The sequence below is a fragment of the Pseudomonas sp. A-RE-22 genome, from assembly GCF_019956035.1.
Taxonomy (GTDB): Bacteria; Pseudomonadota; Gammaproteobacteria; order Pseudomonadales; family Pseudomonadaceae; genus Aquipseudomonas; species Aquipseudomonas brassicacearum.
Genome location: NZ_JAHBCZ010000066.1, coordinates 57672 through 167120, shown reverse-complemented (window position 1 = coordinate 167120; position 109449 = coordinate 57672). Strand labels below are relative to the sequence as shown.

General features: G+C 60.3%; 128 protein-coding genes (2 of these 128 running past the window's edge). 26 read left to right on the top strand and 102 right to left on the bottom strand.

Translation table 11 applies throughout. The annotated features are described in order from the left end of the window. Window positions 1-63: the final stretch of a YciK family oxidoreductase gene (locus KGA89_RS26410; RefSeq protein WP_003199218.1), read on the top strand. Its footprint begins 678 nt before the window's first position; 63 of the gene's 741 nt are visible here — the last part of the coding sequence; the start codon falls outside the window, past its left edge; its stop codon occupies window positions 61-63. 356 nt (window positions 64-419) lie between these two features. Then, window positions 420-1346 (top strand): GGDEF domain-containing protein, encoded by a 927-nt coding sequence (locus KGA89_RS26405; RefSeq protein WP_223472918.1) that lies wholly within the window; start codon window positions 420-422, stop codon window positions 1344-1346. 125 nt (window positions 1347-1471) lie between these two features. On the opposite strand, the gene KGA89_RS26400 is transcribed toward KGA89_RS26405, so the two are convergent. The 7 genes from KGA89_RS26400 to KGA89_RS26370 all read right to left on the bottom strand — a co-directional run bounded on the left by KGA89_RS26400 (window position 1472) and on the right by KGA89_RS26370 (window position 9526). After that, window positions 1472-2242 (bottom strand): TenA family transcriptional regulator, encoded by a 771-nt coding sequence (locus KGA89_RS26400; protein WP_250886181.1) that lies wholly within the window; start codon window positions 2240-2242, stop codon window positions 1472-1474. A gap of 77 nt (window positions 2243-2319) precedes the next feature. Beyond that, a complete protein-coding gene (locus KGA89_RS26395) occupies window positions 2320-4779 on the bottom strand; it encodes an EAL domain-containing protein (RefSeq protein ID WP_223472916.1) in 2460 nt (819 codons plus the stop codon). A gap of 190 nt (window positions 4780-4969) precedes the next feature. Continuing rightward, entirely contained in the window at window positions 4970-6796 is a 1827-nt protein-coding gene (locus KGA89_RS26390; protein WP_223472915.1) for an ABC transporter ATP-binding protein, read from the bottom strand. Beyond that, entirely contained in the window at window positions 6789-7391 is a 603-nt protein-coding gene (locus KGA89_RS26385) for a DsbA family protein (protein ID WP_172436066.1), read from the bottom strand. The genes KGA89_RS26390 and KGA89_RS26385 overlap by 8 nt, the downstream gene beginning before the upstream one ends. A 36-nt stretch (window positions 7392-7427) precedes the next feature. Further along, window positions 7428-8369: a rhodanese-related sulfurtransferase gene (locus KGA89_RS26380; RefSeq protein WP_003199207.1), complete on the bottom strand. Its 942-nt coding sequence runs from the start codon at window positions 8367-8369 to the stop codon at window positions 7428-7430. A 317-nt stretch (window positions 8370-8686) separates the two neighbouring features. Further along, window positions 8687-8986, bottom strand: coding sequence for a BolA family protein (locus KGA89_RS26375; protein WP_003199206.1), 300 nt, complete (start codon window positions 8984-8986; stop codon window positions 8687-8689). A 12-nt stretch (window positions 8987-8998) separates the two neighbouring features. Beyond that, window positions 8999-9526 carry a DUF2059 domain-containing protein gene (locus KGA89_RS26370; RefSeq protein ID WP_003199204.1) on the bottom strand — a complete coding sequence of 176 codons (528 nt, stop codon included), beginning with the start codon at window positions 9524-9526 and terminating at the stop codon, window positions 8999-9001. A 191-nt stretch (window positions 9527-9717) separates the two neighbouring features. Between KGA89_RS26370 and KGA89_RS26365 the strand changes: the two genes are divergently transcribed. Beyond that, window positions 9718-11112, top strand: coding sequence for a class II fumarate hydratase (locus KGA89_RS26365; protein ID WP_223472914.1), 1395 nt, complete (start codon window positions 9718-9720; stop codon window positions 11110-11112). A gap of 187 nt (window positions 11113-11299) precedes the next feature. Here KGA89_RS26365 and KGA89_RS26360 read toward each other — a convergent pair whose 3' ends face one another. Then, window positions 11300-12262, bottom strand: coding sequence for a DMT family transporter (locus tag KGA89_RS26360; protein WP_223472913.1), 963 nt, complete (start codon window positions 12260-12262; stop codon window positions 11300-11302). A 190-nt stretch (window positions 12263-12452) separates the two neighbouring features. On the opposite strand from KGA89_RS26360, the gene KGA89_RS26355 reads away from it, so the two are divergent. Then, the gene (locus KGA89_RS26355; RefSeq protein ID WP_003199200.1) at window positions 12453-12650 is read left to right on the top strand and encodes a DUF6316 family protein; all 198 of its coding nucleotides are present in this window, start codon (window positions 12453-12455) and stop codon (window positions 12648-12650) included. A gap of 175 nt (window positions 12651-12825) precedes the next feature. On the opposite strand, the gene KGA89_RS26350 is transcribed toward KGA89_RS26355, so the two are convergent. Together KGA89_RS26350 and pap are read right to left on the bottom strand one after the other, a co-directional pair. Further along, on the bottom strand, window positions 12826-14010 hold the full coding sequence (locus KGA89_RS26350; RefSeq protein WP_223472912.1) for a thiolase family protein: 1185 nt from the start codon (window positions 14008-14010) through the stop codon (window positions 12826-12828). Between the two features lie 103 nt (window positions 14011-14113). After that, complete coding sequence (gene pap / locus KGA89_RS26345; RefSeq protein WP_003199196.1) at window positions 14114-15631, bottom strand: polyphosphate:AMP phosphotransferase; 1518 nt, start codon at window positions 15629-15631, stop codon at window positions 14114-14116. Between the two features lie 150 nt (window positions 15632-15781). On the opposite strand from pap, the gene mnmC reads away from it, so the two are divergent. The 8 genes from mnmC (at window position 15782) to KGA89_RS26305 (ending at window position 23360) form a co-directional block, all read left to right on the top strand. After that, entirely contained in the window at window positions 15782-17764 is a 1983-nt protein-coding gene (gene mnmC / locus KGA89_RS26340; RefSeq protein WP_223472911.1) for a bifunctional tRNA (5-methylaminomethyl-2-thiouridine)(34)-methyltransferase MnmD/FAD-dependent 5-carboxymethylaminomethyl-2-thiouridine(34) oxidoreductase MnmC, read from the top strand. A gap of 454 nt (window positions 17765-18218) precedes the next feature. After that, a complete protein-coding gene (locus KGA89_RS26335) occupies window positions 18219-19502 on the top strand; it encodes a hypothetical protein (RefSeq protein ID WP_223472910.1) in 1284 nt (427 codons plus the stop codon). Window positions 19503-19513: 11 nt separating this feature from the next. Further along, window positions 19514-19699, top strand: a complete 186-nt coding sequence (locus KGA89_RS26330) for a hypothetical protein (RefSeq protein WP_223472909.1) — start codon at window positions 19514-19516, stop codon at window positions 19697-19699. Window positions 19700-19962: 263 nt separating this feature from the next. Then, complete coding sequence (locus KGA89_RS26325) at window positions 19963-20343, top strand: hypothetical protein (protein WP_223472908.1); 381 nt, start codon at window positions 19963-19965, stop codon at window positions 20341-20343. A 19-nt stretch (window positions 20344-20362) separates the two neighbouring features. Next, complete coding sequence (locus KGA89_RS26320; RefSeq protein WP_223472907.1) at window positions 20363-20614, top strand: hypothetical protein; 252 nt, start codon at window positions 20363-20365, stop codon at window positions 20612-20614. A 10-nt stretch (window positions 20615-20624) separates the two neighbouring features. Further along, window positions 20625-20828, top strand: coding sequence for a helix-turn-helix transcriptional regulator (locus tag KGA89_RS26315; protein ID WP_223472906.1), 204 nt, complete (start codon window positions 20625-20627; stop codon window positions 20826-20828). A gap of 17 nt (window positions 20829-20845) precedes the next feature. Further along, window positions 20846-21064, top strand: coding sequence for a hypothetical protein (locus tag KGA89_RS26310; RefSeq protein WP_223472905.1), 219 nt, complete (start codon window positions 20846-20848; stop codon window positions 21062-21064). A 271-nt stretch (window positions 21065-21335) separates the two neighbouring features. Then, complete coding sequence (locus tag KGA89_RS26305; protein ID WP_223472904.1) at window positions 21336-23360, top strand: hypothetical protein; 2025 nt, start codon at window positions 21336-21338, stop codon at window positions 23358-23360. Window positions 23361-23374: 14 nt separating this feature from the next. Here KGA89_RS26305 and KGA89_RS26300 read toward each other — a convergent pair whose 3' ends face one another. The 28 genes from KGA89_RS26300 to KGA89_RS26165 form a co-directional block, all read right to left on the bottom strand. Then, a complete protein-coding gene (locus KGA89_RS26300) occupies window positions 23375-23896 on the bottom strand; it encodes a DUF2514 domain-containing protein (RefSeq protein WP_223472903.1) in 522 nt (173 codons plus the stop codon). Then, a complete protein-coding gene (locus KGA89_RS26295) occupies window positions 23893-24426 on the bottom strand; it encodes a glycoside hydrolase family 19 protein (RefSeq protein WP_223472902.1) in 534 nt (177 codons plus the stop codon). Before KGA89_RS26295 ends, KGA89_RS26300 begins: the two co-directional genes overlap by 4 nt. A 92-nt stretch (window positions 24427-24518) precedes the next feature. After that, window positions 24519-25016, bottom strand: coding sequence for a hypothetical protein (locus KGA89_RS26290; protein ID WP_223472901.1), 498 nt, complete (start codon window positions 25014-25016; stop codon window positions 24519-24521). Next, the gene (locus KGA89_RS26285) at window positions 25013-25978 is read right to left on the bottom strand and encodes a hypothetical protein (protein ID WP_223472900.1); all 966 of its coding nucleotides are present in this window, start codon (window positions 25976-25978) and stop codon (window positions 25013-25015) included. The genes KGA89_RS26290 and KGA89_RS26285 overlap by 4 nt, the downstream gene beginning before the upstream one ends. A 10-nt stretch (window positions 25979-25988) precedes the next feature. Next, window positions 25989-26588, bottom strand: a complete 600-nt coding sequence (locus KGA89_RS26280; protein WP_223472899.1) for a YmfQ family protein — start codon at window positions 26586-26588, stop codon at window positions 25989-25991. Next, entirely contained in the window at window positions 26579-27616 is a 1038-nt protein-coding gene (locus KGA89_RS26275) for a baseplate J/gp47 family protein (RefSeq protein ID WP_223472898.1), read from the bottom strand. Before KGA89_RS26275 ends, KGA89_RS26280 begins: the two co-directional genes overlap by 10 nt. Then, window positions 27606-28004 (bottom strand): phage GP46 family protein, encoded by a 399-nt coding sequence (locus KGA89_RS26270; protein ID WP_223472954.1) that lies wholly within the window; start codon window positions 28002-28004, stop codon window positions 27606-27608. Before KGA89_RS26270 ends, KGA89_RS26275 begins: the two co-directional genes overlap by 11 nt. Next, window positions 28004-28510 (bottom strand): phage baseplate assembly protein V, encoded by a 507-nt coding sequence (locus KGA89_RS26265; protein WP_223472897.1) that lies wholly within the window; start codon window positions 28508-28510, stop codon window positions 28004-28006. Before KGA89_RS26265 ends, KGA89_RS26270 begins: the two co-directional genes overlap by 1 nt. Next, entirely contained in the window at window positions 28507-29622 is a 1116-nt protein-coding gene (locus KGA89_RS26260) for a phage baseplate assembly protein (RefSeq protein WP_223472896.1), read from the bottom strand. The genes KGA89_RS26265 and KGA89_RS26260 overlap by 4 nt, the downstream gene beginning before the upstream one ends. A 3-nt stretch (window positions 29623-29625) precedes the next feature. Beyond that, window positions 29626-30882 (bottom strand): DNA circularization protein, encoded by a 1257-nt coding sequence (locus KGA89_RS26255; RefSeq protein WP_223472895.1) that lies wholly within the window; start codon window positions 30880-30882, stop codon window positions 29626-29628. A 3-nt stretch (window positions 30883-30885) separates the two neighbouring features. Next, a complete protein-coding gene (locus tag KGA89_RS26250) occupies window positions 30886-32901 on the bottom strand; it encodes a phage tail tape measure protein (protein WP_223472894.1) in 2016 nt (671 codons plus the stop codon). 130 nt (window positions 32902-33031) lie between these two features. Continuing rightward, window positions 33032-33328 (bottom strand): phage tail assembly protein, encoded by a 297-nt coding sequence (locus KGA89_RS26245; RefSeq protein WP_223472893.1) that lies wholly within the window; start codon window positions 33326-33328, stop codon window positions 33032-33034. Then, the gene (locus KGA89_RS26240; RefSeq protein WP_223472892.1) at window positions 33325-33672 is read right to left on the bottom strand and encodes a phage tail tube protein; all 348 of its coding nucleotides are present in this window, start codon (window positions 33670-33672) and stop codon (window positions 33325-33327) included. The genes KGA89_RS26245 and KGA89_RS26240 overlap by 4 nt, the downstream gene beginning before the upstream one ends. A gap of 60 nt (window positions 33673-33732) precedes the next feature. Further along, the gene (locus KGA89_RS26235) at window positions 33733-35229 is read right to left on the bottom strand and encodes a phage tail sheath subtilisin-like domain-containing protein (protein WP_223472891.1); all 1497 of its coding nucleotides are present in this window, start codon (window positions 35227-35229) and stop codon (window positions 33733-33735) included. Continuing rightward, window positions 35229-35435: a DUF2635 domain-containing protein gene (locus tag KGA89_RS26230; RefSeq protein WP_223472890.1), complete on the bottom strand. Its 207-nt coding sequence runs from the start codon at window positions 35433-35435 to the stop codon at window positions 35229-35231. The genes KGA89_RS26235 and KGA89_RS26230 overlap by 1 nt, the downstream gene beginning before the upstream one ends. Continuing rightward, complete coding sequence (locus KGA89_RS26225) at window positions 35432-36022, bottom strand: hypothetical protein (RefSeq protein WP_223472889.1); 591 nt, start codon at window positions 36020-36022, stop codon at window positions 35432-35434. The genes KGA89_RS26230 and KGA89_RS26225 overlap by 4 nt, the downstream gene beginning before the upstream one ends. A gap of 23 nt (window positions 36023-36045) precedes the next feature. Continuing rightward, window positions 36046-36567, bottom strand: coding sequence for a hypothetical protein (locus KGA89_RS26220; protein ID WP_223472888.1), 522 nt, complete (start codon window positions 36565-36567; stop codon window positions 36046-36048). After that, window positions 36560-36922 (bottom strand): phage head closure protein, encoded by a 363-nt coding sequence (locus KGA89_RS26215; RefSeq protein WP_223472887.1) that lies wholly within the window; start codon window positions 36920-36922, stop codon window positions 36560-36562. Before KGA89_RS26215 ends, KGA89_RS26220 begins: the two co-directional genes overlap by 8 nt. Next, complete coding sequence (locus KGA89_RS26210) at window positions 36923-37408, bottom strand: head-tail connector protein (protein ID WP_223472886.1); 486 nt, start codon at window positions 37406-37408, stop codon at window positions 36923-36925. 2 nt (window positions 37409-37410) lie between these two features. Continuing rightward, entirely contained in the window at window positions 37411-37638 is a 228-nt protein-coding gene (locus tag KGA89_RS26205; protein WP_223472885.1) for a hypothetical protein, read from the bottom strand. A 60-nt stretch (window positions 37639-37698) separates the two neighbouring features. Continuing rightward, window positions 37699-38958 (bottom strand): phage major capsid protein, encoded by a 1260-nt coding sequence (locus tag KGA89_RS26200; protein ID WP_223472884.1) that lies wholly within the window; start codon window positions 38956-38958, stop codon window positions 37699-37701. A 9-nt stretch (window positions 38959-38967) separates the two neighbouring features. After that, window positions 38968-39669, bottom strand: a complete 702-nt coding sequence (locus KGA89_RS26195; protein ID WP_223472883.1) for an HK97 family phage prohead protease — start codon at window positions 39667-39669, stop codon at window positions 38968-38970. Further along, complete coding sequence (locus tag KGA89_RS26190) at window positions 39666-41003, bottom strand: phage portal protein (protein WP_223472882.1); 1338 nt, start codon at window positions 41001-41003, stop codon at window positions 39666-39668. The genes KGA89_RS26195 and KGA89_RS26190 overlap by 4 nt, the downstream gene beginning before the upstream one ends. After that, entirely contained in the window at window positions 40996-41160 is a 165-nt protein-coding gene (locus KGA89_RS26185; RefSeq protein WP_223472881.1) for a hypothetical protein, read from the bottom strand. Before KGA89_RS26185 ends, KGA89_RS26190 begins: the two co-directional genes overlap by 8 nt. Before the next feature lie 11 nt (window positions 41161-41171). Further along, complete coding sequence (locus KGA89_RS26180) at window positions 41172-42899, bottom strand: terminase large subunit (RefSeq protein ID WP_223472880.1); 1728 nt, start codon at window positions 42897-42899, stop codon at window positions 41172-41174. Next, window positions 42899-43384: a phage terminase small subunit P27 family gene (locus tag KGA89_RS26175; protein ID WP_223472879.1), complete on the bottom strand. Its 486-nt coding sequence runs from the start codon at window positions 43382-43384 to the stop codon at window positions 42899-42901. The genes KGA89_RS26180 and KGA89_RS26175 overlap by 1 nt, the downstream gene beginning before the upstream one ends. A gap of 150 nt (window positions 43385-43534) precedes the next feature. Next, window positions 43535-43909 carry an HNH endonuclease gene (locus KGA89_RS26170; RefSeq protein ID WP_223472878.1) on the bottom strand — a complete coding sequence of 125 codons (375 nt, stop codon included), beginning with the start codon at window positions 43907-43909 and terminating at the stop codon, window positions 43535-43537. Next, a complete protein-coding gene (locus KGA89_RS26165) occupies window positions 43900-44085 on the bottom strand; it encodes a hypothetical protein (RefSeq protein WP_223472877.1) in 186 nt (61 codons plus the stop codon). Before KGA89_RS26165 ends, KGA89_RS26170 begins: the two co-directional genes overlap by 10 nt. A gap of 105 nt (window positions 44086-44190) precedes the next feature. Here KGA89_RS26165 and KGA89_RS26160 point away from each other — a divergent pair, with 105 nt between their 5' ends. Next, window positions 44191-44610 (top strand): hypothetical protein, encoded by a 420-nt coding sequence (locus KGA89_RS26160; protein ID WP_223472876.1) that lies wholly within the window; start codon window positions 44191-44193, stop codon window positions 44608-44610. Between the two features lie 588 nt (window positions 44611-45198). Here KGA89_RS26160 and KGA89_RS26155 read toward each other — a convergent pair. From KGA89_RS26155 to KGA89_RS26080, 16 genes are all read right to left on the bottom strand, one after another. Beyond that, window positions 45199-45537 (bottom strand): hypothetical protein, encoded by a 339-nt coding sequence (locus KGA89_RS26155; protein ID WP_223472875.1) that lies wholly within the window; start codon window positions 45535-45537, stop codon window positions 45199-45201. Then, window positions 45537-45908 (bottom strand): DUF3450 domain-containing protein, encoded by a 372-nt coding sequence (locus KGA89_RS26150; protein WP_223472874.1) that lies wholly within the window; start codon window positions 45906-45908, stop codon window positions 45537-45539. The genes KGA89_RS26155 and KGA89_RS26150 overlap by 1 nt, the downstream gene beginning before the upstream one ends. A gap of 109 nt (window positions 45909-46017) precedes the next feature. Further along, window positions 46018-46386: a hypothetical protein gene (locus KGA89_RS26145; RefSeq protein ID WP_223472873.1), complete on the bottom strand. Its 369-nt coding sequence runs from the start codon at window positions 46384-46386 to the stop codon at window positions 46018-46020. Between the two features lie 210 nt (window positions 46387-46596). After that, window positions 46597-47178 (bottom strand): OB-fold putative lipoprotein, encoded by a 582-nt coding sequence (locus KGA89_RS26140; protein WP_223472872.1) that lies wholly within the window; start codon window positions 47176-47178, stop codon window positions 46597-46599. A gap of 296 nt (window positions 47179-47474) precedes the next feature. Next, complete coding sequence (locus KGA89_RS26135) at window positions 47475-47858, bottom strand: antiterminator Q family protein (RefSeq protein ID WP_223472871.1); 384 nt, start codon at window positions 47856-47858, stop codon at window positions 47475-47477. After that, a complete protein-coding gene (locus tag KGA89_RS26130; RefSeq protein WP_223472870.1) occupies window positions 47855-48142 on the bottom strand; it encodes a hypothetical protein in 288 nt (95 codons plus the stop codon). The genes KGA89_RS26135 and KGA89_RS26130 overlap by 4 nt, the downstream gene beginning before the upstream one ends. Next, complete coding sequence (locus tag KGA89_RS26125; protein WP_223472869.1) at window positions 48135-49532, bottom strand: replicative DNA helicase; 1398 nt, start codon at window positions 49530-49532, stop codon at window positions 48135-48137. Before KGA89_RS26125 ends, KGA89_RS26130 begins: the two co-directional genes overlap by 8 nt. Beyond that, window positions 49529-50362, bottom strand: coding sequence for an ATP-binding protein (locus KGA89_RS26120; RefSeq protein ID WP_223472868.1), 834 nt, complete (start codon window positions 50360-50362; stop codon window positions 49529-49531). The genes KGA89_RS26125 and KGA89_RS26120 overlap by 4 nt, the downstream gene beginning before the upstream one ends. Continuing rightward, window positions 50346-51080 (bottom strand): helix-turn-helix domain-containing protein, encoded by a 735-nt coding sequence (locus tag KGA89_RS26115; RefSeq protein WP_223472867.1) that lies wholly within the window; start codon window positions 51078-51080, stop codon window positions 50346-50348. The genes KGA89_RS26120 and KGA89_RS26115 overlap by 17 nt, the downstream gene beginning before the upstream one ends. Window positions 51081-51082: 2 nt before the next feature. Continuing rightward, a complete protein-coding gene (locus tag KGA89_RS26110; RefSeq protein ID WP_223472866.1) occupies window positions 51083-51319 on the bottom strand; it encodes a hypothetical protein in 237 nt (78 codons plus the stop codon). Next, on the bottom strand, window positions 51316-51918 hold the full coding sequence (locus KGA89_RS26105; RefSeq protein WP_223472865.1) for a hypothetical protein: 603 nt from the start codon (window positions 51916-51918) through the stop codon (window positions 51316-51318). Before KGA89_RS26105 ends, KGA89_RS26110 begins: the two co-directional genes overlap by 4 nt. Continuing rightward, window positions 51915-52673 carry a Rha family transcriptional regulator gene (locus KGA89_RS26100; protein ID WP_223472864.1) on the bottom strand — a complete coding sequence of 253 codons (759 nt, stop codon included), beginning with the start codon at window positions 52671-52673 and terminating at the stop codon, window positions 51915-51917. The genes KGA89_RS26105 and KGA89_RS26100 overlap by 4 nt, the downstream gene beginning before the upstream one ends. After that, on the bottom strand, window positions 52670-53176 hold the full coding sequence (locus tag KGA89_RS26095; protein ID WP_223472863.1) for a hypothetical protein: 507 nt from the start codon (window positions 53174-53176) through the stop codon (window positions 52670-52672). Before KGA89_RS26095 ends, KGA89_RS26100 begins: the two co-directional genes overlap by 4 nt. Next, window positions 53173-53463 (bottom strand): hypothetical protein, encoded by a 291-nt coding sequence (locus KGA89_RS26090; RefSeq protein ID WP_223472862.1) that lies wholly within the window; start codon window positions 53461-53463, stop codon window positions 53173-53175. The genes KGA89_RS26095 and KGA89_RS26090 overlap by 4 nt, the downstream gene beginning before the upstream one ends. Beyond that, window positions 53463-53780 (bottom strand): DUF3077 domain-containing protein, encoded by a 318-nt coding sequence (locus tag KGA89_RS26085; protein ID WP_223472861.1) that lies wholly within the window; start codon window positions 53778-53780, stop codon window positions 53463-53465. The genes KGA89_RS26090 and KGA89_RS26085 overlap by 1 nt, the downstream gene beginning before the upstream one ends. A 493-nt stretch (window positions 53781-54273) precedes the next feature. Further along, window positions 54274-54564, bottom strand: coding sequence for a transcriptional regulator (locus tag KGA89_RS26080; protein WP_223472860.1), 291 nt, complete (start codon window positions 54562-54564; stop codon window positions 54274-54276). On the opposite strand from KGA89_RS26080, the gene KGA89_RS26075 reads away from it, so the two are divergent. The 10 genes from KGA89_RS26075 to KGA89_RS26030 all read left to right on the top strand — a co-directional run bounded on the left by KGA89_RS26075 (window position 54557) and on the right by KGA89_RS26030 (window position 63412). Continuing rightward, on the top strand, window positions 54557-55372 hold the full coding sequence (locus tag KGA89_RS26075) for a LexA family transcriptional regulator (protein ID WP_223472859.1): 816 nt from the start codon (window positions 54557-54559) through the stop codon (window positions 55370-55372). The genes KGA89_RS26080 and KGA89_RS26075 overlap by 8 nt on opposite strands. Window positions 55373-55511: 139 nt before the next feature. Then, complete coding sequence (locus KGA89_RS26070; RefSeq protein WP_223472858.1) at window positions 55512-55895, top strand: response regulator transcription factor; 384 nt, start codon at window positions 55512-55514, stop codon at window positions 55893-55895. A gap of 62 nt (window positions 55896-55957) precedes the next feature. Further along, window positions 55958-56200, top strand: coding sequence for a hypothetical protein (locus KGA89_RS26065; RefSeq protein ID WP_223472857.1), 243 nt, complete (start codon window positions 55958-55960; stop codon window positions 56198-56200). Beyond that, window positions 56197-56490 carry a CopG family ribbon-helix-helix protein gene (locus tag KGA89_RS26060; RefSeq protein ID WP_317846346.1) on the top strand — a complete coding sequence of 98 codons (294 nt, stop codon included), beginning with the start codon at window positions 56197-56199 and terminating at the stop codon, window positions 56488-56490. Before KGA89_RS26065 ends, KGA89_RS26060 begins: the two co-directional genes overlap by 4 nt. Then, window positions 56487-56702, top strand: coding sequence for a hypothetical protein (locus KGA89_RS26055; RefSeq protein ID WP_223472856.1), 216 nt, complete (start codon window positions 56487-56489; stop codon window positions 56700-56702). The genes KGA89_RS26060 and KGA89_RS26055 overlap by 4 nt, the downstream gene beginning before the upstream one ends. Window positions 56703-56873: 171 nt before the next feature. Then, window positions 56874-58058, top strand: coding sequence for a tyrosine-type recombinase/integrase (locus KGA89_RS26050; protein ID WP_223472855.1), 1185 nt, complete (start codon window positions 56874-56876; stop codon window positions 58056-58058). A gap of 36 nt (window positions 58059-58094) precedes the next feature. Then, window positions 58095-59867, top strand: a complete 1773-nt coding sequence (locus tag KGA89_RS26045; protein WP_046063010.1) for an N-acetylglutaminylglutamine amidotransferase — start codon at window positions 58095-58097, stop codon at window positions 59865-59867. Between the two features lie 3 nt (window positions 59868-59870). Beyond that, window positions 59871-61616 carry an N-acetylglutaminylglutamine synthetase gene (ngg, locus tag KGA89_RS26040; RefSeq protein WP_223472854.1) on the top strand — a complete coding sequence of 582 codons (1746 nt, stop codon included), beginning with the start codon at window positions 59871-59873 and terminating at the stop codon, window positions 61614-61616. A 201-nt stretch (window positions 61617-61817) separates the two neighbouring features. Beyond that, window positions 61818-63008 (top strand): osmoprotectant NAGGN system M42 family peptidase, encoded by a 1191-nt coding sequence (locus KGA89_RS26035; RefSeq protein WP_003199188.1) that lies wholly within the window; start codon window positions 61818-61820, stop codon window positions 63006-63008. A 176-nt stretch (window positions 63009-63184) separates the two neighbouring features. Further along, on the top strand, window positions 63185-63412 hold the full coding sequence (locus KGA89_RS26030; RefSeq protein ID WP_003199186.1) for a YheU family protein: 228 nt from the start codon (window positions 63185-63187) through the stop codon (window positions 63410-63412). Here KGA89_RS26030 and csrA read toward each other — a convergent pair. The 3 genes from csrA to KGA89_RS26015 form a co-directional block, all read right to left on the bottom strand. Next, complete coding sequence (gene csrA / locus KGA89_RS26025) at window positions 63401-63601, bottom strand: carbon storage regulator CsrA (protein ID WP_003199177.1); 201 nt, start codon at window positions 63599-63601, stop codon at window positions 63401-63403. The two genes, KGA89_RS26030 and csrA, sit on opposite strands and share 12 nt — an antisense overlap. Before the next feature lie 150 nt (window positions 63602-63751). Next, complete coding sequence (locus KGA89_RS26020; RefSeq protein ID WP_003199175.1) at window positions 63752-64084, bottom strand: YnfA family protein; 333 nt, start codon at window positions 64082-64084, stop codon at window positions 63752-63754. Window positions 64085-64141: 57 nt separating this feature from the next. Further along, window positions 64142-64957: an SDR family oxidoreductase gene (locus KGA89_RS26015; protein WP_003199173.1), complete on the bottom strand. Its 816-nt coding sequence runs from the start codon at window positions 64955-64957 to the stop codon at window positions 64142-64144. Between the two features lie 232 nt (window positions 64958-65189). Here KGA89_RS26015 and KGA89_RS26010 point away from each other — a divergent pair, with 232 nt between their 5' ends. Continuing rightward, on the top strand, window positions 65190-65342 hold the full coding sequence (locus KGA89_RS26010; protein WP_003183939.1) for a DUF3309 family protein: 153 nt from the start codon (window positions 65190-65192) through the stop codon (window positions 65340-65342). Between the two features lie 65 nt (window positions 65343-65407). On the opposite strand, the gene KGA89_RS26005 is transcribed toward KGA89_RS26010, so the two are convergent. From KGA89_RS26005 to ccmA, 11 genes are all read right to left on the bottom strand, one after another. Continuing rightward, window positions 65408-67501, bottom strand: coding sequence for an LTA synthase family protein (locus KGA89_RS26005; protein ID WP_223472853.1), 2094 nt, complete (start codon window positions 67499-67501; stop codon window positions 65408-65410). Window positions 67502-67805: 304 nt separating this feature from the next. Then, window positions 67806-68213, bottom strand: a complete 408-nt coding sequence (locus tag KGA89_RS26000) for a hypothetical protein (protein ID WP_003199169.1) — start codon at window positions 68211-68213, stop codon at window positions 67806-67808. A gap of 14 nt (window positions 68214-68227) precedes the next feature. Further along, window positions 68228-69430 carry a c-type cytochrome biogenesis protein CcmI gene (ccmI, locus tag KGA89_RS25995; RefSeq protein ID WP_223472852.1) on the bottom strand — a complete coding sequence of 401 codons (1203 nt, stop codon included), beginning with the start codon at window positions 69428-69430 and terminating at the stop codon, window positions 68228-68230. After that, a complete protein-coding gene (locus tag KGA89_RS25990) occupies window positions 69423-69896 on the bottom strand; it encodes a cytochrome c-type biogenesis protein (protein ID WP_223472851.1) in 474 nt (157 codons plus the stop codon). The genes ccmI and KGA89_RS25990 overlap by 8 nt, the downstream gene beginning before the upstream one ends. Continuing rightward, complete coding sequence (locus KGA89_RS25985; protein WP_223472850.1) at window positions 69893-70429, bottom strand: DsbE family thiol:disulfide interchange protein; 537 nt, start codon at window positions 70427-70429, stop codon at window positions 69893-69895. Before KGA89_RS25985 ends, KGA89_RS25990 begins: the two co-directional genes overlap by 4 nt. Next, on the bottom strand, window positions 70426-72414 hold the full coding sequence (locus tag KGA89_RS25980; RefSeq protein WP_223472849.1) for a heme lyase CcmF/NrfE family subunit: 1989 nt from the start codon (window positions 72412-72414) through the stop codon (window positions 70426-70428). The genes KGA89_RS25985 and KGA89_RS25980 overlap by 4 nt, the downstream gene beginning before the upstream one ends. A gap of 3 nt (window positions 72415-72417) precedes the next feature. Further along, window positions 72418-72873, bottom strand: coding sequence for a cytochrome c maturation protein CcmE (gene ccmE / locus KGA89_RS25975; RefSeq protein WP_003199160.1), 456 nt, complete (start codon window positions 72871-72873; stop codon window positions 72418-72420). Next, window positions 72870-73046, bottom strand: coding sequence for a heme exporter protein CcmD (gene ccmD, locus KGA89_RS25970; RefSeq protein WP_003199159.1), 177 nt, complete (start codon window positions 73044-73046; stop codon window positions 72870-72872). Before ccmD ends, ccmE begins: the two co-directional genes overlap by 4 nt. Next, the gene (locus KGA89_RS25965; RefSeq protein ID WP_003199153.1) at window positions 73043-73798 is read right to left on the bottom strand and encodes a heme ABC transporter permease; all 756 of its coding nucleotides are present in this window, start codon (window positions 73796-73798) and stop codon (window positions 73043-73045) included. The genes ccmD and KGA89_RS25965 overlap by 4 nt, the downstream gene beginning before the upstream one ends. Before the next feature lie 94 nt (window positions 73799-73892). After that, window positions 73893-74561, bottom strand: a complete 669-nt coding sequence (gene ccmB, locus KGA89_RS25960; RefSeq protein WP_003199151.1) for a heme exporter protein CcmB — start codon at window positions 74559-74561, stop codon at window positions 73893-73895. After that, complete coding sequence (gene ccmA, locus KGA89_RS25955) at window positions 74558-75193, bottom strand: cytochrome c biogenesis heme-transporting ATPase CcmA (protein WP_223472848.1); 636 nt, start codon at window positions 75191-75193, stop codon at window positions 74558-74560. Before ccmA ends, ccmB begins: the two co-directional genes overlap by 4 nt. Before the next feature lie 198 nt (window positions 75194-75391). On the opposite strand from ccmA, the gene KGA89_RS25950 reads away from it, so the two are divergent. Beyond that, complete coding sequence (locus KGA89_RS25950) at window positions 75392-76963, top strand: flagellar hook-length control protein FliK (RefSeq protein ID WP_223472847.1); 1572 nt, start codon at window positions 75392-75394, stop codon at window positions 76961-76963. After that, complete coding sequence (locus KGA89_RS25945) at window positions 76960-77289, top strand: EscU/YscU/HrcU family type III secretion system export apparatus switch protein (protein ID WP_003199146.1); 330 nt, start codon at window positions 76960-76962, stop codon at window positions 77287-77289. The genes KGA89_RS25950 and KGA89_RS25945 overlap by 4 nt, the downstream gene beginning before the upstream one ends. Window positions 77290-77457: 168 nt before the next feature. Here the strand turns inward: KGA89_RS25945 and KGA89_RS25940 are convergent, their stop codons facing one another. From KGA89_RS25940 to KGA89_RS25775, 34 genes are all read right to left on the bottom strand, one after another. Then, complete coding sequence (locus tag KGA89_RS25940) at window positions 77458-77853, bottom strand: DUF2802 domain-containing protein (protein ID WP_003183966.1); 396 nt, start codon at window positions 77851-77853, stop codon at window positions 77458-77460. Between the two features lies 1 nt (window position 77854). Next, window positions 77855-78340, bottom strand: a complete 486-nt coding sequence (locus KGA89_RS25935) for a chemotaxis protein CheW (protein WP_003199144.1) — start codon at window positions 78338-78340, stop codon at window positions 77855-77857. Between the two features lie 72 nt (window positions 78341-78412). Then, window positions 78413-79288 (bottom strand): CheW domain-containing protein, encoded by an 876-nt coding sequence (locus KGA89_RS25930; RefSeq protein ID WP_003199142.1) that lies wholly within the window; start codon window positions 79286-79288, stop codon window positions 78413-78415. A gap of 96 nt (window positions 79289-79384) precedes the next feature. Beyond that, window positions 79385-80176: a ParA family protein gene (locus KGA89_RS25925; protein ID WP_003199140.1), complete on the bottom strand. Its 792-nt coding sequence runs from the start codon at window positions 80174-80176 to the stop codon at window positions 79385-79387. 49 nt (window positions 80177-80225) lie between these two features. Then, window positions 80226-81110, bottom strand: coding sequence for a flagellar motor protein MotD (gene motD, locus KGA89_RS25920; RefSeq protein WP_003199137.1), 885 nt, complete (start codon window positions 81108-81110; stop codon window positions 80226-80228). A gap of 15 nt (window positions 81111-81125) precedes the next feature. Continuing rightward, entirely contained in the window at window positions 81126-81866 is a 741-nt protein-coding gene (locus KGA89_RS25915; RefSeq protein ID WP_003199135.1) for a flagellar motor protein, read from the bottom strand. Continuing rightward, window positions 81866-82999: a chemotaxis response regulator protein-glutamate methylesterase gene (locus KGA89_RS25910; protein WP_223472846.1), complete on the bottom strand. Its 1134-nt coding sequence runs from the start codon at window positions 82997-82999 to the stop codon at window positions 81866-81868. The genes KGA89_RS25915 and KGA89_RS25910 overlap by 1 nt, the downstream gene beginning before the upstream one ends. 48 nt (window positions 83000-83047) lie before the next feature. After that, the gene (locus KGA89_RS25905; RefSeq protein WP_223472845.1) at window positions 83048-85309 is read right to left on the bottom strand and encodes a chemotaxis protein CheA; all 2262 of its coding nucleotides are present in this window, start codon (window positions 85307-85309) and stop codon (window positions 83048-83050) included. A gap of 30 nt (window positions 85310-85339) precedes the next feature. Then, on the bottom strand, window positions 85340-86125 hold the full coding sequence (locus tag KGA89_RS25900) for a protein phosphatase CheZ (RefSeq protein ID WP_003199127.1): 786 nt from the start codon (window positions 86123-86125) through the stop codon (window positions 85340-85342). A gap of 18 nt (window positions 86126-86143) precedes the next feature. After that, window positions 86144-86515: a chemotaxis response regulator CheY gene (locus tag KGA89_RS25895; RefSeq protein ID WP_003199125.1), complete on the bottom strand. Its 372-nt coding sequence runs from the start codon at window positions 86513-86515 to the stop codon at window positions 86144-86146. A gap of 167 nt (window positions 86516-86682) precedes the next feature. After that, a complete protein-coding gene (fliA, locus tag KGA89_RS25890; RefSeq protein ID WP_003199123.1) occupies window positions 86683-87426 on the bottom strand; it encodes an RNA polymerase sigma factor FliA in 744 nt (247 codons plus the stop codon). After that, on the bottom strand, window positions 87423-88253 hold the full coding sequence (fleN, locus tag KGA89_RS25885; RefSeq protein ID WP_003184001.1) for a flagellar synthesis regulator FleN: 831 nt from the start codon (window positions 88251-88253) through the stop codon (window positions 87423-87425). The genes fliA and fleN overlap by 4 nt, the downstream gene beginning before the upstream one ends. Window positions 88254-88369: 116 nt before the next feature. Then, complete coding sequence (gene flhF, locus KGA89_RS25880; protein ID WP_223472844.1) at window positions 88370-89719, bottom strand: flagellar biosynthesis protein FlhF; 1350 nt, start codon at window positions 89717-89719, stop codon at window positions 88370-88372. Between the two features lie 11 nt (window positions 89720-89730). Beyond that, window positions 89731-91860, bottom strand: coding sequence for a flagellar biosynthesis protein FlhA (gene flhA / locus KGA89_RS25875; protein WP_223472843.1), 2130 nt, complete (start codon window positions 91858-91860; stop codon window positions 89731-89733). A 231-nt stretch (window positions 91861-92091) separates the two neighbouring features. Then, entirely contained in the window at window positions 92092-93228 is a 1137-nt protein-coding gene (gene flhB / locus KGA89_RS25870) for a flagellar biosynthesis protein FlhB (protein ID WP_223472842.1), read from the bottom strand. 3 nt (window positions 93229-93231) lie between these two features. Then, window positions 93232-94014 carry a flagellar biosynthetic protein FliR gene (gene fliR, locus KGA89_RS25865; RefSeq protein ID WP_003199115.1) on the bottom strand — a complete coding sequence of 261 codons (783 nt, stop codon included), beginning with the start codon at window positions 94012-94014 and terminating at the stop codon, window positions 93232-93234. Between the two features lie 4 nt (window positions 94015-94018). Further along, entirely contained in the window at window positions 94019-94288 is a 270-nt protein-coding gene (gene fliQ, locus KGA89_RS25860) for a flagellar biosynthesis protein FliQ (protein ID WP_003199113.1), read from the bottom strand. A gap of 23 nt (window positions 94289-94311) precedes the next feature. Further along, window positions 94312-95061, bottom strand: a complete 750-nt coding sequence (fliP, locus tag KGA89_RS25855; protein ID WP_003199111.1) for a flagellar type III secretion system pore protein FliP — start codon at window positions 95059-95061, stop codon at window positions 94312-94314. Further along, on the bottom strand, window positions 95061-95498 hold the full coding sequence (fliO, locus tag KGA89_RS25850) for a flagellar biosynthetic protein FliO (protein ID WP_223472841.1): 438 nt from the start codon (window positions 95496-95498) through the stop codon (window positions 95061-95063). The genes fliP and fliO overlap by 1 nt, the downstream gene beginning before the upstream one ends. Continuing rightward, the gene (gene fliN, locus KGA89_RS25845) at window positions 95499-95957 is read right to left on the bottom strand and encodes a flagellar motor switch protein FliN (protein ID WP_003199107.1); all 459 of its coding nucleotides are present in this window, start codon (window positions 95955-95957) and stop codon (window positions 95499-95501) included. It lies immediately after the preceding gene. Window positions 95958-96028: 71 nt separating this feature from the next. Continuing rightward, window positions 96029-96997 (bottom strand): flagellar motor switch protein FliM, encoded by a 969-nt coding sequence (fliM, locus tag KGA89_RS25840; protein WP_003199105.1) that lies wholly within the window; start codon window positions 96995-96997, stop codon window positions 96029-96031. Window positions 96998-97006: 9 nt separating this feature from the next. Then, the gene (gene fliL / locus KGA89_RS25835) at window positions 97007-97510 is read right to left on the bottom strand and encodes a flagellar basal body-associated protein FliL (protein ID WP_013692537.1); all 504 of its coding nucleotides are present in this window, start codon (window positions 97508-97510) and stop codon (window positions 97007-97009) included. A gap of 231 nt (window positions 97511-97741) precedes the next feature. Continuing rightward, window positions 97742-99115 carry a flagellar hook-length control protein FliK gene (locus tag KGA89_RS25830; protein ID WP_223472840.1) on the bottom strand — a complete coding sequence of 458 codons (1374 nt, stop codon included), beginning with the start codon at window positions 99113-99115 and terminating at the stop codon, window positions 97742-97744. 88 nt (window positions 99116-99203) lie between these two features. Beyond that, window positions 99204-99548, bottom strand: a complete 345-nt coding sequence (locus KGA89_RS25825; RefSeq protein ID WP_003199096.1) for an Hpt domain-containing protein — start codon at window positions 99546-99548, stop codon at window positions 99204-99206. Window positions 99549-99579: 31 nt separating this feature from the next. Beyond that, window positions 99580-101286, bottom strand: a complete 1707-nt coding sequence (locus KGA89_RS25820; RefSeq protein WP_223472839.1) for a fused response regulator/phosphatase — start codon at window positions 101284-101286, stop codon at window positions 99580-99582. Window positions 101287-101291: 5 nt separating this feature from the next. After that, a complete protein-coding gene (locus KGA89_RS25815; RefSeq protein WP_003199093.1) occupies window positions 101292-101597 on the bottom strand; it encodes an STAS domain-containing protein in 306 nt (101 codons plus the stop codon). A 102-nt stretch (window positions 101598-101699) separates the two neighbouring features. Next, window positions 101700-102149, bottom strand: a complete 450-nt coding sequence (gene fliJ / locus KGA89_RS25810) for a flagellar export protein FliJ (protein ID WP_003199091.1) — start codon at window positions 102147-102149, stop codon at window positions 101700-101702. 6 nt (window positions 102150-102155) lie between these two features. After that, window positions 102156-103514, bottom strand: coding sequence for a flagellar protein export ATPase FliI (fliI, locus tag KGA89_RS25805; protein WP_003199089.1), 1359 nt, complete (start codon window positions 103512-103514; stop codon window positions 102156-102158). Further along, the gene (gene fliH / locus KGA89_RS25800) at window positions 103504-104349 is read right to left on the bottom strand and encodes a flagellar assembly protein FliH (RefSeq protein WP_223472838.1); all 846 of its coding nucleotides are present in this window, start codon (window positions 104347-104349) and stop codon (window positions 103504-103506) included. The genes fliI and fliH overlap by 11 nt, the downstream gene beginning before the upstream one ends. Before the next feature lie 7 nt (window positions 104350-104356). Next, window positions 104357-105376, bottom strand: coding sequence for a flagellar motor switch protein FliG (gene fliG / locus KGA89_RS25795; protein ID WP_003199086.1), 1020 nt, complete (start codon window positions 105374-105376; stop codon window positions 104357-104359). Continuing rightward, window positions 105369-107153 (bottom strand): flagellar basal-body MS-ring/collar protein FliF, encoded by a 1785-nt coding sequence (gene fliF, locus KGA89_RS25790; protein ID WP_003199084.1) that lies wholly within the window; start codon window positions 107151-107153, stop codon window positions 105369-105371. Before fliF ends, fliG begins: the two co-directional genes overlap by 8 nt. A gap of 15 nt (window positions 107154-107168) precedes the next feature. Then, window positions 107169-107495: a flagellar hook-basal body complex protein FliE gene (gene fliE, locus KGA89_RS25785; RefSeq protein WP_003184044.1), complete on the bottom strand. Its 327-nt coding sequence runs from the start codon at window positions 107493-107495 to the stop codon at window positions 107169-107171. 223 nt (window positions 107496-107718) lie between these two features. Next, entirely contained in the window at window positions 107719-109113 is a 1395-nt protein-coding gene (locus tag KGA89_RS25780; RefSeq protein ID WP_027912738.1) for a sigma-54-dependent transcriptional regulator, read from the bottom strand. Window positions 109114-109118: 5 nt separating this feature from the next. Then, window positions 109119-109449, bottom strand: the end of a protein-coding gene (locus KGA89_RS25775) for a sensor histidine kinase (protein ID WP_411740622.1). 878 nt of this gene lie beyond the right edge of the window; only the last 331 of its 1209 coding nucleotides appear in the window; the start codon falls outside the window, past its right edge; it ends in the stop codon at window positions 109119-109121.

Here is a 109449-nt window from a genome sequence, read left to right as displayed (position 1 = left end):
TACCTGTACCTCATGGGCCCGGACAGCTCCGGCGTCAACGGCCAGGCGTTCAACGCGCAATAATGACCTGGACCAGCGTCGCGGCGACTTACCGTCGCGACGCAGGCCCTATTCGATGCGCAACCAGGCGAACCGCCAAACCCACGTCGCTGGAAATATCCGCGACTTGCCAACAATGCATTGATTCCTAAACGGTTTTTATTGAAGTGAACCGAATGGCACGACTTTCGCTCTAAATATCCTCAAACACGCCATGTTCGGCGGGGAACGGACGTTGAGACGAGATTGATGCCTGAAAGGGAAAGCGGACTAAACTTAGATCAATTGTCCTACGGGACTGAAGGACCAGTACGACGCGCAGCCCAAAGCCGCCACACCCAACCTGCCAGGACAGATTTAGCTTAGGGGCTAACGCCAATATGAAAACGCCCACCCAGATCAACGCGATTGACTTCGACAGCGCCAAATTGCAGCGTCTGGGTCTTGGCCAGCCATCGCCGCTCGCGGCACGCTCCGTCAGTCTTTCGCAATTGCGCCAGCAACTGAGCCAGCAGCTGCAGACCAGCCTGGAGCCACAGCGAATCCTCGGTTTGTTTTTCCGGGAAATCCAGCGGCTGGTGCCCCTGGATGCGTTGGCCTACCAGCACAAAGCCAGTGATCTGCGCCTGGAGTTCGGGCAACGCGGGCATCACACCCTCAGCTATAACCTCAGCCATGAAGGCGAACACCTGGGTGAACTGGTATTCCGTCGCAACCAGCGCTTCACTGAAGCGGAACAGAGCGACCTTGAATCCATCATGTCGACGCTGCTGTATCCACTGCGCAACGCACTGCTCTATCGCGCCGCCACCCAGAGCGCCCTGCGCGATCCGCTGACCGGTACCGGCAACCGCATTGCCATGGACCAGACGCTGATGCGTGAGATCGACATGGCCAAGCGTCATTCGCAGCCCTTGTCGGTGCTGATGCTCGACATCGACCATTTCAAGCGCATCAACGATAGCCATGGTCACGGCGTTGGCGACGAAGTGCTCAAGGCCGTGGCCGAGTCGATCAAGAGCCAGCTGCGCAACGTGGACATGGTGTTCAGGTTCGGCGGTGAAGAATTTCTGATCCTGCTGGCCAATACCAGCCGGGATGCTGCGGCCATGGTCGGTGAACGGCTGCGTTACGCCGCCCAGGCCCAGGATTATTTCGCCACGAGCACAAGGATCGAGCTGACGGTCAGCCTGGGTTGCGCCACCCTGCTACCAGGGGAATCATCGGAAAGCCTGCTGCGCAGGGCTGACAGCGCACTGTACGTGGCCAAGCGCGAAGGACGTAATCGACTGGCAATGGCAGGCTGAAAACAAAGGTGGGAGCGAGCTTGCTCGCGATAGCGGCCTGGCAGTCAACCTCCCCGTCGACTGTCAGCCCCCTTCGCGAGCAGGCTCGCTCCCACATGGGTTGTGGCTACCTGTAGCGGTAGAAATCAGCTTTCCGCCAGTGCCAGGCGCTCGCGGGTGGATGAAGACTTGCTCACCGTCTCCGACTGCTCCAGTTGCATGCAACGCTCCAGGAACAGGTACATGTAGTCATAGCTCTTGCACACAGCCTGGCGCAGCTCCGTTTGCAGGGCTTTGCTTGGGTTCATCCCCGCCAGCGTACAGATGATTTCCAGGGCTTCCCAAGGATGGGCATCGTCGTACTGGGCATGCATCTTCAGCCACTTCATGGCCCGCTTGCGGTCTTCCTCGGCGAAAGCGGCCGCGTAGACACCGCTGGAACACACCAGCGCCGACCACTCTCCCGTGGCCCCCTCAATCGCATAGTTGGTCGCGGCGATGGCCACGATCAACGAATCCGAGGAACTGGTGTGCCAGCACCAGTGGCTCAAGGCATGCAGCTCAGGCGGCACATGCTGGGCTTGCAGGTCTTCCAGGGTCACGCCATGGGCGGCGCTCCAGTTGACCCAGTAGTCGGCATGGTTGAGTTCGACACGAATGTTGCGCATCAGCCAGCGACGCGCCATGTCCTCGCCGGGGTGGCGGGCAAAGCGGGTCTTGGTGAGGTTCTGTGCCATGTATAAAGCGAACTGTTCGACGACCGGCCAACCACCAATGAGGTAGTGGCGCATGGTCCTGGCGCTGAGCTTGTTGTCGCGCATGCGCTGATACAGTTCGTGTTCGACAACCCGGCGCTTGCTCTCGCTGCAATCGGTAATGAGCTGCTGTGCCCATTTCGGATAGCTCGTGGCGTCCATGAGCGGGCCTGTTCGGTTGAATATGTCGATCACTGTCGGGCTCCTTTTGATTGTGATTTTCCGGATCAACAAGAGGTTCAGCGGAACGTGCCGGGGGCCTTGAATAACAACGGCTGGGGCCGGGCCGGCCGACATTGCAACGTGTCGCAGGTAAACAATTGCGGGCGTTCGATCACATACCCCTGAGCGTAATCCACCCCTATTTCCAGCAATGCCTGCTCGATCTGGGCGGTTTCAACAAACTCGGCAATCGTGCGCTTACCCATGACGTGGCCGATGTGATTGATCACTTCGACCATTGCACGGTTAATCGGGTCGTCCAGCATATCCTTTACGAAACTCCCGTCGATCTTCAGGAAGTCTACAGGTAAATGTTTCAGGTAAGCGAATGAAGACATTCCGGCGCAAAAGTCATCCAGCGAGAAGTAACATCCCAAGCTCTTGAGTTCATTGATAAAGCGGATCGCACTGCCCAAATTCGAAATAGCGCTGGTTTCTGTAATTTCAAAACAAATCATTTCCGGCGGAATCGAGTAGGCCGCGAACTGTTTACGCAGGAAATCGAGGAACGCCTGATCTCCGATCGTTGTGCCTGACAGATTGATCGCACACATCGCCATGGGCCCCTGTCGCGAATCATTCAGGCACTGGCGGATGATCTTGAAGACATTCTCCACCACCCAACGGTCCAGGGAGGTCATCAGGCCGTAGCGTTCCGCCGCGGGAATGAAGCTGTCCGGCAGGATCATCCGCCCGGCTTCGTCATGCAGGCGTAGCAGGATCTCAATGTGCCCGCCACCATGCTCGCCCGGGCCCAACGCGGCGATTTCCTGGGCGTAGAGGCAGAAGCGATTTTCCTCCAGGGCCATGTGCAAGCGCTGGACCCAGGCCATTTCGCCAAAACGCAGGGACAGCTCCGAGTCGTCGGCATGATAGACCTGGACCCGGTTGCGGCCCTTTTCCTTGGCCATGTAGCAGGCCATGTCGGCAGCCCGCAGGGACGCCTCGAGGGTCGTCGGCGTCTGGGCGATATGCACCAGGCCGATGCTCACGGTGGTCACGAACGGCCGGCCCTTCCAGACAAAGTGCAGGTTCTGCACGGTCTGGCGCAGCCCTTCGGCGATCTTTTCCGCCGCTTCCGGCGAACAGTTCTCCAGCAAGATCCCGAACTCATCCCCGCCCAGCCGGGCCAGGGTGTCGTTTTCCCGCAGCCCTGATTGCAGCAAGGCGCAGATATGGCGCAACAATTCGTCACCCGCTGCATGGCCGCAGGTGTCGTTGACCAGCTTGAACTGGTCCAGGTCGAGAAACATCAAGGCATGGCGCCCGACCTGGCGAGTGAGGTTGTGCAAGGCCTGCTCGAGGCGATATTCGAATTCCCGGCGGTTGGCCAGGCCAGTCAAGGCATCATGGGTGGCCTGCCACGACAGGTTGGCGATGTATTGGCGTTCCTGGGTCATGTCATGCAACACCAGCACGGCGCCACTGACCTTGCCCGCATGACGGATTGGCGCACCCACCAGGGTGACCGACACGGTGCTGCCATCCAGGCGCTGGATCAGTTTGGAATGTTCGCTGGCACCGCTGAGCCGGCCGCTGAGGATGTGCTCGATCAGGGTCAGCCCCTCGGTCTGGGCATTGTCATCGAGCAAATTGAACAGCGCCGCCAGGGGCAAGCCCGTGGCGTGCTCGGCTTTCCAATGGGTCATCGCTTCGGCAGCGGGGTTCATGTAGGCGATGGCGCCCTCGACGTCGGTGGTAATGACCCCGTCGCCAATGGATTGCAGGGTGATCTGCGCCCGCTCTTTCTCCATCTGCAGCGCGTTGGCGAACACCTGCCGCTGGGCGAGCAGTTTATGGGTGCGCAACAACGCCAGGACGATCAATCCCAGGGCCGTGGCGAAATTGGTCACCAGCAAGAGCCGCAGGATAAAACGCGAGCCCTCGCCCAGTGCGTCGCTGAATGCCTTGGCAGCCGGGGTAACGGAATCGTTGATCGCAAATATCTGGGCCTTCCAGCCGCGGATATCCACCTCCGACGCCTGGCCTGCGGTAATGCTGCTGTGCATCTGCCGGGCGACGTTATCCAGCTCGATCAGGTAGCCGTCGCCCACCGTCCAGAGATCGATGGCTTCTTCCAGATAACTGAAGTGGCGAAAATTGAGGTACAACCAGATCACGCTGGACACGTCATCAGGATGGTTGCCACCTTGGAGAATCCCGGCCCGTGCGGCTTCGAGATCCGGCGGTTTGCGGTCCAGCGCCACCCGCAGCTCATGGCCGCCCTCGGGGACGGCGATGGCTTGCTGGTATTTGCGGAAAATCGCCTCGTCGCGGCTGTCGGCGTAGAGATTGAGGTAATAGATGGCGTCTTTCTGGCCCTTGGACCAGAGACTCTCCCCCGCCACATAGCCGCGAACGGCGGACAGCACGTAAAGGCTGACGCCGCCAAGCAATGCCTGAAATAGCACGACGGCGATAAAGGGCCAGACGATGCCCAGCAGCCGTGGTGTTCCGAGAGTCTGCTTTTGCTTCATGAGGTCCCTTGCACAGGTATTGCCGGATGAACACCCGCCAGAATTCCGCTCCTGACTCAATAGCCTAGGCTAGTTTTCGACCCTTCGAATGAATGGATGAACAGATCGACAGACTTTGCGTGGAATTCAGAAAAATCGGCGTGTTTGCCTGCTTTTTTTCCGATACTAAGCGCAGAAAAGCGCTAGAAACTCAAGGCTGCTGAATCTGTTGCAAATGACCATAGAGTCGGGCGTACAGGCCACCTTCGGCAATCAGCTGCAAATGGTCGCCGTCTTCGGCGATTTGCCCACCGTCGAACACCAATACCCGATCGGCCTGCTTCACCGCCGAGAGCCGGTGGGCGATGATCAGCGTGGTGCGTGCGCTCAAAAAACGCGCCAATGCCTGGTGAAGGTTGTACTCGGTGGCAGCGTCCAGTGCCGAGGTGGCTTCGTCGAGAATCACCACCCGCGGATCGGCCAATACCATGCGAGCGATAGCCAGCCGTTGACGCTGTCCGCCCGAAAGCCGCACCCCGGAACGTCCAACGACGCTCTCCAGGCCCTGGGGCAGCGCCCGTACGGTGGCATCGAGCTGGGCGATTTCCAGAGCCCGCCAGCAGTCGTCGTCACTGCACTCACGGCCCATGGCGAGGTTGGCCCGCACCGTGTCGTTGAACAGCGCCGGATGTTGCAACACCACCGCAACATTCTCCCGGATGGTCTCCAAGCCGATCTCCTGTTGCGTGGCGCCACCGAAACGAATGCTGCCCGATTGTGGCGTGTACAGCCCCAGTAACAGCTGTACCAGGGTGCTCTTGCCGCCGCCGCTGGCCCCGACGATAGCGACTTTCTCGCCCGGCGAGATGGACAGGTTCAACTGGTTGAGCACCAGCTCCTCGCCGTAGCCGAAACTCAACCCCTGAATCTCGATGCCCACGGTGTCACGACCCTTGAACGGATCGACAACGCCCGTGTACTGGGGCTCATCGGCCCGGGCCAGCAGTTCATTGATTCGACTCAAGGCACCGCCGGCAGCGTAATAGGCGTACTGCAGGTTCAACAGTTGCTCGACCGGCCCGATCATGAACCAGAGGTAGCTGAAGACCGCCAGCATCTGGCCGATGGACAGGTCGGAAAACACCACGGTGAGCATGGCCGCCGCGCGAAAAATATCGATGCCGAACTGGAACAGCAAACCACTGGCGCGGTTCGAGGCGTCGGTCTTCCACTGCGAACTCACGGCGTAATCACGGACCTCCTTGGCACGCACTCCCAAGCGACCAAGGAAGTAACCCTGGCGGTTACCGGCGCGCACTTCCTGGATGGCATCCAGGGTTTCGGTCAAGGCCTGGGTGAACCGCGAGGTACTGTCGTTCTCCAGTTTCTTGAGGTGCTTGACCCGCTTGCCCAACTGCACCGTGGCGTAGATCACCAGCGGATTGAACAGCAGGATCAGCAGCGCCAGCTCCCAGTGCATCCACACCAGGATCCCGGCGGTGCCCACCAGGGTCAGCATCGCCACCAGGAAACGACTGAGGGTTTCGCCGATGAATTTGTCCAGGGTGTCGAGGTCGGTGACCAGGTGGGCCGCCACGGTGCCGCTGCCCAGGCTTTCGTATTCGCCCAGGGAAATTCGTTTGAGACGTTCGATCAAACGGATGCGAATGCGATAGACGATGTCCTTGGCCAACCGGGCGAACAAGCGCGCCTGCACCACGTTGAACAGCAATGCGCCACAGCGCAGGGCCAGGGTTACCAGCAACATCAGCCCGATGTAGCCGGCCGCGCGCTGCCAGCCCATGGGCAACGCCTGGTTCATGACTTTCAGGGCCGCATCGCCATGCCCCAGCAGGACTTCATCCACCAGCAACGGCAATAGCAACGGGATCGGCACGCTGCACAGCGTCGCCAGCACGGCCACGCCGTTGGCGATCCACAGGGCTTTTTTATGCTTGAGGGCCAGGCGACGGATTTCCGCCCAACTCAACCGGTCGATGCGCTGCGAGGCCGATGTATCTGGCGGCCGGTCAGGCACAGGTCGCGCGCTCCAGCCAGCGGCCCAGCAAAGGCGACAGTTGGCTCAGGGGCTGGTAACCGTTGGTCAGCAAGGCCAACTGCCCATCACGCTCGGCCAACAGTGTGGGGAATCCGGCAATGCCCAGGTCCTGTACCCAGGTGAAATCCGCAGCGGTGGCCGCATGTTGGTCGGCGCGGTCGAAGGCCGCGGCGAATTCGATGCGGGGCAGCCCGGCCTGTTCGGCCAACTCCACCAGCACGCTGGCGTGGGTCACGTCGCGGCCTTGCACATAAAAAGCCTGCTGGATCAGCTTCACCAACTTCCAGGCCAGGTCCGGGGCCAGGCTGCGGGCCGTCACCAGTGCCCGGCAGGCAGGCTCGGTGTCGTAGACAAAACCGTCCGGCAATGCGCCTTCAAGCTTGAAGGGCTGGCCGGTGGCCTGGGTAACGGCCTGCCAGTGTTCAAGAATGTAGCGCCGGGTGGTCGGCTCCAGCGCCGACCCGCTGCCGGTGCGCAAACCGCCCACCACCAGGTGCAACTCCACCCCCGCGGCATGCGCCTGCTCTACCAACGCCTCGGCCACCGGCGCAAAGCCCCAGCACCAGGAGCACATCGGGTCCATCACATAGAGCAGGCGTGACGCCATGGTTCAAGCCTCGGAAGATGTTTGCTTGTAGTTGTAGCCGATCGGGTGCGGCATGTTGCGAGCCTTGGCCAACTCGATCTGCTTCTGCCGGTCGATGGCGCTGCGACGGGTCTTCTCGCTCAGTTTATCCCAGCAATGCGGGCAACTGATGCCAGGCACATAGTGCTCCGAGGCGCGGTCTTCTACGCTTACCGGGGTACGACAAGCGTGACATTGATCGTAGTCCCCTTCGCTGAGGTCGTGGCGAACAGTCACGCGGTTGTCGAACACGAAGCAGTCGCCGCGCCACTTGGTTTCTTCCTGGGGGACCTCTTCGAGGTATTTCAGGATGCCGCCCTTGAGGTGATAGACCTCGTCGAAACCCTGGCCGAGCATGTAGCTGGAGGCTTTTTCACAACGAATGCCGCCGGTGCAGAACATCGCGACTTTCTTGTGCCTGGCCGGGTCGAAGTTGGCCTTGATGTACTCAGGGAATTCACGAAAGCTGGTGGTCTTGGGGTCGATGGCGCCCTCGAAGGTGCCGATGGACACTTCGTAATCGTTACGGGTGTCGATCAACAACACTTCCGGATCGCTGATCAGCGCGTTCCAGTCCTGAGGTTCGACATAAGTGCCGACCTGCTTGTTAGGGTCTACGCCTTCGACGCCGAGGGTGACGATTTCTTTCTTGAGCTTGACCTTGGTGCGGTAGAACGGCTGCTCATCGCAGTACGACTCTTTATGGTCGATGTCGATCATGCGCGGATCGTTCTTGAGCCAGGCCAGCAGGCCGTCGATGCCTTCGCGAGTGCCGGAGACCGTGCCGTTGATGCCTTCTTCGGCGATCAGCAACGTGCCTTTGATGCCGTTGTCGAGCATGGCCTTGAGCAAGGGCTCACGCAGCTCGACATAATCTTCCAGGGTGACGAACTTATACAGTGCCGCCACGACAATGGGTTGTGCCATGGGTGTTTCTCCAGGTGGCTACCCTCGTAAAGGGTGAACCGGATGCGAAAAAAAACGCGCCGAGTGAGCGGCGCGTTGCGGATTCTAACAAAAAACAGGAGGGGTGCAGACAGCGATTGCTGTGCGCAACAGTGCCGTGAGGATCACTCTGTGGGAGCAAGGCCCTGTGGGAGAAAAGCTTTGCTCGCGATGCGGACACCTCGGTTTTTGAGAGACCGCATCAACTTCATCGCGAGCAAGCTTTGCTCCCACAGGTGCTCACTCCCATAGGGCTTTGCTCCCACAAACTCAAGGCTTTGCCATCCACCGCAGCCCAATCAGTGCTTGCTGCCACCGGCACACGTCGGCGAAGCCGGGGCCGCGTCGATCTGCGCCCATTCTTCGGGGGTGTAGGTGTGCAGCGCCAACGCATGGAACTCACCCATCAGCTCGCCCAGCGTGCCGTAGACCTTCTGGTGGCGCTTGACGCGATTGAGCCCTTCGAACTGCTGGCTGACCACCACGGCCTTGAAGTGGGTCTGCAGGCCACGGCTGTGCATGTGGCTTTCATCCAGCACTTGCAAATACTCGGGCTGCAAGAGCCCGAGTGTCGATTCGATGCGTTGTTGCATGCTCATACCAGGCTCCGCTTACGGCTTTTTCTTGGCAGGGGCAGGGGCGGCGCCTTTTGGCTCGAGCTCGGCCGTCATGTCCGCCAGCAGCTTGTTGACCACCGGTACCGCGCTTTCAAGCTTGGCCTGGGTCAGTTGGGCCGATTGCTGGGTCAGCTGCGGCATTTTTTCCAGGACTTTCTTGCCCAGTGGCGATTGATAGAAAGCGACCAGGTCCTTGAGCTCAGATTCGCTGAAGTTGCTGGTGTAGAGCTTGACCATGTCCGGCTTGAGCTTGTTCCAGCCGATGGCTTGGTCCAACGCGGCATTGGCCTTGGCCTGGTAGGTTTCCAGGGTGGCTTTTTTCGACTCAGGGGCCTTGGTCTGTTCAAAGCGCTGGGCAAACATCTGCTGCACTTGCATGTATACCGGAGTGCCCAGTTTGTCAGCGTGCGCCAGGGTCAGGAACGCTTCGGCGCTGGCGTTGTGGCTGGCGGTATCGGCGAAAACAGGGCCGCTGGCACACACCAGAGCAACTGCGGTACAGATGGCACGAAGACGGGTCATCGAGTTTCCTTTCATTACAGGCGAGGTAAAACCCCAAGGGCGACCATTCTGCGCCTAAAAAACGCTGGGCCTCAACCCCGATGCTTGCCGGGTCCGATTGACGGGCCGAACCCATCGCTCCTAGATTGAGGGAACCGGTGCCGCCCATCTGGGCCTAAACTGCGCATTCAGCCCTTAAGGAGTTTGACCCGATGAGCCGTATCGAAACCGACAGCCTTGGCCAGGTTGAAGTCCCGGACGACGCCTACTGGGGCGCCCAGACGCAGCGTTCCATGATCAACTTCGCCATTGGCAACGAACGCATGCCCCTGTCGGTGTTGCACGCATTGGCACTGGTCAAGAAAGCCGCCGCGCGGGTCAATGATCGCAATGGCGACCTCCCCGCCGACATCGCCCGCCTGATCGAACAGGCCGCCGACGAAGTGCTGGCCGGCCAGCATGACGACCAGTTTCCACTGGTGGTCTGGCAGACCGGCAGCGGAACCCAGAGCAACATGAACGTCAACGAGGTGATCGCCGGGCGCGCCAACGAACTGGCCGGCAACCCCCGTGGTGGCAAGAGCCCGGTACACCCCAACGACCACGTCAACCGCTCGCAGAGTTCCAACGACTGCTTCCCCACTGCGATGCACATTGCCGCCGCCCAGGCCGTCCACCAGCAATTGCTTCCGGCCATCAGCGAGCTTTCCGGTGGCCTGGCGGAACTGGCGGCGCGCCACATGAAACTGGTCAAGACCGGCCGAACCCACATGATGGATGCCACGCCAATCACTTTTGGCCAGGAACTGTCGGCGTTCATTGCTCAACTCGATTACGCCGAACGGGCGATCCGCGCCACGCTACCGGCGGTCTGCGAACTGGCCCAGGGCGGCACCGCGGTCGGCACCGGGCTCAATTCACCCCATGGTTTCGGCGAAGCGATTGCCGCTGAACTGGCGGCGCTGTCGGGCCTGCCGTTCGTCACCGCGCCGAACAAGTTTGCCGCACTGGCCGGCCATGAACCCCTGACGTCCCTGTCCGGCGCGCTGAAAACCCTCGCCGTGACTTTGATGAAGATTGCCAACGACCTGCGCCTGCTGGGCTCCGGACCACGGGCCGGGTTCGCCGAGGTGAAACTGCCGGCCAACGAACCGGGCAGTTCCATCATGCCCGGCAAGGTCAACCCGACCCAGTGCGAAGCCTTGTCGATGCTAGCCTGCCAGGTCATGGGCAACGACGTGACCATCGGTTTTGCCGCCAGCCAGGGGCATTTGCAGTTGAACGTGTTCAAACCGGTGATCATCCACAACCTGCTGCAATCGATTCGCCTGCTGGCCGATGGCTGCAGCAACTTCCAGCAGCACTGCATCGCAGGGCTCGAGCCGGATGCCGAGCAGATGGCCGCGCACCTGGAGCGTGGGTTGATGCTGGTGACTGCGCTTAACCCGCACATCGGCTACGACAAGTCTGCGGAAATCGCCAAGAAAGCCTACGGCGAAGGCTTGACCCTGCGTGAGGCGGCGCTGCAACTGGGGTACCTGACCGATGAAGAGTTCGATGCCTGGGTAAGGCCGGAAAATATGCTGGAGGCCGGTAGCCAGGGCTGAGTTTTGCGTTGATCGATAGGCCGCTATCGCGAGCAAGCTCGCTCCCACAAGGGGTCTGTGTGGAGCGCAATATTGCGTCCACTGAAGATCACTGTGGGAGCGAGCTTGCTCGCGATGAGGCCGGCAGGCTCGACATTTCTATTACCTGACAGGTCGCCATCGCGAGCAGGCTCGCTCCCACAGCGGGCTAACGCCCGACAGCCAAACGCTCGCGCCGGGCCCTGAGCCCGGCGATCAGCGACGGCCCCAGGGCAACCAGCGCCGACCCCAGCACCACCAGCACCGCCCCGCCATACCCCAGCAGATTGATCTGCTCGGCATGGACATAATCAGGCCACCACCAAGCCGCCGTCGCCACTGCGGCGAACGTCACCAGCGGCGTGATCGCCAGTGTCGCGCTGACCCGCGACGCCTCCCAATGGGCCAAGGCTTCGGCAAACGCGCCATAGGCAATCAGGGTGTTGAGGCAGCATGCGAGCAACAGCCAGCCTTGCAACGGGCTCAATTGCAGCGCCTCCAACGGATGCACCCAGGGCGTGAGCAGCAACGCGCAGAACAGGTAGATCACCATCATCACCTGCAACGAATTCCACACCGTCAACAATTGCTTCTGGCCCAGGGCATAAAACGTCCAGACCGTCGACGCCAGCAACACCATCAGGACCCCGGCGGTGTAGTCGCTCAGGGACGTCAGCAACTCGCCCAGGCGCTGGTTGAAAAACAGCGTAAAACCCATCAGCAACACCAGCAGGCCGATGCCCTGCCCCACGCTGAAACGCTCCTTGAACACGAACAGGCTGGCGACCAGCAACATGATCGGCCCCATCTGCACCACCAGTTGTGCGGTGCCGGGGCTCAAGCGGTTCAGGCCCATCAGGTACAACACGTAGTTGCCCACCAGCCCGAGCACCGCCATCGCTACCAGCCAGCCGCCCCGTGGGCCCAGGACCTTGTGACTGGGCAGGCGCCGGGTGGCGGCCAAATAGATGAACAGCAAACCGCCGGACACCAGCAAGCGAAACCAGGTCACGGTGACCGGATCCATCACTTGCAGCACTTGCTTGAGCTTGATCGGCAGGATTCCCCATAGCAGGGCAGTCAACAGGGCGAGGAACAGGCCGTAGACCCAGCGACCGGACGATATGTGCATGCAACCCTCGAAGCCCAAGACAAAGGACGTCCATTCTAGGCGTCTATTGCGCCACGACACAGGGACAGTTGGGCAGAGGCCGCCCATGGGATTGTAGGGGTCGTAGCCGTCGATCGGTTGGACAGGCGGGAATCTGGGACAACACATATGCTCATTTGAAACAGACCTCGCTGCACTCTGGAGACCCGACATGCTTGGAAAACGCGCCTTGGATCCCGCCCCCACGACTATTTTTCGCAGTGACCGGATCTGCCGGGTTAACGGCGAGTTTTATTTCAATACACGTGAGGGCACCCAAGAGGGTCCGTTCGCCACCCGCGAAGCGGCGGAAGTGGAGATAGAAGCGTATATCCAGCGGATGCAGCAGTTGACTCAGGTTGCCAGCTAAACACTCTCACGGCTGGCGCAGCTCCTTGTGGCAAGGGAATTTACCTGTGGGAGCAAAGCTTGCTCGCGATGCAGACACCTCGGTTTGAGAGACCGCATCAACTTCATCGCGGGCAAGCCTTGCTCCCACAGAGACAAATCCCCTTGCCATAAATAATCCCCTCGTCAGCGCCCGGTTATCTCACCGCCTCAAACAACCCCGTAGCCCCCATCCCGCCGCCCACGCACATGGTCACGATGCCATAGCGCAGGTTGCGTCGTAGCAGCTCGCGCACCAGGTGCCCCACTTGCCGCGAGCCGGTCATGCCGAACGGATGACCGATGGAGATCGAGCCGCCGTTGACGTTGTATTTCTCGGGATCGATTTCCAACCGGTTGCGGCTGTACAGGCACTGGGAAGCAAAGGCCTCGTTGAGTTCCCACTGGTCGATATCGGCGATCTGCAAGCCCTTGGCCTTGAGCAGCTTGGGCACTGAAAACACCGGGCCGATGCCCATCTCGTCCGGCTCGCAACCGGCCACGGTGAAGCCGCGGAAAAACGCCTTGGGCTTGAGCCCCAGCGCCAGGGCTTTTTCCAGGCTCATCACCAAGGTCATCGAGGCCCCGTCGGACAACTGCGACGAGTTGCCCGCCGTCACCGAACCGTCTTCGGCGAATACCGGTTTCAGGCCGGCCAGGCTTTCGTAGGTGGTGTCCGGACGGTTGCAATCGTCGTGATCGACCACACCGTCGAGGATCTGGACAGCGCCAGTGTTCTTGTCCTCGACCCGGTACTTGACCGCCATCGGGATGATTTCGTCATCGAACAACCCGGCCGCCTGGGCCTTGGCGGTGCGCTGCTGGCTCTGCAAGGCGTAGCGGTCCTGTTCCTCGCGGCTGACCTGGTAACGACGGGCAACGATCTCGGCCGTCTGGCCCATGGGGAAATAGATCCCGGGCACCTGCTCCTTGAGCAGCGGGTTGATCAGATTGTCGGTGTTGACGCTTTTCATCGTCAGACTGATGGATTCCACGCCGCCCGCCACGATGATGTCGCTGCAACCGGAAGCGATCTGGTTGGCGGCGATGGCAATGGCTTGCAGGCCCGAGGAACAGAAGCGGTTGAGGGTCATGCCGGCGGTGCCGGTGCCCAATCTCGAGAGCACCGCCACGTTGCGCCCGATGTTGTAGCCCTGGGCGCCTTCATTGGACCCGGCCCCGACGATGCAGTCCTCGACACTGGCCGGATTGATGTCGTTGCGCGCCAGCAAGGCATCGACACAATGGGCCGCCATGTCGTCTGGACGGGTCATGTTGAACTTGCCGCGAAAGGACTTGGCCAGGCCGGTCCGTACGCTGTCGACGATCACCACTTCACGCATGGCTGTACCTCATTGTTGTAGTCGGTTGAGAGTGAATCGAGCATAAATCCACTGCATAACCGACCGCGACAATCATTCACCCCGCGTATGCGCACCCATCGCCCTAGCCCTTCTTTTTCTTGCGAGCCTGCTTTGCACTCCGCTCGAAAGCCGCCTCCAGCGCCTGGTTGAGAGTACGCAACACCTTGACCCGCGCCCAGCGCTTGTCGTTGGCTTCCACCAATGTCCAAGGGGAAATCTCGGTGCTCGTGCGGTCGACCATGTCGCACACCGCCGCGCGGTAAGCGTCCCACTTGTCGCGGTTGCGCCAGTCGTCCTCGGTGATCTTGAAGCGCTTGAATGGAATGTCCTCGCGCTCCTGGAAACGCTCCAGCTGGGTTTCCTTGTCGATGGCCAGCCAGAACTTGACCACCACTAAGCCGGCATCGGCGACCTGCTCCTCGAAATCGTTGATTTCTCCATAGGCCCGCAGCCAGTCGGCCTGGCTGCAAAACCCTTCGACCCGCTCCACCAGCACCCGGCCGTACCAGGAGCGGTCGAACATGGTGAACTTGCCCCGCGCGGGAATATGCCGCCAGAACCGCCACATGTAGGGGTGGGCGCGCTCTTCTTCAGTGGGCGCGGCAATCGGCACGATGCTGTATTGACGCGGGTCCAGGGCTGCCGCGACCCGCCGGATCGCCCCGCCCTTGCCTGCCGCATCATTGCCCTCGAACACCGCCACCAAGGCATGCTGGCGCATGCGCTTGTCCCGCAGCAGGCCGGCGAACCGCGCCTGCTCGGTGATCAGCTGTTCTTCGTAATCGGCCTTGTCCAGGCGCAGGGTCATATCCAAGCTGTCGAGCAGCGTGACCTGGCCGTCCAGCGCGGGCAGCGGCGCCACGCCGACCTTTTGCGGTTTGACCTTCGGACGGTCCAGGGCCTGGCGCAAGCCGTCGAGCAGGATCCGTCCGACGGTGAGGCTGCGATAACAGCTGTCCATCCCTTCGATCACATGCCACGGCGCGTAATCGCGACTGGTGCGGCGCAGCACGCGCTCACCGTATTTGACGAACTTGTCGTAGGTCTGGGACTGCTGCCAGTCCAGCGGGCTGATGCGCCAGCTGTGCAGTGGGTCATCCTTGAGCCCCTTGAGCCGGGCCTTCATCTGTTTCTTGGACAGGTGGAACCAGAACTTGAAGATCAGCGCGCCTTCGTCGCAGAGCATTTTTTCCAGGCGCTCGGCACCGGCAATCGCCTGGTCGAGCCGTGGGTCCTTGAACTCGCCATGGACTCGGCCTTGCAGCATCTGGCTGTACCAGTTGCCGAAGAAAATCCCCATGCGCCCCTTGGCCGGCAGCATCCGCCAGTAGCGCCACGCTGGAGGCCGCGCCAGTTCCTCGTCGGTCTGCTGGTCGAAGGTGCGCACTTCGATCAGCCGCGGGTCCATCCACTCGTTGAGCAACTTCACCGTCTCGCCCTTGCCCGCACCTTCGATGCCATTGATCAGCACGATGACCGGAAACCGGCCCTGCTGCTGCAACTCGAACTGCGCCTCCAACAACGCTTCACGCAGGGCCGGCACTTCGGCCTCAAAGGTTTCTTTATCGATGGCGTGACCGATTTCAGCGGATTCAAACATGGGCAGCTCCTTCCGGGGATGGGCCAAGACTAGCGGATTGGATGCGGCCCTGTGCAGCAGATTCCATCCAGATGCGCGCTCTGTTGCGATGGGTCAAGCAAGCCGATACCGATCGGCTAGAATGGCCGCTCAGTTTTGACCGAGCCAGCCATGACGCCCATCCAGCAACACGCCCAACTCGACTGGGATGATCAGGGTCGCCCGCGTTCGCGGGTGTTCGACGATGTGTATTTTTCCGACCAGTCGGGGCTGGAAGAAACCCGTTATGTGTTCCTTGAGCAGAACAACCTGGCCGAGCGTTTCGCGGCCCTGGCCGATGACGGGCGGCTGGTGATCGGCGAAACCGGATTTGGCACCGGCTTGAATTTCCTCTGTGCCTGGCAACTGTTCGAACAGTGCGCACCGGCAGGCGCCCGGCTGCATTTCGTCAGTGTCGAGAAGTACCCCTTGAACCCCCAGGACCTGGGCCGGGCCCTGGCCTTGTGGCCGCAACTGAGTCTTCAGGCGGAGCAATTGCTTGAGCAGTACGTGGCGATCCACCAGGGCTTCCAGCGCCTGGTCCTGGCGGACGGACGGGTGACGCTGACCCTGTTGATCGGCGATGCCCTGGAGCAGTTGCCGCAGCTGGACGGTCAGATCGACGCCTGGTTCCTCGACGGTTTCGCGCCGGCCAGGAACCCCGAGATGTGGACCGCCGAGCTGTTCGCCGAACTGGCCCGGCTGGCCGCACCCGACGCCACCCTCAGCACCTTCACCAGCACCGGTTGGGTCCGGCGATTGCTGAACGCGGCGGGCTTCAAGATGAAGCGCACGCCGGGCATCGGCCACAAGTGGGAAATCCTGCGCGGTGTGTTTCTCGGCTGGCCGGAGCAGACACCGGCCCCGGCCCCGGCAAAACCCTGGTACGCCCGCCCCGCCGCGCTGACCGGCGAGCGCCGGGCACTGGTGATCGGCGGCGGCCTGGCCGGCTGTGCCAGCGCTGCCAGCCTCGCCGCACGTGGCTGGCAGGTAACGTTGCTGGAGCGTCATGCCGGGTTGGCCGAGGAAGCTTCCGGCAACCCCCAGGGCGTGCTGTATCTCAAGCTGTCGGCCCACGGCACGGCGTTGTCACAGATGATCCTCAGCGGCTTCGGCTACACCCGGCGCGTGCTGGAGCAACTGCAACGCGGCACTGACTGGGACGCCTGCGGCGTCTTGCAACTGGCCTTCAACAGCAAGGAAGCCGAGCGTCAGGCGCAACTGGCCGAGGCGTTCCCAAGGGATTTGCTGCATACCCTCGATCAGTCCGAGGCGCAGGTGCGGTCCGGTATCGACCTGGCCTGTGGTGGTCTGTTTTATCCCGAGGGCGGCTGGGTGCATCCACCGGCGTTGTGTCGCTGGCAAGCCTCAGGGCCGGCGATTGACGTGCAGCCCCATCATGAAGTGCTGCAACTGCGCCGCGTGGACGGCCAGTGGCAGGCGTGGGACGGCGAACGTTGCCTGGCCAGCGCGCCGGTGGCGATCCTCGCCAGCGCCGCCGAGATCAAACGTTTCGAAGCGGCCGCCGACTTGCCGCTCAAGCGTATTCGCGGGCAAATCACCCGGTTGCCGCAAACCACCCGCAGCCAGAGCCTGGCGACCGTGGTTTGTGCCGAAGGTTATGTGGCCCCGCCGCGGCTGGGCGAGCACACCCTGGGCGCCAGTTTCGATTTCAACAGCGACGACCTGACGCCCACGGCCGCCGAGCATGCCGGCAACCTGCAGATGCTTGAAGAAATTTCCCTGGACCTGGTGGACCGCCTGAACGCCGGCAGCCTGGACCCGGAACGCCTCGAAGGCCGCGCGGCGTTCCGTTGCACCAGCCCGGATTACCTGCCGATTGTCGGACCATTGGCCGACCGTCAAGCCTTTACCGAGACCTATGCGGCCCTGGGCAAAGATGCCCGCCAAGTACCGGACGCCCCCTGCCCGTGGCTCGATGGCCTGTACATCAACAGCGGCCACGGTTCCCGAGGCCTGATCACCGCCCCGCTGTCGGGCGAACTGATCGCTGCCTGGCTGGACAACGAACCCCTGCCACTGCCCCGCAGCGTGGCCGAGGCCTGCCATCCGAACCGGTTTGCGTTGCGGGCATTGATTCGGGGCAAGGCCTGACACAGATGGATGGCTCACCACAAATCCTGTTCGCCCATCTTTGAAATCCCGTGGCAGACCAGCCCCCCACGGGCCGGCTTATAACGCATCGATCTAAAACTCACAGCAATCCCTCCGGTCAGTTTCAGGGTACCCGCCCTTTTGGCGGGTGCGGCTTGACCCCTCCCCAACGGAAAAACCGGTAAGGACTTATGTGCGGATTAGCTGGAGTATTGAAGCTGGGGATTTCAAAGGGTTTCAGGGGGACGTTGCTCCCCTTTCCCCCCCTCTAAAACGCTAGATTGGTACGAAAAGTGGTACAGGTGCGTTGTCAGATCGTCGCGTATTACGTCCTTTTTAATCTGGCAGGGTCACCAACGGTTAGCTCGTTGGCGATTTGATGGCCGCCAGCTATCATCAGCGATACTACGTATAGCCTATGGGCCAGAACCTGCGCGGTTCAACGAGGGTATCAATGACAGCTGAAATTGCAATTATGAGTCGCACAGCGGTAGTTCTCGCGGCAGACAGCGCGACGACAGTTACCTCTTGGAAGGATGGGCAGCAGGAACGCCGATACTTCAAGGGTGCCAATAAGTTGTTCGAGCTTTCTCGGTCCGCGCCAGTAGGCTTGATGATCTACGGATCTGCCTCCCTGCAAGGAGTCCCATGGGAGCTTGCAATTAAATCGTTTAGAGACGACCTAGGGGAAGAGCAGCACGATCGGTTAGAAGCCTATCCCAATCGTTTCTTTGATTTTATTGAGCATCATGAAAAGCTTTTTTCGGAGCAGGCTCGCAATCAGGCACTGTTCAATCTGATTGGCTCTGCAGCTTATCGGATGCAGAAAATGGTTTCGGATCAAAATGGATTGGAAAGTCTCGCAGATCTTTCAAGGCTCTCCGTTGAGCAGCTGGACCAAACACTCGACATTATCGAGGCGATTGTTGAAGGGCTCCCCCTTCACCCGTTAATTACAGAGGTCGACATAGCTAACGCTATCGCCAAAAGCTCCGCATCCTTCATTGAAGCTGCACCTGAGTCATTAATTATTTTTCAGAACAAACCTGACCGTGCTCCTTTGGTGGCAAAATTTGTCAACACCTTAATAAAGTACGCAGTTAAAGATTTTATAAATTTCTCAGATTTGACAGGCGTAGTGATCGCGGGGTACGGAAAAGATGATTACTACCCATCTCTAGAAGTTTTTGAATGCTACGGATTTTTAGGGGACCGTTTGATCTTCGCTCGGCAGGATCCGAGGAATATGGATGCTGAATCCCCCGCGGTGATTCAGCCGTTTGCGACCACCAGTATGATCGACACGTTCCGCATGGGGGTCGCCCCTGATGTCTTTGGTGCGGTATTCGACTCTACCAGTCTAGCTCTAGCCGATTTCGGACGTAAGGTCATGGAGGAGTGTGGCACCCCGGACGCGCTGGATCCTGAGCGTCTGGGGGAGCTAGTCAAGGAAGCTAGAGATGGTCACACAGACAAATGGTTCCACAAAATACGAAACCAGCATTTCTTTCCTTTGTCGAACATTATACATTCGCTACCTTTACCAGATATGGCAGGCTTGGCCAAAAGCCTCATTGAGCTAGAATCGCTCAAGGAACGGGTCACCAAACCTAGCGAATCTGTCTCAGGCCCGATCGACGTTGCGATCATCAGTAAGCATGATGGATTCGTCTGGATCGACCGGAAGCACTATTTCAAACCAGAACTCAACCCGCGTTTTTTCAAAAGGAGCCGATAATGGAGCATGCAATGAGCTTTCTACACAACGCTCAAAAGCACGAAGAGCTGCTCTCGAGTGCCCGCGCATCGCTGCAGAGTGAGAATCAGCAGATTTCTCCAGCACCGCTTGAAGAAAATCGACATTACGAGATGCTGCTCAAACGTCTGGACACAAAGCCAAGCCCTCAAGAGATTCTGTCTGCATATTGCGCCTGATTTTTGTAGAAAAAACCGCTGTCTCAGCGGTTTTTTATCTTGGCTTGGCTAATCAAGTGACACGACAACGCGCTAGCAACGCCACCACGCAAAATCCTCCTCATGAGTCACACCTCGATCTTCCTAAGACCTCAATTGGCGAGCCATTCCATCGCCTGCTAGGCTTCCCTGCAGGTACGGCCCCAGTTCATCCAATCGAACCGACGCTCGCTGCGCAGCAAGAGCGGGCCGTACCTTCCCATAAAGCGTGAAAGCGTGCGTCCATGACCAAACCACTTGTTCAACCCCGAATCCTTAGATTTCTTCAAGCGCCAGCCTATCTGGGTATGTGCCGGGATGAATTCAATAAGACAGTGCGGCCAAACGTGCGTGAGTTCCCGATAGGCAAACAGGGCGTTGGGTTTGATCGCCTGGAGCTTGACGCGTGGGCCGATGCATATATTGCCGCCAACGCTATTGATAAACGGACGTCGAATGGTTCGTTAGCGCAACGTTCCGGAACAGATGCTCCATCAAGCTCGCGAAGACCGCATCACTTGACCAGTCAGTCCGTGATCTCTCAGGCGAAGATAAAGCAAGAGTTTGAGAAGGCGCTAGAGATGGTCTTGGGAAAACCGAAACGAAAAACCCAATCGAAAGCCTAGTATTCCCAGGAGGCTCCTTGTGAATGAAGAGTGCGAGGTCGTATACGTAGCAGGCTTAGGAAAAATGCTCGGACGAACTGAAGCCTCGGTAAGAGAGGGGATCCGCCGCGGCGTGGACTGGCTGCCGAAGGGATTCAAGATGGGTGCCAGGCATTGCTGGCTCAAGGATGACGTAAAGGAATTCCTGCGTGCCTGCCGTGACGGCGAGAACAAGGGGCAGAAGCCAGGCCGGAAGCGCCAGGCGCCGCCGAAGCTCATTGGTCTAAGCTGAAGAGAACCCCATGCCGAGCAAAGCGGGGACGGACAGCATCGATCGTTTCATGCGCCTCAACGAGGTACTTCACGTCACCGGCCTCGGCCGCAACACGGTTTACCGCCGCATCAGGGAAGGCACCATTCCAAAGCAAATTAGGATAGGCCCCCCTCAGCCAGCTTGGCGATCAGCGGCCATTGCCCCACATTCTCATAGGCTAAAATCGAGTTGAGCGATGGAGGGATAGGCATGGAGAAGTCGAAATCCGCAGAAGAAATGCGAGCGCTGCTACTCAGCGAGCGCCCCGACCTAAAAGATGATCTCGCGAATATTTCAGACCTTGAGCTAATGCGACTCATGGCCTGCATTTACAAAAGCGTGATTGGTGTCAAAGAAGCCGAGCTGATTGAGATCGAGAAGCAGCTGGACGAGGCCGCCAGGGTGCTTTTTTCCTCCGTGCTCCACTGATCTCATCGCACATCCAGCACAATGAACTCAGCCCAACGGCGTGGTAACGTGCATCAAGGACCTGGCCCAATGCCAGGCTTTTTATTATGTGCAACCAGGGGGCGGAGCTGATCAGGCCTATGGCTGATTCAGTGCTCTGACATAGGCTTGGCATGCCTGCAGCGCAATCAGCCCAGCCGGCACAAGGCTCTTGTATTGATGGCGAACGTAGCGGTGGGTATGTTTGAATTGCCCCCCTTCATTGACCCACCGCCACCGGGGCGCTTTATTAATGAGCAAGAATGCCTTTACCCAGGCAAGACATGATGTCATCCCTGGTCAGATGCTCGGCCTAATCGGTTTTGTCGCATGCGTGATACTTGCTTCCCTTGCATTGAGCGCACTGGCTACGTACTTTCAAATAGGAAGTAATGCTCAGGTGCCCGTGTTTGCGGCCGAGCGCATCAAGACACCTTCTCAGCTGAACCCCGAGCCAGTGGAAAAAACAGTCTTCATCATGCTCGCTGCGCTCGGTCCGATCGGCCTGGTCGCGGCTGCCAAGTTCCTCCGAGGCTTCAATCCGAGCCCTTTGATTCGGCGGCTCTTGGCTGTTTCGCTGAGCGCCATACTGGTGACCCCGTTCATCGCATCGGACTTCGTCAACGTGCTGTTCTTTCCGCTTAGCGTATCGAATGCGAGCCGGACGGTAATGCTGGCTCTGGCCCTGCTGCTATCGGCATTCGTGCTTCTGCAAAGCTGGATGGGCGGCAAGGCGCGCTATTCGTCCATGACCTTAACCATTGGAACAGCCTGCGCCGCGGCGCTGGTTTTCCAGATAGCCCCTTACAGGCTCGCTTCTGATCACATGGTTACGCTCGCGGCCCAGTGGTCGGTTAGTTATGACGCCGCTACCTATGCCCTGACTCAAGTCGTTGCGGGGAAGACATTGCTCAGCGACCTTCCATCGCAATATGGGCTCTTCCCGGAGCTAATAGCGCCGATATTTAAAATCGTCGGTATCAGTGTTTTCTCTGTCAACACTTTTTTTATCATCCTCCAAGTCGTCGGACTGACGTGTATTGCGGCAATTCTGTACATGCACGTGCGCAATAGCCTTCTCAGGGCTATGACGTTCGTATGCCTGCTGATATCCACAAGTCTATTTCTTTACCTGAACGGTATTGCACAGGAAATCTATCTGCAGTACTACCCGATTCGCTTTATTTGCCCAGCCGTGGCGTTACTTTTGTTCGCCCGCTATTGCATGAACCCCTCACGCGCGAGTCTTGCGGTGCTGGGCGTTGCTTCTGGCATTGCAATATTTTGGAATTTTGATTCTGGGATTCCAGTGTTGGTTTCGATTGGTGCAACACTGCTGGTCAAACCCTTTTTCACGCAGCCATTGAGATGGAAGGTATTGCTTCCCGTCATGGGCTTTTCATCTTTTGCGGCTCTGACTTTTGGTGCCCTGATGATTGCCTTGAGAATCAAGGCTGGGGGACCACTCGGGATCCAAGAAGCAATCGCCTCCCAGAAACTGTTCTACGGGTCAGGGTTTATGATGCTGCCAATGCCGCAAGCATTCCATCCTTGGCAAATAATCTTGGTTATATATGCCGCGGCGGCTGTGGCAGCATTGTCGGCATGGCGCAGACACATCGATAGCCATGTTTACGACGTGCTCTTCTGTGCTGCGTTAATGGGCCTTGGACTTTTTACGTACTACCAAGGTCGATCCCATATCTTCTGCCTGATGATGGTCCTGTGGCCCGCGCTGATAATTGGCGCAATTCTGACCGACCTGATTCTTCGTTCAATACGCGAGCGTTCGACATCACCAATATCGAGCTTACTGGCCCTACCTTTTCTCATCTTCGTCAGCCTCGGCACTGTGACACTGGCCTTTTCGGCTGGAGATTTGGTCACTGCAGGTATCAATAACCTCAAAGATTTTCAGAAGTCTAGAGATCCTGTCGTGGACAACGAGCTGGCATTCCTTCGCTCAACTAACAATGGACGAGACTGCCTGATATTGGCCCAGCGCCAAGCCATCTATCACGCAGAGCTTCAAACCGCATCTCCCCTGCCAGGCCCAGGCATGATCGAAACCCTGCTACAGAGCGATCTTGACGCCCTCATGGCTGGAGCGCTCAGCAACCAGTTAAAGTGTATATATCTGGGAGTCGGCCCTTCTTCGCAGACCTTGGCGCAGCTCGATGATGCAAAGCTCCTATCGAAATATCCGGTCAGTGCCACGAACGATCTTGGTACCCTTCTTCTGCTCGAGCCAGCGCCTGCCAGTACAGCCTCGTATTGATGGCGCATTGATCTTTAGTTTCCGCTCGACAGTCCATCAAATGCCTGCTCACAGGTCACTCCACGGCCCCGGCTTTGATCAGCATATCCCGCCAGATCTCCCGCTCTCTGGTCAGCGCGCTTGAACACGTTGGCAAGCACCAGGACGGCGCGGGTAGCTGCCTGGCTTGCGGCGGCAGTGCAGGAATGGCCGCCGCCCTGGCTGGCTGTGAGTCGACTGGCAAGCTTGTCGACTTCGAGCTGCAGGCTGCCAGCAGAAGCGCGGGCAACATCAGCATCAGCAGTCGCACGATCAATGATCTGTTGTCCATCCTGAATCGCCTTATTGATTGATTGTTGGCGGGCTTGTTCTTTGGCGCGCTCGGCGGTCTCGTTGTCATTCTTGGCCTGGGCGTCCCGGGTATCGCGCTTATCCCACTCGGCCTGCCACTCGGCATCCTTCACCGATAGGCCGTGGTGATAGGTGCCAAACAGTGCCCCACCCATCAGCGCCAGGGCGGTGATATAAGGAAGGACTCGCGGCCAGATGGGAGTCATGCCAGCACCTCCAGCGCTCGGTCATACAGTTTTCGCCGTTCTTCGGCGCCGTTCTGGCCACCGTTGATCCTGCTGGTGATCTTGTCGAAGGCACCGGTGTCCGCCAGGGTATTCAGCCCTCGAGTGGACCAGAACCACGCCGCCGACTTTGCTGCCCATTCAGGATGTTCCAGCGACTCCGGATGGCTGATCAGGTCCAGGCCCAGGGCTTCGCCGCACTCGGCGTGGTTCGCCCGGCCGGTGATATGGATCAGGCCCCTCCCTCGGAACCTGAAGCCATCGCCCGGCATGACATTGCCGAGGTCTGCCCTGCCCTCATAGCGAGCCTGGGCGGGGGTTGGCCCCCACAATTCACGAACGTAGCGCAGCTGGCCAGACTCATGGCCGATCTGGGCGATGAAGGCCGCTACGCGTTGCAGGCCGACAATCTGGTAGCGACCCATGGCCGTATTCAGCGCCGGCGCAAAAACGACGGCTTTGGCGCCGGCGTTCGGGAGGATTTGCAGCAGTTGCTGCGCGGTGATGGGCATGATTGAGCTCCACGCACGAAAAACCCGCACTGGACGGGCAATTCGCAGACACAAAAAAACCGCTTTCGCGGCCGGGTAGAGTGCTAAGGCAATCAGGCCGTTTCCGGCACTGATTCCGACATTTCGGAGGTATAAGGTGTTGGAGCTACCGGCCAAGCTGGGTTTTGATACCAGCCAGGCAAGGTCGTCACTCGGCCTAGTTTGCCACGATAGATGTTCCAGCTTTTAAGCTGTGCCTTGCGTACCTGGAGCTCTTCAAGCTCCGCCTCAGTTGGTTCCATATAATCCGGATCATCTGGCACAAGATAGTCAGCGTGGTCTGGATTACTCGTATTTATCAAATAGTTGATTGCGTCAATCCGTGACTGCAAAGCGCTGATTTGCAATGTCGCCTGCCGCTGCTTCGCGTCAAGCATCGTGATTGCGTCGGACTCCTGCTTAGCAGGGCTCTCCACCGCCTGCCCCGGCGGACCGGCTTCTAACGCCATGAAGTACCAGCCTTCGGGTGTATTCATCTGATCGTCGATGGTGGCCCATGATTTCAGGAGCTCTGTGCCCGGCCAGCATTCGAAAATATATCCTCCGTTCATAAACTATCCTCCCACCCAAGGCAAATTAGGCTTTGGGCAGCGCTGCCACTACTAGCCCAATATATGTTCACTGATTCAATAACAAACTCACAATAAACGCTGTTTGGGCTGCTACCTACGTTCGACATTACCAGTGGTGGCGGTGTACCAGTCGCTGTTCCTGCATAGCTGTTGTTTGGCGCTGAGATAATCGTTCCCGCGCTTGCGGTCGTATTTGTCCCATATAGCTTTATTCTGCTGGCAGTTGGCGGAACAATGTTCGAAATACCAACTGCCACCCACGTAGGCGGTGTGGTAATAGAACCAGCCGTTCCATTGGCCAGCAGCGGGAGGGCTGTCACGTTCGAGCCGGTTGCCACCTTGTATTGGACGCTCTTGCCGCTCTGTGTAAACGACAACGGGTACTTGTTGGCTGTAGCATCTGTACGAATCCAGCCGACCCGAGCTTTGTGCGTATAGCCAGATGGCATAGTCGGCGCCGTTGCGCTAAGCGACAGCAGGCCCGCTGTAGTCGTGCCGTTCCATATCACCCACACGCTGTACCAGGTGGATACCGCGATGGTGCCGGCGTCCAGACCATTAACCAAAGTGCCTGTGGTGCTGGCCGTAACACTGACGGAGGACAGGATCTGATATTGGCCGGAAGAGTTCCTAACGATTATCTCGTCGGCTGCAATCGTTACCGAAGCGCTGGTGCCGGTAGCTGAGCTCTTGAGATTTTTAAATGCCCCTTGAATGCTCGGGCCTGATGCTGCTAGCTGGCGAATGGATGCCAGCATCTGGGCGTTATTGCCTTCGTCAGGGACAAGCCCTGCCGCCTGGATCACGTTGAGCACCTCCAACGTGACGCCATTGCCCCACTGGGCGGGGATCAATGACCCAGGCGTGCCGAGAACCGGATCCTCGTCGACAAACTTGCCAGCTACCAGCCCGACGCTGGGAACACTTTTTGGAAAATCCACGCTATTACCCTCAGTCGTAATTGATGTGCACAACTGTGTGCGCCGGCGCTGGACGCCGGATGGTGCATTCGAGCGGATTGCCTGGGTTCGCACCGAAGCGCTCGCCCCAGTAGCTCACGCCGAACCGGCGGCCTTGGCGCTGCCTGCCACCGGTGTGGAGCGTCCACATGAACTGTGCGTTCCAGGTGCCGAAGTGCGCCGAGCCAAAACGAGCACGCCCAAAGCGCGGGGCTCGATGTTCGGTGATCGTGGCGTTCGGGTAGCCCTGGCTTACGGCGATCTCAATGAAATATGCACGGCTCTGTCCGCCCACCTCGACCAACCGGCGACGCACCGCAATCCGTCGATCTTCAAACGCAGGATTGGGTCCCAGACATGGGTCAGGCAGGCCCATGATGGCCTCCCAGTCCGGCACCAGCTCACTGACACCGGCCGGATCCATCTCGTTGAGCAGATCCACAGCCCTGGCATCGAGGCGTGAAAACTCGACCGACACCCCTGACAACACCAGGTCAATTTCCGGTACCAGTTCCGGATCCCAGGCCGGGCCCCGGGGCAGCAGGCCACGAAGCTGCAGCCGGTACTGCTCGGCGGTGCGCGCTACAGCCATGTGATGCCCCCAAAGGTCAGTAGCTGATTGGCGCCGGCGGTGACGTTTGCTGCCGGCAGGGTCAAGCTGTTGTCGGTTTCCCCCGCCGCCCCGCTGATGGCTTCACGGATGTGGCTGATCAACAGAGTGCTCCCCAGCCCCGCCTCACGGTCGTGCAGGTCGATCAGGTTGGCCATGATCGCCGCGCGCACTGCCGTGGTGTCCGGCACCGGGTGGATGCTGTACGCCACTGGCACCCGTACAGGGGCCAGGACGTATAGCTCTGCTGTAACGGGTCGCAGCGGCTCGATGTAGGCCTTCACCTCGGCCAATTGCGAGGGGGTGGGTACCGGGTCCAGGTCTTCGTCACGCATGACGAACAAACCCACGGTGCCGGGGCCAAGGTAATTGCCTCGGCACCACGCCCTGGTCACACCCGGCACTTCAAGCGCCCAGGTTTCATAATCATCCGCCGAGCCGCCGTGCGGTATTACGCGATAGGACCTGACCACTCGCGCGCGTAGCGCCTCGACACTTTCTTCAGCGATGCCGCCGATCAGACCTGGTGTGAGCACGGTAAAGGCATTGGTCACGCCAGACACGGGCTGCACCAGGCTCAGAGATAGCCCGGCGTCTGCGTTGCCCAGCGTCCCAGCATCCACGGCGGCGATGGTGGCGGTGTTCAGCCCGGCGACTGTCGTTACGCCAGCAGTGACGCGATAGCTCCGACCATCACCGGCCTGAAGCACTACGTCAGCGTCGAGCAAGGCGCCAGCAGCCGCCTGGAAGCTGACAGAGCCTTCGGCGGATTGGGCGGGCTTACGGGGCTGGCCCAGGCGCAGCTGGGCGACTCGCTCCAGCGTCTCTTCATCGGCACGGTCGGGCAGGATTTGCTCGACGATCCAGTCGAGATAGCCGTACAGGCCGTAGGCAGTGCCGGCCAACGTACGGGCCAGCACTTGGGCGTCGGAGCGGCGCAGCGCATCGCTGGTCAGGTCGCTTTGAGTGCGATCGACCAGCACCGGCAACGATGGCGTTTCAAACGGCATAGATCACCTGCCAGGAAGGGGTGGGTTGGATTTCAAGCTTGGCGCCGGTGGTCAGCGTGAGCACGACGCCCAGGTTCAATCGGTTGATGTCGGCCCGGGCGCTGCTGATTGCAACGTCCAGGACCTGGCCGTCATCGATGAGCCAGCGAAGCGCCTCGGCGGCGTAGTACTCGGCATCTCGCTGGGTGGCGTCTGTGAGCTTCACGCGGCGCAGCAGCCACAGGCGGGAACCGATACGGTCATCGGTAGACACGGGGTAGCTGTCGCCCCACCAGCCGTACAGCTCGTCGTCGTCCACCGGATCGTCGGCTTCGGCCCGGCGCCAGGTGTACAGGCTGATCACCACGGCGCGAATCAGCGCGGCCTCGACAGTGCTCGGAATAATCATCATGCCCCCGGCGCGGGTGCACCGCTCTGGCCGCTACCCGGCTGTGTGCTGGTGTGAACGTGGCTGATTTGGCTGACGCCACCGGCCACCTGGTCGCCTTGCGACACGATCTTGCCCGACTGGGTGATGGTCGGCGTTTCGAAGTTCACCGCAACGCTGGCCTTGATGTTCAGCGTCTCGGTTTCGATGTCGATAACCCGGCCACGCTTGAAATGAATCCGGTCACCCTCGTCGGTGTAGATCGCCACTTCGCCAGGCTCCAACTCCTGGATGCGGTACCGGCGGTCAGAAGCAACCAGCACGACCGCGTGCGAGCGATCGCCACCAATGAAGGCTGTGAGCACTTCGGCGCCGGCCAGCGGGTTGCTGGTGAAGCCATAGGGCTCGAAGTGCTCGGCGTTGTCCTTCAGTTCGCCGGCGGTGAGTCGCATTTGAAGGGACTGCATTTTCTTCAGGGCATCGACGAGCACCACGGTGCCGCGGGCCAGCATGTTTTTCACGGTCATTGTTTTGGCTCGTAGTCCGCAGGGATCAGGTATTCGAAGTTGTCGGCCTTGCCGCCCTTCTTCAATTTGCGGTTCTTGTGCGGGTCGTGCGGTTCCGGCTCGTAACTGTCCGGCGGGCCAACTTCCATCTTCGTGATCATGCCGGCGTCGGTGAGCGTGTAAGTCACCCGGGCGATCAGCATCCACCGGTCAAAGCCGATGATCGGATCGATCACCCGTACCAGGGTGTTTTGCTTCCATAGCGCGCCGTTGGTTTGTCGCCAGCCCTGAACCGTGTAGGTGGTAGCCAGGGCTTTGCCCATGCGCGTCCCGCGCTCCCAATTGGCCCGGGCCTGGGCAAGCTCGTTGGTCATCTGGCCCGACTCTTGGATGATCAGCACACGCTTACGGGTCGTCCGATCATCGGTAAGCACCGCCGACACTTCTGCAGCCGCCTCCCCAAACTCATCGTCTGTGCCCGAGCGCTGGCCGAGCACCTGGTATTCGGAGAACACACCGGAGAAATCCAGCGGCGCGCCGCCGGTGAGGATGTTCTTGCCGACCTCCAAATGATCGAAAGCCCTCCCTTCACTGCCTGGCCGCGCCAGCACAGCCATTCCCCGCGCATCGTCGGTGGAGAACACCCGAAACAGTGTCAGCAAGCGGTCAATGGATTCGAAAGCGGTCTCGCCAGGCTCGATGGTGTGGTCCGACAGCTTGGCACCCTCGGGAATCTCGCTGCGCACGGATATCCCATAAGGCGCCGCCAGCGCCTTGACGATGGTCAGCACGCTTTGGTTGTTCCACTGCCCTGGCTTGTTCACGGCAGCGCAGTCCACCAGATCCGCCGTCAACGAACGCCCGCTGATGGTGGTGGTGATCTGTTCGTGGTCGTAACTGATAGGCGTGGAAAACACCCAGCCGGTCAGCACCAGGTCATCGCCGATACGTACCTGACACTTTGCGCCCTGCCGGATCGGCACCGCGACGTCCTGCCCCGGCCACTTCCAGGTGATGCTGAGCGTGAACGATCGGGCCTGATCCTCTAGTCCCGCGGTGATCTCCACCGATTTCCAGCCGGAATAGTCCAGACCGTCAACCGTGAGGCTGACGGTGTTTTGATCTTCAGCCATGGATTACCTCTGGGCGATTTTGATCGGCGCCGCCGGAATAAAGCCCGGGTGCCGGATGCGGTTTCGCTGCACCACCTCACTGGAGCGGGTGGCATCGCCGAACCGGCGGTACGCCAGCACTAAGGCAGACATCGTTTCAGGCGGTGTTATCTCAACCAGGCGCACGCCGGACTCGGCCACGGCGGTCAAGTGCTTGACCAGGGTCTGACGCAACGTGTTCAACACCACGTAATGCGCCGAGTCAGCTTTGAGCGAGGCCTGATAAATCGCCTCGTTGAGCCCATCGCGCAGCTCGATTACATCGTCGGCCACCGGCACCTCTTGGCGAACCAGCGGCAGAACCGCTTGCTGTTCGACCGAAGGCGTCGAGCCAGTCGCTACCGGCTGCGAGGCGATCGGCATTTCGCTCACGATGAGCGCGATTTGGACCAGGAGGGAGTCCTGCACCAGGTTGGCCGTGGCCTGTGACGCCGCCACCGCGTCCACGCCGCCGACCTGACTCACGGTGTTGATGCTGGACACCGCCTCGGTCTGCTGGGTGGTGATGGCCACCGCGTTGCGGTAGCTCGAACGGGTGTCCGAGAAGGCACTGTCCTGTAGCGAAAAATCCTTGAAGTAGCTGGAGAACAGTGACGACAGCGAGTCCGGCGCGTTTATCAGCGATTGCACGAAGCCCGACAGGTTGGTGAACACGCCCACGAACGGGGCGAACTGCTGCTGGATCACCGCGTACACATTGGACAGGCTGTTGCGCAACCTGATGAAGCCCAGGCGCGCCTGGTCGACCTTGGCCATGGCCGCCTTGTAGCGAGCCAAGGCCGAATCCAGCAGGCTGTCGGAAGCCTTGACCACCTGTTGCTGGCTGTTGACCTTGGCCGTGGGAAACGTCAGCGGCCTGTCTGGGTAGAACGTAAGGTCCAAGCTGACCATGCCGCCGGCGGTCAGCTCGTGAGACAGGTTACAGTCGCCGACCTTGACCTGCATCCGGCCCAACCAAGGGTGCACCAGTTCACCAGGCCCAGGGGTTTGCAACGCCTCCAGCAGCTTGTCGCGCCGCTCGAAGCAATCGTCGCCGATCACCCACGCCGTCATGGTGTGGACTTGGGCTTGCTTGCCGAGCTGTTCGAAGTAGGGATCATCCCGTTGGGGGTATTCGTGTAGCTGTCCCTTCTGGCCGACCGGAACCGACGCCCGAGGAATCAAGAAACTGATCCCTCGGAACGACGCTGGCAACAGTTGCTTGCGCCAATCACTTGCCATGCTCTACCCCTTCATGACGCCGACGGTACGGGTACCGACGTTGGGCTTGATGTTCAGCCCGGGTTGGTTGGTTTTCGGCTGTTCGATCGTCGTGCCCGGCGGTGCGCCGTTCAGGTTGATGTTGAGTTCGCCGTTGAGCTTTTGCCCGTTGGTGGCAGCGGTCTGCTGTAGGAGCTGGTTGTTGCTGATGCCGAAGGCCTGATTGTTCATCGCCTGGCGGGCGGCGGCGGATTGAGCGGCATCCGCGAACAGCAGCTCACCGGTACCTCCACCCGCGCCTGCGTTGCGTTTCTGCTGGGCTTCGGTGAAGGCGTTTACCTTGTCAGTGGCGGTCTGGATAATTCCTTCGCCACCCTCCCCGCCGCCGAACCACTTCATGATCGGCTCGATGATTGGCCGCAGCTTTTCCCACAGCTGCTGGAACCAGGCAGTGATCGGCCCCCAGTTATTGACGATCATCCCCAGCGGCGACCAATCGAACATGGTCTTTAGAAAGTCCATGGCCGGGGTGGACAAGGCCACCAGCAGGTTCCAGGTCGCGGCGAACAGATCAGTGAGTGGCCCCCAGTTCTCCATGATCAGAGATATAGGGGTCCAGTCAGCGAAGGACTTAAACAAGTCCCAGGCCTTGAGCACTGGACCCTGGATCACCTGCCAGACTCTCTCGAAGAATGGCGCCACGGTGGACCAGTTAGCGATCAGCAAACCAGCGGCAAGCGCAATGCCCTGCACAACGAGCCCAACGATGGATTTTTTTGTTACGCCATCGAAAAGCTTCATGGCGAACATGGCGGCAGTCACTGCAACGCGCAGCACACCGTAAGCCAGGCCCGCCGCCAGTACGCCCTTGATCAACCCAGGATGTTGCGCGGCGAGCGACGACAAGCCGGAAACCAGAGGACCGACCAACGTCATGAAGTCGTTGAATGGCGGCAGTAGCGCGGCTCCCACCTCAACACCTAATCGCGTGACCTTGTTGGTCAGAAGCTGCATGGAGTTGGCCGTGGTCTTGGACCGTGCGGCGAATTCCACCTCCATGGATCCGGCAAACTTTCCACCGGCTCCGACCGCGGAGAAGCTTTTCTTCAACAGGTCCAAGTTGGTGAGCAATGGCGCGATAGCAGACACCGACTCAGTGCCGAACAACTCAGTCAAAAGACCTGCCTGCTTGGCCGGGTCCACCTTGGCGATGCGCTCAAGAACATCCTCAATCGTGCCCTGGGCATCCTTCTGCATGCTCTTGGCAACTTGCTTCACATCCAGGCGCAGCGACTTGAAGGCCTGGGCCTGTTGCTTGGTGGCCGCCCCGCCCTTGGTCAGCGCCAGCATGAAGTTCTTCATGCCGGTAGCCGCAACTTCGCTGGGCACGCCCACACCCGCCAGGGTGGCGCCCATGGCGGCGATCTGGCCGGAGGCCAGACCAGCTATCGCACCAAGCGGGCCGATACGAGTGACGATGTCCGAGATCTGCGCTGCTGACGATGGCCCGATGTTGCTCAGGTAGTTGATCTTGTCAGCCAGGGCCACCACTTCGGGCTGGGTCAGTTTGAATGACGTCCGCCACTTCGCCATCATGTCGCCCGACTGGTCGGCGGTTTGGTCGAACGCGATGCCCATCTTCACCGCGTCTTCGGCGAACTGCTTTAGCTCGCCCGCAGCGAAACCGGCCTGGCCGCCCGCCGCAACAATGGCCGCAATACCAGTGGCCGCCATTGGCAGCCGTTCGGACATATCCAGGACATCCTGTCCCATTTGCTGGAACTGCTTCGGCGTATCGAAGTTGACGACCTTCCTCACGTCGGCCATGGCCGTTTCGAATTCCATCGCCGCTTTCGCGCCGGCAATGAACGGCGCGGCAAACGCTCCGCCCTGGACCAGATCCTTAAAGCCAATATTGCCCAGGCCCGAGCTGTTCATTTGCTTGCGGAAACCCGCAACGTTTTTGCGAATGCCCGCCAGCGTCGGCGACAGCTTGTCGACGCCGGTGATCAACGCCTTGAGCTGGAACTTGTCCGCCATCACTGCACCTGCTGGGCTGCGTTAATTCGTTGGGCGTGCTCTAGGGATTCGCGGAGCACATCCAGTGGCCTGGCCATCATCTGTTCGGGGTCAACCTTCCAGAACCAGGCCAGGTCATAGGCGGCTGCAATCAGGTCGCCGATGGCTGCGACGCCGCACTCATGAAAAAACCGGCAACGGCCCAACTCAGGGCATTCAGGTCGGACAGGTCCAACTGGTTCACCGACGACGGGGGAATGCCGGCGCAGACCGCGATGTATTTCGCGGCAACGTCCATGTCCAGACTGACCTCCTCGTTTTTGTCGATCTTGTAGGGCAGCGCCTTGATAGCCCGGACTTCCTGCACGGTGGGCCGGCGCAGGTTGAGCTCAGTCATGGGTTCACCGTGGGCCTCGATCGCGACTTGAAGTTTTTGAACATGACTCATTGCCAGCTCCCTTTGATGCCGTCGAATTGCAGCTCAATGGTGCCGTCATCGCCTTTCGACGACGGCTCGTCTACCAGGTAAGCACCGGCCAGGACGTAGACCGTCCCGTTGCTGAACTCGCAAGTGATGGTCATGTCGCGACCGGTTGTGAGAGCCTTTATCGGAAAATTCGGCGTGTGGATCGCCGTCATTTTCAGGTAAGCCGCCAGCTCTTCCTCTTTGAAAAAGCCGGGGTAGATTGTTTCGCGCTTCTTATCCATAAGCGGCGCTTCCGCGCCACCGGTGATAGTCAGCTGTTCGCCGTCCACCTTTACGTAAACGGTGCCCGCTACTTTTTGACCCATGGTCTGTGTCTCCAGAATGAAAAAGCCCGCACTGGGCGGGCTGGGTGTCGTGGGTCGGGGTTACGCCGCTTCGTCGTACTGCAAACGGAACTGGTTGAGCAGCGCGAAGACGCGCAGGCCGTTGATGTAGTCCGGCGGGAACAGCACGTTGACCCGGCTCGGATCCTGCGTGTCGCGCTCCACCACCAGGTGCTGCGCGAACAGCTCGGCATTCTCCACGTGCCCTTCCAGCTCGAGCTTGGCGTATTGCGCGATCAGCTCACCACGGATGACCGCCGGGGTGACGATCGGCTGGCCGGCGCCGAACGCGGTGCCATCGCTCGCCAGCTTGTGGCGACCGTACTTGCTCGTGATCACGCTGCGCATCCGGCGAATGATGAACGCCGACTGGTGCATGGTCTCGCTGTCCAGGTAGGAGTTATCCGCCTGGCCGAAGGGGTTTTTCTGGTAGGTGGTGATCGAGCGCTGAATGCGCACGTAACCGCCCTCGTAATACGCCGTGGCGATGCCGTAGGTCAGCAAGGACTGGCGCTCGGTCAGGGTGAACCGCTCACTGGCCGGCGCTGGGTCCAGGCCAGGCAGGCTACCGCTCTGGGTAGGCCGGCTGGCATCCGCCGAGATGAACACCGCCGTACGCCCAGCCAATGCGGCCGCCTGCACCCACACCGGCTGCGGCACACCCGTCTCGACGGCCTGGATGGTGACGTGCTGGTCGTTGCGCGCCTGGCCTGCCGCTACCAGCGTGCCGATGGTGCCGCGCTTGGCACTGTAGACATGACCGAACAATTGTTTGGCCCAGGACCAGCGCCCGGTGTTGTCGTCCATCGTGTCCTTCCAGACATTCAGGCTGGTGGTGTCCGACCATGGCATGCAGATGAACTCGAACGGTTCATCGCCGAGGGCCGCCGCCGCGTCCACCTGGTCCGGCACACCGACACCACCAGTCATAACCGTGGTGACCACGGTCAAGCCCGCCGGGGTCGTCTCGCCGTTGGACTTGCCCAGGCGGTTCATGGCCACGGAGATATCGTTGCCGCTTTCACCGGTCCACTTGCAAGTCAGCGTCACCACACCAGCCACCGCAGCGGCAGTTACCGACAAGTCCGGCGTGGCATTGATCTTCACCGCCAGGGCAGCAGCGGCGACCGTAGGGGTTGCCGCCGAAGGAACGACGGATTGAACCCGGGCGCCGCCGACGTACAGGTTCAACAGGCCGGCCTCGGTGGCGGCGCCCGTGATGGTAACGGTGGCCGTCGCCGCGGCGCCGGTATCGTTCTGCAATGGCAGGCACCAAATTTCCCCGATGGGATCAGCCTTGCGCCAGGTTTCGTACATCGCGGCGAGCATCGAGCCCTGACCGCCGATTTCTTTGGCCAGCGCCACGCTGGACACTAGGACCAGTTGGCCGATGCTTTCGCTGGTCGCGTTGTCGTTAACCTGGCCGACGATCAAGCGGCGCATGGCCGACGATGCGCTGTTGGCCGCCGAGTTATCCATCTCCGCATAGAACAACGGCACACGGATATCGACCGGGATGTTGCTGAATCCGATAGCCATTATTGCGCTTCCTCGGCTTTCGCCGGCGTGCCGGCCTTGGTGGATGGGGCCTTATCGGCTTTGAGGGTCACGTCGCCATCGGCCTGGCGACGGCGCCACCAAGCGTTGTCCGGCACCTCCCGGCCCTCCTTGGGCAACAGGTCGCCGGCCTCCGGGTCGGGCACAGAACGGCCAGAGGCCGGCACCACAGTGATGCGATTGGTCATGGTGTTACGTCTCCAGTGAATTGCGCTTCGATGCGCCCGTCCGGGCCGGGTCGTTTCAGGTTCGGGTCTGCAGGGTCGATGCAGTCCATGTTGATGTTCGCGCCGGTGAAGCCCGGCAGGCCGTCTAGCTCGTATTCCTGCCACGTCTCGGCGGGGTCGCTCGACCGGTTGCGGCCGAGTTGGAACTCCGAGAAGAAGGTGAACTGATAGACGACACGGGCGCGGCTGATATGCAGTAACGCGCCCTTGCCGTATTCGATGCGGGTGTACTCCGGCCCAGGCTTCCAACCGACCAGCGACAGCCACAACTCGGCACGGATGTCGTGAAGCTGGTCGTTGTCCTCTTGCCCGCGCTCGTCGGATGTAGCCAGGACTATCACCACGTTGAACTGGTCGGTTATGTCCTGGATGACCATGTTCTGCGCCTTGCTCGGTGTGGCGGCGTCTGCTGTGGCGATGACGTAGGCAGCCGGCAGGGCAAGCTGGGCGCTATCGACGACGGCATCCCAGTCGATGCCGCCTGCTACTCGATCGGCAAAGGTGGGGCACGTCTCCCGAAGATGGGCAACGATGGGGTTCAGTTTCATGCGTGGTCCCGTTGGGGCAGCGATCAGCCCAGGGCGGCGGCGAATGCTGCCGAGAGAATCGATTGAACCTGTGAGGCCGAATCCTGCAGGGCGTCGGCCATGTAGTTGTCGCGGGGCTTAATGCGCCATTCGCCCGCGGCGCGCTCCGCGACCAGGCGAGCCCGAACACCAGCGGCGCGCCTATTCTTCCGGCCCTTCCCCTTGCCCGGCGCAAGCTTGCCGGGCCTGCGCCCTTGCTTGACGCCGTAGTGCAGGTAAGCCGGGTAGAACTCTTCCATTGCCGAAGTTTTCGTCGGGGAGATCCGCACCAGGAATCCCGAGCGGGAAACCTTGAAGGTGACCGATTCGACCGTCGCGCCGGTTCGGTTGACCGGGTATCCATCTTGGCCCTTGCCCAGCACCAGGTTCATCTGGGCGCGCTGCGTGACGAGCAGGCCGACCTTTCGCATGCCGGCGCGGATCTGGCGTTTGTCGAAGGCGTCGCGCTCGAAGTTGTCGAAACCCTCGACGTGCAGGTATCCGTCGATCGAGGCGGAGTTAGACATAAATTCCCCCTCCTGGCTGGAGCAGACCGAGCTCTTCGACTTCAAGCACGACGAATCTGCCTCGCCCGTTCATATCGAAGCCGCGCTTCACTCGGTACAGCGTCCCTTGGTGGACAACCTCATAGGCGGTCGTGATCCCGGTTCGATAGCGCAGAAAAACACGGTGGGTAATCTTGTTGTCGGTTTGCGCGCTGTCGGTGTAGACAGCCGATCCAACCGGTTCAATCTTCGCCCAGCGTGGGTTTAGCTCTGAAAACAGAGAATCCAGACCCATGTCAGGTGCTGGCACATCGGCGCGACGGCGAAGCGTTACGTGCTTGTTGAGCTCGCCAGCTCCGGGCTCGCGGTAAGCCATTCAAACCCCCATCGAAACTCTATCGGGCTGCAATAATGAGCGCGAGCCGTGGGGAAGCTCCGTGACAGAAGAGGTATTGATTCCTGTCACAGCGTCCTCCCGGTTCGCCCAGAGGTGGCCGAGGGTGAGCAGGCAGGCCGCGACGATGGATTTGTTTATGACCATCCCGCGGGCCACAGCGGTGCAATCTCGCAATGCCTCGGAAAACACGAACTGTGCGTCAGTAAGAGCTGCGCAGCGGTCATCCCAGTTTTCTACCGTTTCCGCTGCCGTGACAGCCAAGTCGTATGCCGTGCGAGCAGCGAGACGCGCGGCCGGAACTTCGGCGATGGCCTCGGCCAATGCAGCAGCGTCTGCATAAAACCGGCGCTGCAAGAACTTCTGGGCGGCGCTTTCAGCACTATCAAGCTTCGACTGAACGTCTTCGACATCCTCGGATTCCGCCCGAAGGTGCTTCATTGCTAGATCGATGCTGATCACGCTCATGATTACTCGGCCTTCTTCTTGGTGCCTGGTTTGGGCGTCGATTTGTTATCAGGGTCCGACGATTTTTTGTTTTCAACCTCTTCGGCCTGTTTCACGTCGTAATCCTCGACGAGGCCGAGACGGTGCAACTCAGCCGCCCGAAACTCATCAGCAGTGATTTCGGATCCTCGCTTGGCATATACATGGCCATTGAGGAAGCCCTTTTTGGTTGTCAGTTGAATCTCTGGCATGGCAAATCGCGCCCAGTCGCCCGGGCGCGCTCCTGATCAGTGAGAGGAAGAGAATTGCGATTACGGCGTAGGGTCTTCGAACTCGCCGTGCACGAACGATTCAGGACGGTACACCGCCAGAGCCAGGCGCTCCTCGGCGCGGATGGTGACCATGTTGGTGCGGAAGTTGTCGCCGTCTTCAGTCGAGACCTCAACAGCGGCGTCTTCACGGTCAAACACCTGGGCCGCGATGTTCATTGCGCCTACCAGGAACTCGCCTTCAGGGACCGCGTTGCTGTCCACCACCGGCAGCTTCCACAGGCGCTGAACGCCGCCTTCCTGCACGTTGACCCAGATGTAAGAACCGGTGCTGTCCTTGGTCAGCTCGATGTCCGCCCAATCCACCGGGTTCAGGGCGATTGCCGAGGCTCGGTATTCAGCGACACGCACCTGCAGGATCGCGCGACGCAGGGTATCGATTTTGGTGTCGCCGGCTTTGCGCAGCGCCTCGTTGAAGGCAGTGGCTTGCGGAATCAGGCCCAGCAGGTTCTGACCGGTGCCGTCGCCCGCCAGGATCTGCTCCTCTTCCTTGTACTTCAGGCCGTAGATTGCTCGGCCGTTGATATAGCTTTGCAGGAGGGGGATGTCCGACAGCACCTGCTTCGACGCCCGGAACCAGTGAGCGATGGTCTTGACCGTGGTGGTAACCATGCCGAACGACAGGTCAGACTGTGCTTTCGTAGCACCTTCACCGGCCTGCGGAGCGGCCATGTTCTGGAAACCAGTTTCCTGCACGAACTCGACTGCGTTCGAACCAGTGCGCCCCGGCATGATCAGGTCACGGATCGTGAACTGACGCTCAGGATCCGTGATGATCCCAGCAACGCGAGTCGGCTGAATGCCAACGCCGACACCGCCAGTGCCAGTGGTGGCGCTGGTGATATTGGTAACAGCCTTCAAATTCAGGCGAGCAATACCGCGGCCTTTTGTGGTCAGAGCCTGGTAGTCGTCCGATTCGGACAACTGTTCGCCGACAGACTTCTGCTCACTCGGATCGTTCGCAGCGAAGCGGCGCGCCAGCTTTTGCTCGATGTCCTGGAAGCGATCCTGAAGGGACAGGCCGTCCTTCACCAGACCATCCAGAATGGTCTTGGTCTCCGCCAGGATGGTGCCGTGCTCTTTGATTTCCTTGTTGGCTTTCTCGGCGAAAGCCTTGATTTCCTGGTCGCGCTGGTCAAGCAGATCATTCACTGCTTTCAGTTGGATCTTGTCGTCTGCATGTTCCTTGCGCTGCATCTGACGGTTTTCGGCGCGAGCCTGGTTGCTCATGGCGTTATGCATGGTGGATCCTCAAAACGAAGGGAGGGACAGTGCGGGGCGCGACTTCAGCGCCTCGACGACTTCAATTGCTGCCAGGTCGCCCGCGGACTCGCTCCGGAGCAGATGCTGCAATCCGCGATTGGCAATCACTGCGGACTGAGTTTTCGAGAAGCCTGCCTCGCGCAGGAGCAGCTCAAATTCAGGAAGTGAAGGTAGGCCGCCGTGGGCCAGCTTCGATTTGATGGTGTCGGTTCGGGCCTCGTCGTTCGCCGGCACGGTCACAATCGAAATTTCCACCAAGTCGAGCTTGGTCAACGTGCGAACCCGCGTCTTCTCGTCGAACTTGGAATCGCGCACGTAGTACCCGATCGACAAGCCAGTGATAGAGCGCGACTGCATTCCACGAAAAGCGATGCGGGCATAAGGTGCGTCCGCCAGCCATAGATCCCCGGAACCGAACAGGCCGCGGTCATCCTCTTTCAGGCTTTCGATATCCCAACTGCCGATCGGCTCGCCAGTGCGGTGCTGCCACAACACCGGGAACGTCCGGCTTTTAGCCTTGGCGTCAGCGATGGACTCTAGGAAAGCCCCCGGCGCCACCACCTCGTTGTAGCTGTCGACCACGCCAAACACGGATCCATAGCCAGAAAAAAGGCCGTCATCGCTGACAGCCTTCACGTCGTAGTCAAATGAGCGGTACTTAACCGCCAGGGACTGGTCCTTATGTCTCATTCCTGGTTCCCCTTGGGTTTGTCGTTGAGCCAGTCCAAGAGTGCCGAGCGCGCTTGCTGCGCATCGCCCGAGCCTTCGCCAAGCTTGTCGATTGGCAACATGTTGGATTGCACTGTTAGCTGGTCGGCGTTGCCACCCTTTGGCGCTAGGTTCTCCTTGATCCTGCATTCGTCGCGGGTGTAGATGCCGTTTTGCGTCATGGAGCTATAGAAGGCAGCCCGAGCTGCACTGTCGGCCCGTAACAAGCCTTCAGGATTGAACTTGGCGTAGAAGCGCCGGCGTTCATCCGGACGAAGCAGGCGCCGGTTGATGCTCTGCTCGATGCGCTTCATCCATGGCAACAGGGTGAAGCTCAGGAAGCCGATCATCTGCTGCTCCATGCCGGTTCCCCAGCTGGTGCTGTTCTGCGTGTGCCCAACCATCCAGGGCGGAACGCGGAACCAGCGGCAGATTTCCTCAACGTTGAAGGCCCGCGTCTGAAGCATCTGGGCGTCTTCAGGTGTCATCGACACCTGCTGGTACTTCATGCCCGCTTCCAACACCATGGTTTTTCCGGTGTTGACGGCGCCAGCGAATTTGGCGGCCATGTCTTCGCGAATGTCTTCTCGCTGGGCCTTGTTCAGGATCTGATCCGTGGAAAGCACACCGCCGAGTTTCATGCCATTGGCGAACATCTTGCTCGCCGATTCATCAGCCGCCATCGCTGCGCCGAACACATTGCGCCCCATGGCTAGAGGGCTCAGGCCGCAAAGTGGATCGGTACCGAAACCGCGGGTGTGCATCATCTGTTCGTCCAGCAGCGTGTGCGGCTTGCCTTCGCTGTCCGTGAAGCGGTATTCGATCGCCCCGCTACTGGTGCGCCTCGGCGGCGACACCGATTGCGGCAGCAAGAACTCCAACGAAGAAAGTTCACGCCCCACCAGGTGGGGTTCATTGAAGCTGTTGCCGCTCAACAATAGGCTGGCCACAACGCATTCCCAGAACTCCACCGGCGTTTGGTCAGCGTTCGGCTGGATACTGATTACACGATGAACTGGGTGCGATGAGGCTACGGTTGGCACACCGTTCTTATCTTCATAGAGCGCAATTGGCAGCGTCGCTAAGGTTTCAGCAATGAGCCGAACACAGGCCCACACCGTGGACAGCTGCAACGCGGTTTGCTGGCTGACCGTTTTGCCAGATGCGGAGTCCGTCCCGTAGAAACCGTTCCAGAAAGCAGCATCGCCCAGGCCGATTCGCCGCCCCACCCAGCCTGCAAGCGATGACTTCACGATTCCAGGCTCCGCCGATTTAAACAGCGCCTGTCGAAGCACAGACTTCAAGGGCTTATTCACTGGTCAGCCCCTTTCGAATAAAGCCGGCGGCGAGCAGGAACGCCACGCCGCCAGCAATAAGGGACCACCCCATACCGGCAAGAACGAACACTCCGCCAACCATCAAGCAGAACCCGGCCACGGCCGCCAGCAGAAATATGAGGAGGCCTGTATTCATGGTGATTCCTGTTATCCAACGATGATTGGGCTTGAGAAAAAGTCGCTGATGTTGCCTTCGTTGTTACCGGCCAAAATGAGCACCCTGCCGATCGCCATGATCAAGGCGACGGCGCCGTCGATTTTGTTGTCTTCGCCTTGCTTGATGGGCCTAACCACGTCGTCGTTGCCCGGAAGGAACTTGCCGATGACGTTGGCGATACACCAGGTCATGATGGGATTCCCGTCGTGGTGGAACCGGCCGGCGGTAATCGCCGCCTCCAGTTCCTTCATCGGGTCGCTCATGTTGGTGTAGTTCTGGGTGATGGTTACGGGGTTGAGCCCTTCGTCATCTAGGTCGTGAGAAAGCCCGGTCGCCCCGTGGGGGTCGATTGGGCATTCCCGGACAGGCGCCAGATGATTCGCCTCTTTGGCTTCGGCAAGAATCTCGCGGTAATCCACCTCGGCGCCGTCGGTCGTGAGCAGGTGCCCGGTGTTGATCCAGGCTTGGAACCGCTCAGCCATTCGCCTGTTGTCGGTGTCGTTGGCTGTATCCTCGGGCACCCAGAACTTAGGCGCGATCGAGTAGTAATGCGTCTTGCCGTCGATGACGCGCCAGAACAAACGAGCCATGGAGTTCATATCAAGCTTGCGCGCCAGGTCGAAGCCCAGGATGCATTCCTGCCCCTCGAACATCTCCAGGGTCAGCGTTTTGTCTTCACATGACCGCCACGTTTCGACGTTGAAGAAGCCCGCCTTTGCGCTCACCCACAGGTTGAGGTGCTTAGTTTTGAACGTGTTGGTGAATCTCGCCGAGCGAATTGCGCGGGCCAACTGGCTTTCCAAGTATTCCTGGAACACCGAGACGCCCATGCATGGGTTGGCCTTGGCAAGGTTCTTCGGGTCGGTCCAATCGTCGCCTTCATCCAGGGTCCAGATGTAGCCGAACAACTCCGGGTCGGGCACCGTGCCGTTGAGCATTTCCAGAACTTGCCGGCGCTTGTCATAGCAAGGCCCTTCGATATTCGCGCCGGCGGTGGTGATGATGAACATCAGCGGCTGCCGACGTGCACCCATCCCGGTCAACATCGTGTCGTATTGGGCGGCGCTGTCGTGCTCGTGAAACTCGTCGATGATCGCGCAGGATGGCGACGCACCGTCGCCCGGGTTGCCAATCAACGGCTCGAAGCGACTGCAATCCGACGGTATGTTCATGTTCGAGGCGTTGACCTCGATACCGGCCGCCTCGATCAACATCGGTGAGCGCATGACCATCAAGCGCGCCGGGCGGAACACCTCCCAGGCTTGCTTCTCGGTGGTCGCACCGGAATAGACTTCGGCGCCGAACTCGTTGTCGGCAACGAACATGCCGATGCCCACGCCGGCGGCGATGACACTCTTTCCGTTCTTCCGAGGGACTTCCCAATAGCTTTCCCGGAACCGCCGATAGCCACCCTTCTTCTTTACCCACCCGAACGTGCACGCCAGGCCGAACAACTGCCACGGCTCCAGCGTGATTAGCTGCCGCTTAAACGCCCATTCGCCTTTGGTGTGAGGCAAAAGCTGCATGAGCTTTAGCTTTTTCTCGGCTTTCTTCGGGTCGAACTTGTACGGAAACGACTTGAGCCGGCTCGCGGCAACGTCGTCGAAGTGCCTCTGAATCGATTGGTGGATGTATCGGCAAGCCGGGAACTTACCTTTCAAAACGGTTCTTGCCCAAGCCATCGCCTTGTCGACGTTGGGGTGGGCAGTCTTGGCCATCAGCTACTCAATAATTTGGCGAACTCGTTGGTTGAGGTTTGCTTGTTTCCGCCAATGATTCGGGTACGGCTGGAAGGATCCAGGCCGAGCAACGACCCGAACGTAACCAATTGGCGCATGGATTCGTTCGCGGCAGTGAGCGCCGGGTTCTTCATGGGGCTGCCCTGGGCAGACTCGACAACAATCCCGAACTTCTGGACGGCTTCTTCAGCCATCCGCCACTTGTCATAGGCGGTGCAAAACGCCTCGACGTTGTGTAGATCGGTGAGCGCGACGACGTGCTCACGGAGCAATTCCGGGATCAACATCCGCCACATCGTGGCCGCGCGATCGCTCAGCCATTCCGGCGGGTCGATATCCGTCACCGTTGAAAACTGCGGCTCTGCCGTGTTCAGCGCACGCTTGCCGGGATTTCCGGCGAGTGCTTTTTTGGCCGTTGGCTTGGGTTTGCGACCACGGCCGGCGACCGTGGCAGTGCCCCCCATCGCGCAACTCCTGATTTTTTAATTTCGCGGTCGTGAAAGAAAGGCTGGGCGGACGGTCTAGAAGGCAAAAGCCCTGGACTTTTGCCCCTCCCCCCTCCCCATGGATGGGAATTTCTCTCATTTAGGCCATTTTCCGGGCACTTTGCACGGTCAGCCCCTCGGGTTGCCCCATCCGCCGTCCTCACGGGCCGTCTTGCGGCTGTGGCAGCTATGGCACAGCGACTGCCAGTTGTTTCGATTCCAGAAGATCGCCGCGTCACCCTTGTGGGGAATGATGTGGTCAACCTCAGTGGCAGCGACCACCTCTCCTTGTCGCTCATGCTCAGCACACAGTGAGTAGCGAGCCAGGAAGCCCTTGCTCGCCTTCTGCCACTTGTACGTGTAGAGGCGCTGTGTGCTGCTCTCCCGAGGCTTGGCTCGCGCAGCACTCTTCAACAAGTGAGCATGCTCATCGCAGTACCTGGCGTTACGCGTGAGCGTGTTGCAACCCTGGGCGTTGCACGGCTTCTTTGGCCTTAGAGGCATGGCGAGCCATCCATGTAAGTCAGTGGCAGTGCATCTGGATCTTCTGGCTCATCGGCCATTGCCTGGATCAACATCAATTGTTGGTCGGCCATCCGTTGCAGCAGGGCGGTCTGCTTGACCTGCTCCGCCAGTGCCTGGGCCAGCAGGCTTTCCAAGGAGTTGGGCTGCTCGCTCATATGCAAGCCTCTTCATTTTAATGATCCATTCGCGCCGGGCGGCGCATCCACTACAATTCGGCACTTTCCGCTCCGTACGAGTAGCCCACCTAAGGCAAAAAACTGATGACTCAAACACTAAACCGTCCGAGCTGGTTATCCGTAACAGTGGGCGCTTTCCTGATAACTGCAGCATCGTCCCTAGTCACCGTCTCTCTGAATTACGGAAAACAGGAAGCCGCTCTTGCTTCCATCTCTGCAAAAAATGATGAGATGAACAGAGAGCGAGAAAAGAAAGACCTTGAGATCAAGGAGCTACGTCAAGCTTTCGCAAACCAACAACTCCAGTTGCAAAATACGATGGCAAAGGTTCAGGCATTGCGAAATGACAGGTGTGCTCCCATTGCACTAGAAGTCTCGAACTTGATGAGTTCCATCAAGTATCCCTATGCGGGCGGCTTCGCCAGCGAACAGATTGAGCAACTACAGCGGGGTTTAGATGGTTATCAAAAAACCCTCCAAGCTTGCTACGCGTCTCCTCTTTAGGCGCTTTGCTACCTGCTCTGACTGCGCTTGTTCTGGGGTCCACCACGACCATAGCCCCACGACTCACCACCCGATGCATCAGCGAGTGATATGTCCTTGCGAACGCCTACAGGTGTGAGGAGACCGAAACGAAAGGCCCTGCGGACACAGGGATTGACTAGGTCGAAGGACTAAGCGATCGGAACCTGACTCAAATCATGGATCCAATATGAAATAGGTGATATGAAAAAGGTGTGGCAATAAGCCACTTACTCACATGGTGTTGAAATGGTCTGGAAGAGCGACGACAACAAAAAGTACCGCGGGAAGATTGATCGAGTTTTCGTTTCCCTGACTGAATCATGGGAGGTCGAGTACTACATCGACCATTACCTAAAGACCCGTGGACGCGATTTGACTGATGATAATCGGAGCAAGGTAGCTCACAAGCTTGAGGGCTCCCCTGGTCGGGCTCCGCACAAGCGCGATGACCTCAACGCTTGGCTTGATAAAGAATGGGGGCTAAAAGCCAAGTAACGGTAAGTTCCATTTGCGGCCTTTCTGCTGCACCGCGACACAATTTGCTGAGCCGCGAAACGTGTCGCGATTTTATGGGCCCTGCCGTTCCAGGGCCTCGTTAACCTTGTCAGCTGCCTTTCCGGCGGTCTCGGCGGCTTCTGTCGCCTTGCCTGCGGCACCTTCCACCTTCACCGCTGCCTCGGTGGCGCTCTGGGCCAACTTGTTCAAGCGCATGTCACGCTGCTTGGTTGCCTCGTCATACCCGCGTCGCACCTCGGCGACCTGGGCGGTGTACCAACTGGCCATTGACCACTGAGCAGCTTGAAAGCCCAAGACGGAACCGCCGGCTACCAGAAGGATCGCGATGACCCATATCTCGGCTCGGCGCCACCATCGGCGGGCGATGAACTCCATAGCGCATCTGTCCATCAGTTGACACCCCCAAGCTGGGCCCGCAAACGCGCAATCTCAGCGCTCTGCGTGGTCACCTTGTCAGTGAGCTGGGCGATCTGACTGGTGAGGGCCTCGACCTTCCCTTCCATCCTGCCAACCGCGGCGGCAAGCTCGTTGCGCTCTTTGGCGAACTGGTCTGCTCGGGCCTCAGCAGCGTTTGCCCGGGCGCGCTCAGTGTCGAGCAGTTCGTTCAACCGGCGAACAGTGCCGATGTCGGCGTTATCCATCGCCCTGTCAGTTGCGTCCTTGGACAGGAATTTTCTCAACCAGAGAAAGCCGCCCAGCAAAACGGTTCCAGTCCCGCCCAGCCAGGTAGCCGTGCCCGGGCCGAGGTCGGTAGGATCCATCACAGCTCCGAAATAAAAAGAGGCCTGCACGGCCTGGGCAAAACCCGAAAACGAATAAGCCCCGGCAGGTGCCGGGGCTTATTTACTAAACATTGAACGATCGATCAGATCAATTTGGATTTGGCGCCCCTAGGGAGAATCCGCTAACGGAGTCGAGACTACCTCTCCAGAGCACTCCCTCACCATTCGTTGGAATAAGGGTCGCACCACTGATGTATCTGGCGTCCTTCAAATGAATGAACTCATCGTGAATTTTTTCCGCACCTGGTTGCCCCCAAGCCGCGAAGCCTGCTCGAACATTTTCGTTCGGGCCTCCTGGAAATGCTTCAGAGAAAGAGTTGGCAAACGCTTCGATGTAAGAATTAGCGGAAACCAACGTTCCGGTAATCACACCACCTGCGACAACAAGCGTTATCCCGAACGTGACCTTGTGACCATTTACGATTGCGTTGAGGCTTTTCAAGAAAGGGTCTTGCATGGCTTACATCCTTTTAGGCGACATTATTGGCCACCACTTTGCCAGCACATCCTCCTTCAATCAATCCCTACAAATTAATACGTCGGAAACTAAAAAGCCCATCTCGTAGATGGGCTTTGCTCGCGTAAAAACCGCAATACAACGTGAAAGCTAAAAGTCTAAACCGATTCCCACAAGCTTTCTCCGCGCCTCAAATTGCATCATCGCTGCTTACTTCACGAGCTCGCAATCTTCAAACATAGGAGTTTTTACGACATCACCTTTACCAGTGCAAATGACCTTGACGGTGGCGCCCTTCTTCAACGTTGCCATAACGGCCAAGTCAGATTTTTCAAACTTAAACTGCGGCCCCATGAACTGGTTCGTGCCGGCCAGTACCAGGTAAGGCTTTCCGAGGAAGTCCGTATTGATGTCGGTAATCCGGCCGGTCACCTGAACGCGTTTATCCTTGAACTGGACGTCTGCTGCAACGGTGTTGTCCTCGTAACTCGACGCTACTTGTGCGGCGGTGTAGGCCTTAAGAGGCTCGGCAGGAGCAGTTGCAGCAACAGGGGCTGGTAACGACGCTGATGGCTTGGAAATCTGAGCACTGCCGTTGTTGCTTGACGTCGAGAACGGTGCCCCAGCAGCAACGAGAATGGACAGTACAAGCCAGCCGAACCCGATGATTCGGGCGAGAAGCGAATGCCCGTTCCGCAGCAGAAACCATACGAAGACAAAGGGCAGGAACAAAATTCCAAGCCCGAGAAGAAAACCAACATTGCGTTTAGTTTGCGCGGTCACTGCAGTCATATCGCTCTCCGTGGCGATCAGTAGGGGGAGCATTTTGTGCGCAGCGACATCAAAATGCTACCAGCGCATAGAAGAAGCCTCTAAAGCATTGAGAATGCAAACCTGGCAATCGCCCAGCGTTCTTGACTAGCTTCCACCGGTCTCGAATAAACAAGAAGGCTTTTCGCTCTTCCGCTTTGTATCTTGTCCATAAAAAAGCCCGACTCAATGGCCGGGCTTTCTCTATGGTGTCGCGCTTGAAAAGCTGAACACGGTGCTATGAAAACAGAGCTATTCCATATGGACAACTCTTTTTTTCAAGCTGCCTCCCTGACCCGCTCCAAGACGCAATCCACCCAGGCAACGCCGGCCTTGATCAGCTCTCGAGCCTTGCCTTCGCTCATGCCGTATTGGCGTCCGACTCGCACCGCGGCCCATTTCGCGCCGTAGTAAAGCCAGATCATGTCGCCCATCTGCTGATCCCGCTTGCAGAGCCTGGCCACCGCACCATCGACCACTCCCGCCAGTTCGTCCGTGATGACATAGGACTTGCAGGTGGCCGGCATCACCTCCCGCATGATCGCCATCATCGGCGAGGCGTAGCTGGGAATACCCATTCCATCCATGCGCCACCAACCCCACTGTTCCAGCATATACTCGGTATCGCCCAAGGGGCGCTGCAACGGCTTTCGAATCATCATGCTGCTTTCCTCGGATCAGGGTCACTCAGGCCAAATAGGTCTCGAAGCAACCGGTCAGCGGCGGTCTTCTTCGCATTGCCTTCCAGAAGCCAGCGCTGGCCGTAATCATGGAAACCGATCTGCAACCGGCTCGAGTGCCAACTGGCGACCATGTCCAACAGAGCCGCCAGCGCGGCAGGCCCTCCCATTTTGACCTTCGCCAACTCCTCGCCGGCGATTTTCAAGAACTGGCACTCGATATCGCTCATGGCTTTGCGCGGCAGTGCCGCTTTGACGTCACTCATGATTTGCTCTCCCCTTGATGCGGCCAGCGAAGGGACGATTTGCTTCGACCTCCTCCTGCGTGGGCTCGCGGCCTGCAAAGTTGACGAAACGGGCGAACTGCCCTTGCCTTTGAACTAGGCATGACCCGGCCGGGGCCTGCCGTCCCTTGTCCAGGATCAGCTCGGAGACACCCTGCTCCCCCATTTCCGACTCCGGGTCGTGGTGAACCAGAATCACCGCGTCGGCGTCTTGTTCAATCTGTCCGGAGTCGCGAAGGTCACTGGCTTGTGGCTTTTTCCCGGGGCGGCTGGCCGGGTTTCGGTTGAGCTGCGCCAGCACCAAGACGGGGACGCCGAGTTCCTTGCTGAGGTTTTTCATGGCGATCGATATCTTGCCGACGGCCTCACCCCGGTTCTGCGTCTTGCCATCGGCGCCCACCAATCCCAAATAATCCACCATCAAGATGTCGAGGCCGATCTCTCGCTTAAGCTTCAGGGCTTCAGTTCGTATGGCGGACATCGTCAGCCCAGGGGTGTCGTTCAAGTACAGTTTGGCGCCGTTAATCTTTCCTGCGGCGACGCCGATGCGGTCCCACTCATCCCGCTCAAGGCACTTGACCTCCTCCATTCGGCGCAAATCAATGCCGCCCTGGGAGGCGATGGTGCGGACAGTCAGCTCCTCCTCACCCATCTCCAAGCTGATGATCAGGCCCACCCCCTGCCCACGGATGGCGACATGGTTGACGATCTGCAACCCGAGCATTGTTTTGCCGCTGCCTGGCCTGCCGCCGATCACCACCATGGATTTTGGCCGGAGGAACCCGATCAGCTTGTCCAGATCCGCCAGGCCGGTGGACAGCTTCGGCGGGGCCCGGTCATTGAGCACGTCGTCCATGTTGTTCAGCACCTTGGGCAGAACGTCAGCCATCAGCTTGTACCCGGCCTTGCCTCCGCTCTGTAAGTCGCGAAGATCGGCCAGGGCCTGCTGGCATTGCGTGATGATCTCCGAGGCTGGAAGACTGGCCTGGAACCCATCGACGGCGACGTTGCCGACGCCGATGAACCGTCTGATCACCGCCCACTGCTTCACCTGGTCGGCGTAAGCCTTCCAGTTGGCGGTGGATGGAACGTCCCTGCTCAAGGTTGCGGCATAGGCCATCGTTGATTGTCCGCTGGGCAGTGACCGCTGGATTGATCCAACAGTCACCGCATCAACGGGCATTTTCTGGGCAAGACAGTCGTGGATGACATCGAAAAGCGCGGCGTTGTCCTCATGATGAAAGTCGGCGGACTTCATCTGCGAGACAATTTCGTCGACCAGCGCCGTGTCACCCTGAAGCGATGCCAGCATGATCGCACCGAGCACCCCGTATTCAGCCTCTGGCAGGTAGTACGCTCTTGCCTGGTTCATGAGCGCCCCCTTGCCGAGGCCCAGGAGAAGCCGGCCAGGAACGCGCCATTCTCCCGGAGCCGATCCAGCGCCCGGGCACCGATGTACTGTTCCAGGCTCGGGGCATGCTTCCCTTCGGCGTCCTGCTTCGATTTTGCAGGGAGGTTGGAAATCATCACGGTCGGCTTGACCAGTTGATATCGACGATCAATCACTTCATGCAGGACCGCGAGTTCGTACTGGGTACCGGCCTGGGCGCCAACCTCATCGATCACCAACAAGTCAAAGCTCGCCAGCTCGTCGATCACGTCGCCCTCGGTGTAGCCAGAGTCCCGAGCCATCGAACGCTTGAAGACCCGAATGATCTCCGCCGCAGTGGTGATCACCGCCACGGCGTTATCCCGGCGAATGAGCTGCTGGACGATACTGCAGGCCAGGTGCGTCTTGCCGGTACCAACGTTCCCGGTCAGCAGCAGGTTGCGACCGGCCCGGTAATGCTCGCCGAAATTGTCTGCGTAGCTTTGGCATAGCTCCAGGGCCTGGTCCATCGCCGGCGACGTCACGCGGTAGTTGTCGAACGAGCTCTGCGCAAACCGTGGCGAGATACCGGAGCCTATGAGCGCGATGTTGACGTTCTCGGCCTTGAGGTTGGCCAGCGCCAGGGAATGCTCCTCGCTCCCTGCTGGCGCAACCCGGAGCCCGTGGAACTGGCATTTTTTGCAAGCGCGGACCTGCATCGTCCCATCGAACTGCTCAACCTCGCTTCGCGACACCACTTCAGGGTGGTGCTGGCAGGTCCCGGTGAACGAGCGAAGCTCAGGCTGGCGGCGGAAATTAGAACGCTGGGCCATTGCCTCCTCCTTGGTACATGTCTTCGGTGTGCACGGGCAGGTTGTTGAACGCCTGCCCACCCGCGGCGACTGGCTTGAGTACGTCAGTCCATCGCTCGCCGTTCAGCCACGTCGATGCCATCGGCACGAACTGTCCATCGTCCTTGGTCCAGTCTCGGGAAACGCGGTGGCTGCCCAGAGCTGTCATCAGGGTTTGGCGAAGTTCAGCGCTTGGCTTCAGCTTTTCCCATGCCTTACGCGCGTTCGCCTTGGCTTTCTTGTTGGGGTACAGCTTCCAGAACACCTCGAATGCTTCAGCTAATTCTGATTCCGATGCGCACAAGGTTTTAGGTTCCTTGACTGGTTCAAAAGAGTGACTGGTTCTGGGGGCAGCTCCTGCCCCACCCCCTGGGTTATCTGGTGCCCCAGGTGGGTTATCTGGTGCCCCACCCCCTGGGGCAGTTGTTGCCCCACCGTCGAGAGTCAAGTGGAAGACATTCGACTGATTCAGTTCTCCCTTACGGCGGTACTCACGACGAAGAAACCCGGCTTTTTCCAGCTCGCGAACATGCAGCTTCACCGTCGATCGCCCGATCTCGCACTGGTCGGCGATATGCTTGTAAGACGGCCAGCACTCGCCCTGGTCGCTGGCGTTATCGGCCAGCTTGACCAGCACCAGCTTGCGCAGAGGGTTGCCAACCTTGGTTTTCATGGCCTTGACCATCAGATCCATGCTCATGGTCAGATCTCCAGCTCGGCGCAGACACGGCGCACGAAGTCGTCATAGGTCTCAGCCATGACGACACCGCGATCTTCCAGGGCGCTGCGGCCTGCCTTGGCCAGGCCGTAAATCTCCCAGCGCTCGCGTTCAGGCAAGTGGCGGCAGTTGGAGTAGTTCGGCCAGGGGCCGGCGACCACCTCGGCAGCCCCAGACAAACTACCCATATCCTGGGTAGTTGTTTTCGGAGTGATGGTCATTGCAGCGTCTCCCCGTTAGGCCGGAGGAGTTTTGACACAACCTCCCCCATGGACTCGACAGTGCCGCCAGACATGCGCAGCACCAGCAGGCGCAGCACGGTGGTGGCGTTGATAGCCTCCACGGCCACGGTGGCCGAGATAGCAGCGTTAGAAGCAGCAAGCGTGGCGTTTGCGCCGAGCCGGATCTGGTCGCTCGAATTGAAAGCGGTGCAGGCCAATGCCAGATCGCTATGCTCGCTGAAGTACTCGGGCGGCAACGGCGCGGTAAGAGACTCTCCGGTTGGGATCAACATGGGCGGCGACTCTTCCCCTGCAAGCAGGGATTCGCTCGCGGCCGTCCAGTGCTCGTTGGACACAATCAATGCGTCGGCGCCCGTCCTACGCTCGAACAGAACCTTGAGCGCCCAGTACGCTTCGATCAAACCGACGTACATGTCGTCCCGCTCCTGAATCACTCCGCCCTCTTCCACAAACTCGGCGGCGTCTTTCACACACTCGAAGCACTTCAGCAGCAGAGCGGCGTCGGCGAACTTCTCGAAGAACGCCTGATTGATGGTTTCGGTTGTGGGGGGCTTGGGGAAATCAATAATTTTGCTCATGCGGAAGTCCTCAGGCACAGCTTGAAGCGACCTTGCTGAATATCGGGATGGGTCGCGCGCTCAGCAGTGACGAGGGTGCACTCGGCGGCGAACCGGTCAAAGCGGCGGGTGATGTCGGCCTTGGGCCAGATCGCGTACGGCTGGGCACCGTCGTCGGCGTGCTTGCTGCGCACCATGGCGAACGGCAGCGGCGCGCCGGGGATGTCGCGCATGACGGCGTTGATGACCCATTGGGGAAGACCGTGGCGCAAGTTGATGCGGGCGCGGATCGACGTCATCGATTCAAACCCAGCGGGCATGGAGTCCAGGTACCGGACCTGCTCGACACTGGCCACCCGCGTTTCGATGTGGGCCACGGCATGATCGATTCGGTCCTGGCGGCGTTCCATGTCAACCATCACCTGGGCATTGGCCAACAGCTGCTCGGCGGGAGACATAGGCCGATTGCGTTGGCGGACCATGTCCCAGAACTCTCGGACCAAGGTCTTCTTGAACACCCGGACAACGTCCGTGTTGCGCATGAAAGTCAGCAGCAGCGTTGACTGGGGTTCGTTTAGGGTTGCGATCTCACGGGACTGCTCACCGCCAGCAGTCGCAAAGGGCTGGATTTCAAATCCGACCCTTCCGAAATCCTCAAGATCCGCCTGGTAGGTGCGGACCAGCTTGATGACACTCGCGTGATCGTTGAGTGTGCCTTCGGCAATCGCCAGGGTGGTAGTGACGGCATCGCCGTCTTTGATGATGACGATGGTCATTGACTACTCCTCGCGGCGATAGCTGCCATCAGTGCAGCGTCAGTTCTCGTCAGAGATTCATTTGCATGCTGGACGAACGTGCGCTCAGGAACGGCATCAAGGCATGATCCGAGCCTAGTGACAGCCGCCTGGATCCATACTCCAAGCTCGTAGATGAAGCCGACACGCTGGCCTTTCAGCGACGCCTCTTCTTCTGCAGACGCTGGAGTTTTGGAGTTGAGGGAGCTAAGCATTCCTTGAAGGTGCGTTGTTCCAAGCCCGATAGGGTTGTTCTGCTCTTCACGGAGGTGCTTCAGGTACAGACGTGCAACCACCTTGCCCGTCTCTATGCCACCGAAGTAGCCGCCAGTTAGCGGAACATCCCAGCACGAGTAGTGCGCGCTATGGTCTTTGCCTACAAATGGCAAGCGCTCCCAGGACGTCCTTTTTTCGGGCTTCGAGCGAAGGCCGATTTGTTTCCCGTTGGGAACCCGTCGCTTGGATTGGGGGATAGGGGCTTTCATGGGGCCACCTCCGAATGTCGCGCCACGTTTGGGTTGTGCGCGGTTTGTGTCGCGTATTCGACGGACGCTGACTTGAAGTTGTCGATTGCTTGGTCGATCCCTGAAAAACCGGTGTCGTCCAGATAGTTGACGAGGCCAACCAGCACTTTTGTGTCGCGGTCGTCCCCCTTTGCTTCACGAGCAATCGCCCTGGCCAAAGCAGCCAGCCATTGAAGGTTCTCTCGGGCGACAACCAACTGGAACTCCGCCTCGTCAGCGACGCCTTTGATAGTAGGTTTTGAGGTCATCACTGAGCACCGCCTTGGCCTTCGCACAGCTCGACGCTCAATACTGATGCGGTGATCAAAGCCTGGCTCGCCATGGCAAGAAAGCGGATTGCTACTACGTCGTTGACATCGGGATCACGATCGATGCACATCGTCGCGATATGCTGAAGAGCGCCAAGCAAGCCGGTCGCCATATTCATTGCTTCCCCGACGGGAATTCCGGCATTAACGCCGAAAGGTTGGCGGTTTTCGCCATCCACGGTTGCGAAGTCGGTAGCCTCAGTTAGCAGTCGGTGTTGCATCCGGCTAGGTCCGGTGGTATTTTTCGGGTGCGTCATATCGTTCTCCTGGAACGAAGAAGTACAGAAAGTCCCCTGCGAAGGGACTGGTTAAAAGGCCCGCCTGCGAAGCGGGCTTTTTGTTGCCTGGAGAAAAGTCAGCCAGACAGCAAAAAATGGGGCGGGATGTGCTCGCTCATGCCGGATTCCTTTTTATTTGGCAGGCAAGAGCCAACCATTGGAAGTCGCTGAACAGGCCCTGGCGAGGGCCTTCCTTTTTCATTGGAAACGTGCAGGTCCGTAAGGTACCCATTAACCGAGGGCCTTAGGAGGGGCGAGTTTCTGAGTGCGCGCATCTGCGAAACCATGGGATATCTCCGAAATTTGCTGCGTTTATCTAAGTAGTGCTGGGCGACTGCCCCCAATAAGGAAAGAAAATTCGAACTTCGGCTGATATGGCTTGAACGACACACAATTTGGCGTGAATGACGCACGAAAAATCCAAAATCTCGCGCATGCGCGGCATATTCGAAGTGTTCGCATGCGGAAGTCTTCACAAGCCTGGCTTCCCACTGGATGAATCCACAGCATTAACAACGGACTGATCGCTGATCGGCGTTGGGCGTAGATTTGTATCCAGCTTTGGGGTTTGCCGTGGGTAGATATCCGGGCGCAGCTCATGGCGCGACACCCCAGTAGCAACCTCAATGGTTAAGACGTGACGGGCTGGCACCCCGCGGATCTTCCAGTACGAAACAGCCATCGGAGTGACGCCTGCAACTTTAGCCAGAGCAGCTCCAGATCCAGCCTCTGCAATTGCTCGGTCCAGCGGAGTCTTGTTCATAAACATTCCGGGTATATTTTCAGCGATTGATCAACAATACGTTTATTTCCTACCCGAATCAAGCCCGGTAAACTCTGTGTTTATGGATAAAGAAAATTCCGGCTACAGACTGCGCAAATGCCTGCACCTTGCGCAGAAAACCCCATCAGAAATCGCTCAGGCGACAGGGGTCAGCAATCAAACCGTAAACAACTGGTTTGTGAGAGGCGTCCCTGGGCGCAAGATTTTGCAGGTCGCGAAGTTCCTAGAAATCCGTCCGGAGTGGCTGCAAGATGGGGAAGGCTCTCCCCTGAGCGAGGAGGAACAAGCTGAATTATCTAGGGTGATGGACGCGAGCGCAGAGCAGCGAGCGGCTTGGGCAAAGGAAGCCAGAAGAATCCATGCAATGTCTGCCGCTAATGCTTTCAGATACCCAGTCATCCCTTGGACTGACATGGTCGATTGCATAGACCCTCAAAGCCTTTCCTCTGACAGTGCTATTAAGTGGCATTCTAGTGATGCTTGGGCAGGTGACCGTGGTTTTTGGGTGGAGGTAGAAGGCGCGTCAATGGCAAGCATGTCTCGCGCATCCTTCCCGGAAGGCTCTCTGATACTGGTCAACGCTGAAGCAAAGCCAAAGCCCGGACAATTTGTGGTGGCTCGCCTCAAAGACAGTAATGAGTTCACCTTTAAGCAGCTGGTTCGTGACGCTGGGGATCTCTTCTTGAAGCCTTTAAATCCTTCCTACCCAATCAAGCCGCTTGATGACCGCTGGGAGATCACCGGGACCGTAGTGGACGCAAAATTACCCCCATCTCTGTTTCGCTAAAAATCCCCCTGCACACAGCATCAGAACCGCCGAAAGGCGGTTTTTTTGTCGCAGACCAAAAAACAATAAACAAAACGTGTTGACGACCGAATAAACTTATCGTTTACTTTGAGCCAAGCAGAACACGGAGCTTCTCAGCATGACCACAACAACCATTAGCTTTGCAGGTTTCATCGGCTTTCTCGGCCGAGGCGCCGCTCCACGTGAATTGCAATGCTTAATGGCAGTGGCTTCCGGCAAAACAAGCAAAGAAGCCGCCCGTGATCTTGGCGTGGCTCCCGACACAATCGACAAGCGCCTGCTGGCGCTCACCACAAAACTTGGCGTAACCCGCCGCGCGGCCCTTGTGGCCGAAGCATTTAAGCGCGGGTTGATATCGCCAGCGGCTGTACTGGCCATGATCCTGGCGGTGCATGCGTCAATGCCAGAAGACCCAGCCCTGCGCGTTCGTCGAGGCAATGGCGAGCGCCGTATCGAAACCCGCGTGGCCGTCCGACGTATAGAGGTCGCCCTCACCGCTTAACCACCCCTGATTTTTGCGAAAGCCAACAACGCGGCCGGGATTCGCTCGGCCTGGAGAAAGTGATGACACACAAACGCTTATCGGCAATGCACCTGTTTGAGGTGCTGATGTTCATGTTCGTCTACGTCGCGCTCACGGTCGCCTGGTTTGGCTTTGCCGCGCCGGAAATGATGAGCAGCATCTCCACCGGCGCCGTTCTCACAGGGTTTGCAGGCTCGGTCCTGTGGCTTATCTGCACCAGCTGCATCGTCGTTTACATCATCAACAAATGGCATTCAGCCAAAACCACGGAGAAGCAACCATGAAGCGATACGACTCCCGCACTGCCGATAAATTCGTGGTGCGCCTACCAGACGATATGCGAACCGATGTCGAGGCCTTGGCTGTCTTCGAAGACCGCAGCATGAACAGCGTGATTGTGCAGGCGATCCGAAACCACCTCGACTTCAATCGACGCCAAGAGCTGTTGCTGGACGCCCTGCGCGATGCCTCCATGGGCAAGCGACAGTTCGCTACCTGTGGGAGCGAACAAGGCTCAAATACTGCTGAAACCCAGATCCAGCAAGGCTCTGTCTGTGGGAGCGAGCAGCCATGACAGCCACATCGCCAGGTAGCAGCCGGATCGCTCTCCAAGATGAGTTCAGCCAGCTCGGCTCCCGCCTGGTCCACTTCGGCCAGGCCATGCAGGAGCCGAGCACCACGGTCAGCGAACTGATGCGCCTGGCCCAAGCCTGTGGGATCGACCTCAAGCTGCGCATGGTGGCTGAGTCGCAAGAAGCGACGGAGAGAAACCATGTCAGCAGCTGAAGAGCTTCTTCACGACACCGCCCACGACAAGGTCACCGAGAAAAGGATGGCCGAACTGGTGGGGTGCACGGCCAAGGCCCTGCAGCGCAAGCGGGAGAGGAACGTCATCCCCGTCGGGGTGTGGACGAAGATTGACGGGCGCATCATGTACAGCAAGCGGAGATATGACGAATGGATAGAAAGCCTGTGGACCTGCCAGCAGGGGTGGAGCTTATCGGGCGATCAATCCGAATTCGTTTCACCTGGAACAAGAAGCGCTGCTGTGAAACGCTCGCCCTCCCTCAAACCCCGAAAGGGATCGCTGCCGCAGCGGGCCTACGTGCTCAAGTAAAGCAGCTGGACAAGCTAGGCGCCCTCAGCGTCGAGAAGTACACCGAGCTGTTCCCTGGAACACGCAGCCTGGAGGCCCAGGCTGTCCCGATATTTTTCGACTATGCCCAGGACTGGCTCGACGGCCTGCAAATTGTCGAGAGCACCCGGAAAAACTACCGATCCACCTTGCAGACGTACTGGGTGCCATACCTCGCAACCAAACGCATCGACACCATCACGCCCGTGCTGATGCGCAAGATCGTCAACGACATCGACTGGCCCTCCCCCGTCCGCCGGCGCGATGCCGTTCGCCTGGTCACCACCATCCTCACTCAGGCGGTGCGGGACGAGTTGATCACCCGGAACCCGGCCAACTCGATAGCGCCCACCAGGGTGCCCAAGCGGGACCTGGACCCTTTCACCCGTGCCGAGGCGGATCTGGTCATAGCGAAACTGTACGAATTGACGAGCGGTTTGCAGCAGATTTATGCGTGCTTTTTTGAGTTCTCTTTCTACACAGGGATGCGGCCAGGAGAGGCCATGGCGCTGCGCTGGAGCGAAGTGGACATTCGCAAGCGGACAGCCAAAGTCTGTCGGATTCGCATCTACGGAAAGATCCAGGAGCGGACTAAGACGAAGGTCACTCGGGAAGTTTTATTGAACGATCGAGCGCTGCGGGCACTCGAAAAAGCCAGACCTTTAACGGCGGCACGATCCGATTACGTGTTCGCGCCGGAAGGATCGGGCGATAAAGCTGAGCTGTTCATTCGATCCGAGACAGGTCCAAAACGCTACTGGCTGAGCGCGCTGCGGAAGTTAGGAATTCGGCATCGCAGAATGTATGACACGCGCCATACGTACGCCACGATGTGTTTGATGTCCGGCATGAATCCAGCATTCATCGCCGCGCAACTCGGGCACAGCGTGCAAGTGCTGCTTTCCACCTACGCCAAGTGGATCAGTTCCCCGAGTGACTGGGCAGAGCTGGACAAGCTGGACCGAGTAGAAAGTGGTACGAAAACGGTACGAGAGAATCACCAGTAGCGACACACATGCCGAAATACAAAGGGTTCACAGTACATGTGCGGATTAGCTGGAGAGTTACGTTTCGATCAACAACCTGCGGACCTTGCGGCCGTAGAGCGAATCACCCATCACCTGGCCCCTCGCGGCCCCGACGCCTGGGGCTTTCATAGCCAAGGGCCAATTGCCCTGGGCCATCGGCGCCTGAAAATCATGGACCTGTCGGACGGCTCGGCCCAGCCGATGATCGACAATCAGTTGGGCCTGTCCCTGGCCTTCAACGGCGCGATCTACAACTACCCGGAACTGCGCAGCGAGCTCGAAGGCCTGGGCTACAGCTTCTATTCAGGTGGCGACACCGAAGTGCTGCTCAAGGGCTATCACGCCTGGGGCGAAGCGCTGCTGCCCAAGCTCAACGGCATGTTCGCCTTCGCCATCTGGGAACGCGATGCCAAGCGGCTGTTCATCGCCCGCGACCGCCTCGGCGTCAAGCCGCTGTACCTGTCGCGCACCGGCCAACGGCTACGTTTCGCCTCGGCATTGCCGGCGCTGCTCAAGGGTGGCGATATCAACCCGATGCTCGACCCGGTGGCCCTCAACCATTACCTGAATTTCCACGCGGTGGTCCCGGCGCCCCGCACCTTGCTGGCGGGTGTTGAAAAACTGCCGCCCGCCACCTGGATGCGCATCGAAGCCGACGGCAGCACCGAGCAGAAAACCTGGTGGACCCTGCCCTACGGACCACGGGCCGACGAACAGCACCTGAACCTGGAAGACTGGATCGACCGCGTGCTCGACAGCACCCGTGAAGCGGTTGCCATTCGCCAACGCGCCGCCGTGGATGTCGGCGTGCTGCTCTCCGGTGGCGTGGATTCGAGCATGCTCGTGGGCCTGCTGCGCGAGGTCGGCGTAGAAGACCTGTCGACCTTCTCCATCGGTTTCCAGGATGCCGGCGGCGAGCGTGGTGACGAGTTCCAGTATTCGGACCTGATCGCCAAGCACTACGGCACCCGCCACCACCAACTGCGTATCGACGAGAAAGAGATCATCGAGCAATTGCCGGCAGCGTTCCGTGCCATGAGCGAGCCGATGGTCAGCCATGACTGCATCGCCTTCTACCTGCTATCGCGGGAAGTGGCCAAGCACTGCAAAGTGGTGCAAAGCGGCCAGGGCGCCGACGAGCTGTTCGCCGGTTACCACTGGTACCCGCAGGTCGATGGCGCCAGCGATCCGTACGCGGCCTATCGCGCTGCGTTCTTCGACCGCAGCTACGAAGAATATGCCGCCACCGTGCAGCCCAAATGGCTGACGGCCAACGACGCGGCCGGTGACTTCGTCAAAGAACATTTCGCCCAGCCCGGGGCCGATGCGGCGGTAGACAAGGCCTTGCGCCTGGATAGCACCGTGATGCTGGTGGACGACCCGGTCAAGCGTGTCGACAACATGACCATGGCCTGGGGCCTGGAAGCGCGCACGCCCTTCCTGGACTACCGCCTGGTGGAACTCTCGGCCCGGGTCCCAGCGAAGTTCAAGCTGCCCGATGGCGGCAAGCAGGTACTCAAGGAAGCCGCCCGGCGGGTGATCCCCGGCGAGGTGATCGACCGCAAGAAAGGCTATTTCCCGGTGCCAGGCCTCAAGCATCTGGAAGGCAACACCTTGGCCTGGGTCCGCGAACTGCTGCTGGATCCGAGCCAGGACCGCGGCCTGTTCAACCCGGCCATGCTCGACCGCCTGCTGACCGACCCCAACGGCCAACTCACGCCATTACGCGGCTCGCGACTGTGGCAACTGGCGGCGCTGAACCTGTGGCTCAGCGAGCAAGGAATCTGATCGATGAAACCTCACGCAACCGTTCACAACCAACGCCTCTTGCGCGGCCAGGCGCCCTCCTACGAACGCCTGCAGGCACGCCTGGCCGAAGACGGCAGCGAGTTGGGTGCCGACCCGATCGCGGTGCATTGCGGCTGGGGCCGACTTTTGATCGGCCACACCTTCCCGGACCCGGCAAGCCTGGCCCAGGAACTGCTCAACGAACAACCCGGCGAACGCGACATTGCCTTGTACGTGGCCGCGCCCCAGCAAGTGCTGGGGCTGGAACCGGCACAACTGTTCCTCGATCCATCCGACACCTTGCGCTTGTGGTTCAGCGACTATCGCCAGGCCACGCGGGTGTTTCGCGGTTTCCGGATTCGCCGGGCCCAAGCCGAGACCGACTGGCAGGCCATCAACCAGCTCTACCAAGCCCGAGGCATGTTGCCCATCGACCCGCTGCGCCTGACCCCGCGCCATGAGGGTGGCCCGGTCTACTGGCTGGCCGAAGATGACGACACCGGTGCGGTGATCGGCAGCGTCATGGGTCTGAATCACCAGAAAGCCTTCAACGACCCGGAAAACGGCAGCAGCCTCTGGTGCCTGGCAGTCGACCCGCAATGTCCGCGGCCCGGTGTTGGCGAAGTGCTGGTGCGTCACCTCATCGAGCATTTCATGAGCCGTGGCTTGAGTTACCTCGACCTGTCGGTGTTGCACGACAATCGCCTGGCGAAAAACCTCTACGCCAAACTCGGCTTTCGCAATCTCTCGACCTTCGCCATCAAACGCAAGAACGGCATCAACCAGCCGTTGTTCCTGGGGCCAGGCCCCGAAGCGCAGTTCAATCCTTATGCGCGAATCATTGTCGAAGAAGCTCACCGCCGAGGCATCGACGTGCAGGTGGACGATGCCGAGGCCGGCTTGTTCACCCTGGTCCACGGCAGCCGTCGGGTCCGATGCCGCGAATCCTTGAGCGACCTGACCAGCGCCATCAGCATGACGCTGTGCCAGAACAAAAGCCTGACCCACAAAGTGCTGAAAAACGCCGGCCTGAACCTGCCGGCCCAACAGTTGGCGGGCAATGCCGATGACAACCTGGCGTTTCTCGACGAGCACGAACGGGTGGTCGTCAAGCCGCTGGACGGTGAACAGGGCCAAGGCGTGGCGGTAGACCTGCGCACCATCGAGGAGGTGCAGAGCGCCATCGAAGCGGCCCGGCAGTTCGATAGCCAGGTCTTGCTGGAAAGCTTCCACGAGGGACTGGACCTGCGCATTCTGGTGATCGGTTTCGAAGTGGTGGCGGCGGCGATCCGGCGCCCGGCGGAGGTGATCGGCGATGGCCGGCACACCATCGGCGCGTTGATCGAAGCCCAGAGCCGCCGACGCCAAGCGGCCACGGGCGGCGAAAGTAAAATCCCGATGGACGCCGAGACCCTGCGCACGCTCAGCGCGGCGGGGTTCGACTACGACAGCGTGCTGCCCGCTGGGGAGCACCTGTTCGTACGGCGTACGGCGAACCTCCATACCGGCGGCGTGCTGGAGGATGTCACCGGCATCCTGCATCCGACCCTTGTCGATGCGGCGGTGCGCGCCGCGCGGGCGCTCGACATCCCCATGGTCGGCCTCGACCTGCTGGTGCCGGCGGCCGATCAACCCGAGTACGTGTTCATCGAAGCCAACGAACGCGCAGGCCTGGCCAACCACGAACCACAACCCACCGCCGAGCGCTTTGTGGATTTGTTGTTTCCCCATAGCCAGACGGTGGCCTAGCAGAGGCGTAGTGCCTGAACAGATGCCATCGCGAGCAAGCTCGCTCCCACATGGGATTTCTGGTGTTTACACATTCTGTGTTCATCGTAGGACCTCTGTGGGCGCGAGCTTGCTCGCGATGAGGCCAGTTCAGGCACCGCCATCCAACAGTCGGACACACTCATCGAAACCATCGATGCGCTCAACCCATCAGGAGTTTCCATGATCAGTAAAATTCCCGAACCGGATCTCGAATACCTGCAAAAGGTCCTGCTGGAAATGCTCGCCATTCCCAGCCCTACCGGCTTTACCGACACCATCGTGCGTTATGTCGCCGAGCGGCTCGAAGAGCTGGGTATCGCTTTTGAAATGACCCGCCGTGGCACGATCCGCGCCACGCTCAAGGGGCGCAAGAGCAGCCCCGACCGGGCCGTGTCGGCGCACTTGGATACCATCGGTGCCTCGGTGCGGGCCATCAAGGACAACGGCCGCCTGACCCTGGCCCCCGTGGGTTGCTGGTCCAGCCGATTTGCCGAAGGCAGCCGGGTCAGCCTGTTTACCGACACCGGCGTGATCCGTGGCAGCGTGCTGCCGTTGATGGCATCCGGGCACGCGTTCAATACCGCCGTGGATGAACTGCCCATCAGTTGGGACCACATCGAGCTGCGCCTGGACGCTTATTGCACCACCCGCGCCGATTGCGAAACCCTGGGGGTGGGCATCGGCGATTACGTCGCCTTCGACCCCCTGCCGGAATTCACCGAAAGCGGCCACATCAGCGCTCGTCACCTGGACGACAAGGCCGGGGTCGCGGCGCTGCTGGCGGCGCTCAAGGCGATTGTCGACAGCGGCGAAGAACTGCTGATCGACTGTCACCCACTGTTCACCATCACCGAGGAAACCGGCAGCGGTGCGGCGGCCGCGTTGCCCTGGGATGTCAGCGAATTCGTCGGTATCGACATCGCGCCTGTCGCGCCAGGCCAGCATTCCAGCGAACACACAGTCAGCGTGGCGATGCAGGACTCCGGAGGCCCCTACGACTATCATCTGTCGCGGCACCTGCTGAAACTGGCCAAGGAGAACGAGGTACCGGCACGCCGCGACCTGTTCCGCTACTACTTCAGCGACGCTCATTCGGCCATCACCGCCGGCCACGATATCCGCACCGCCCTGCTGGCCTTCGGCTGCGACGCCACCCATGGCTACGAACGCACCCACATCGACAGCCTGGCCGCCCTCAGTCGCCTGCTCGGCGCCTACATCCTCAGCCCGCCGGTGTTCGCCAGCGACGCGCAACCAGCCCAGGGTTCACTGGACCGTTTCAGTCATCAGATCGAACACGATACACAGATGGAAAGTGATACCCGGGTACCGTCGGTGGACAGCCTGATTGGGCAGCGCTCCGATAACTGACCCAACATTTCACTGTCTGGGCTATTGCCATCGCGAGCAAGCTCGCTCCCACAAGGTGCTCCATTGTGGGAGCGAGCTTGCTCGCGATGAGGCCAGGACAGGCTCCACAAAACCCAAGGCTAGCCGCAAAAGCCCATTGGCCGTAGCATCGCCCTATTGTCTAGCCGAGGTACCCCATGCTCATCCCCCACGACCAACTCGAAGTCGACACGCTCACCCGCCTGATCGAGGATTTCGTGACCCGCGACGGCACCGACAATGGTGACGACACGCCCCTGGAAACGCGGGTTCTGCGGGTCAGGCAAGCCCTGACCAAAGGCCAGGCGTTGATCGTCTTCGACCCCGAAAGTGAACAGTGTCAACTGATGCTCAAGCACGACGTGCCCAAACACCTATTCGACTGAACAGGCCTTGCGAGTGGCATGGGCCTTTTTCTTCTGGATCTTGTCGTAGATTTCGGAACGATGGACATCGACGTGCCGTGGCGCTTCCACGCCAAAACGCACCGTGCCGCCGCTGACCGACAGCACACGGACGGAAATATCGTCACCAATGGAAATCAACTCACCTACAGCGCGGCTTAATACAAGCATGGTTCTTGTCCTTAAGAATGTCTGGACCCTGACCATGCCCGGCCTGTTTCCTGTTCTCAAGTCACCCACGAGAATTCAGTAAGGCCCTACAAGCAAAGTTCTTGTGACTGACGGAAACTTCCTGCAAAACCCTGTCGGACCGCCGGTATTTCAGGGCGCCGAGAACCGCGGGCCGAATAGAATCACACTCGCCCCCAACACGCAGAGCGCCACGCCAATCCAGTCGGACCCCAGTGGCCGCACTCGCTCAACCACCGCCAACCAGCCGATCGAGGCAATGATATAGAGGCCGCCATAAGCGGCGTAGGCGCGCCCGGCGTACGTCGCTTCGATGCGGGTCAGCAACAGCGCGAACAAGGTGAGGCTGAGCACCGCCGGGGCGATCCACCAGGCGCTCTTGCCCTGGCGCAACCACATCCAGAAGGCGTAGCAGCCAGCGATCTCAAACAGCGCGGCGAGAAAAAACCACAGGTAATTGAGCATGCAAATGTCCATCAGGAGGGCCGAATGGCGCCATCCTGAGGACATCGGGCATCCAGGTCAATTGAGGTTTTGCCGGGCCTTGGCGCGCATCTTGTCGGCCATGACGGTCATTTCGTCGTACAGCAACTGTGGGTTCTTCTGCTTGAGCGCCCAAGCCATGCGTCCCTGTTCGTGGGGCAGGATCATGAACTGGCCCTGGGCGACCTGCTGGTAGATGTAGTCGGCAATATCCGTGGCGCTGATCGGTGAGCTTTCCAACAACTTGCCAACCTGGGCTTTCATGGCCGGGGTCGGGCCGCGGAAGGAGTCCAACAGATTGGTCTGGAAGAACGACGGGCACACCACGTGTACGCCAACTTCCTGCTGCGCCAGTTCCACCAGCAGGCTTTCCGACAGCGCCACGACACCTGCCTTGGCCACGTTGTAGTTGCTCATGGCCGGGCCCTGCATCAGGGCTGCCATGGAGGCGATGTTGATGATCTTGCCACGGCTTTTTTCCAGCAGCGGCAGGAACGCCTTGCAGCCCTTGACCACGCCCATGAGGTTGATCGCGATCTGCCAGTCCCAATCCTCCAGGGAAAGCTCGCTGAAGAAGCCGCCCGAGGCCACGCCGGCATTGTTGACGATGATATCGATACCGCCGAACTTCTCTTCGCAGGCCTGGGCGAACGCAGTCAATTGGCTGTAGTCGCGCACGTCGCAGCGCTGGATAAAGCCGTCGCCACCGGCACCACGCACTAGCTTGAGGGTTTCCACGAGGCCCGGCTCGCTGACATCCGATAAGGCCAGACGCCATCCTTCGCGGGCCCAGCGCAGCGCGATTTCGCGACCCAGGCCGGAGCCGGCACCAGTGATCATCATGCGATTTTGCATAGCAGACAGCCTTGTTGTTCCGGGAGAGATAGGCCGAGTGTAGCGAAGGCATTCAGCGGACCCACGCTCCATCAGATTGCTGAATGGCGAGGGCAAACCGTAGGCGCTACAAAAACTTTGAATTTTCTACAAGGCGCGACGGTCGGACTTATTAAGCCGCCCGGATTTAACGCATGCGCGCTGGTAGTTGGAAGTTGCATCACTCCAGAACTGACCAATAAGGAAATCTACAATGGGCACAATACTTATCATTATCCTGATCCTCCTGCTGATCGGTGGTCTCCCAGTCTTCCCGCACTCCAGAAGTTGGGGTTACGGCCCGTCCGGTATCATCGGTGTGGTGTTGGTGGTGCTGTTGGTCCTGCTACTACTGGGCAAGATATAAACCACTAAGTAAGCGCAAAAAAAAAAGAGGCCTTTGCAGGCCTCTTTTTTATTGTGCGCCGTTTATCAGTCCGGCTTACCGTCAATGACGCCGGCGGTGTTATCCAACAGGCTCTTGGTCGCGGTTTGCAGGAAAGATTCGAGCTTGAGTTTCATCGGCGCGGTGTCCGGTGCATTCGGGATGATTTCCGCACTTGGGTTGGCGCCCAGTTCATAGCGATACATCTTCGGCTCCATTTCCTTTTCCTTCGGCAGGACCAGGATGTGGTCATCGCGGATGATCGCCGTGGTCTGCTCGCTGCCCGACGGCTTGATCACACCAAAACCGGGATCGCCTTGCGGCAGGTTCAACAGGTCACGGCCCCAGCACTGGTTTCGTACTTGCCCACCGATCCGGCCCATGATGGTCGGCACGATGTCGACCTGGGTACCTACGGTGTGGTTACGCTGGCCGAATTTTTCCTGGATGCCCGGGCCGATCAACAGCATCGGCACGTTGAAACGGCCCAGGTCCATCTCGGTGATCTGGCGTTCGTTGCCAAAGCCATGGTCGCCGACCACGACGAACAGGGTTTCCTTGAAGTAAGGCTCCTTGCGGGCCTTTTCGAAGAACTGGCCCAGCGCCCAGTCGGCGTAGCGCATGGCGGTCAGGTGTTCGTTCAGGCTGCCACGGTCGGTGACCCGCTCGACCGGCAACGGCGTCGGCAACGCATAAGGGGTGTGATTGGACAGGGTTTGCAGCAAGGCATAGAACGGCTTGCCGTTTTCCCGCGCCTTGAGCTCGATCAGGCCACGGTCGAACATGTCCTGGTCGGACACGCCCCAGGTCGGATCGGAGAACACCGGGTTCACGAAGTCGTTACGCCCGATGAATGTGGTCATGCCCTGGCTGCTGAAGAAACCCGACTGGTTGTCCCAGGCAAAATCGCCGTTGTAGACGTACACGTCGTCGTAGTCACGGGCGCTGAGCAGTTGCGGCAGGCCCGACAGCTTGTGGCTGCCCTCCGGCGTCTGCATCAGGTATTCGAAACCCGGCAGGTTCGGGAAGCACGCCATGGTGGCGAACATGCCTTGGTGGGTGTGGGTACCGTTGGAGAAGAAACGGTCGAACAACAGGCCTTCCTTGGACAGTTTATCCAGGTAAGGCGTGATGTTGCCCGGCGCCCCCAGGGCGCCCACCGAGTGACCGGCCATGCTTTCCATGAGGATCACGACCACGTTCTTGATCGGCAGGGTCTTGTCGGCCGGCGGTGTGTAGTCGCGGCGCACGGCGGCGGTCGCGGTGTCCACCAGTTTATCGTCAGGCATCACCAGCATGTCGCGCACAGTCTGCTGTGCCAACGGTTGCTCGAGGGTGGCTTTCCAGATGTTGTCGCGGTCTTCGGACATCCGGCTTTTCGCCGCGGCCACCAGCGACAAGGTACCGTTGAGGCCCAACTGGTTGGCGAAGTTCGAATCGGTAGTGTAGACGTCGCCCCAGCGCAGGGGCGGCCCTTGGCGCAAGGTGCCACGCGCGGCGGTCACGGCGACCAGCAGGCAAACGATGAACACCACGACACGCCCATACCACGGAGCGATCTGCCGGGTGCCAATGGTGCCGCCACTGAACGGCCCACGGGGACGCGTGGCGCGGTCGGCGCCCTTGAACGCCAGGCTTAGGATGATAGTGCCGCCGGCCCACGCCAGCAGGTAGCGCACCACTGGAAAACCGTACCAGAGCATGCTCATCACGGTTTTCGGGTCTTCCTTTACGTACTGGAAGACCAGGCCGTTGAGGCGCTGGTGGAATTCACGGTAGAAATCCATCTCCATCAAACCCAGGAACAGCGCGATGCTGGAAGTGACGGTCAGCCATAAACGAAAAAAACCACGGGCGGCCATGGCCCTGGCGCTGAACAACGCCAGCAACAACGGGATGCAGAGATAGACCACCAGGCGCAAGTCGAAACGCAGGCCATTGACGAAGGCTTCAACGAAGGTCGAGGCCGGGGTGTCGAGGATCATCTCGCGGTTATAGACCAGCAGCGCCACGCGCAGCAGGCTGAACATGACCATCATCACCAGGGCACAGAGCAACGTGTAGGCCAGGTGTGATTTGACGGTCGGTTGCAGCAGGCGATGCGTAGTACGCTGCTGACTCAGGGCGTCCGGGATTGCCATGTCGTTTAAGGACCCTATCGGAATTGGAGTGACAAAAAGAAACAACGGCGCGCCCTCTGTTGACCAAAGCCTGGCCTCGGGGCTTGCGCGAGTGCGCAAATGTTGCACGAACGGCTATGGCATTGCCATTAAATAACCGGCGGCGATATCAGCGCGGGGGATTGTCCGCAAGATTTTGTGAAAATTTCGTTCAAAGAATATTCAGAAACACAAAAAGCCCAGCCTGGCGATGCAGCTCAACCGAACGCTATGGTAGCAAGGGGATTTATCTTATCTGTCCCCTGGCTCCAAGGGTTCCCGGGGCTTAATGGAACTGACGCCCCAAGCCCGCTGGCACGCCTTCGATGCTGGTGTCTTCCCATGGACCATTCGGGCTGACGGAACGGCTCCAACCGTTGTTCCAGCGGTAATAGGTTCGCTGGCGATAGAACGTGTTCGTCTGGTTGTCCAGCACATAGACCCCAAGCTTGGCGTCCCAATGGCTGTTGCCACCTGGCGGTGGGGCGAAGCTGGCGGAGGTGCGCGGCAGCGGTTTGGCCGGCTTGTTCGGGATGACAGGTTTGCCCGGCGCTGTGGACGGGACCGGTTTGCTGGTCGGGGTCGACGGCGGGATCGGAGGCAGCGGTGCCGAGGGCTCCGACGGACGCTGGACCGCACAAGCGCTCAGGCCCATGACGAGCGTGAGCAGGGTGATACGAGCGATGGCGGTCATGGTGCGAATTCCTGTTATTTGTCCGGACTGTCGATGGTCAATTGTTGCTGCGCCGTGGTGCTGCTCGCCAGGGGCTGGCTGCGGCCGACCCACTCACCCGCGGTCGGCTGGCCGGCCCGGGAGATGCGCGCCACCAGTTGGACTTCGGGGAAGTTCGACAGTTTCAACTGCGGCATCATTGCGTCCGCATCACCCAGCTCTACCGTGACCGGCAGATCGGCGACCGTCAGGCGCTTGGCGGCCAGCGGCGCGGGTGGGCCGGAAACGGCCCGGGCGAAGATGAACACGCTGTCGCCCGGCTGCACCTTGGCCTTGAGTGCCGGCGCCAGGTCGACGCGCACCTTGAGCAGTGCCGCAGCCTTGGCCACCGGCGCCTGGGCGACCTTGCCACCACTGGCTTGCAGCTTCTCGGTGGCACGGGTAATGCCGCCCTGCAACGCTTCACGGGACTTGTCGCCCTCCGGCAGTTCCACCAGCAGGCGTCCCCAGTAATCGATCGCGTCCTGATAGCGCTCACCCTCAAAAGCGGCGATACCCAGCAGGCCGAGGCTGGTGACTTCCTTCGGATCAAGCTTCAGCGCTTCGTCGGTCAGCGCCTGGAGCTTGTCCGACCATTTCTTGCCATCGGCAAAATACTGCGCCTGGGCCCATTGGCCCAGCAGTTCGGGTTGGCGACCGGCCACCGCCACGGTGCGCTCGAAGATCTTTGCCGCGTCTGCGGGCCGATCCTGCGCCATGTAGGTACGCCCGAGAAAATACAGGCCCTCGGCGTTATCCGGTTGCGCCGCCACCGCACGTTCCAGGCGCAGGGTCATCTCTTCCATCGACTGCGGCGCCTGGGCGAATTCGCGGGTCAGCTCGACCTTGTCGCTGGCACCGAAATGCAGGTACAGCGCCAGGCCCAACACCGGCACCAGCACAGCGGCGAGCAACGGCAACGGCTTGCCCAACCGGGATTCGCGCGGCGCATCGGCGCCCTCGGTGTCGGCGAGCAGTTCACGGGCGGCTTCGGCGCGACCGGTGTCCAGTTGCGCCGCGTTGAGCACGCCCTCCTCCCGCTCAACCTGCAATTCGGCGACGCGTTCCTGGTACAGCGCCACGTTGAGCGCGGTACGGTCCTCCTCCAACTGGGCGCGGCGACCACGCAGGACAGGGATCAACAGAAAACTCAGGGCAACCAGAAGAAGCAGACCTGCGGCGAGCCAGAAATCAATCATGCTTGGTTTTATCCAACAGTTGGTCGAGGCGCTGGCGCTCTTCGACAGAAAGCGTGTCCGGGGCGGCCGTGCGCTGGACCCGGCGGCGGCGTACGATCACTGCAATGACGACGAAACCACCGAACAACAGCCCGGCGGGGCCAAACCAGAGCAGCGCCGTCTTGGAGGACAGGGCGGGGTTGTAGCGCACGAACTCACCGTAGCGATCGACCATGAAATCGATGATCTGCTGGTTGTCCTTGCCCTCGCCGAGCATGCGGAAGATCTCCTTGCGCAGGTCGGCGGCAATCGGTGCGTTGGAGTCGGCGATGTCCTGGTTCTGGCACTTGGGGCAGCGCAGTTCCTTGGTCAGTTCGCGAAACCGCTCGCGCTCGCCGTCGTTGGCGAATTCGTAGGTATCAATGGCGGCGTGGGCCACGCCGGCAAGGCTCAGGCCGAGGAAGGCGGCGGCTAACCAGCGCTTCATGGCTTGGCCTCGTCCACCAGTGCCTGATACTTGGCGGCCAGTTTCTCGCGCCAGACCTGTTCGTCGATCACGCCGACGAACTTGTCGCGGATAACGCCCTTGGCGTCGATGAAGAACGTTTCCGGCGCGCCATAGACACCCAGGTTCAGGCCCAGGGAACCGTCTTCATCGCGAATGTCCAGTTGGTACGGATTGTGGAACTCGGCCAGCCACTTCAAGGCGTCGGCGTTGACGTCCTTGTAATTGACGCCGTAGATGACCACGCCGTTCTGGGCCAGTTTGTTCAACACCGGGTGCTCGACCCGGCAGGAGATGCACCAGGTGCCCCACACGTTGACCAGCGCCGGCTTGCCCAGCAGGTCGGCTCGGGTCAAGGTTTTATCACCCTGCACCGAGGGCAGGGAGAAATCCGGGAACGGCTTGCCGATCATCGCCGAGGGCAACTCGGTCGGATTCAGGTACAGCCCGCGGTACAAAAACACCGCCATCAACAGGAACAGCGCCAGCGGCAGCAACATCAACCAACGTTTCATGCAGTGGCTCCCGTCACGCCCAGGGCTTCACGCACCCGGGTTTTCACCTTGACTCGATAACGCCGATCCAGCGCCGCCAGCACCCCGCCCAGGCCGGTGAGCAAGCCACCGAACCAGATCCAGCGCACGAATGGCTTGACGTGGACCCGCACCGCCCACGCGCCGTCGCCCAGGGACTCGCCCAGCGCCACGTAGAGATCGCGGGTGAAACCGGCATCGATGCCGGCTTCGGTCATCACCGAGTTCTGCACGGTGTAGAGACGTTTTTCCGGGTGCAGCACGGTGATTTCCTGGCCGTCGCGAAGGACTCGCACGGTGCCTTTGTCGGACGTGAAGTTCGGACCCTCGAAATGTTTGGCGCCCTCGAAAACGAACTGATAGCCGGCCAGGTCCATGGACTCGCCTGGCGCCAGACGCAGGTCGCGCTCGGCGCTGTTCTGGCTGGACAGCACCACGCCCAGGGCGCAGACGGCGATGCCCAGGTGTGCGACCTGCATGCCCCAGTAACTGCGGGTCAGGGTCGGCAGGCCCTTGATCAGGCCTTTGTGGCGGGTCTTGTCGAAGATGTCCCGTACCCCCGCCAGCAACACCCAGGCAGCCAGCACGAACGTCGCCAGCACCGCCCAGTTAAAGTCGCCATACGCCACGCCGGCCACTACAGCCAGGGCGGCGGTGCCCAGCAGCACCGGGGTCAACATGCCCAGCAGCCACTTGACCGGGGTGTCTTTCCAGCGCACCAGCATACCGATGGCCATTACCACCATCAGGATCGCCATCAGCGGAATGAACAGGGCATTGAAGTACGGCGGCCCCACCGACAGCTTGGCGCCGGACAACGCATCGAGCACCAGCGGGTACAACGTTCCCAGCAGGATCATCGACGCGGCCACCACCAGCACCAGGTTATTGCCCAGCAACAGCGTTTCCCGCGACCAGAGGTTGAAGCCAACCTGGCTCTTGACCACCGGCGCACGCAGGGCGAACAGCGTCAGCGAACCGCCGACCACAAATAGCAGGAACATCAGGATGAACACGCCACGCTCAGGGTCCGACGCGAAGGCATGCACCGACGTCAGCACGCCCGAGCGCACCAGGAACGTTCCCAGCAGGCTCAGCGAGAACGCCGCGATGGCCAGCAGCACGGTCCAGCTCTTGAACACACCGCGTTTTTCCGTGACCGCCAGGGAATGGATCAGCGCCGTACCCACCAGCCAGGGCATGAACGAGGCGTTTTCCACCGGGTCCCAAAACCACCAGCCGCCCCAGCCGAGCTCGTAGTAGGCCCACCACGAGCCGAGGGTGATGCCGATGCCGAGGAAGGCCCAGGCGACGATGGTCCAAGGACGCGACCAGCGTGCCCACGCCGCATCAAGACGACCACCGAGCAATGCGGCGATGGCGAAGGCGAAGGCCACGGAGAAGCCGACGTAGCCCATGTAGAGCATCGGCGGGTGAACGATCAGGCCGATGTCTTGCAACAACGGGTTGAGGTCGCGGCCATCCGTCGGCATCTGCGGCAGGATGCGCTCGAACGGGTTGGAGGTGACGATCAAAAACAGCAGGAAACCGGTGCTGATCATGCCCATCACCGCCAGCACCCGGGCCAGCATCACCTGGGGCAACTGCCGGGAGAACACCGAGACGGCGAAGGTCCAGCCGGCAAGGATCAACGCCCAGAGCAGCAGCGAACCCTCATGGGCGCCCCACACCGCGCTGAACTTGTAGTACCAGGGCAAGGCACTGTTGGAGTTGCTGGCGACGTATTCCACGGAAAAATCGTCGGTCATGAACGCATAGGTCAGGCAACCGAAGGCAAACAGCATGAAGGCGAACTGGCCCCACGCCGCCGGCTGGGCCAGGCTCATCCACAAACGGTCGCCACGCCAGGCACCGAGCAAGGGCACCACGGCCTGTACCAGGGAGAAACACAGGGCCAGGATCATCGCCAGGTGGCCCAACTCGGGAATAAAGATGCCAGTAGTCATCGATCAGCCCTCCTTCACGGGAGCGGGCGCCGACTGGCCGCTGTCTTTCAGCGCCTTGGTCACTTCCGGCGGCATGTATTTTTCGTCGTGCTTGGCCAGCACTTCGTCGGCCACCACTACGCCGTCGGCGTTGAGCTTGCCCAGGGCGACGATGCCCTGCCCTTCGCGGAACAGATCCGGGAGGATGCCGCGATAGGTAATGGTCACGGTCTTGTTGAAGTCGGTGACATTGAATTTCACGTCCAGGGAATCTCCGGAGCGCTCCAGCGAGCCTTTTTCCACCATACCGCCAGCGCGGATGCGGGTGTCCTTGGGCGCTTCGCCGTTGGCGATCTGGGTCGGGGTGTAGAACAGGTTGATGTTCTGCTGCAGAGCACTCAGGGCCAGCGCGACCGCGGCACCGACACCCACCAGGATCGCAAGAATGATGACAAGACGTTTTTTGCGCAGCGGATTCACTGACCGTTCTCCCGGCGCAGACGACGCGCCTCTTGTTGCAGATACCGCTTGCGGGCCAGGATCGGCACCGCCACGTTGAGGGCCAGCACCACCAGGCAGATGCCATAGGCTGACCAGACATACAGGCCATGATGGCCCATTGCGAGGAAATCGCCGAATGAAGCGAAACTCATCGAGCGGCCTCCAGGCTGTTCTGTACTTCGGCCTTCACCCAACTGGCCCGGGACTCGCGCTTGAGCACTTCCAGGCGCATGCGCAGCAGCAGCACCGCGCCGAAGAAACAGTAGAAACCCAACACGGTCAGCAACAGCGGCAGCCACATTTCGACGGGCATTGCCGGTTTTTCGGTAAGCGTGAAAGTCGCCCCCTGGTGCAGGGTGTTCCACCACTCCACCGAGTACTTGATGATCGGGATGTTGATCACACCGACAATCGCCAGTACCGCGCAGGCCTTGGCGGCACTGTCACGATTGCTGATGGCGTTGCCCAGCGCAATAAGACCGAAGTACAGGAACAGCAGGATCAGCATCGACGTCAGTCGCGCATCCCAGACCCACCACGAACCCCAGGTCGGCTTGCCCCAGATGGCCCCGGTGACCAGCGCCACGGCGGTCATCCAGGCACCGATGGGCGCAGCGCATTGCAGGGCCACGTCGGCCAGCTTCATCTTCCACACCAGCCCGACCACACCGCACACCGCCAGCATCACGTAGACGGACTGGGCCAGCATCGCCGTGGGCACGTGGATGTAGATGATGCGGAAGCTGTTGCCCTGCTGGTAGTCCGGCGGTGCGAAGGCCAGGCCCCAGACCACGCCAGAACCAATCAGCAACAATGCAGCGATGCTCAACCATGGGAGCAGTTTGCCGCTGATGCCGTAGAACCACTTGGGTGAGCCGAGCTTGTGAAACCAGGTCCAGTTCATTGCTGTTTCCATCACGGTTGCGGCTCGCCGTCACGAACCGCCAGGGCAGCCTTTACTTCCAAAGAAGTGGTCGATTTTTGACCAGGCCTCGTTATTATTCGCCGACGCTGATCTTCAGGCCAGCGGCTATTGCAAAGGGTGTCAGGGTTATCGCCAGGGCGGTCAGGCTACCAAGCCACAGCAGATAACCGGTCGCGGGCATGCCTTGCAACGCCGCTTGCAAGGCACCACTGCCCAGTATCAGGACCGGGATATACAACGGCAGGATCAGCAGCGCCAGCAACAGGCCGCCGCGCTTCAACCCCACCGTCAACGCCGCGCCCACCGCACCGAGCAGGCTCAGCACCGGAGTGCCCAGCAGCAGCGACACCAGCAGCACCGGCATGCACGCGCCGGGCAGCCCCAGCATCATTGCCAGCAGTGGCGAGAGCAATACCAGTGCCAGCCCGGAAAAAACCCAGTGTGCCAGTACCTTGGCCAAAACCAGAAGGGCCAGGGGGTGCGACGAAAGGACCCACTGTTCCAGTGAACCATCTTCGAAATCACTGCGGAAAAGCCCGTCCAGCGAGAGCAGGACCGATAAAAGCGCGGCGACCCAGACCAGTCCCGGAGACAAGGTTTGCAACAATTGAGTCTCCGGCCCGACCGCCAACGGGAACAATGCAATGACAATCGCGAAGAACACCAGCGGATTGGCCAATTCGGCCGGACGACGGAACAGCAGGCGCGCCTCGCGGGCAAGCAACAGGCCAAACACACTCATACGGCCCAGCTCCCCAGATCAATGTTGCGATAACCGGCCGGCATCCGCGCCAGCGTGTGGTGAGTGGTCAAGAGCACCATGCCACCGTTTTCACAGTGCTGGGCCAAGTGTTCCTCAAGCTGCGCGACACCCTGCTTGTCCAGGGCGGTGAATGGCTCGTCGAGAATCCACAGCGGCGGGCTGTCCAGGTACAGCCGGGCCAGGGCCACGCGGCGTTGCTGGCCGGCGGACAAGGTGTGACTCGGCACGTCTTCGAAGCCGCGCAGCCCTACCGCCGCCAACGCCTGCCAGATCGCTTCGCGGCCGGCCGGCGTATGCAACGCGCAGAGCCAACTGAGGTTCTCTTCAGGGGTCAGCAAATCCTTGATACCGGCGGCATGGCCGATCCAGAGCAGGTTGCGGGCCAGTTCGCTGCGCTGGCTGTGCAAGGGCTGGCCATTGAGCAACACTTGGCCGGCGGTGGGTTGCATCAACCCGGCCAGCAGGCGCAGCAGGCTGGTCTTGCCGCTGCCGTTGGGACCACTGATTTGCACCATATCGCCACGCGAGAGTCTCAATTCGAGATTTTCGAAAAGCAGTCGCAAGTCTCGCTCACAGGCGAGGCCGACGGTTTGCAGGAGAGGACTGGTCAAGGGATCGCGGGCCTTATACGGTTCAAGTCGGCGGTGCAGCGGCCGTTAAAGAGATGCAGCATAGATGCATTGACGAGCTGTTCCACAGAGCTGCGTCAAACAATTGCAAGGTTTTCGCCACTCCCTGAAAGACGGGCGGCATTATACATGCCCTAACCTACTCTCAAGAGAGCTTATTTCCCCAAGGTAAGACCGCAAATGACAGGCGACATGAACATCCTGCCGCTGCCCCAGGCCACGGCAACCACGCGTATGCCAGCGGTCAATGGCGAGCTGCTCAAACTGCTGGTGCCGACCGAAGGTCTGATCAGCTCGGGCCAGACCGCCCAGGCCGAAGTGCTGTCGCTCAAGCAGGCCGACCAGACTTTCCAGCTGTTGCTCAAGGTCACCCTGGAGAGCGGTCGCCAGACCACCGTGCAGGCCACCAGCACCCAGCCGTTGCCCCAAGGCACCAGCCTGGCCGTGACGCAGCCGTCCGCCAGCAACCTGGCGATTGCCGTGCAACAGGCCGTGGCCTCCAGCGTCGCCACCCTCACCCGAATCGACACGGCGCAGTTGCCGGTCGGCACCCTGCTGCAAGGCAAAGTGCTGACCAGTCAGGCGTTGCCGCAGCTGCCGGGACAACCGGCGGTGTATCGGTCGTTGGTCGGCTTGCTCAATACCGCCCAGGCGGGTAGCACCCTGGACATCGACAGCCCGCGGCCGCTGCGCATCGGCACGCTGTTGAGTGCCCAGGTGCAAGATACTCAGACGCTGAAGTTCGTTCCGCTGAGCAACCGTCAGGAGCAATTGGCGGTGAGTCAGCAGTTGGTCACGCAAATGAGCCAGCAGGGCTCGCTGGACAGCCTGATCACCGTCCTGCAAAACCTTCCGGCCACCGACGACACCGGTGCCGAACTGCGCGCCGCGGTGACACGCCTGTTGGCCAACCTGCCGGATATCCAGCAACTGAGCACGCCCAAGGGGCTGGCCCAGGCCATGGTCGCCAGCGGTGTGTTCCTGGAAAGCAAGTTGCTCGCCGGGCAGCCGCCGAGCCTGGCGCCGGACATGAAAGGCGACCTGCTGAAACTGATCGCCCAACTGACACCGGCCCTGCCCGCCTCCACCAACCTCAGCGCCATCATTGCCGCCAATACGTTGGCCCAAGTCCTGCCGAGCTTCGTGCGCAGCGCCCTGGGGATGCTCGGCCAGGTCAGCGCCAAGCCGCAACCCACCAGCTTCCCCCTACCCTCGCGCCAGATGAAAGGCCAGGACGAAGAAGGCGACCTCGAACACCTGCTGCGCCTGGCCGCTGCCGCCGTGTCACGCCTGCAAAGCCATCAATTGTCGAGCCTGGAACAGACCGGCCTGACCGACGACGGTCGGCTGATGAGCACCTGGCAATTGGAGATCCCGATGCGCAACTTGCAGGACATCGTGCCGTTGCAGGTCAAGTTCCAGCGTGAGGAAACCCCGCCCCGGGAGCAACCCAACGAGCGCCGGGAAGAACGCGAGCCAAAACAGCAGCTCTGGCGAGTGGAATTGGCGTTCGACATGGACCCGCTCGGCCCACTGCAGGTTCAGGCGCAGTTGCTCAGCGGCAGCCTCTCCAGCCAGCTGTGGGCAGAACGGCCGTACACCGCAAGCCTGATCGAAAGCAACCTGACAGCCTTGCGTGAGCGCCTGGTGACTTGTGGCCTGAACGTCGGCGAGCTGGACTGCCACCTCGGCACCCCGCCCCAAGGCCCCAAGACTCGCCTGGAACAACGCTGGGTGGACGAAACCGCATGACAACCCACACCGAACCCCGCCAGGCCATCGCCCTCAAGTACGACGGCCACCACGCCCCGACCCTCACCGCCAAGGGCGACGAAGCCCTGGCCGAGGAAATCCTGCGCATCGCCCGCGAAAGCGAAGTGCCGATCTATGAAAATGCCGAGTTGGTGAAGCTGTTGGCGCGGATGGAGCTGGGGGACAGCATCCCGGAAGAGCTGTACCGCACGATTGCCGAGATCATTGCGTTTGCCTGGAACCTCAAGGGCAAGTTCCCCCAGGGCTACGACCCGAATGCGCCGAGTGTCGAGAAAGATGTGACAGACCGCGGCGACGACTACTGATCACAGCGGCGGTGCTTGGGCTGGAATGATCAGTGTGTGAGCGACAAAAAAAACCTGTGGGAGCGAGCTTGCTCGCGATGGCGGACTCACATTCAACATCTCTGTTGACTGTCACACCGCTATCGCGAGCAAGCTCGCTCCCACAATTGGATCGGGGGGTGAAGGCGATCAGCCGCCCTTATGCAGTTTACTCATCAACTCCGCCTCGGCCTGGGTCAGGCCGCAGGCTTGGGTCAGTTCGTCGACACTGGCGCCCATGCCCACCAGGCGGGCGGCCTGGGCAAAGGACAGGCTGGAGGGGTCGCGCTGTTCCAGCTGGGCAAGTTTATCCGGCAACGGCGCGACCACGGCACGCAGCTCATGGAGCGCTTCGCCCATGCGCACGGTGCCGTTCTGGTAATCATCGACGCGCTTGGCCAGGTCCTTGATGCGCTGGTCGCGCAGCGCATCTCCCTGGGCCTGCTGAGCGGCGATCTGCCGCTGGCCACGTATGTACGCCAAGAACATCGCCAGCGTGCCTGCCCAGAAAAGGAACAGGACAATGACTGCTACCTCAAGAATCAAATCAGATACTCTCCAGTTCCGACCACTCTTCTTCGCTCATCATCTTGTCCAGTTCAACCAGAATCAACAACTCGTTGTTCTTGTTGCACACGCCCTGAATGAACTTGGCGGATTCTTCATTACCCACGTTCGGCGCAGTCTCGATTTCCGACTGGCGCAGGTAAACCACTTCGGCGACGCTGTCGACCATGATGCCAACCACTTGCTTGTCGGCCTCGATGATGACGATCCGGGTGTTGTCGCTGATCTCGGCATTCATCAGGCCGAAGCGCTGGCGGGTATCGATCACCGTGACCACGTTGCCACGCAGGTTGATGATGCCCAGCACGTAGCTCGGTGCACCCGGTACCGGGGCGATCTCGGTATAGCGCAGCACTTCCTGAACGCGCATCACGTTGATGCCGTAGGTTTCGTTATCGAGCTTGAAGGTCACCCATTGCAGAATCGGATCTTCAGAACCCTTTTGAGACGACGCCTTATCATTCATACCCTGACCCCTCGAAAAACCGCCTGTGGCGGCGTGTATTCTGTCCGACGACGCTGGGCGCCGCCGGTTATCTTATTTCGGTTTCTGGACCGGCTTCTTACTGCCACCCAGGTGTTTTGCCCCGCCGCTGGCGATCAGCTCCGCCAGCTCGGAAACGTCCAGCAAGGCGCACATATGCTCGATCACCGTACCGGCCAGCCATGGCCGTTGCCCTCGATGGCTGCGCCACTTGATCTCGTTCGGGTCCAGGCGCAGCGAACGGCTGACCTGATGCACCGCCAAACCCCACTCGTAGCCCTGCACTGAAATCACGTACTGCAAGCCTTGGCGAAAATCATCGCGATAACGGTCCGGCATGACCCAGCGTGCCGTATCCAGTACCTTCAGGTTGCCGGCCTGGCTCGGCAGGATTCCGAGGAACCATTCCGGCTGGCCAAACAACGGCGTCAATTCCTGCCCGGCCAGGGAATAAATCGACCCCAGGCATACCAGCGGCACCGCCAGGGTCAACCCGGCCACATCGAACAACAGACACTCGAACGGCTCGGCGGCCCAGGCCGGACGGTCGTCGCCCGGCACCGGTGGCGGCGGATTGCTCGGCGGCAGGTGGATTTCCACCACCGGCGTCACCAGGCCTTGTAGCAGCGGGGCAACGGTCGAGACCGGCGCCAGGATCGGCGCAGGCGCGTCCATGACCGCCACCTGGGGCTTGATAAACGGTGCCTCGACCGCTGCAGCTATCACTGATTTCTGTGCGTCACGGGCCTGCTCTTCGAGCACGGCCGCCTGAAACTCATCCAGCACACCCTTGGCTTCGACGTTCTCGGGCAACGCCTCGATCACGCTTGGCTGTGGTGGCAATTCTTCGGTCGCTTCCTGCAGCAGCCCATCCAGATAGGACTGCAGGGCCATTTGCGGACGCGAGGTTGTCTTTATCGGGCGGCTCATAGGAACAGTGCGCCACTTGAAGAGGTTATCGGCATGAATGCGGCAGGACTTGAGCGTTCGCAGGCGAACACAATGCCAGTGGAAAGCCTCGTCACCTTAAGCCACCTGCTGCGGAACAAGCTGTTGGGTCAACAGGTGCTTGAGCAACGCCCGATAGGCCAGCACTCCGCGGCTCTTGCCATCGAATTGCGACGGGGTCACACCGGCACGGCTGGCGTCCCGCAAGCGGGTATCAACGGGGATATAGCCTTGCCAGATGTCTTCCGGGTACTTGTCCCGCAACACCCGCAAGGTGCCCAGGGAGGCCTGGGTACGACGATCGAACAGGGTTGGCACGATGTTGAAGGCCAGCGTCTGCTTGCGCGAGCGGTTGACCATCGCCAGTGTATTGACCATGCGCTCCAGGCCCTTGACCGCCAGGTGCTCGGTCTGCACCGGAATGACCAATTGTTGGCTGGCTGCCAAGGCATTGACCATCAGCAAACCCAGCAACGGCGGGCTGTCGATGATCGCGTAATCGAAATCCTGCCACAGCTGCGCCAGACTCTTGGCGATCACCAGGCCCAACCCGCCCTGCCCCGGCGACTGTCGCTCCAGGGTGGCCAGGGCGGTGCTCGATGGCAGCAGGGAAATCCGCTCGTCGCTGGTGGACAACAACAACTGCCCCGGCAGGCCCTCGGGCACAACGCCCTTGTGCAGGAACAGGTCGTAGTTGCTGTGCTCCAGGCTGTCGGGATCGTAGCCGAAATAGCTGGTCATCGAGCCATGGGGGTCCAGGTCGACAATGACCACGCGCTTGCCCGCCTCGGCCAGCAACCCGGCTAAAGCGATGGAAGATGTGGTCTTGCCCACACCACCTTTTTGATTGGCGACTGCCCAGACTCTCATTTGGATCGTTCCTCCCGGCCGAAACAGGCTCGACCGAGAAATAGCTCGGTTATAAAGCGGGTGACGGAGAATTGACGGCACTCTGTCTTCCCGGCGACTTGACCGGAGCCGGTGCAGTTTGTGTGCCAGCCCGCTTCAATGCCGCATCCGGAGTTGCTTTGGCCGTACCGGTACCGGTCAGGCTGCGACGCACATCGAGGTTGCGCGACACCACCAGCACCACCCGCCGGTTGCGCGCACGCCCCTCGGCCGTGGCGTTGTTGGCGACCGGCTGGAACTCGCCGTAGCCCACCGAGGCCAGGCGGCCGGGGTTCACGCCCTGCATCGCCAGCATGCGCACGATGCTCGCCGAACGGGCCGAGGACAGCTCCCAGTTGGTCGGGTATTGCGAAGTACGGATCGGTTGGTCGTCCGTGAAGCCTTCGACATGGATCGGGTTGTCGAAGGGCTTGAGGATCGCCGCGACCTTATCGATGATGTTGAACGCCATGTCGCTGGGCATGGCGTCGCCGCTGCCGAACAACAGGCTGGAATTGAGCTCGATCTCGACCCACAACTCGTTGCCGCGCACGGTCATCTGGTTGGAACTGATCAGGTCACCGAACGCCGCACTGATATCGTCGGCGATGCTTTTCAATGGATCGCTACCACCGGCGATACCGGCATCGACCTGTTCGCTGTCCTTGACCAAGGGCTTGGCCGGCGTGGTGGTCTTGGGGCGCTCATCGCCGATGGGAATCGGTTTGAGCGCGCGGTCGGAATCCGTGAAGACGCCGATCAACGCCTCGGAAATGACTTTGTACTTGCCTTCGTTGACCGACGAGATCGAATACATGACCACGAAAAAGGCGAACAGCAGGGTGATGAAGTCGGCATAGGAAACGAGCCAGCGTTCATGGTTGACGTGTTCTTCTGTATGCCTGCGACGTGCCATGTTCCTTGTCTCCCATCAGTCCATGAAGCCCTGGAGCTTCAACTCAATGGAGCGCGGGTTTTCACCTTCGGCGATCGACAGGATCCCTTCCAGCAGCATTTCGCGATAGCGCGACTGGCGCAACGCGATGGACTTGAGCTTGGCCGCAATCGGCAGCAACACTAGGTTGGCACTCGCCACGCCATAGATCGTGGCGACGAACGCCACGGCGATGCCGCTGCCCAGTTGCGATGGATCGGCCAGGTTGCCCATCACATGGATCAGGCCCATCACCGCACCGATGATGCCGATGGTCGGCGCGTAGCCGCCCATGCTTTCGAATACTTTGGCCGCCTCGATGTCGCGGCTTTCCTGGGTGTAGAAATCCACCTCCAGGATGCTGCGGATGGCTTCCGGCTCGGCGCCGTCCACCAGCAATTGCAGGCCTTTGCGTGAGTAGCTGTCGGGCTCGGCATCGGCCACCCCTTCCAGCCCCAGCAGGCCCTCCTTGCGAGCGGTCAGACTCCAGTTCACCACACGATCGATACCACCGGCCAGGTCGACACGGGGCGGGAACAGAATCCAGATCAGCACTTGCATGGCGCGCTTGAAAGCGCTCATGGGCGACTGCAACAGCGCCGCGCCAATGGTGCCACCGAGCACGATCAACGCCGCCGGGCCGTTGGCCAGCGCGCCCAGATGACCGCCTTCCAGATAATTGCCGCCAATGATGGCGACGAACGCCATGATGATGCCGATCAGACTGAGTACATCCATTACAGGCAGGCCTCGACCAAGTGTCTACCGATGTCGTCCAATCCGTACACCGCGTCGGCGAGATCGGCTTTTACGATGGCCATCGGCATGCCGTAGATCACGCAGCTGGCTTCGTCCTGTGCCCAGATTGCGCTACCGCCCTGCTTGAGCAGGCGCGCGCCTTCGCGACCGTCGGCGCCCATGCCGGTGAGCACCACCGCCAGAACTTTGTCACCGTAGGACTTGGCCGCAGAACCGAAGGTAATATCCACGCAAGGCTTGTAGTTCAGACGCTCGTCGCCCGGCAGGATTTTCACCGCGCCGCGGCCATCGATCATCATCTGCTTGCCACCGGGTGCCAACAACGCCAGGCCTGGACGCAGGATGTCGCCATCCTCGGCTTCCTTGACGCTGATGTTGCACAGCTTGTCCAGGCGCTCCGCGAAAGCCTTGGTGAACGCCGCCGGCATGTGCTGGATCAGCACGATGGGGGCCGGGAAGTTGGCCGGCAACTGGGTCAGGACCCGTTGCAGCGCCACCGGGCCACCCGTGGACGTACCGATAGCGACCAGCTTGTAGGCTTTGCGCTTGGGCGCCGGCGACGACGCACTGGCGGGCGCCGGGCGAGCCGGCGCAGGGGCTGGTGCCGGTGCACTGCGTACCGGTGCCGGGTTGAAGCTGCTCGATGCAGTCGGCGCCGGGCTCGGCGCCGCAACAGGGGCTGGCGCCGGTGCGCTGTAGGCACCGACACGACGATTGCTGCGGGAAATGCTGTGGACCTTTTCGCACAGCAACTGCCGGACTTTGTCGGGGTTGCGCGAAATGTCTTCGAAATTCTTCGGCAGGAAATCCACCGCCCCGGCGTCCAGCGCATCGAGGGTCACCCGAGCGCCTTCATGGGTCAGGGACGAGAACATCAATACCGGGGTCGGGCAGCGCTGCATGATATGCCGCACGGCCGTGATGCCGTCCATCATTGGCATCTCGTAGTCCATGGTGATCACGTCCGGCTTGAGTGCCAGGGCCTGATCGATCGCCTCTTTGCCGTTGGTCGCGGTACCGACAACCTGAATACTCGTGTCCGCCGAAAGAATTTCCGAGACGCGGCGGCGGAAAAACCCCGAATCGTCCACCACCAGGACTTTAACTACCATAAACACTCCGTTAGACGAGGCGCGGCCCTGGGCCACGCCCCTCCAGAATCAAATACGCCGGGCGGCGTAACGCTTGAGCATGCTTGGCACATCGAGAATCAACGCGATGCGGCCGTCGCCGGTGATGGTGGCGCCGGACATGCCCGGGGTGCCCTGGAGCATCTTGCCCAACGGCTTGATGACCACTTCTTCCTGGCCCACCAACTGGTCGACGACGAAGCCAATCCGCTGGGTGCCCACCGAAAGGATCACCACATGGCCCTCGCCCTGCTCCACATGAGCGGCGGAGCTGACCAACCAGCGCTTGAGGTAGAACAGTGGCAGTGCCTTGTCCCGTACGATCACCACTTCCTGGCCGTCCACCACGTTGGTGCGCGACAGGTCGAGGTGGAAGATCTCGTTGACGTTGACCAGCGGGAAGGCGAAGGCCTGGTTGCCCAGCATCACCATCAGGGTCGGCATGATCGCCAGGGTCAGCGGGACCTTGATGACGATCTTCGAGCCCTGGCCCTTGGTCGAGTAGATATTGATCGAACCGTTGAGCTGGGAAATCTTGGTTTTCACCACGTCCATGCCCACGCCACGGCCCGACACGTCGGAAATCTCGGTCTTGGTCGAGAAACCCGGGGCGAAGATCAGGTTGTAGCACTCGGTGTCGCTCAGGCGGTCGGCGGCATCCTTGTCCATCACACCGCGTTTCACCGCGATGGATCGCAACACGTTCGGATCCATGCCTTTGCCGTCGTCGGAGATCGACAGCAGGATGTGGTCGCCTTCCTGCTCGGCGGCCAGGATCACCTTGCCGCTGCGGACCTTGCCCGAGGCTTCGCGCTCTTCCGGCGACTCGATGCCGTGGTCGACCGCGTTGCGCACCAAGTGGACCAGCGGGTCGGCCAGGGCCTCGACAAGGTTCTTGTCGAGGTCGGTCTCTTCACCCACCAGTTCCAGGTTGATTTCTTTCTTGAGCTGGCGAGCCAGGTCGCGAACCAGGCGCGGGAAGCGCCCGAAGACTTTCTTGATCGGCTGCATCCGGGTCTTCATGACCGCGGTCTGCAGGTCCGCCGTGACCACGTCGAGGTTCGACACGGCCTTGGACATGGCTTCGTCCTGGCTATTGAGGCCCAGGCGCACCAGACGGTTACGCACCAGCACCAGTTCGCCGACCATGTTCATGATCTCGTCCAGGCGTGCGGTATCGACCCGAACGGTAGTCTCGGCTTCGCTGGCCGGTTTTTCCGCTGGCGCAGCCGCCGCAGCACGGGCAGGTGCCGGGGCCGCAGTGGCAGCAGGCTTGGCGGGTTCGGCCTTCGGTTCCGGTGCCTTGGCAGCGGGTTTGGGCGCAGCCTTGGCTGCTGGAACAGCAGTGGCGGTAGTGCCGGCAGCAGGAGCGGCCGCGGCCTTCCCGACTTCTGTAAACTTGCCTTTGCCGTGCAGCTCGTCGAGCAGCGATTCGAATTCGTGATCGCTGATCAGGTCGCTGCCAGCCGCGGCGGCAGCCGGCTTGGCTGGCGCCGGCGCGGAAGCGATGGCCGAATCCAGCGCGTCAACGGCAAACGTGCCCTTGCCGTGCAACTGATCGAGCAAGGCTTCGAATTCGTCATCGGTGATGTCGGAGTTGTCGCCCGCCGCTTTCGGGGCAGCCGGAGTCGCCGCTGGCGTGACCGCATCGGGAGCGAACTGGCCTTTGCCATGGAGCTGGTCGAGCAATGACTCGAACTCGTCGTCGGTGATTTCATCACTGGCGTCAGCTGTTGCATTGGCGGGCGGCGCAGCAGGTGCCGCCGGCGCTTCGGCTTGGGCCTTGACGGCGTTCAGCGAATCCAGCAGTTGTTCAAATTCGTTATCGGTGATGTCGCCCGACTCTTCGGCGACCGGCTCTTCAGCCACTGCCTCGGCAACCGGAGCCGCTTCATCAGCCGATTGCGGCTCCGCCAGGCGTGCCAGCGCGGCGAGCAACTCAGGCGTGGCAGCGGTGATCGGCGAGCGCTCACGCACTTCGCTGAACATGCTGTTGACCGCATCCAGCGCTTCAAGCACCACGTCCATCAGTTCCGAATCAACGCGACGCTCACCCTTGCGCAGGATGTCGAACACGTTTTCGGCAATGTGACAGCACTCCACCAGCTCGTTGAGCTGGAGGAAGCCGGCGCCTCCTTTTACAGTGTGGAAACCGCGAAAAATTGCATTGAGCAGATCCGCATCATCTGGTCGGCTTTCCAGCTCGACCAGCTGTTCGGACAGTTGCTCTAGAATCTCGCCGGCCTCAACCAGGAAATCCTGAAGGATCTCTTCATCGGCGCCGAAGCTCATTAATGGCTGCTCCTAAAACAGGGCTAAAACTCAGAATCCAAGGCTGGACAGCAAATCGTCCACATCGTCCTGACCGGACATAACGTCTTCTCTTTTATCGGCATGAATCTGCGGACCTTCACCCTGAGAGAGATGTTTTTGTGGATCTTTTTCAGCAAGCATCGCTTCACGGTCGTGTTCGATGCCTGCAAAGCGGTCTACCTGGCTGGCCATCAACACCAGTTTGAGCAGGTTACTTTCCACTTCGGTGACCAGTTGGGTCACACGCTTGATCACCTGGCCGGTCAGGTCCTGATAGTCCTGAGCCAGCAGAATATCGTTGAGGTTGCTTGCCACCGCGCGGTTCTCGGTGCTGCTGCGCGCCAGGAAACCGTCGACCCGACGGGCCAACTCCCGAAACTCTTCGGCGCCGACTTCGCGCCGCATGAACCGACCCCAGTCGGTGCTCAAGGCCTGGGCTTCTTCGCTCAGGCCGTTGACCAGGGGCGTTGCGCTTTCCACCAGGTCCATGGTGCGGTTGGCCGCGGCCTCGGTCAGCTTGACCACATAACCCAGACGCTCGGTGGCGTCGGTGATCTGCGAGACTTCCTCGGCCTGCGGCATATTCGGGTCGATCTGGAAATTGACAATCGCGCTGTGCAATTCACGCGTGAGCTTGCCCACCTCCTGATACAGACCGCGGTCACGGGTCTGGTTGAGCTCATGGATCATTTGAACCGCATCGCCAAAACGACCTTTTTCAAGGCTGTCGACCAGTTCGCGGGCATGTTTTTTCAGGGTCGATTCGAAATCACCCATTGAAGATTCGTTATCCATAGCTCCCCCGTGGCGCCGTTAACCGATGCGTTCGAAGATTTTTTCAATCTTCTCTTTCAACGCCTGGGCCGTGAAGGGTTTGACCACATAGCCGTTTACACCGGCCTGGGCCGCTTCGATGATCTGCTCGCGCTTGGCTTCGGCAGTGACCATCAGCACCGGAAGATGCTTGAGTTTTTCGTCGGCACGCACCTGGCGCAACAGGTCGATACCGGTCATGCCCGGCATGTTCCAGTCGGTGACCAGAAAATCGAAGTTGCCACTGTGCAACATCGGGAGCGCAGTGGTCCCGTCATCTGCTTCGGCCGTGTTGGTGAACCCAAGGTCACGCAACAGGTTTTTTATGATCCGCCGCATCGTTGAGAAGTCATCAACGATGAGGATTTTCATGTTCTTGTCCAATTCGACCTCCAAGCAGTCTTAAACGCGCCCAGCACCTGGACGCGCCATTTCAATCAATCCGGCACAACACTCGACAACGGTCTGGAGCACCACGGATGGAGACTGGCACAGCACCTGCCAGGCCAGCCTCGTTCGCAGTGTCCCCACACTGCCTGTCAACGCGCTCGCCACTCCCCCAAACGCCCCCGCAAACGGGCCGCGCACTGGCTGTGTAACTGGCTGACCCGCGATTCGCTGACCCCCAGGACCTCACCGATTTCCTTGAGGTTCAGCTCTTCGTCGTAGTACAGCGCCAAGACCAGCCGCTCACGCTCCGGCAAATTGGCAATCGCTTCCGCCAGCGCGCTCTGGAAACGTTCATCTTCCAGGTCACGCGACGGCTCCATGTGAGCACTCGCGTTATCCTCGTGCAGCCCTTCATGTTCGCCGTCCTGCAACAGGTCGTCGAAACTGAACAGGCGGCTGCCCAAGGTATCGTTCAAAATCCCGTAATAATCGTCGAGACTCAACTGGAGTTCGGCCGCAACCTCGTGATCTTTAGCGTCACGCCCGGTTTTAGCTTCAATTGCCCGAATTGCATCACTGACCATGCGGGTATTGCGGTGTACCGAACGCGGCGCCCAATCGCCCTTGCGGACTTCATCGAGCATGGCGCCGCGAATGCGAATACCGGCATACGTCTCGAAACTCGCGCCCTTGCTCGCGTCGTATTTGTTCGACACTTCGAGCAGGCCGATCATGCCCGCCTGGATCAAGTCTTCAACCTGGACACTGGCCGGCAACCGCGCCAGCAAGTGATAGGCGATACGCTTGACCAGTGGCGCGTAACGCTCGATCAATTCGTATTGGGCGTCCCGTGCCGATTTTTTATAGAGATGGTTGTAACCGCTGGCTGTCATAGCACGGGCCCTGCTGTTTGTTGCACAAGACGCTCGACGAAAAATTCCAGATGCCCGCGAGGGTTGGCCGGCAGTGGCCAGGTATCGACCTTCTGGGCGATGGCCTTGAACGCCAGCGCGCATTTGGAGCGTGGAAAGGCTTCATAAACGGCACGTTGCTTCTGGACGGCCTTGCGTACGCTTTCGTCGTAAGGCACTGCGCCGACGTATTGTAGGGCGACGTCCAGGAAGCGATCCGTGACCTTTGTCAACTTGGCGAACAGGTTGCGCCCTTCCTGCGGGCTCTGGGCCATGTTGGCCAGGACACGGAAGCGGTTCATGCCATAGTCGCGGTTAAGCAACTTGATCAGGGCATAGGCGTCGGTGATGGACGTCGGTTCGTCGCAGACCACCAGCAGCACTTCCTGGGCCGCGCGGACGAAACTGACGACCGAGTCACCGATACCGGCTGCGGTGTCGATCACCAGCACATCGAGGTTGTCGCCGATGTCGCTGAAAGCCTGGATCAGGCCCGCGTGCTGGGCCGGGGTCAGGTGAACCATGCTCTGGGTGCCTGAGGCAGCCGGCACGATGCGAATCCCGCCCGGCCCCTGCAACAACACGTCACGCAGCTCACAGCGCCCTTCAATCACGTCCGCCAGCGTGCGTTTGGGTGTAAGCCCCAACAACACGTCGACGTTCGCCAGGCCCAGGTCGGCGTCCAGCAGCATGACCCGTCGGCCAAGCTCTGCCAGAGCCAGGGACAAGTTCACTGACACGTTAGTCTTCCCGACGCCACCTTTGCCGCCGGTCACCGCGATCACCTGTACGGGATGCATGCTGCCCATGTTCGTTCTTTACCTTGTCTTACTTAGACGGAGGCCACATTACTGGCTGCGCGTTCGCATACGGAACAATGCATGGCAGACCATCGATGTAGGTACAAAAAATATTCATGATTACCTCAGCCGACCTGCTTGGTCGGGCTGTGGTAGATATCAGCGAACATATCAGCCATGGCTTCTTCGCTGGGTTCTTCCTGCATTTGCACACTCACGGCACGACTGACCAGTTGATGACGGCGCGGCAGATGCAAATCATCCGGGATCCGCGGCCCGTCGGTCAGGTAGGCCACCGGTAATTCATGACCGATCGCCAGGCTCAACACCTCGCCCAGGCTTGCCGTTTCGTCCAGCTTAGTCAGGATGCAGCCGGCCAGCCCGCAGCGTTTGTAGCTGTGGTATGCGGCGGTTAGAACCTGTTTCTGGCTGGTGGTTGCCAACACGAGATAATTTTTTGACTTGATACCGCGTCCGGCCAGGCTTTCGAGCTGCATGCGCAGGGCTGGATCGCTGGCTTGCAAGCCTGCGGTATCGATCAGCACGACGCGTTTGCGCAGCAGCGGCTCCAGCGCCTGGGCCAGGGACTGGCCCGGATCCACATGGGTCACCGACACATTGAGGATCCGGCCGAGGGTCTTGAGTTGCTCCTGGGCACCGATGCGGAAACTGTCCATGCTCACCAGGGCAATGCTCTGGGCGCCGTACTTGAGTACATAACGGGCGGCGAGCTTGGCCAGGGTGGTGGTCTTGCCCATGCCGGCAGGACCGACCATGGCAATTACCCCGCCTTCCTCCAGCGGCTCGACTTCCGGGGTCGCGATCATCCGCGCCAGGTGCGCCAGCAACATGCGCCAGGCCTGGCGAGGTTCTTCAATACCATTGATCAGCGCCAGCAGGTCCCGGGACAACGGGCCGGACAGGCCGATGCGTTGCAGGCGACGCCACAGGTTGGCCTGGGCTGGACGGCTGCCTTGCAGCTGGTTCCAGGCCAGGGAGCCGAGCTGGACTTCCATCAGCTCGCGCAGGCTGTTGAGTTCAAAGCGCATCGAGTCCAGGGCGCGCGGATCGACACCCCGGGCAGGCGCTGCGGGCGCCGGCTCAGGACGACGCGGTTCGGCTTGGGCCTGCTCGATCAGCGGTTCGGCAGCGGTCAACGGCAGGCCAGCCGTCAGCGGCTGACCGGCGAACAATTGACGATTGGTGCCTGCCGCGGCCTCGCCTTCGCTGCTGCGCAGGCTCAGCTCGGCCTGGGCGCTGGCGATGCGCGATTGAGTCTTGCGCAGCTCATCTTCGAGTTCCATGTTCGGAACCCGCGGGGCCAGCGCAGACAGTTTGTAATCCAGGGCCGCCGTCAGCTCGACACCGCCGGCGATACGACGGTTGCCAATGATGGCTGCTTCAGCGCCCAGCTCGTCACGAACCAGTTTCATGGCCTGACGCATGTCGGCGGCGAAAAAACGCTTCACTTGCATAAACCACTACCTCAGCCGTTGGGCCCTACTGTCGCAACGATGGTCACTTGCTTGTTGTCCGGTATTTCCTGGTACGCCAGCACATGCAACCCCGGGACCGCGAGGCGCCCGAATCGCGAGAGCATCGCGCGAATCGGACCGGCCACCAGCAGGATCACCGGTTGGCCTTGCATCTCTTGCCGCTGGGCTGCTTCGATCAGCGAACGCTGCAGCTTCTCGGCCATGCTTGGCTCCAGCAGAACACCCTCTTCCGAGCCTTGTCCTGCCTTCTGCAGACTATTGAGCAATATCTGTTCCAACCTTGGCTCCAAGGTGATCACAGGCAGCTCAGACTCAGTGCCTACAATGCTTTGGACGATTGCGCGGGACACGCCGACCCGAACCGCAGCCACCAGGGCGGCGGTATCTTGACTCTTGGAGGCGTTGTTGGCGATAGCCTCGGCAATACTGCGTATGTCGCGCACGGGCACCTGTTCGGCCAACAGCGCCTGCAGCACCTTGAGCAACTGCGACAACGAAATCACACCCGGCACCAGCTCTTCGGCCAGCTTCGGCGAGCCTTTGGCCAGTACTTGCAGGAGTTGCTGGACTTCTTCGTGGCCAATCAGCTCGCTGGAGTGCTTATACAGGATCTGGTTCAAGTGGGTCGCCACCACCGTACTGGCGTCCACCACGGTATAGCCGAGGGACTGGGCCTGGGCCCGCTGGCTGATTTCGATCCACACCGCTTCCAGGCCGAAAGCCGGATCCTTGGCGGTGATGCCGTTGAGGGAGCCGTAGACCTGCCCGGGGTTGATCGCCAGCTCGCGGTCGGGGTAGATCTCGGCTTCGGCCAGGATCACCCCCATCAGCGTCAGGCGGTAGGCGCTCGGCGCCAAGTCGAGGTTATCGCGGATATGCACGGTCGGCATCAGGAAGCCCAGGTCCTGGGACAGCTTCTTGCGCACCCCCTTGATCCGCGCCAGCAACTGACCACCCTGGTTGCGGTCGACCAATGGAATCAGGCGATAACCGACTTCCAGGCCGATCATGTCGATTGGCGTCACGTCATCCCAGCCCAGTTCCTTGGTTTCCATGGCACGGGCCGGCGACGGCAGCAGCTCCTGCTGGCGCTTGACCTCTTGCAGGGCCTGGACTTTCTGCACGTTCTGCTTCTTCCAGAACAGGTAGGCACCGCCGCCAGCCAGGGCAGCCATGCTCAGGAAGGAAAAGTGCGGCATGCCCGGCACCAGGCCCATGACTGCCATCAAGCCGGCGGCAACCGCCAGGGCCTTGGGCGAGGCGAACATTTGCCGGCCGATCTGCTTGCCCATGTCTTCGGAGCCCGAAGCGCGGGTCACCATGATCGCGGCAGCTGTGGATAACAACAGTGATGGCAATTGCGCCACCAAACCGTCACCGATGGTCAACAAGGCGTAAACCCTGCCAGCGTCGCCAAAACTCATGTTGTGCTGGAAGATACCGACAGCCATGCCGCCGATCAGGTTGATGAACAGGATCAGCAGGCCGGCGATGGCGTCACCGCGCACGAATTTGCTGGCACCGTCCATGGAACCGTAGAACTCGGCTTCCTGGGCCACTTCCAGGCGACGCAGCTTGGCCTGGCTCTGATCGATCAGACCAGCATTGAGGTCGGCGTCGATCGCCATTTGCTTACCGGGCATCGCATCGAGGGTAAAACGCGCGCTCACCTCGGAAATCCGCCCGGCGCCCTTGGTCACCACAACGAAGTTGATGATCATCAAGATGGCGAAGACCACGATACCGACCACGTAGTTACCGCCGATCACCACCTCACCAAAGGCCTGGATCACTTTACCGGCGGCGGCGTGCCCGTCCTGGCCATGGAGCATGACCACCCGGGTGGATGCCACGTTGAGCGCCAGACGCATGAGCGTCGCCACCAGCAGAATGGTCGGGAACACCGCAAAGTCCAACGGCCGCAGGGCGTAGACGCACACCAGCAGCACCACGATCGACAGGGCGATGTTGAACGTGAAGAACACGTCCAGCAGAAACGGCGGCACCGGCAGCATCATCATGGCGAGCATGATCATCAGCAACAATGGCACGCCCAGATTGCCCCGGCTGAGGTCGGCTACATTGCTGCGCGCGGTGCTGAGTAACTGAGAGCGATCCACCAATAATCCCCGTTCCTGTGAAGCAAACTTTTGACGCCCGGAGGGGGCGCAGACGGGGTATTGCAAGAAGCCTTCCAACTTTTGCCGGAGGCTGAAATAGAAGGGTTGAAGGGACGCTGACCTGTGGGAGCGAGCTTGCTCGCGATAGCGATTTGTCAGTCACATCCTTAGTCGACTGAACCCGCGCAATCGCGAGCAAGCTCTCTCCCACAGCTTTTGTGCCAGCCCGACTCAGGAATCGCGGCGCAAATCCGGCGGGATCGGCAGGTCCTTGAGCGGTTCGGGGCGCTTGCCCTTGCCGGCGCGGTGCTGGCGGATCTGGTAGACGTAGGCCAGCACCTGGGCCACGGCAAGGTACAGGCCGCCAGGGATTTCCTGGTCGAGCTCAGTGGAGTAGTAAATCGACCGTGCCAGCGCCGGGGACTCGAGCAGCATCACCTCATTGGCCACGGCGATCTCACGGATCTTCAGCGCCAGGAAGTCACTGCCCTTGGCCAGCAACACGGGAGCGTTGCCTTTCTCGGGATCGTACTTGAGCGCCACGGCATAATGGGTCGGGTTGGTGATGACCACGTCGGCGTCAGGGATCGCGGCCATCATCCGCCGCTGGGACACCTCGCGCTGCAACTGGCGAATCCGCTGCTTGACCTCCGGCTTGCCCTCCGAATCCTTGTGCTCGTCGCGCACTTCCTGCTTGGTCATCATCAGCTTCTGCTTGCTCTGATACAGCTGGATCGGCACGTCGATGGCAGCGATCAGGATCAGGCCGCAGGCTATCCACAACGTACTCCAACCCACCAACTGCACACTGTGGATGATGGCCTGCTCCAGCGGCTCGTGAGCGATGCGCAGCAGATCGTCGATGTCGGCCTGCAACACCGTCAGCGCGACAAACAGAACCAGCAGGAATTTCCCGAAAGCCTTGAGCAGCTCCATCAGCGCCGTGGTGGAAAACATGCGCTTAAGACCAGCGGCGGGGTTCATCCGACTGAATTTGGGGGCCAGGCTACCGGCGGCGAACAACCAACCACCCAGGGAAATCGGGCCGATAACAGCGGCCAGCAACAAGAAGATCAGAACCGGTTGTATCGCCAGAATCGCGATTTTGCCTGAGTGCAGCAGATACTGGGCCATGGAGCCCGGCGTGAGCAGTACCTCACGGGGCAGCGAGAAATTCAGCCGCATGATTTCCAGCAGGTCCAGGGCCAACCCGCCACCATAAATCAGCAACCCACCTGCTCCGGCGAGCATCACCGCCAGGGTATTGAGCTCCTTGGAGCGGGCGGTCTCACCCTTTTCCCGGGATTCGCGCCGGCGCTTGTCCGTGGGGTCTTCTGTCTTGTCCTGGCCACTCTCGCTCTCGGCCATGGTTCAGCGTGCCTGTGCCATGTCGCGTAGCAGTTGCAAGGCCTGGATGGCCAGCGGCTGATACTGGTTGAGGATATCCCCCAGGCTGATCCAGAAAATCACCATGCCCAGCGTGAGAATCAGCGGGAAACCGATGGAGAAAATGTTCAACTGCGGCGCCGCCCGGGTCATCACGCCAAAGGCGATGTTGACCACCAGCAACGCGGTGATCGCGGGCAATACCAGCACCATCGCCGCACCCAGGACCCAACCGAGCTTGCCGGCGATTTCCCAGAAATGATTGACCAGCAACGCACTGCCCACCGGCATGGTGGTAAAACTCTCGGTCAAGACTTCGAACACCACCAGATGCCCGTTCATGGCGAGGAACAACAGGGTCACCAGCATCGTCAGGAACTGACCGATCACTGCCGTCGTCACGCCATTGGTGGGGTCGACCATGGACGCGAAGGCCATGCCCATCTGGATCGAAATGATTTGCCCGGCCACCACGAACGCCTGGAAGAACAGCTGCAGCGAGAACCCCATCAAGGTGCCGATGAGGATCTGCTCGGCCACCAGCATCAGTGCGCTGAGGTCCAGCGCATGAACCGAAGGCATCGGTGGCAGCCCGGGCGCGATGACCACCGTGATCGCCAGGGCGAAATACAAGCGCACGCGCCGGGGCACCAGGGTCGTGCCGAAGACCGGCATACTCATGAGCACCGCGGTGACGCGAAACAGTGGCAGGACGAACGATGCCACCCAGGAACTGATCTGGGTGTCCGTCAGCGCGAGCATCGACATGAGGTCAGCCGATCAACTGCGGAATACTGCCGTACAACTGCAGGATGTATTCCATGAAGGTTTGCACCAGCCAGGGCCCGGCGACGATCAGCGTCACCAACATCACCAGCAGGCGCGGCAGGAAGCTCAAGGTCTGCTCGTTGATCTGGGTCGCGGCCTGGAACATCGCCACCAGCAACCCCACCAGCAGACTGGGGATCACCAGGATGGCGACCATCGTGGTCGTCAGCCAGAGCGCTTCACGAAACAGGTCTACCGCTACTTCAGGCGTCATATCGTCCTATCCGCACAAAAGGCCTAAACACCGCCGAAACTGCCCGCCAGGGTACCGATGATCAGCGCCCAGCCATCCACCAGCACAAACAGCATGATCTTGAACGGCAGGGAAATGATCAACGGCGAGAGCATCATCATGCCCATGGCCATCAGGATACTGGCGACCACCAGGTCAATGATCAGGAAAGGGATGAAAATCATGAAGCCGATCTGGAAAGCGGTCTTGAGCTCGGACGTCACGAACGCCGGCACCAGGATGGTCAGCGGCGCCTGATCGGCACTGGGGATATCGGTGCGCTTGGACAGGCGCATGAACAGCTCCAGGTCGCTGCTGCGAGTCTGCGCCAGCATGAAATCCTTGATCGGCACTTCAGCCTTGGCCACGGCATCCTGGGCGGTGATTTTTTCTGCCAGGTAAGGTTGCAACGCATCCTGGTTCACCCGGTCGAACACCGGCGCCATGATGAACATGGTCAGGAACAGCGCCATGCCGGTGAGGATCTGGTTCGAGGGCGTCTGTTGCAGGCCCAGGGCCTGGCGCAGGATCGAAAAGACAATGATGATCCGGGTGAAGCTGGTCATCAGCATGACGAACGCCGGTATGAAACTCAGCGCGGTCATGATCAGCAGGATCTGCAGGCTGACCGAGTACTCCTGGGCCCCTTCGGCGTTGGTTCCGAGGGTGATCGCCGGGATCGACAGCGGATCGGCGGCGAACGCCAACGGTGCGGCCAGCATCAGGGCCAATGCCAACAGAATGCGCAACGGCATTACTTTCTATCCTTCTGGTCTTTACCCAACAGTTCCATGAGGCGCTGGGCAAATTCGGGGCTGGCCTGCTCGGCGGAGGGCACCTGCACCGGCTCCTTGAGGACGTGCAAGGCGGTGATGGTGCCCGGGCTCAGGCCCAGCAGGATCTGCTCATTGCCGACCTGCACCAGCACCAGCCGGTCGCGCGGCCCGAGCGCGCGGGAACCGACGATGTCGATGACCTGCCCCTTGCCAGCCGGCCCCGCCTGCTGCACACGCCGCAACAGCCAGGCGAGAAAGAAGATCAAGCCCAGCACCAGCAGCAAGCCGAGCACCAATTGCGCCAATTGCCCGGCGACACCACTGCCTGCTGCCGGGGCGGCGGCGGCCGTGGCAACCGGTTCGGCCGCCAGCACACTCAATGGCAGCATCGCGGCAGCTGCAAAGAAACCTTTCATTCAGCGCAACTTCTTGATGCGTTCGCTCGGGCTGATCACGTCCGTCAGGCGAATGCCGAACTTCTCGTTGACCACCACCACTTCGCCGTGGGCGATCAAGGTGCCGTTGACCAGTACATCGAGCGGCTCGCCGGCCAGGCGGTCCAGTTCGATCACCGACCCCTGGTTGAGCTGCAGCAGGTTGCGGATGTTGATGTCGGTGCTGCCCACTTCCATGGAAATCGACACCGGGATATCGAGAATCACATCCAGGTTCGGGCCATCGAGCGTCACCGGCTCATGACTCTTCGGCACGCTGCCAAATTCTTCCATCTGCAGGCGGCTGGACGCATGGGCGCCAGTGTCGGCCGCCAGCAAGGCGTCGATGTCGGCTTGCCCGGCATCGCCGGTTTCTTCCAGGGCCGCAGCCCATTCATCGGCCAGCGCCTGGTCATCCTGGGTATTCATATCGTCAGCCATCATGTGTCCTCGGCGGGCAAAATTCAGTTAGAAGCAAAAATCCGTTACAAACTTAAGGTGTTCGACACCGCTCAGCGGCGTTCGATCGGCTCGATCACCTGCAACGCCAGGTTGCCTTTGTGAGAGCCCATCTTGACCTTGAAGGCCGGCACGCCATTGGCGCGCATGACCATGTCTTCCGGCATCTCGACGGGGATGATGTCCCCCGGCTGCATGTGCAGGATGTCACGCAGACGCAGTTGGCGCCGAGCGACTGTAGCGCCGATCGGCACGTCGACATCCAGCACGTCCTGGCGCAAAGCGTTGATCCAGCGTTCGTCCTGGTCGTCGAGGTCCGACTGGAAGCCGGCGTCGAGCATTTCACGCACCGGCTCGATCATCGAGTACGGCATGGTCACGTGCAGGTCGCCACCACCGCCATCGAGCTCGATGTGGAAAGTCGAGACCACAATGGCCTCGCTTGGGCCGACGATGTTGGCCATCGCCGGGTTCACTTCCGAGTTGATGTACTCGAAGTTCACTTCCATGATCGCCTGCCAGGCTTCCTTCAAGTCGACGAAGGCCTGCTCCAGCACCATGCGCACCACCCGCAGCTCGGTCGGGGTGAATTCCCGACCTTCGATCTTGGCATGACGGCCGTCACCACCGAAGAAGTTGTCCACCAGCTTGAACACCAATTTGGCGTCCAGGATGAACAACGCGGTGCCGCGCAACGGCTTGATCTTCACCAGGTTGAGGCTGGTGGGTACGTACAGCGAGTGCACGTACTCACCGAACTTCATCACCTGCACACCACCGACGGCCACGTCGGCCGAGCGGCGCAGCATGTTGAACATGCTGATGCGGGTGTAACGGGCGAAACGTTCGTTGATCATTTCCAGGGTCGGCATGCGTCCGCGAACGATGCGATCCTGGCTGGTCAGGTCGTAGCTTTTGACGCTGCCCGGTTCAGCAGCGTTTTCGGTCTGTACCAGACCGTCGTCGACACCATGCAACAGCGCATCGATTTCGTCCTGGGACAGCAGGTCTTGCACGGCCATGTCGTGTTCCTACTGCAATACGAAGTTAGTGAAGAGCAACTGTTCGATCACCACTTTGCCAAGCTCTTTCTGAGCGACTTCCTGCACGCTGGCCGTGGCTTTCTGACGCAACATTTCCTGGCCGACCGGAGTGGCCAGGGTGTCGAAATTCTGTCCGGAAAACAGCATCACCAGGTTATTGCGAATCAGTGGCATATGCACCCGCAGCGCCTCCAGGTCAGCCTGGTTGCGACCCAGCAGGGTAATGCTCACCTGCATGTAGCGTTGACGACCGTTCTGGGTGTAGTTGGCCACGAAGGCTGGCGCCATCGGTTCGAAAATCGCCGGCTGCTTGCCCACTGGCGCAGCTTCGACCGCGACTGCCGGCTTGCTTTGAGCGCTGTGCATGAAATACCAGGTCGCACCCACAGACACACCGATCGCCAGGAGCAAACCCACCACGATCATGATGATCAGCTTGAGTTTGCCTTTGGTTGCAGGGTCTTTTACAGCTGCTGCTTCACTCTTCGCCATGCCAATAATCCGTCACTAATCGGGGTTTTCACTGTTGCACGGCAAGGCTGGAGCAAGTGTTATGCCAGAAGTGGCAAGAGAGAAGATGGCGGGCCGGGTGCAATCTTTGATCGCCCAGAAAGCAATGTGGGGAGCGAAGCTTGCTCGCGATAGCAGTGGATCTGTCACTACAAGGGTGACTGACAGTCCGCTATCGCGAGCAAGCTCGCTCCCACAGAGGGTGTTGAGGCGTCAGGCGTAGTAGTCGACCGCGCTGCTGCCGATGACGCTGGTGGTACTGGCCGCTACTTCAGCAACGCTGGCCGGCAGGTGCTCATCCACCGAGTCCACTCGCCCACCGGACGACGTCGTGCGCCCGGCCTGGGCTTGTTGCTGGGCCTGCTGCCCCTGGTTCTGCGACCCACGGGATTGATCGGACACGCTGACGTCGACCTGGCCCATGCCCTGCTGGGCAAAACTGTCCCGCAGGCGATGCAACTGGCCTTCGAGGGCTTCGCGAACGCCGGAGTGGGCGCTCATGAACGTGATCTGGGTCTGCTGGTCCGGAACCATGTTCACCCGGATATCCAGGCGCCCGAGTTCGGCCGGTTGCAGCTGGATGTCGGCCGCCTTGAGATTGACGCTGGACAGGTACATCACCCGGTTGACCACCTCTTCGGTCCAACCGCTCTGATTCATCGCGATAGGTTGATTGACCGGCACCGCGTTGGCAGTCTTGGGCGTAGCAGCCTGGGTCAGTGCGGCCAGGCGGTTGGCGAAATCGTCCACGCGAGTATCACTGGAAGCGGCGCCGAGGTCCTTGAGGCCCTCGCTGATCAAGCCGCCGAATGCCTTGTCGCCGCCCTGACTGCCGGACTCGGTACTGTTCTGGTCGGCTTGCACGGTGAGCATGCTCGCCATGCCTGCGGCGAAGGTCTGCGCCGAAGTCGGCTCACCATCGAGCGACGCCGGGGCAGTAGTCTTGGATTGCGCCTGGCTAGCGGCGGAAACATGACCGCCCTGCTCCATCGCCAAGCGCAACGCTGGCAACGCATCGAGCGGATCGGCTTCAGGGTCAAAGGCTGGATCGACCTCCGGGACCACCGCAGCCTGGACCGGCGTGACCAGTGGGACAAGCGGTGCCGCGACGGCCGTGGTGACCTGAACCTCGGTCGTGACCACAGGCGCAGGTTCCGGTGCGATTGTCGCCACCGGCACCGTCATGTCGGGCAGCAATCCTGGATCAAGGCTCGGATCGACGGGTGCAGCATCCGCCACTGGCGTTTCAGCCGAGTCAGCGTTGTCGTCGCGGGCGGCCTTGTCGTCAGCGCTGGCCGGTTTGTCGGCGGGCAAGGGTTTGCCGCTATCGGCAACCGTCGGTTCCGAGGCGGCAGAGGTTTGGTTGCCGGTGTCTTTTTTGACGGTGTTGCTGGAGGCGTTGTCGCGCACCGATTTCACCGGTGGCTCAGGGGCCGCCGCTGCCTTGGCAGGCGCCTGCTTGGCGAAGACTTGAGCGAAGCTGGAGGCTCTATCCCCGAGATCCGGGGCCGCTGCCGGTGAATTGACGGCGACCTGGGGCTTGGCCTGGACAGAGGCCTGAAGCAGTGTATTGGGGGTAACGGGCATAAAAAGGTCTCCGCTGCACTGGAATCATAGGTACAGTCGAGACTAGGCAATGCAAGGCACGGGCCAACGTCTGTCCGGCCGTCGAATCTCAGCAGTGAAAGCCTTCGCGCTCTTCCCGGCAAAGCTTGCGAACATGAGCGAATTCACTGTCGATTTCGTTGACCAGTTTCTCGATACCACCCAATGACGGCTGTTTGGCACGCTGTTCCAGTTCGCCACACAGCTCGGCCAGGCGGATAGCGCCCATGTTGCTGCTGCTGCCCTTGAAGCTGTGGGCCGTGGCGCTCAGTTTTTCAGCGTCCCGTGCCTCGTGCAGCACGCGCAGGCGAGCCTCCGAGTCGTTGAGAAACGTATCCAGCAACTCCAGATACCCCTCCTCCATGACTTCCTTCAGCGTGCTGAGCACGTCGCGGTCCAGATGAATCTCGTTCACTTGTTCGCTCCCTGATCAAGAATGGCGCCGATTATGCCGGAGCCTCCCAGAAAAACTCCACGCGCGCACTACGACCATCGTCTGACCAACTGGCTTGGTGGCTCAACTGGCGTACCAGGCTCACACCGCGCCCCGACAACCGATCAGTGTCCACAGGACGCGCCAGCACCCTGGAGACATCAAAGCCCTCGCCACTGTCCTCGACCTCTATGGCCAGGCACCCACCCTCACCGTTTGGCGAGACATGCAAGTGCACCCGCACATAGCCGTCGCTCAGTTCATCCAGGCGCGTATTGCGCTCCCTGTAATAGCGGGCAAAACCCGCCGCGTCACGCTTGAGACTGGAGTCGAGCCCCAGCACCCCATGATCCAGGGCATTGGAATACAGCTCCGACATGACGCTGTAAAGGGCGCCACTCTGCACCCTGAGCCCATGGACCTCAAGCAGCAATTGCAGCAAGTAGGGCATCGGGTTGAAGCGTTTTAGCGTCTGCGCCCGGAACTCGAAGCTCACCGACCAATCCAGCGGGCTGGACTGGCCGCTATCGGAATAGACCGGCGGCGGCGGATTGAGTTGCGTTGGTGCGACCAGTCGCACCTCGACCATGCTGAAATCGTCACGGGCCTCACCACGAAAATCCTGCAGGGCCTGCTGGATATCCTCAAAAAGACGGTCAGGTTCACGGTTGGCTGAAAACACCTGCTGCAACCGTTCCACGCCAAAAGGCTGGTCGTCGCGATCACTGGTCTCGATTACGCCGTCGGACAACAGGAACACCCGATCCCCCAGCGACATGGTATGCACTTCGGTGCGGTCATCGAATAACTGAGGTGTGAGCACGCCCAACGGCAGGTGCCGCGCCGGCAATGGCGTACGCACGCCACTGAGGCTGTCATGCAGGTATCCATCGGGCATGCCGCCGTTCCAGATCTCTACCGTGCAACGCTGGAAGCTCAGGCATAACAACGTCGCGCAACAGAACATGTCGACGGGCAGGATGCGCTTGAGCTTGGCATTCATCTCACGCAGGATCTGCGCCAGGCCGTAGCCCTTGGCGGTCATCCCGTAGAACACTTCCGCCAGCGGCATCGCGCCGACCGCCGCGGGCAAACCGTGGCCGGTGAAATCCCCCAGCAGGACGTGCATGTCGCCGGCCGGATTGAACGCTGCCAACAGCAGGTCACCGTTGAACAAGGCATAAGGCGATTGCAAGTAACGGATGTTCGGCGCGCTCAGGCAGCCGGAGTGGGCGATCTTGTCGAACACGGCCTTGGCGACCCGTTGCTCGTTGAGCAAGTAGTCATGGTGCCGGGCAATCTGGTCGCGCTGCTCCACCACCGTGGCCTGCAACCGACGCAAGCGATCCATGGCCTTGATCTTGGCCGCCAGGATCACTTGGTTGTAGGGTTTGGCCAGGAAATCGTCGCCGCCCGCCTCCACGCAACGGGCCAGGGCTTCGCCCTCAGTCAACGAGGTGAGGAAAATGATCGGGACCAACTGGTCCCCGGCCAACTGCTTGATCTTCTGCGCGGCTTCGAAGCCGTCCATCACCGGCATCATCGCGTCCATCAACACCAGGTGAGGACGCTGCTCCAGATAGACGTTAACCGCTTCGGCGCCATCGGCCGCAGTGAGCACATGATGCCCCTGGCGGCGGACGATGGTCGACAACAGCAGTCGATCAGCGGCACTGTCTTCGGCAATCAGGACCGTCAGCGACTCCGATGACGATTGCATGGCGATCAACTGATGTCGAACAGCTTGTCGAAATTGGAGATCGCGAGGATTTTCTTGACGTCATTGCTGCTGTTGACAACGCGGATATCCGACGCATCGCCACCGGCATGATCACGCAACAGCAGGAGCATGCCCAAGGCGGAACTGTCGAGATAAGTGGCGTCTTTCAAATCCACCACGATGGAGTCAGGTTTTTTGTTGAGCCGTTCATAGGACTCACGAAATTCCTGATGCCGCCCGAAATCGAATCGACCTTTGATCGAGATCGTCAGCTTATGCCCATCGGGGGATACTTCGGTAACAACTGACATGATCGGCTTCCTTGTCATGGACATACGTGTACAAGGTGTAGCATCTGGTAAAGGTCTGAGCAAGGTTTTGCCTCATTCAGCCGACAAAATCGCGGTTTCGCATCAATAGGGATTCTGGCGTGGCAGGCGCTGGGACAACTCATCGAGGAGTTTCTGTTCGCGCTTGTCTTCCAGTTGCCGTGCCTCATCAATATAGCGCTGCACCAGTTTGCGCAGCCCTTCGACCCGGGCAAACGCCTCTTGCCAGCTCTGACGGGCCTTCTCCAGGTTGTTCTGGTGCCAGACCAGGCTCTGGCGCTGCTGGTCGATAGCGGTACCCAACTGCGCAAGGAATCCTTGATAACCCAACAACCACTGCCCGGAAACCCCGTGGGCGCCCCGGGCGATCCACTGCTCCTGGTACTCGAGTCGAAAGTTTTCGAGGTCTGCCAGTTTGCTTTCGGCGACTTTGACCTGGCCCTGAAAATACGCCAGTCGCTGGACGGCAGTCTTCTCGGCCTTTTCCGCCATGTCCACCACTGGCGCCAGGCGTGCCGCACGACTCGTGGCCATGGCCGGTTACGTGCCTGAGACCGGGGCGAAAATAGTCTGCAAATGCGCTTCGCTGGCGCCCATGCCGATGTTGTCGTTCAGGCTCTGGCGCAGGTAAACGGCCATGGCCGGGTAAAGACTGATGGCGGTGTCGGTCTCACGGTCACCACCGGGGACATAGGCGCCGACGCTGATCAGGTCGCGGCTTTGCTGGTAGCGCGACCAGTACTGCTTGAACTGCTGGGCGCGCTTCATGTGTTCGGCGCTGATCACCGACGGCATGACCCGGCTGATGGACGCCTCGATGTCGATGGCCGGGTAATGCCCTTCTTCGGCCAGGCGCCTGGACAGCACGATGTGCCCGTCGAGTACGCCCCGGGCCGAGTCGGCGATGGGATCCTGCTGGTCGTCGCCTTCGGACAGCACGGTATAGAACGCGGTGATCGAACCGCCGCCCTTTTCCGCATTGCCGGCGCGCTCCACCAGTTTCGGCAGCTTGGCGAATACCGAAGGCGGATAACCCTTGGTGGCCGGCGGCTCGCCGATGGCCAGGGCGATTTCCCGCTGGGCCTGGGCGAAACGGGTCAGCGAATCCATCAGCAACAGGACATTCTTGCCCTTGTCGCGGAAGTACTCGGCAATGCGCGTACAGTACATGGCTGCCCGCAGGCGCATCAATGGCGCATCGTCCGCCGGCGAAGCCACCACCACCGAACGCTTGAGTCCTTCCTCGCCGAGAATGTGCTCAATGAATTCCTTGACCTCACGACCCCGCTCGCCGATCAGCCCCACCACGATGATGTCTGCTTCGGTAAAGCGGGTCATCATGCCCAGCAGCACACTCTTGCCCACCCCGGTACCGGCGAACAGGCCCAGGCGCTGGCCGCGACCGACCGTCAATAAACCGTTGATGCAGCGGATACCCACGTCCAGCGGTACGCTGATGGGATCACGCTTGAGGGGGTTGATCGTCGGGCCATCCATCGGCACCCAGTCTTCAGCCTTCATGCCGCCCTTGCCGTCCAAGGCCCGCCCGGCCCCGTCCAGCACGCGCCCGAGCATGCTCATGCCCATGGGCAGGCGGCCGTTGTCGGCCAGGGGCACCACGCGCGCACCCGGGGCGATGCCAGCAACGCTGCCTACCGGCATCAAGAAGACCTTGCTGCCGGAGAAACCCATGACTTCGGCTTCGACCTGCACCGGGTGATAGCTGTCGTCGTTGATCACCATGCAACGGCTGCCCATGGCGGCACGAAGACCTTCGGCTTCAAGGGTCAGGCCAACCATGCGCAGCAGGCGGCCTTCCAGGATCGGTTGGCCGGCCAGCTCGCTGGCCTCGGCGTAGCTGCCCAGGCGCTTGCCGAAACTGGTTCGCTCAAGACGCATCGCGGCTGTCCAGTGCAGAAGCGTCCAATTCAGGCACATCCAACCCGGCATCGGCCGGTGCGGCATCAGCGCTGATCAGGGGTTCGTCCGGCAACTCCAGGCTCAGATCGGGAGCGGCCGGATGCAGGGCCTGTTCGTGCAACTGGTCGAACAATTTGGCCATGATCTGACTGATGCGCGTTTCAACGGTGGCGTCGATGCGGCTGTGTTCGGTTTCCACACGGCAGCCGCCGGGCAGCAGCGAAGCGTCCTCGACGATGCGCCAGGTTTCTTCATGGCGTTCACGCAGGGCCTTGACCAGCTCGAAGTCCTGGGGATTGATGTACAGCCGCACGTTGCCCACGCCCAATGGCAACAACTTGAGCGCTTCGCGCATGACATGTTCGATCTGGGTCGAATCGATGGCCAGTTCGCGCTGGATCACTTGCCGGGCGATGTGCTGCACCAGCCCCACCAGGGACTTCTCGATCTGGCTGTCCTGCTCGGCGATAGGGTCGAACAGGTTGAGCATCAGCGATTCCAAGGCACGGAGCTTGGCCGTCAGCGCCACATCGGCTTCCTGGCGGACCTTGAGCGTCGTGCTGTGGAAACCTTCCTTTTCACCCACGGCAAAGCCTTCGTTGTAGGCTTCCTGGCGAATGCTCTCGACTTCCTCGAGGGTCAGTGGCTGGACTTCCTCCAGCGGCACTTCCTCCGGTTCCGGCAGCTCTTCCACCGGTTCCGGCTCAGGCTCGGGAACATGGGGGTCGAAGCTGGGCAGCGACCAGACGTCGAAACCACCGACGTCACGGGCGCGGATCAGGTCGCTGGGTGCTTCATCACTCTTGGCAGACATAACGACCTTAGATCATCTCTTCGCCGCCCTTGCCACCGAGAACGATCTCCCCGGCTTCGGCCATGCGGCGGGCGATGGTGAGGATTTCCTTCTGTGCGGTTTCCACGTCGCTGACGCGTACCGGGCCCTTGGCCTCGAGATCGTCGCGCAACAGTTCGGCCGCCCGTTTGGACATGTTCTTGAAGATCTTTTCCTTGACGCCTTCGTCCGACCCCTTGAGGGCCAGTACCAGCACGTCGGACGACACTTCGCGCAACAGCGCCTGGATGCCACGATCGTCGACATCGGACAGGTTGTTGAACACGAACATGAGGTCCTCGATCTGACCGGACAGGTCTTCGTCGAACTCGCGGATCGAGTCCATCAACTGACCTTCGATCGAACTGTCGAGGAAGTTCATGATGTCCGCCGCGCGCTTGATGCCACCCAGGGTGGTGCGCGAGGCATTGGAGTTGCCCGAGAACTGCTTCTCGAGAATCTGGTTCAATTCTTTCAGGGCCGCCGGCTGCACGGTGTTGAGCGAAGACACCCGCAGGATGATGTCCAGGCGCACCTTGTGGTCGAAGTTGCCCAGCACTTCACCGGCCTGGTCCGGATCGAGGTAAGCCACCACGATCGCCTGGATCTGCGGGTGCTCGTACCGGATCACGTCGGCAACCGCCCGCGGCTCCATCCACTTGAGGCTGTCCAGGCCGCTGGTGTTGCCGCCCAACAGGATCCGGTCGATCAGGCCGTTGGCCTTGTCCTCGCCCAGTGCCTGGGTGAGCATCTTGCGCACATAGTCGTCGGAACCGACGCCCAGGCTGGTCTGATCGCCGACGATGTCGACGAACTCACTCATCACCTGCTCGACCTGTTCACGGTGCACGTTGCCCATTTGTGCCATGGCCACGCCCACACGCTGGACCTCCTTGGGCCCCATGTGGCGCAGCACCTGGGCAGCGTCGGTCGAACCCAGGGACAGCAGCAGGATCGCGGCTTTGTCGACCCGGGACAATTTGGCAACAGCGGCTCGATTATCACTCATCTGCGTTAATCCACTCTTTCACGACCTGGGCCACACGACCCGGATCTTCTGCCACCAGACTCTTGATGGCGTTCAACTGAGCGTCATAGCCTTCACTCGGGCTTGGCAGCAGAATGCTCTGCGGCCCGCCGAGGCTGACGCGATCGTTGGCCAATTCGCCATCCAGGCCGCCCATGCCTCCCAGCTCGACATCACCAAAACCTGCCAACTGCTTGCTCTTGCCGCCACCGGTGATGTTGTTGAGCACCGGACGCAGCACGCCAAACACCAGCACCAGGATAAACAGCACACCCAGTACTTGCTTGACCACATCCCAGAACCAGGGTTGCGAATAAAACGGAATATCGGCGACCACTTCACCGCGTTCCAGGGAGAACGGTACGTTGATCACGCTGACGCTGTCGCCGCGGCTGGCGTCGAAACCGACGGCGTCCTGCACCAGGCGAGTAAAGCGCGCCAATTCGTCGGCACTCCATGGTGCACGACTGGTTTCGCCGTTGGCCGCATTGACCTTGACCTGATCGTCCACCACCACGGCGACCGACAGGCGGGTCAAACGGCCCTGCTGCTGCTTGGTGTGGCTGATGGAGCGGTCAAGCTCGAAGTTCTTGGTCGACTGCTGACGCTTGTCGGCCGGATACGGCGCCAGCATCGGCTGGCCGGTGGCCGGGTCCATGATCTGCTGGCCATTGGCATCGATCAGCGGTTGGCCTGGCTGCACCATGCCGGCGGCCGCTGTGGCGCCACCGGTGGTTTGCGGCGCGCTGGCCGGCGACGGCGGCTGGTTGCTCAGGGCACCTGGTACGCCTTGCGGGCCATTGCTGGCGGTACGCTGTTCATTCACCGACTGTTCGCTGCGCAACGCTGGCTGGTCGGGGTTGAACTGCTCGGAAGTGGACTCGACGGCGCTGAAGTCGACATCGGCCGACACTTCGGCTTTGTAGCGATCGTTACCCAGGATCGGTTGCAGGATGTTGTGCACCCGCTGGGTCAGCATGCCTTCCATGCGGCGGCTGTAATCGAATTGCTTGCCGGCCATGGTCAGTTCGGAGTTTTCCGCCTGATCGGACAGCAGGTTGCCTTTCTGGTCGACCACAGTGATCTGCGATTTGCTCAGCTCAGGTACGCTGGTCGCCACCAGGTTGATGATGGCAAGCACTTGGCCTGGCTCCAGGGAGCGGCCCGAATACAGCTCGACCAATACAGAAGCGCTGGGCTTGCGCTCATCGCGCACGAACACCGAGCTTTTCGGGATCGCCAGGTGCACACGGGCGCCCTTGACGTTGTTCAGGCTGGAAATGGTCCGCGCCAGCTCACCTTCCAGGCCGCGACGATAACGGGTCGCTTCCATGAATTGGCTGGTGCCCAGGCCCTGGTCCTTGTCGAGGATCTCGAAACCGATGTTGCCATCGGTAGGCGTCACGCCAGCCGCAGCGAGCTTGAGGCGCGCCCGGGCAACGTCATCGGCCTTGACCAGCAACGCGCCGGAGTTGGGTTCGACGGTGTAAGGAATGTCGGCGGAAGCCAGGGTTTCCATGACTTGCTTGGCGTCCATGCCCGCCAGGCTGCCATACAGCGGACGGTAGTCCGGCTGCTGGGACCACAGCACCACGGCAAAACCAATCGCCACGCTGGCAGCCAGGCCGACCAACAGGCCCACCTGACGCAGCATGGTCATCTCGGAGAGATTTTCCAGGAAGGACAGACCGAATAGCGGCGGTTTGCCGTCTACCGGAGTGGCCTTGGCCGGAACGTTATCAACGGCTGCTTCTGCCATGACTCAATAATTTCCTTAAACCGGCATCTGCATGATGTCTTGGTAGGCTTGAACCAGTTTGTTACGAACCTGGGTCAACGCCTGAAACGAGACACTGGCTTTCTGCGAGGAGATCATTACGTCCGTCAGGTCGACGCCACTTTTGCCAATCTCGAAAGCACTGGCCAACTGGTTCGATGCCTGCTGGGTATCGTTCACTTTATTGACGGCCTGACCGAGCATGTCGGAAAAGCTGCTGCCACCCACCTGGGGGACCGCGACCGATTTAGGCTGGGCCATGGCGTCCATTTGCATGGACCGCATGTCCAACATCAACCGATTAAATTCAATACCTTGGCTCATGGTCTACTCTCTCTGGCGGCCCGCATTTTTTTGACACTTACTCAGCGGGTATTCAGGTATTAGCAACAAGGGTGCCAGCTCCATGGCCGCAAAAAACAAATGCGCGCACAACTCCATTGTGGGAGCGAGCTTGCTCGCGATAACCCATCACATCCGACCTCGACTTGACTGACCCACCGCTATCGCGAGCAAGCTCGCTCCCACAGGGATTTTTGGCGCTTATTCAACTGGCGAACAGATAAGCCTCGACGTCCATGCCGGCGTCGCGCATTTGCGCCAGTTTGTAGCGCAGGGTACGCGGGCTGATACCCAGGCGTTCGGCCGCTTCCTTGCGACGACCGCGTTCGGCGCGCAGGGTGTCGATGATCATCTGGAACTCGCGACGACGCAGATCGTCTCCCAAGGCGCCGGCCGACTCGCCCTCCACTTCCACCGCAGAGGCAAAGGCCGCCGCTGGTACTGGAGACAGAGCAGGCAACGGCGCGCAGGCCACCGGCCCGGCCAGGCAGAAATCCTCCGGCTGGATCAAGCCGCCCTGCTGCAGGATCAAGGCCCGCTGAATGGCGTTATCGAGCTCTCGGACATTTCCCGGCCATGGGTAGGCAATCAGGCAGGCCTGAGCCTGCGCTGATAACCGCGCCGCCGCATGCTTCATTTTATTGACGTGCTTGTTCAGAAGACGCTCAGCCAGCGGCAGGATATCGGCGGTGCGCTCGCGCAACGGACGCCAGGCCAGCGGGAATACCGACAGACGGTAGTAGAGGTCCTCACGAAACCGCCCCGCCGCCACTTCGCCGGCCAGGTCGCGGTTGGTGGTCGCCACCACGCGGATATCCAGGCTGATAGGCTTGCGCGCACCGACCCGCTCCACTTCTCGCTCCTGCAATACCCGCAGCAACTTGGCCTGCAAGCCCATCGGCATTTCGGAAATTTCATCGAGCAGGATCGTGCCGCCGTCGGCCTGTTCGAATTTACCGGCCTGGGCCGCGATAGCCCCCGTGAACGAGCCCTTTTCGTGGCCGAACAATGTCGCCTCGAGCATGTTGTCGGGAATCGCCGCGCAATTGATGGCGATGAACGGTTCGCTGGCGCGTCGGGACTGTTGATGGATATAGCGCGCCAGCACTTCCTTGCCCGTACCGGACTCGCCGGAAATCAAAACGGTTGAGTCGCTGCGCGCCACCCGCGCGGCCAATTCCAGCAGTTGCGCACTGGCTGGTTCAATGGCCACCGGGCCTTCGCCCTCGACCGCGAGGCTGCCCAAGGCATGACGCGCGACCAGGTCCAGCAGCGCTTTTGGCTCGAACGGCTTGACCAGGTAATCCGCGGCGCCCTGGCGCATGGCATCCACCGCTCGCTCGACGGCGCCGTGGGCAGTCATCAGCAAGACCGGCAGTTGCGGCTGACGGGCGCGCAACAGGCCGAGCAATTGATGGCCGTCCATGCCCGGCATATTGACGTCACTGACCACCAGGCTGAATGCTTCGCGGCCCACTGCTTGCAGCGCTTCTTCCGCCGAACCGACGGCGGCGTAGTCATGCCCGGCCAGCACCAGCGTATCGGCCAGCGCCTCGCGCAGGGCCCGGTCATCCTCAACCAGTAACACCTTGATCGCCATTGCTTTCACTCCACCCCTGGCGCATTGGAAAACAGCGGTAAGCACACCGTCGCACAGGTGCCACGGCCCAGCCGCGAGCGCAGTTGCAATTCTCCCTGATGGGCACGCGCCACAGCCTTGACCACGGTCAGGCCCAGGCCGGTGCCAGTGGTCTTGGTGGTGAAAAATGGCTCGCCCAAGCGCGCCAGCACGGCCGGCGCGATACCACTGCCGTTGTCGCTGACACACAGGCGCAAGGTGTGATCGCGTGTATATAAGTGCACTTTCAGCCGGACGTCGCCGCCGCTGGCCTGGATCGCGTTTTCGATAAGGTTCAACACCGCGCCCACCAACGTG

What these genes read in the sequence shown, in the direction of transcription:
- KGA89_RS26405 (WP_223472918.1), top strand. Translation starts at nt 420, where the DNA reads ATGAAAACGCCCACCCAGATCAACGCGATTGACTTCGACAGCGCCAAA.
- KGA89_RS26400 (WP_250886181.1), bottom strand. Translation starts at nt 2,242, where the DNA reads ATGGACGCCACGAGCTATCCGAAATGGGCACAGCAGCTCATTACCGAT.
- KGA89_RS26395 (WP_223472916.1), bottom strand. Translation starts at nt 4,779, where the DNA reads ATGAAGCAAAAGCAGACTCTCGGAACACCACGGCTGCTGGGCATCGTC.
- KGA89_RS26385 (WP_172436066.1), bottom strand. Translation starts at nt 7,391, where the DNA reads ATGTGCTCCTGGTGCTGGGGCTTTGCGCCGGTGGCCGAGGCGTTGGTA.
- KGA89_RS26380 (WP_003199207.1), bottom strand. Translation starts at nt 8,369, where the DNA reads ATGGCACAACCCATTGTCGTGGCGGCACTGTATAAGTTCGTCACCCTG.
- KGA89_RS26375 (WP_003199206.1), bottom strand. Translation starts at nt 8,986, where the DNA reads ATGAGCATGCAACAACGCATCGAATCGACACTCGGGCTCTTGCAGCCC.
- KGA89_RS26370 (WP_003199204.1), bottom strand. Translation starts at nt 9,526, where the DNA reads ATGACCCGTCTTCGTGCCATCTGTACCGCAGTTGCTCTGGTGTGTGCC.
- KGA89_RS26365 (WP_223472914.1), top strand. Translation starts at nt 9,718, where the DNA reads ATGAGCCGTATCGAAACCGACAGCCTTGGCCAGGTTGAAGTCCCGGAC.
- KGA89_RS26360 (WP_223472913.1), bottom strand. Translation starts at nt 12,262, where the DNA reads ATGCACATATCGTCCGGTCGCTGGGTCTACGGCCTGTTCCTCGCCCTG.
- KGA89_RS26355 (WP_003199200.1), top strand. Translation starts at nt 12,453, where the DNA reads ATGCTTGGAAAACGCGCCTTGGATCCCGCCCCCACGACTATTTTTCGC.
- KGA89_RS26350 (WP_223472912.1), bottom strand. Translation starts at nt 14,010, where the DNA reads ATGCGTGAAGTGGTGATCGTCGACAGCGTACGGACCGGCCTGGCCAAG.
- pap (WP_003199196.1), bottom strand. Translation starts at nt 15,631, where the DNA reads ATGTTTGAATCCGCTGAAATCGGTCACGCCATCGATAAAGAAACCTTT.
- mnmC (WP_223472911.1), top strand. Translation starts at nt 15,782, where the DNA reads ATGACGCCCATCCAGCAACACGCCCAACTCGACTGGGATGATCAGGGT.
- KGA89_RS26335 (WP_223472910.1), top strand. Translation starts at nt 18,219, where the DNA reads ATGACAGCTGAAATTGCAATTATGAGTCGCACAGCGGTAGTTCTCGCG.
- KGA89_RS26330 (WP_223472909.1), top strand. Translation starts at nt 19,514, where the DNA reads ATGAGCTTTCTACACAACGCTCAAAAGCACGAAGAGCTGCTCTCGAGT.
- KGA89_RS26325 (WP_223472908.1), top strand. Translation starts at nt 19,963, where the DNA reads ATGACCAAACCACTTGTTCAACCCCGAATCCTTAGATTTCTTCAAGCG.
- KGA89_RS26315 (WP_223472906.1), top strand. Translation starts at nt 20,625, where the DNA reads ATGCCGAGCAAAGCGGGGACGGACAGCATCGATCGTTTCATGCGCCTC.
- KGA89_RS26310 (WP_223472905.1), top strand. Translation starts at nt 20,846, where the DNA reads ATGGAGAAGTCGAAATCCGCAGAAGAAATGCGAGCGCTGCTACTCAGC.
- KGA89_RS26305 (WP_223472904.1), top strand. Translation starts at nt 21,336, where the DNA reads ATGAGCAAGAATGCCTTTACCCAGGCAAGACATGATGTCATCCCTGGT.
- KGA89_RS26300 (WP_223472903.1), bottom strand. Translation starts at nt 23,896, where the DNA reads ATGACTCCCATCTGGCCGCGAGTCCTTCCTTATATCACCGCCCTGGCG.
- KGA89_RS26295 (WP_223472902.1), bottom strand. Translation starts at nt 24,426, where the DNA reads ATGCCCATCACCGCGCAGCAACTGCTGCAAATCCTCCCGAACGCCGGC.
- KGA89_RS26290 (WP_223472901.1), bottom strand. Translation starts at nt 25,016, where the DNA reads ATGAACGGAGGATATATTTTCGAATGCTGGCCGGGCACAGAGCTCCTG.
- KGA89_RS26280 (WP_223472899.1), bottom strand. Translation starts at nt 26,588, where the DNA reads ATGGCTGTAGCGCGCACCGCCGAGCAGTACCGGCTGCAGCTTCGTGGC.
- KGA89_RS26275 (WP_223472898.1), bottom strand. Translation starts at nt 27,616, where the DNA reads ATGCCGTTTGAAACGCCATCGTTGCCGGTGCTGGTCGATCGCACTCAA.
- KGA89_RS26270 (WP_223472954.1), bottom strand. Translation starts at nt 28,004, where the DNA reads ATGATTATTCCGAGCACTGTCGAGGCCGCGCTGATTCGCGCCGTGGTG.
- KGA89_RS26265 (WP_223472897.1), bottom strand. Translation starts at nt 28,510, where the DNA reads ATGACCGTGAAAAACATGCTGGCCCGCGGCACCGTGGTGCTCGTCGAT.
- KGA89_RS26260 (WP_223472896.1), bottom strand. Translation starts at nt 29,622, where the DNA reads ATGGCTGAAGATCAAAACACCGTCAGCCTCACGGTTGACGGTCTGGAC.
- KGA89_RS26255 (WP_223472895.1), bottom strand. Translation starts at nt 30,882, where the DNA reads ATGGCAAGTGATTGGCGCAAGCAACTGTTGCCAGCGTCGTTCCGAGGG.
- KGA89_RS26250 (WP_223472894.1), bottom strand. Translation starts at nt 32,901, where the DNA reads ATGGCGGACAAGTTCCAGCTCAAGGCGTTGATCACCGGCGTCGACAAG.
- KGA89_RS26245 (WP_223472893.1), bottom strand. Translation starts at nt 33,328, where the DNA reads ATGAGTCATGTTCAAAAACTTCAAGTCGCGATCGAGGCCCACGGTGAA.
- KGA89_RS26240 (WP_223472892.1), bottom strand. Translation starts at nt 33,672, where the DNA reads ATGGGTCAAAAAGTAGCGGGCACCGTTTACGTAAAGGTGGACGGCGAA.
- KGA89_RS26235 (WP_223472891.1), bottom strand. Translation starts at nt 35,229, where the DNA reads ATGGCTATCGGATTCAGCAACATCCCGGTCGATATCCGTGTGCCGTTG.
- KGA89_RS26230 (WP_223472890.1), bottom strand. Translation starts at nt 35,435, where the DNA reads ATGACCAATCGCATCACTGTGGTGCCGGCCTCTGGCCGTTCTGTGCCC.
- KGA89_RS26225 (WP_223472889.1), bottom strand. Translation starts at nt 36,022, where the DNA reads ATGAAACTGAACCCCATCGTTGCCCATCTTCGGGAGACGTGCCCCACC.
- KGA89_RS26220 (WP_223472888.1), bottom strand. Translation starts at nt 36,567, where the DNA reads ATGTCTAACTCCGCCTCGATCGACGGATACCTGCACGTCGAGGGTTTC.
- KGA89_RS26215 (WP_223472887.1), bottom strand. Translation starts at nt 36,922, where the DNA reads ATGGCTTACCGCGAGCCCGGAGCTGGCGAGCTCAACAAGCACGTAACG.
- KGA89_RS26210 (WP_223472886.1), bottom strand. Translation starts at nt 37,408, where the DNA reads ATGAGCGTGATCAGCATCGATCTAGCAATGAAGCACCTTCGGGCGGAA.
- KGA89_RS26205 (WP_223472885.1), bottom strand. Translation starts at nt 37,638, where the DNA reads ATGCCAGAGATTCAACTGACAACCAAAAAGGGCTTCCTCAATGGCCAT.
- KGA89_RS26200 (WP_223472884.1), bottom strand. Translation starts at nt 38,958, where the DNA reads ATGCATAACGCCATGAGCAACCAGGCTCGCGCCGAAAACCGTCAGATG.
- KGA89_RS26195 (WP_223472883.1), bottom strand. Translation starts at nt 39,669, where the DNA reads ATGAGACATAAGGACCAGTCCCTGGCGGTTAAGTACCGCTCATTTGAC.
- KGA89_RS26185 (WP_223472881.1), bottom strand. Translation starts at nt 41,160, where the DNA reads ATGAATACAGGCCTCCTCATATTTCTGCTGGCGGCCGTGGCCGGGTTC.
- KGA89_RS26180 (WP_223472880.1), bottom strand. Translation starts at nt 42,899, where the DNA reads ATGGCCAAGACTGCCCACCCCAACGTCGACAAGGCGATGGCTTGGGCA.
- KGA89_RS26175 (WP_223472879.1), bottom strand. Translation starts at nt 43,384, where the DNA reads ATGGGGGGCACTGCCACGGTCGCCGGCCGTGGTCGCAAACCCAAGCCA.
- KGA89_RS26170 (WP_223472878.1), bottom strand. Translation starts at nt 43,909, where the DNA reads ATGCCTCTAAGGCCAAAGAAGCCGTGCAACGCCCAGGGTTGCAACACG.
- KGA89_RS26165 (WP_223472877.1), bottom strand. Translation starts at nt 44,085, where the DNA reads ATGAGCGAGCAGCCCAACTCCTTGGAAAGCCTGCTGGCCCAGGCACTG.
- KGA89_RS26160 (WP_223472876.1), top strand. Translation starts at nt 44,191, where the DNA reads ATGACTCAAACACTAAACCGTCCGAGCTGGTTATCCGTAACAGTGGGC.
- KGA89_RS26155 (WP_223472875.1), bottom strand. Translation starts at nt 45,537, where the DNA reads ATGGACAGATGCGCTATGGAGTTCATCGCCCGCCGATGGTGGCGCCGA.
- KGA89_RS26150 (WP_223472874.1), bottom strand. Translation starts at nt 45,908, where the DNA reads ATGGATCCTACCGACCTCGGCCCGGGCACGGCTACCTGGCTGGGCGGG.
- KGA89_RS26145 (WP_223472873.1), bottom strand. Translation starts at nt 46,386, where the DNA reads ATGCAAGACCCTTTCTTGAAAAGCCTCAACGCAATCGTAAATGGTCAC.
- KGA89_RS26140 (WP_223472872.1), bottom strand. Translation starts at nt 47,178, where the DNA reads ATGACTGCAGTGACCGCGCAAACTAAACGCAATGTTGGTTTTCTTCTC.
- KGA89_RS26135 (WP_223472871.1), bottom strand. Translation starts at nt 47,858, where the DNA reads ATGATGATTCGAAAGCCGTTGCAGCGCCCCTTGGGCGATACCGAGTAT.
- KGA89_RS26130 (WP_223472870.1), bottom strand. Translation starts at nt 48,142, where the DNA reads ATGAGTGACGTCAAAGCGGCACTGCCGCGCAAAGCCATGAGCGATATC.
- KGA89_RS26125 (WP_223472869.1), bottom strand. Translation starts at nt 49,532, where the DNA reads ATGAACCAGGCAAGAGCGTACTACCTGCCAGAGGCTGAATACGGGGTG.
- KGA89_RS26120 (WP_223472868.1), bottom strand. Translation starts at nt 50,362, where the DNA reads ATGGCCCAGCGTTCTAATTTCCGCCGCCAGCCTGAGCTTCGCTCGTTC.
- KGA89_RS26115 (WP_223472867.1), bottom strand. Translation starts at nt 51,080, where the DNA reads ATGAGCATGGATCTGATGGTCAAGGCCATGAAAACCAAGGTTGGCAAC.
- KGA89_RS26110 (WP_223472866.1), bottom strand. Translation starts at nt 51,319, where the DNA reads ATGACCATCACTCCGAAAACAACTACCCAGGATATGGGTAGTTTGTCT.
- KGA89_RS26105 (WP_223472865.1), bottom strand. Translation starts at nt 51,918, where the DNA reads ATGAGCAAAATTATTGATTTCCCCAAGCCCCCCACAACCGAAACCATC.
- KGA89_RS26100 (WP_223472864.1), bottom strand. Translation starts at nt 52,673, where the DNA reads ATGACCATCGTCATCATCAAAGACGGCGATGCCGTCACTACCACCCTG.
- KGA89_RS26095 (WP_223472863.1), bottom strand. Translation starts at nt 53,176, where the DNA reads ATGAAAGCCCCTATCCCCCAATCCAAGCGACGGGTTCCCAACGGGAAA.
- KGA89_RS26090 (WP_223472862.1), bottom strand. Translation starts at nt 53,463, where the DNA reads ATGACCTCAAAACCTACTATCAAAGGCGTCGCTGACGAGGCGGAGTTC.
- KGA89_RS26085 (WP_223472861.1), bottom strand. Translation starts at nt 53,780, where the DNA reads ATGACGCACCCGAAAAATACCACCGGACCTAGCCGGATGCAACACCGA.
- KGA89_RS26080 (WP_223472860.1), bottom strand. Translation starts at nt 54,564, where the DNA reads ATGAACAAGACTCCGCTGGACCGAGCAATTGCAGAGGCTGGATCTGGA.
- KGA89_RS26070 (WP_223472858.1), top strand. Translation starts at nt 55,512, where the DNA reads ATGACCACAACAACCATTAGCTTTGCAGGTTTCATCGGCTTTCTCGGC.
- KGA89_RS26065 (WP_223472857.1), top strand. Translation starts at nt 55,958, where the DNA reads ATGACACACAAACGCTTATCGGCAATGCACCTGTTTGAGGTGCTGATG.
- KGA89_RS26060 (WP_317846346.1), top strand. Translation starts at nt 56,197, where the DNA reads ATGAAGCGATACGACTCCCGCACTGCCGATAAATTCGTGGTGCGCCTA.
- KGA89_RS26055 (WP_223472856.1), top strand. Translation starts at nt 56,487, where the DNA reads ATGACAGCCACATCGCCAGGTAGCAGCCGGATCGCTCTCCAAGATGAG.
- KGA89_RS26050 (WP_223472855.1), top strand. Translation starts at nt 56,874, where the DNA reads ATGGATAGAAAGCCTGTGGACCTGCCAGCAGGGGTGGAGCTTATCGGG.
- KGA89_RS26045 (WP_046063010.1), top strand. Translation starts at nt 58,095, where the DNA reads ATGTGCGGATTAGCTGGAGAGTTACGTTTCGATCAACAACCTGCGGAC.
- ngg (WP_223472854.1), top strand. Translation starts at nt 59,871, where the DNA reads ATGAAACCTCACGCAACCGTTCACAACCAACGCCTCTTGCGCGGCCAG.
- KGA89_RS26035 (WP_003199188.1), top strand. Translation starts at nt 61,818, where the DNA reads ATGATCAGTAAAATTCCCGAACCGGATCTCGAATACCTGCAAAAGGTC.
- KGA89_RS26030 (WP_003199186.1), top strand. Translation starts at nt 63,185, where the DNA reads ATGCTCATCCCCCACGACCAACTCGAAGTCGACACGCTCACCCGCCTG.
- csrA (WP_003199177.1), bottom strand. Translation starts at nt 63,601, where the DNA reads ATGCTTGTATTAAGCCGCGCTGTAGGTGAGTTGATTTCCATTGGTGAC.
- KGA89_RS26020 (WP_003199175.1), bottom strand. Translation starts at nt 64,084, where the DNA reads ATGCTCAATTACCTGTGGTTTTTTCTCGCCGCGCTGTTTGAGATCGCT.
- KGA89_RS26015 (WP_003199173.1), bottom strand. Translation starts at nt 64,957, where the DNA reads ATGCAAAATCGCATGATGATCACTGGTGCCGGCTCCGGCCTGGGTCGC.
- KGA89_RS26010 (WP_003183939.1), top strand. Translation starts at nt 65,190, where the DNA reads ATGGGCACAATACTTATCATTATCCTGATCCTCCTGCTGATCGGTGGT.
- KGA89_RS26005 (WP_223472853.1), bottom strand. Translation starts at nt 67,501, where the DNA reads ATGGCAATCCCGGACGCCCTGAGTCAGCAGCGTACTACGCATCGCCTG.
- KGA89_RS26000 (WP_003199169.1), bottom strand. Translation starts at nt 68,213, where the DNA reads ATGACCGCCATCGCTCGTATCACCCTGCTCACGCTCGTCATGGGCCTG.
- ccmI (WP_223472852.1), bottom strand. Translation starts at nt 69,430, where the DNA reads ATGATTGATTTCTGGCTCGCCGCAGGTCTGCTTCTTCTGGTTGCCCTG.
- KGA89_RS25990 (WP_223472851.1), bottom strand. Translation starts at nt 69,896, where the DNA reads ATGAAGCGCTGGTTAGCCGCCGCCTTCCTCGGCCTGAGCCTTGCCGGC.
- KGA89_RS25985 (WP_223472850.1), bottom strand. Translation starts at nt 70,429, where the DNA reads ATGAAACGTTGGTTGATGTTGCTGCCGCTGGCGCTGTTCCTGTTGATG.
- KGA89_RS25980 (WP_223472849.1), bottom strand. Translation starts at nt 72,414, where the DNA reads ATGACTACTGGCATCTTTATTCCCGAGTTGGGCCACCTGGCGATGATC.
- ccmD (WP_003199159.1), bottom strand. Translation starts at nt 73,046, where the DNA reads ATGAGTTTCGCTTCATTCGGCGATTTCCTCGCAATGGGCCATCATGGC.
- KGA89_RS25965 (WP_003199153.1), bottom strand. Translation starts at nt 73,798, where the DNA reads ATGAACTGGACCTGGTTTCACAAGCTCGGCTCACCCAAGTGGTTCTAC.
- ccmB (WP_003199151.1), bottom strand. Translation starts at nt 74,561, where the DNA reads ATGAGTGTGTTTGGCCTGTTGCTTGCCCGCGAGGCGCGCCTGCTGTTC.
- KGA89_RS25950 (WP_223472847.1), top strand. Translation starts at nt 75,392, where the DNA reads ATGACAGGCGACATGAACATCCTGCCGCTGCCCCAGGCCACGGCAACC.
- KGA89_RS25945 (WP_003199146.1), top strand. Translation starts at nt 76,960, where the DNA reads ATGACAACCCACACCGAACCCCGCCAGGCCATCGCCCTCAAGTACGAC.
- KGA89_RS25935 (WP_003199144.1), bottom strand. Translation starts at nt 78,340, where the DNA reads ATGAATGATAAGGCGTCGTCTCAAAAGGGTTCTGAAGATCCGATTCTG.
- KGA89_RS25930 (WP_003199142.1), bottom strand. Translation starts at nt 79,288, where the DNA reads ATGAGCCGCCCGATAAAGACAACCTCGCGTCCGCAAATGGCCCTGCAG.
- KGA89_RS25925 (WP_003199140.1), bottom strand. Translation starts at nt 80,176, where the DNA reads ATGAGAGTCTGGGCAGTCGCCAATCAAAAAGGTGGTGTGGGCAAGACC.
- motD (WP_003199137.1), bottom strand. Translation starts at nt 81,110, where the DNA reads ATGGCACGTCGCAGGCATACAGAAGAACACGTCAACCATGAACGCTGG.
- KGA89_RS25915 (WP_003199135.1), bottom strand. Translation starts at nt 81,866, where the DNA reads ATGGATGTACTCAGTCTGATCGGCATCATCATGGCGTTCGTCGCCATC.
- KGA89_RS25910 (WP_223472846.1), bottom strand. Translation starts at nt 82,999, where the DNA reads ATGGTAGTTAAAGTCCTGGTGGTGGACGATTCGGGGTTTTTCCGCCGC.
- KGA89_RS25905 (WP_223472845.1), bottom strand. Translation starts at nt 85,309, where the DNA reads ATGAGCTTCGGCGCCGATGAAGAGATCCTTCAGGATTTCCTGGTTGAG.
- KGA89_RS25900 (WP_003199127.1), bottom strand. Translation starts at nt 86,125, where the DNA reads ATGGATAACGAATCTTCAATGGGTGATTTCGAATCGACCCTGAAAAAA.
- KGA89_RS25895 (WP_003199125.1), bottom strand. Translation starts at nt 86,515, where the DNA reads ATGAAAATCCTCATCGTTGATGACTTCTCAACGATGCGGCGGATCATA.
- fliA (WP_003199123.1), bottom strand. Translation starts at nt 87,426, where the DNA reads ATGACAGCCAGCGGTTACAACCATCTCTATAAAAAATCGGCACGGGAC.
- fleN (WP_003184001.1), bottom strand. Translation starts at nt 88,253, where the DNA reads ATGGGCAGCATGCATCCCGTACAGGTGATCGCGGTGACCGGCGGCAAA.
- flhF (WP_223472844.1), bottom strand. Translation starts at nt 89,719, where the DNA reads ATGCAAGTGAAGCGTTTTTTCGCCGCCGACATGCGTCAGGCCATGAAA.
- flhB (WP_223472842.1), bottom strand. Translation starts at nt 93,228, where the DNA reads ATGGCCGAGAGCGAGAGTGGCCAGGACAAGACAGAAGACCCCACGGAC.
- fliR (WP_003199115.1), bottom strand. Translation starts at nt 94,014, where the DNA reads ATGTCGATGCTCGCGCTGACGGACACCCAGATCAGTTCCTGGGTGGCA.
- fliQ (WP_003199113.1), bottom strand. Translation starts at nt 94,288, where the DNA reads ATGACGCCTGAAGTAGCGGTAGACCTGTTTCGTGAAGCGCTCTGGCTG.
- fliP (WP_003199111.1), bottom strand. Translation starts at nt 95,061, where the DNA reads ATGCCGTTGCGCATTCTGTTGGCATTGGCCCTGATGCTGGCCGCACCG.
- fliO (WP_223472841.1), bottom strand. Translation starts at nt 95,498, where the DNA reads ATGAAAGGTTTCTTTGCAGCTGCCGCGATGCTGCCATTGAGTGTGCTG.
- fliN (WP_003199107.1), bottom strand. Translation starts at nt 95,957, where the DNA reads ATGGCTGACGATATGAATACCCAGGATGACCAGGCGCTGGCCGATGAA.
- fliM (WP_003199105.1), bottom strand. Translation starts at nt 96,997, where the DNA reads ATGGCCGTGCAAGACCTGCTGTCCCAGGACGAAATCGATGCGCTGTTG.
- fliL (WP_013692537.1), bottom strand. Translation starts at nt 97,510, where the DNA reads ATGGCGAAGAGTGAAGCAGCAGCTGTAAAAGACCCTGCAACCAAAGGC.
- KGA89_RS25830 (WP_223472840.1), bottom strand. Translation starts at nt 99,115, where the DNA reads ATGCCCGTTACCCCCAATACACTGCTTCAGGCCTCTGTCCAGGCCAAG.
- KGA89_RS25820 (WP_223472839.1), bottom strand. Translation starts at nt 101,286, where the DNA reads ATGCAATCGTCATCGGAGTCGCTGACGGTCCTGATTGCCGAAGACAGT.
- KGA89_RS25815 (WP_003199093.1), bottom strand. Translation starts at nt 101,597, where the DNA reads ATGTCAGTTGTTACCGAAGTATCCCCCGATGGGCATAAGCTGACGATC.
- fliJ (WP_003199091.1), bottom strand. Translation starts at nt 102,149, where the DNA reads ATGGCCACGAGTCGTGCGGCACGCCTGGCGCCAGTGGTGGACATGGCG.
- fliI (WP_003199089.1), bottom strand. Translation starts at nt 103,514, where the DNA reads ATGCGTCTTGAGCGAACCAGTTTCGGCAAGCGCCTGGGCAGCTACGCC.
- fliH (WP_223472838.1), bottom strand. Translation starts at nt 104,349, where the DNA reads ATGTCTGCCAAGAGTGATGAAGCACCCAGCGACCTGATCCGCGCCCGT.
- fliG (WP_003199086.1), bottom strand. Translation starts at nt 105,376, where the DNA reads ATGAGTGATAATCGAGCCGCTGTTGCCAAATTGTCCCGGGTCGACAAA.
- fliF (WP_003199084.1), bottom strand. Translation starts at nt 107,153, where the DNA reads ATGGCAGAAGCAGCCGTTGATAACGTTCCGGCCAAGGCCACTCCGGTA.
- fliE (WP_003184044.1), bottom strand. Translation starts at nt 107,495, where the DNA reads ATGAGCCAAGGTATTGAATTTAATCGGTTGATGTTGGACATGCGGTCC.
- KGA89_RS25780 (WP_027912738.1), bottom strand. Translation starts at nt 109,113, where the DNA reads ATGGCGATCAAGGTGTTACTGGTTGAGGATGACCGGGCCCTGCGCGAG.